The 115,343-nt window shown below is 34.4% G+C and carries 113 protein-coding genes, 3 tRNA genes, 2 pseudogenes and 1 riboswitch (1 of these 119 running past the window's edge); of the genes and pseudogenes, 80 read left to right on the top strand and 38 right to left on the bottom strand.

Translation table 11 applies throughout. From position 1 onward, the window contains the following. Positions 1-815, top strand: the 3' portion of a protein-coding gene (locus ACGH80_RS02965; protein ID WP_411630503.1) for a hypothetical protein. It extends 112 nt beyond the left edge of the window; 815 of the gene's 927 nt are visible here — the last part of the coding sequence; its start codon lies off the left edge, out of view; it ends in the stop codon at positions 813-815. 249 nt (positions 816-1,064) lie between these two features. On the opposite strand, the gene ACGH80_RS02960 is transcribed toward ACGH80_RS02965, so the two are convergent. Continuing rightward, the gene (locus ACGH80_RS02960; protein ID WP_174798547.1) at positions 1,065-1,646 is read right to left on the bottom strand and encodes an IMPACT family protein; all 582 of its coding nucleotides are present in this window, start codon (positions 1,644-1,646) and stop codon (positions 1,065-1,067) included. Positions 1,647-1,705: 59 nt separating this feature from the next. Here ACGH80_RS02960 and nfi point away from each other — a divergent pair, with 59 nt between their 5' ends. Both nfi and ACGH80_RS02950 read left to right on the top strand, forming a co-directional pair. After that, positions 1,706-2,371 carry a deoxyribonuclease V gene (gene nfi / locus ACGH80_RS02955; RefSeq protein WP_411630521.1) on the top strand — a complete coding sequence of 222 codons (666 nt, stop codon included), beginning with the start codon at positions 1,706-1,708 and terminating at the stop codon, positions 2,369-2,371. Beyond that, positions 2,361-3,107, top strand: a complete 747-nt coding sequence (locus ACGH80_RS02950; RefSeq protein WP_411630502.1) for a tRNA1(Val) (adenine(37)-N6)-methyltransferase — start codon at positions 2,361-2,363, stop codon at positions 3,105-3,107. Before nfi ends, ACGH80_RS02950 begins: the two co-directional genes overlap by 11 nt. Positions 3,108-3,118: 11 nt before the next feature. Here ACGH80_RS02950 and ACGH80_RS02945 read toward each other — a convergent pair whose 3' ends face one another. From ACGH80_RS02945 to apt, 3 genes are all read right to left on the bottom strand, one after another. Continuing rightward, complete coding sequence (locus tag ACGH80_RS02945; protein WP_411630501.1) at positions 3,119-4,528, bottom strand: basic amino acid/polyamine antiporter; 1,410 nt, start codon at positions 4,526-4,528, stop codon at positions 3,119-3,121. A 51-nt stretch (positions 4,529-4,579) separates the two neighbouring features. Beyond that, complete coding sequence (gene ddaH / locus ACGH80_RS02940; RefSeq protein WP_174798543.1) at positions 4,580-5,350, bottom strand: dimethylargininase; 771 nt, start codon at positions 5,348-5,350, stop codon at positions 4,580-4,582. A gap of 272 nt (positions 5,351-5,622) precedes the next feature. Then, positions 5,623-6,174, bottom strand: coding sequence for an adenine phosphoribosyltransferase (gene apt, locus ACGH80_RS02935; protein ID WP_065609011.1), 552 nt, complete (start codon positions 6,172-6,174; stop codon positions 5,623-5,625). A gap of 215 nt (positions 6,175-6,389) precedes the next feature. On the opposite strand from apt, the gene ACGH80_RS02930 reads away from it, so the two are divergent. The 3 genes from ACGH80_RS02930 to ACGH80_RS02920 are packed head-to-tail and all read left to right on the top strand — an operon-like array spanning position 6,390 to position 9,877. Then, a complete protein-coding gene (locus ACGH80_RS02930) occupies positions 6,390-7,742 on the top strand; it encodes a vWA domain-containing protein (protein ID WP_174798542.1) in 1,353 nt (450 codons plus the stop codon). A gap of 3 nt (positions 7,743-7,745) precedes the next feature. Continuing rightward, on the top strand, positions 7,746-9,191 hold the full coding sequence (locus ACGH80_RS02925; RefSeq protein ID WP_174798541.1) for a sensor histidine kinase: 1,446 nt from the start codon (positions 7,746-7,748) through the stop codon (positions 9,189-9,191). A gap of 2 nt (positions 9,192-9,193) precedes the next feature. Continuing rightward, complete coding sequence (locus ACGH80_RS02920) at positions 9,194-9,877, top strand: response regulator transcription factor (RefSeq protein WP_034914577.1); 684 nt, start codon at positions 9,194-9,196, stop codon at positions 9,875-9,877. 63 nt (positions 9,878-9,940) lie between these two features. Here the strand turns inward: ACGH80_RS02920 and ACGH80_RS02915 are convergent, their stop codons facing one another. From ACGH80_RS02915 to lolB, 3 genes are all read right to left on the bottom strand, one after another. Then, positions 9,941-11,002: a bifunctional transcriptional activator/DNA repair enzyme AdaA gene (locus ACGH80_RS02915; protein WP_411630500.1), complete on the bottom strand. Its 1,062-nt coding sequence runs from the start codon at positions 11,000-11,002 to the stop codon at positions 9,941-9,943. A gap of 246 nt (positions 11,003-11,248) precedes the next feature. Then, positions 11,249-12,091 carry a 4-(cytidine 5'-diphospho)-2-C-methyl-D-erythritol kinase gene (gene ispE / locus ACGH80_RS02910; RefSeq protein ID WP_411630499.1) on the bottom strand — a complete coding sequence of 281 codons (843 nt, stop codon included), beginning with the start codon at positions 12,089-12,091 and terminating at the stop codon, positions 11,249-11,251. Positions 12,092-12,102: 11 nt separating this feature from the next. Beyond that, positions 12,103-12,723 carry a lipoprotein insertase outer membrane protein LolB gene (gene lolB / locus ACGH80_RS02905; RefSeq protein ID WP_091120768.1) on the bottom strand — a complete coding sequence of 207 codons (621 nt, stop codon included), beginning with the start codon at positions 12,721-12,723 and terminating at the stop codon, positions 12,103-12,105. 166 nt (positions 12,724-12,889) lie between these two features. Between lolB and hemA the strand changes: the two genes are divergently transcribed. The 16 genes and pseudogenes from hemA (at position 12,890) to pmrB (ending at position 24,297) form a co-directional block, all read left to right on the top strand. Continuing rightward, positions 12,890-14,161 (top strand): glutamyl-tRNA reductase, encoded by a 1,272-nt coding sequence (gene hemA / locus ACGH80_RS02900; RefSeq protein ID WP_065559989.1) that lies wholly within the window; start codon positions 12,890-12,892, stop codon positions 14,159-14,161. A gap of 36 nt (positions 14,162-14,197) precedes the next feature. Beyond that, positions 14,198-14,455 carry a DUF1289 domain-containing protein gene (locus ACGH80_RS02895; RefSeq protein ID WP_065625977.1) on the top strand — a complete coding sequence of 86 codons (258 nt, stop codon included), beginning with the start codon at positions 14,198-14,200 and terminating at the stop codon, positions 14,453-14,455. A gap of 118 nt (positions 14,456-14,573) precedes the next feature. Beyond that, positions 14,574-14,858: a zinc ribbon domain-containing protein gene (locus ACGH80_RS02890; protein ID WP_411630498.1), complete on the top strand. Its 285-nt coding sequence runs from the start codon at positions 14,574-14,576 to the stop codon at positions 14,856-14,858. A 63-nt stretch (positions 14,859-14,921) separates the two neighbouring features. Beyond that, positions 14,922-15,008 (top strand) — tRNA-Leu (locus ACGH80_RS02885). Positions 15,009-15,484: 476 nt separating this feature from the next. Next, a complete protein-coding gene (locus ACGH80_RS02880; protein ID WP_174798537.1) occupies positions 15,485-16,429 on the top strand; it encodes a WYL domain-containing protein in 945 nt (314 codons plus the stop codon). Between the two features lie 60 nt (positions 16,430-16,489). Then, positions 16,490-17,560 (top strand): hypothetical protein, encoded by a 1,071-nt coding sequence (locus tag ACGH80_RS02875; RefSeq protein ID WP_034914564.1) that lies wholly within the window; start codon positions 16,490-16,492, stop codon positions 17,558-17,560. A 62-nt stretch (positions 17,561-17,622) separates the two neighbouring features. Beyond that, positions 17,623-19,194 (top strand): cobalamin adenosyltransferase, encoded by a 1,572-nt coding sequence (locus ACGH80_RS02870; RefSeq protein ID WP_174798536.1) that lies wholly within the window; start codon positions 17,623-17,625, stop codon positions 19,192-19,194. Further along, complete coding sequence (locus ACGH80_RS02865) at positions 19,191-19,457, top strand: YkgJ family cysteine cluster protein (RefSeq protein WP_174798535.1); 267 nt, start codon at positions 19,191-19,193, stop codon at positions 19,455-19,457. Before ACGH80_RS02870 ends, ACGH80_RS02865 begins: the two co-directional genes overlap by 4 nt. 113 nt (positions 19,458-19,570) lie before the next feature. Next, entirely contained in the window at positions 19,571-20,368 is a 798-nt protein-coding gene (locus tag ACGH80_RS02860) for a DUF3944 domain-containing protein (RefSeq protein WP_174798534.1), read from the top strand. Positions 20,369-20,438: 70 nt separating this feature from the next. Continuing rightward, positions 20,439-20,648 (top strand): hypothetical protein, encoded by a 210-nt coding sequence (locus ACGH80_RS02855; RefSeq protein WP_034914571.1) that lies wholly within the window; start codon positions 20,439-20,441, stop codon positions 20,646-20,648. 331 nt (positions 20,649-20,979) lie between these two features. Beyond that, positions 20,980-21,402: pseudogene (locus ACGH80_RS02850) on the top strand (IS481 family transposase); the annotation flags it as partial. A gap of 122 nt (positions 21,403-21,524) precedes the next feature. After that, positions 21,525-21,680 carry an integrase core domain-containing protein gene (locus tag ACGH80_RS02845; protein ID WP_411630497.1) on the top strand — a complete coding sequence of 52 codons (156 nt, stop codon included), beginning with the start codon at positions 21,525-21,527 and terminating at the stop codon, positions 21,678-21,680. 260 nt (positions 21,681-21,940) lie between these two features. Further along, positions 21,941-22,237, top strand: coding sequence for a phosphatase PAP2 family protein (locus ACGH80_RS02840; protein WP_174798533.1), 297 nt, complete (start codon positions 21,941-21,943; stop codon positions 22,235-22,237). Continuing rightward, on the top strand, positions 22,165-22,401 hold the full coding sequence (locus ACGH80_RS02835; protein WP_363319033.1) for a phosphatase PAP2 family protein: 237 nt from the start codon (positions 22,165-22,167) through the stop codon (positions 22,399-22,401). Before ACGH80_RS02840 ends, ACGH80_RS02835 begins: the two co-directional genes overlap by 73 nt. Positions 22,402-22,497: 96 nt before the next feature. Then, positions 22,498-23,160: a two-component system response regulator PmrA gene (gene pmrA, locus ACGH80_RS02830; protein ID WP_174798531.1), complete on the top strand. Its 663-nt coding sequence runs from the start codon at positions 22,498-22,500 to the stop codon at positions 23,158-23,160. Positions 23,161-23,193: 33 nt separating this feature from the next. Next, entirely contained in the window at positions 23,194-24,297 is a 1,104-nt protein-coding gene (pmrB, locus tag ACGH80_RS02825) for a two-component system sensor histidine kinase PmrB (protein WP_174798530.1), read from the top strand. Here pmrB and ACGH80_RS02820 read toward each other — a convergent pair. After that, positions 24,266-24,886 (bottom strand): YrbL family protein, encoded by a 621-nt coding sequence (locus ACGH80_RS02820; protein ID WP_085165835.1) that lies wholly within the window; start codon positions 24,884-24,886, stop codon positions 24,266-24,268. The genes pmrB and ACGH80_RS02820 overlap by 32 nt on opposite strands. A gap of 274 nt (positions 24,887-25,160) precedes the next feature. Between ACGH80_RS02820 and rplM the strand changes: the two genes are divergently transcribed. Together rplM and rpsI are read left to right on the top strand one after the other, a co-directional pair. After that, positions 25,161-25,589, top strand: a complete 429-nt coding sequence (rplM, locus tag ACGH80_RS02815; RefSeq protein ID WP_034901369.1) for a 50S ribosomal protein L13 — start codon at positions 25,161-25,163, stop codon at positions 25,587-25,589. 11 nt (positions 25,590-25,600) lie between these two features. Next, positions 25,601-25,993, top strand: coding sequence for a 30S ribosomal protein S9 (gene rpsI / locus ACGH80_RS02810; RefSeq protein WP_174798529.1), 393 nt, complete (start codon positions 25,601-25,603; stop codon positions 25,991-25,993). 848 nt (positions 25,994-26,841) lie between these two features. Here the strand turns inward: rpsI and ACGH80_RS02805 are convergent. After that, entirely contained in the window at positions 26,842-26,976 is a 135-nt protein-coding gene (locus ACGH80_RS02805) for a hypothetical protein (RefSeq protein ID WP_255456969.1), read from the bottom strand. Positions 26,977-27,525: 549 nt separating this feature from the next. Here ACGH80_RS02805 and ltrA point away from each other — a divergent pair. The 6 genes from ltrA (at position 27,526) to glnE (ending at position 36,168) form a co-directional block, all read left to right on the top strand. After that, positions 27,526-29,256 carry a group II intron reverse transcriptase/maturase gene (ltrA, locus tag ACGH80_RS02800; RefSeq protein WP_411578501.1) on the top strand — a complete coding sequence of 577 codons (1,731 nt, stop codon included), beginning with the start codon at positions 27,526-27,528 and terminating at the stop codon, positions 29,254-29,256. A gap of 437 nt (positions 29,257-29,693) precedes the next feature. After that, positions 29,694-30,326: a glutathione S-transferase N-terminal domain-containing protein gene (locus ACGH80_RS02795; RefSeq protein WP_065589152.1), complete on the top strand. Its 633-nt coding sequence runs from the start codon at positions 29,694-29,696 to the stop codon at positions 30,324-30,326. 49 nt (positions 30,327-30,375) lie between these two features. Further along, on the top strand, positions 30,376-30,783 hold the full coding sequence (locus ACGH80_RS02790; RefSeq protein ID WP_174798527.1) for a ClpXP protease specificity-enhancing factor: 408 nt from the start codon (positions 30,376-30,378) through the stop codon (positions 30,781-30,783). Positions 30,784-30,876: 93 nt separating this feature from the next. Further along, the gene (locus ACGH80_RS02785) at positions 30,877-31,824 is read left to right on the top strand and encodes an inorganic triphosphatase (protein ID WP_174798526.1); all 948 of its coding nucleotides are present in this window, start codon (positions 30,877-30,879) and stop codon (positions 31,822-31,824) included. A 16-nt stretch (positions 31,825-31,840) separates the two neighbouring features. After that, the gene (locus tag ACGH80_RS02780) at positions 31,841-32,884 is read left to right on the top strand and encodes a hypothetical protein (RefSeq protein WP_174798525.1); all 1,044 of its coding nucleotides are present in this window, start codon (positions 31,841-31,843) and stop codon (positions 32,882-32,884) included. 440 nt (positions 32,885-33,324) lie between these two features. Further along, positions 33,325-36,168, top strand: a complete 2,844-nt coding sequence (glnE, locus tag ACGH80_RS02775; RefSeq protein ID WP_411630496.1) for a bifunctional [glutamate--ammonia ligase]-adenylyl-L-tyrosine phosphorylase/[glutamate--ammonia-ligase] adenylyltransferase — start codon at positions 33,325-33,327, stop codon at positions 36,166-36,168. Between the two features lie 127 nt (positions 36,169-36,295). On the opposite strand, the gene ttcA is transcribed toward glnE, so the two are convergent. Together ttcA and yeiP are read right to left on the bottom strand one after the other, a co-directional pair. Further along, positions 36,296-37,192, bottom strand: coding sequence for a tRNA 2-thiocytidine(32) synthetase TtcA (ttcA, locus tag ACGH80_RS02770; protein WP_174798495.1), 897 nt, complete (start codon positions 37,190-37,192; stop codon positions 36,296-36,298). Positions 37,193-37,206: 14 nt separating this feature from the next. Beyond that, positions 37,207-37,779: an elongation factor P-like protein YeiP gene (gene yeiP / locus ACGH80_RS02765; protein WP_065574609.1), complete on the bottom strand. Its 573-nt coding sequence runs from the start codon at positions 37,777-37,779 to the stop codon at positions 37,207-37,209. A 116-nt stretch (positions 37,780-37,895) separates the two neighbouring features. On the opposite strand from yeiP, the gene ACGH80_RS02760 reads away from it, so the two are divergent. Beyond that, a complete protein-coding gene (locus tag ACGH80_RS02760; protein ID WP_174798494.1) occupies positions 37,896-38,162 on the top strand; it encodes a YkgJ family cysteine cluster protein in 267 nt (88 codons plus the stop codon). Positions 38,163-38,365: 203 nt separating this feature from the next. Then, a complete protein-coding gene (locus tag ACGH80_RS02755; RefSeq protein ID WP_174798493.1) occupies positions 38,366-39,808 on the top strand; it encodes an amino acid permease in 1,443 nt (480 codons plus the stop codon). Positions 39,809-39,925: 117 nt separating this feature from the next. On the opposite strand, the gene infA is transcribed toward ACGH80_RS02755, so the two are convergent. The 6 genes and pseudogenes from infA to bamD all read right to left on the bottom strand — a co-directional run. Next, positions 39,926-40,144: a translation initiation factor IF-1 gene (gene infA / locus ACGH80_RS02750; RefSeq protein ID WP_025315083.1), complete on the bottom strand. Its 219-nt coding sequence runs from the start codon at positions 40,142-40,144 to the stop codon at positions 39,926-39,928. 224 nt (positions 40,145-40,368) lie between these two features. Beyond that, positions 40,369-41,022: a nicotinate-nucleotide adenylyltransferase gene (gene nadD / locus ACGH80_RS02745; protein WP_174798492.1), complete on the bottom strand. Its 654-nt coding sequence runs from the start codon at positions 41,020-41,022 to the stop codon at positions 40,369-40,371. Next, the gene (holA, locus tag ACGH80_RS02740; protein ID WP_174798491.1) at positions 41,016-42,020 is read right to left on the bottom strand and encodes a DNA polymerase III subunit delta; all 1,005 of its coding nucleotides are present in this window, start codon (positions 42,018-42,020) and stop codon (positions 41,016-41,018) included. The genes nadD and holA overlap by 7 nt, the downstream gene beginning before the upstream one ends. A gap of 7 nt (positions 42,021-42,027) precedes the next feature. Then, positions 42,028-42,519, bottom strand: a complete 492-nt coding sequence (gene lptE / locus ACGH80_RS02735) for an LPS assembly lipoprotein LptE (RefSeq protein ID WP_174798490.1) — start codon at positions 42,517-42,519, stop codon at positions 42,028-42,030. Between the two features lie 35 nt (positions 42,520-42,554). Further along, a complete protein-coding gene (gene leuS, locus ACGH80_RS02730; RefSeq protein ID WP_411630495.1) occupies positions 42,555-45,137 on the bottom strand; it encodes a leucine--tRNA ligase in 2,583 nt (860 codons plus the stop codon). A gap of 339 nt (positions 45,138-45,476) precedes the next feature. Beyond that, positions 45,477-46,199 (bottom strand): annotated as a pseudogene (bamD, locus tag ACGH80_RS02725) (outer membrane protein assembly factor BamD); the annotation flags it as partial. A gap of 92 nt (positions 46,200-46,291) precedes the next feature. Here bamD and rluD point away from each other — a divergent pair. Continuing rightward, positions 46,292-47,266, top strand: coding sequence for a 23S rRNA pseudouridine(1911/1915/1917) synthase RluD (rluD, locus tag ACGH80_RS02720; protein WP_174798488.1), 975 nt, complete (start codon positions 46,292-46,294; stop codon positions 47,264-47,266). Positions 47,267-47,271: 5 nt separating this feature from the next. Beyond that, the gene (gene pgeF, locus ACGH80_RS02715; RefSeq protein WP_411630494.1) at positions 47,272-48,042 is read left to right on the top strand and encodes a peptidoglycan editing factor PgeF; all 771 of its coding nucleotides are present in this window, start codon (positions 47,272-47,274) and stop codon (positions 48,040-48,042) included. Positions 48,043-48,185: 143 nt separating this feature from the next. Here the strand turns inward: pgeF and ACGH80_RS02710 are convergent, their stop codons facing one another. From ACGH80_RS02710 to queD, 3 genes are all read right to left on the bottom strand, one after another. Further along, the gene (locus ACGH80_RS02710; protein ID WP_411630493.1) at positions 48,186-49,253 is read right to left on the bottom strand and encodes a DUF1176 domain-containing protein; all 1,068 of its coding nucleotides are present in this window, start codon (positions 49,251-49,253) and stop codon (positions 48,186-48,188) included. A gap of 108 nt (positions 49,254-49,361) precedes the next feature. Beyond that, positions 49,362-49,976 carry a 7-carboxy-7-deazaguanine synthase QueE gene (locus ACGH80_RS02705; RefSeq protein ID WP_411578504.1) on the bottom strand — a complete coding sequence of 205 codons (615 nt, stop codon included), beginning with the start codon at positions 49,974-49,976 and terminating at the stop codon, positions 49,362-49,364. 2 nt (positions 49,977-49,978) lie between these two features. Continuing rightward, positions 49,979-50,401, bottom strand: coding sequence for a 6-carboxytetrahydropterin synthase QueD (queD, locus tag ACGH80_RS02700; protein WP_065611257.1), 423 nt, complete (start codon positions 50,399-50,401; stop codon positions 49,979-49,981). A gap of 3 nt (positions 50,402-50,404) precedes the next feature. Beyond that, positions 50,405-50,450, bottom strand: a riboswitch (PreQ1 riboswitch). A 285-nt stretch (positions 50,451-50,735) separates the two neighbouring features. Here queD and clpB point away from each other — a divergent pair. The 4 genes from clpB to hisM all read left to right on the top strand — a co-directional run bounded on the left by clpB (position 50,736) and on the right by hisM (position 55,960). Beyond that, positions 50,736-53,306: an ATP-dependent chaperone ClpB gene (clpB, locus tag ACGH80_RS02695; protein WP_411630492.1), complete on the top strand. Its 2,571-nt coding sequence runs from the start codon at positions 50,736-50,738 to the stop codon at positions 53,304-53,306. A 452-nt stretch (positions 53,307-53,758) separates the two neighbouring features. Beyond that, positions 53,759-54,547 carry a lysine/arginine/ornithine ABC transporter substrate-binding protein gene (locus tag ACGH80_RS02690; protein WP_085165485.1) on the top strand — a complete coding sequence of 263 codons (789 nt, stop codon included), beginning with the start codon at positions 53,759-53,761 and terminating at the stop codon, positions 54,545-54,547. A 3-nt stretch (positions 54,548-54,550) separates the two neighbouring features. Next, positions 54,551-55,234 (top strand): ABC transporter permease, encoded by a 684-nt coding sequence (locus tag ACGH80_RS02685; RefSeq protein WP_085165482.1) that lies wholly within the window; start codon positions 54,551-54,553, stop codon positions 55,232-55,234. Positions 55,235-55,240: 6 nt separating this feature from the next. Beyond that, the gene (gene hisM / locus ACGH80_RS02680; RefSeq protein WP_085165480.1) at positions 55,241-55,960 is read left to right on the top strand and encodes a histidine ABC transporter permease HisM; all 720 of its coding nucleotides are present in this window, start codon (positions 55,241-55,243) and stop codon (positions 55,958-55,960) included. Between the two features lie 127 nt (positions 55,961-56,087). Here hisM and ACGH80_RS02675 read toward each other — a convergent pair whose 3' ends face one another. Further along, positions 56,088-56,462 carry a hypothetical protein gene (locus ACGH80_RS02675; protein ID WP_065591008.1) on the bottom strand — a complete coding sequence of 125 codons (375 nt, stop codon included), beginning with the start codon at positions 56,460-56,462 and terminating at the stop codon, positions 56,088-56,090. An 81-nt stretch (positions 56,463-56,543) separates the two neighbouring features. Continuing rightward, positions 56,544-57,170, bottom strand: coding sequence for a transcriptional repressor LexA (lexA, locus tag ACGH80_RS02670; RefSeq protein WP_065591009.1), 627 nt, complete (start codon positions 57,168-57,170; stop codon positions 56,544-56,546). 256 nt (positions 57,171-57,426) lie between these two features. Here lexA and coaE point away from each other — a divergent pair, with 256 nt between their 5' ends. The 4 genes from coaE to tsaD are packed head-to-tail and all read left to right on the top strand — an operon-like array spanning position 57,427 to position 60,045. Beyond that, on the top strand, positions 57,427-58,032 hold the full coding sequence (gene coaE / locus ACGH80_RS02665) for a dephospho-CoA kinase (RefSeq protein WP_174798483.1): 606 nt from the start codon (positions 57,427-57,429) through the stop codon (positions 58,030-58,032). Positions 58,033-58,037: 5 nt separating this feature from the next. Continuing rightward, on the top strand, positions 58,038-58,775 hold the full coding sequence (zapD, locus tag ACGH80_RS02660; RefSeq protein WP_034911364.1) for a cell division protein ZapD: 738 nt from the start codon (positions 58,038-58,040) through the stop codon (positions 58,773-58,775). 29 nt (positions 58,776-58,804) lie between these two features. Next, a complete protein-coding gene (gene yacG / locus ACGH80_RS02655; RefSeq protein WP_174798481.1) occupies positions 58,805-59,020 on the top strand; it encodes a DNA gyrase inhibitor YacG in 216 nt (71 codons plus the stop codon). Beyond that, positions 59,020-60,045, top strand: a complete 1,026-nt coding sequence (gene tsaD, locus ACGH80_RS02650; protein WP_411630491.1) for a tRNA (adenosine(37)-N6)-threonylcarbamoyltransferase complex transferase subunit TsaD — start codon at positions 59,020-59,022, stop codon at positions 60,043-60,045. The genes yacG and tsaD overlap by 1 nt, the downstream gene beginning before the upstream one ends. A gap of 103 nt (positions 60,046-60,148) precedes the next feature. On the opposite strand, the gene ACGH80_RS02645 is transcribed toward tsaD, so the two are convergent. Next, on the bottom strand, positions 60,149-60,505 hold the full coding sequence (locus tag ACGH80_RS02645) for a DUF4282 domain-containing protein (protein ID WP_194240423.1): 357 nt from the start codon (positions 60,503-60,505) through the stop codon (positions 60,149-60,151). Between the two features lie 118 nt (positions 60,506-60,623). Here ACGH80_RS02645 and ycaO point away from each other — a divergent pair, with 118 nt between their 5' ends. Then, positions 60,624-62,390 carry a 30S ribosomal protein S12 methylthiotransferase accessory factor YcaO gene (ycaO, locus tag ACGH80_RS02640; protein WP_411630490.1) on the top strand — a complete coding sequence of 589 codons (1,767 nt, stop codon included), beginning with the start codon at positions 60,624-60,626 and terminating at the stop codon, positions 62,388-62,390. Positions 62,391-62,451: 61 nt separating this feature from the next. Here ycaO and ACGH80_RS02635 read toward each other — a convergent pair whose 3' ends face one another. Next, positions 62,452-63,282, bottom strand: coding sequence for a shikimate 5-dehydrogenase (locus ACGH80_RS02635; RefSeq protein WP_411630489.1), 831 nt, complete (start codon positions 63,280-63,282; stop codon positions 62,452-62,454). 70 nt (positions 63,283-63,352) lie between these two features. Between ACGH80_RS02635 and ACGH80_RS02630 the strand changes: the two genes are divergently transcribed. From ACGH80_RS02630 to mltG, 3 genes are all read left to right on the top strand, one after another. Further along, a complete protein-coding gene (locus tag ACGH80_RS02630; protein WP_034911385.1) occupies positions 63,353-63,682 on the top strand; it encodes a nitrous oxide-stimulated promoter family protein in 330 nt (109 codons plus the stop codon). A gap of 206 nt (positions 63,683-63,888) precedes the next feature. Then, positions 63,889-64,989 (top strand): alanine racemase, encoded by a 1,101-nt coding sequence (alr, locus tag ACGH80_RS02625; protein ID WP_411630488.1) that lies wholly within the window; start codon positions 63,889-63,891, stop codon positions 64,987-64,989. Continuing rightward, positions 64,982-66,004 (top strand): endolytic transglycosylase MltG, encoded by a 1,023-nt coding sequence (mltG, locus tag ACGH80_RS02620; protein WP_085165467.1) that lies wholly within the window; start codon positions 64,982-64,984, stop codon positions 66,002-66,004. The genes alr and mltG overlap by 8 nt, the downstream gene beginning before the upstream one ends. A 73-nt stretch (positions 66,005-66,077) precedes the next feature. Here mltG and ampD read toward each other — a convergent pair whose 3' ends face one another. Further along, complete coding sequence (gene ampD, locus ACGH80_RS02615; RefSeq protein WP_411578494.1) at positions 66,078-66,956, bottom strand: 1,6-anhydro-N-acetylmuramyl-L-alanine amidase AmpD; 879 nt, start codon at positions 66,954-66,956, stop codon at positions 66,078-66,080. 200 nt (positions 66,957-67,156) lie between these two features. Here ampD and ppdD point away from each other — a divergent pair, with 200 nt between their 5' ends. The 5 genes from ppdD to ACGH80_RS02590 all read left to right on the top strand — a co-directional run bounded on the left by ppdD (position 67,157) and on the right by ACGH80_RS02590 (position 72,027). Next, positions 67,157-67,588, top strand: coding sequence for a prepilin peptidase-dependent pilin (gene ppdD, locus ACGH80_RS02610; protein ID WP_034911395.1), 432 nt, complete (start codon positions 67,157-67,159; stop codon positions 67,586-67,588). Positions 67,589-67,627: 39 nt separating this feature from the next. Continuing rightward, positions 67,628-68,737 carry an ATPase, T2SS/T4P/T4SS family gene (locus ACGH80_RS02605; RefSeq protein WP_411630487.1) on the top strand — a complete coding sequence of 370 codons (1,110 nt, stop codon included), beginning with the start codon at positions 67,628-67,630 and terminating at the stop codon, positions 68,735-68,737. Further along, positions 68,734-69,909: a protein transport protein HofC gene (gene hofC, locus ACGH80_RS02600; protein WP_411630486.1), complete on the top strand. Its 1,176-nt coding sequence runs from the start codon at positions 68,734-68,736 to the stop codon at positions 69,907-69,909. Before ACGH80_RS02605 ends, hofC begins: the two co-directional genes overlap by 4 nt. Next, entirely contained in the window at positions 69,909-70,658 is a 750-nt protein-coding gene (locus ACGH80_RS02595; RefSeq protein WP_065591021.1) for a prepilin peptidase, read from the top strand. Before hofC ends, ACGH80_RS02595 begins: the two co-directional genes overlap by 1 nt. A 211-nt stretch (positions 70,659-70,869) precedes the next feature. Beyond that, positions 70,870-72,027, top strand: a complete 1,158-nt coding sequence (locus tag ACGH80_RS02590) for a M20 aminoacylase family protein (RefSeq protein WP_296318016.1) — start codon at positions 70,870-70,872, stop codon at positions 72,025-72,027. 68 nt (positions 72,028-72,095) lie between these two features. Here ACGH80_RS02590 and ygfZ read toward each other — a convergent pair whose 3' ends face one another. Continuing rightward, a complete protein-coding gene (gene ygfZ, locus ACGH80_RS02585) occupies positions 72,096-72,971 on the bottom strand; it encodes a tRNA-modifying protein YgfZ (protein ID WP_065611291.1) in 876 nt (291 codons plus the stop codon). A gap of 284 nt (positions 72,972-73,255) precedes the next feature. Between ygfZ and ilvI the strand changes: the two genes are divergently transcribed. Both ilvI and ilvN read left to right on the top strand, forming a co-directional pair. Then, positions 73,256-74,974, top strand: coding sequence for an acetolactate synthase 3 large subunit (gene ilvI, locus ACGH80_RS02580; protein WP_085165460.1), 1,719 nt, complete (start codon positions 73,256-73,258; stop codon positions 74,972-74,974). Continuing rightward, on the top strand, positions 74,974-75,468 hold the full coding sequence (ilvN, locus tag ACGH80_RS02575; RefSeq protein ID WP_065591025.1) for an acetolactate synthase small subunit: 495 nt from the start codon (positions 74,974-74,976) through the stop codon (positions 75,466-75,468). The genes ilvI and ilvN overlap by 1 nt, the downstream gene beginning before the upstream one ends. Positions 75,469-75,698: 230 nt before the next feature. Here ilvN and ACGH80_RS02570 read toward each other — a convergent pair whose 3' ends face one another. Beyond that, a complete protein-coding gene (locus tag ACGH80_RS02570) occupies positions 75,699-76,076 on the bottom strand; it encodes a DUF5362 family protein (RefSeq protein ID WP_296301075.1) in 378 nt (125 codons plus the stop codon). A 120-nt stretch (positions 76,077-76,196) separates the two neighbouring features. Between ACGH80_RS02570 and dusA the strand changes: the two genes are divergently transcribed. The 12 genes from dusA (at position 76,197) to ACGH80_RS02510 (ending at position 89,139) form a co-directional block, all read left to right on the top strand. Then, the gene (gene dusA, locus ACGH80_RS02565; protein WP_174798576.1) at positions 76,197-77,123 is read left to right on the top strand and encodes a tRNA dihydrouridine(20/20a) synthase DusA; all 927 of its coding nucleotides are present in this window, start codon (positions 76,197-76,199) and stop codon (positions 77,121-77,123) included. A 103-nt stretch (positions 77,124-77,226) separates the two neighbouring features. Continuing rightward, positions 77,227-79,242, top strand: a complete 2,016-nt coding sequence (rep, locus tag ACGH80_RS02560) for a DNA helicase Rep (protein WP_174798470.1) — start codon at positions 77,227-77,229, stop codon at positions 79,240-79,242. A gap of 35 nt (positions 79,243-79,277) precedes the next feature. Continuing rightward, positions 79,278-80,033 carry a hypothetical protein gene (locus ACGH80_RS02555; RefSeq protein ID WP_296302413.1) on the top strand — a complete coding sequence of 252 codons (756 nt, stop codon included), beginning with the start codon at positions 79,278-79,280 and terminating at the stop codon, positions 80,031-80,033. A 112-nt stretch (positions 80,034-80,145) separates the two neighbouring features. Beyond that, positions 80,146-80,616, top strand: a complete 471-nt coding sequence (locus ACGH80_RS02550; RefSeq protein ID WP_174798468.1) for a YhcH/YjgK/YiaL family protein — start codon at positions 80,146-80,148, stop codon at positions 80,614-80,616. Between the two features lie 25 nt (positions 80,617-80,641). Beyond that, complete coding sequence (locus tag ACGH80_RS02545; protein WP_174798467.1) at positions 80,642-81,577, top strand: sugar kinase; 936 nt, start codon at positions 80,642-80,644, stop codon at positions 81,575-81,577. Between the two features lie 233 nt (positions 81,578-81,810). Then, positions 81,811-84,651 carry an excinuclease ABC subunit UvrA gene (gene uvrA / locus ACGH80_RS02540; protein WP_174798575.1) on the top strand — a complete coding sequence of 947 codons (2,841 nt, stop codon included), beginning with the start codon at positions 81,811-81,813 and terminating at the stop codon, positions 84,649-84,651. Positions 84,652-84,834: 183 nt separating this feature from the next. Beyond that, positions 84,835-85,437 carry a glycerol-3-phosphate 1-O-acyltransferase PlsY gene (gene plsY, locus ACGH80_RS02535; protein ID WP_085165445.1) on the top strand — a complete coding sequence of 201 codons (603 nt, stop codon included), beginning with the start codon at positions 84,835-84,837 and terminating at the stop codon, positions 85,435-85,437. Positions 85,438-85,648: 211 nt separating this feature from the next. Continuing rightward, positions 85,649-86,254 carry a recombination mediator RecR gene (gene recR / locus ACGH80_RS02530; protein ID WP_411630485.1) on the top strand — a complete coding sequence of 202 codons (606 nt, stop codon included), beginning with the start codon at positions 85,649-85,651 and terminating at the stop codon, positions 86,252-86,254. A gap of 66 nt (positions 86,255-86,320) precedes the next feature. After that, positions 86,321-87,139, top strand: a complete 819-nt coding sequence (locus ACGH80_RS02525) for a pyridoxal phosphatase (protein WP_034914751.1) — start codon at positions 86,321-86,323, stop codon at positions 87,137-87,139. A gap of 22 nt (positions 87,140-87,161) precedes the next feature. Beyond that, on the top strand, positions 87,162-87,869 hold the full coding sequence (truC, locus tag ACGH80_RS02520) for a tRNA pseudouridine(65) synthase TruC (protein WP_174798465.1): 708 nt from the start codon (positions 87,162-87,164) through the stop codon (positions 87,867-87,869). 146 nt (positions 87,870-88,015) lie between these two features. Then, positions 88,016-88,432 (top strand): DUF4878 domain-containing protein, encoded by a 417-nt coding sequence (locus ACGH80_RS02515; protein ID WP_085165439.1) that lies wholly within the window; start codon positions 88,016-88,018, stop codon positions 88,430-88,432. 125 nt (positions 88,433-88,557) lie between these two features. Beyond that, entirely contained in the window at positions 88,558-89,139 is a 582-nt protein-coding gene (locus tag ACGH80_RS02510) for a hypothetical protein (protein WP_411578485.1), read from the top strand. Between the two features lie 71 nt (positions 89,140-89,210). On the opposite strand, the gene ACGH80_RS02505 is transcribed toward ACGH80_RS02510, so the two are convergent. The 6 genes from ACGH80_RS02505 to ACGH80_RS02480 form a co-directional block, all read right to left on the bottom strand. Next, positions 89,211-90,275, bottom strand: coding sequence for a tyrosine-protein phosphatase (locus ACGH80_RS02505; protein WP_174798463.1), 1,065 nt, complete (start codon positions 90,273-90,275; stop codon positions 89,211-89,213). A 9-nt stretch (positions 90,276-90,284) separates the two neighbouring features. Then, on the bottom strand, positions 90,285-91,100 hold the full coding sequence (locus ACGH80_RS02500) for a PTS system mannose/fructose/sorbose family transporter subunit IID (RefSeq protein WP_174798462.1): 816 nt from the start codon (positions 91,098-91,100) through the stop codon (positions 90,285-90,287). Next, on the bottom strand, positions 91,097-91,891 hold the full coding sequence (locus ACGH80_RS02495; protein ID WP_411630484.1) for a PTS mannose/fructose/sorbose/N-acetylgalactosamine transporter subunit IIC: 795 nt from the start codon (positions 91,889-91,891) through the stop codon (positions 91,097-91,099). The genes ACGH80_RS02500 and ACGH80_RS02495 overlap by 4 nt, the downstream gene beginning before the upstream one ends. A 41-nt stretch (positions 91,892-91,932) precedes the next feature. After that, positions 91,933-92,406 (bottom strand): PTS system mannose/fructose/N-acetylgalactosamine-transporter subunit IIB, encoded by a 474-nt coding sequence (locus ACGH80_RS02490; protein ID WP_174798460.1) that lies wholly within the window; start codon positions 92,404-92,406, stop codon positions 91,933-91,935. A 10-nt stretch (positions 92,407-92,416) separates the two neighbouring features. Then, a complete protein-coding gene (locus ACGH80_RS02485) occupies positions 92,417-92,848 on the bottom strand; it encodes a PTS sugar transporter subunit IIA (RefSeq protein ID WP_411578484.1) in 432 nt (143 codons plus the stop codon). Positions 92,849-93,156: 308 nt separating this feature from the next. Beyond that, positions 93,157-93,999: a MurR/RpiR family transcriptional regulator gene (locus ACGH80_RS02480; RefSeq protein ID WP_174798458.1), complete on the bottom strand. Its 843-nt coding sequence runs from the start codon at positions 93,997-93,999 to the stop codon at positions 93,157-93,159. Positions 94,000-94,298: 299 nt separating this feature from the next. On the opposite strand from ACGH80_RS02480, the gene ACGH80_RS02475 reads away from it, so the two are divergent. The 3 genes from ACGH80_RS02475 (at position 94,299) to yegQ (ending at position 96,161) form a co-directional block, all read left to right on the top strand. Then, positions 94,299-94,372: transfer RNA gene (locus ACGH80_RS02475), tRNA-Cys, on the top strand. 79 nt (positions 94,373-94,451) lie between these two features. Beyond that, positions 94,452-94,643 (top strand): thermostable hemolysin delta-VPH, encoded by a 192-nt coding sequence (locus ACGH80_RS02470; RefSeq protein ID WP_174798388.1) that lies wholly within the window; start codon positions 94,452-94,454, stop codon positions 94,641-94,643. A 174-nt stretch (positions 94,644-94,817) separates the two neighbouring features. After that, positions 94,818-96,161 carry a tRNA 5-hydroxyuridine modification protein YegQ gene (yegQ, locus tag ACGH80_RS02465; RefSeq protein ID WP_085165792.1) on the top strand — a complete coding sequence of 448 codons (1,344 nt, stop codon included), beginning with the start codon at positions 94,818-94,820 and terminating at the stop codon, positions 96,159-96,161. A 59-nt stretch (positions 96,162-96,220) separates the two neighbouring features. Here yegQ and proA read toward each other — a convergent pair whose 3' ends face one another. The 4 genes from proA to gpt all read right to left on the bottom strand — a co-directional run bounded on the left by proA (position 96,221) and on the right by gpt (position 100,597). Then, positions 96,221-97,474: a glutamate-5-semialdehyde dehydrogenase gene (proA, locus tag ACGH80_RS02460; protein ID WP_085165793.1), complete on the bottom strand. Its 1,254-nt coding sequence runs from the start codon at positions 97,472-97,474 to the stop codon at positions 96,221-96,223. 174 nt (positions 97,475-97,648) lie between these two features. Then, on the bottom strand, positions 97,649-98,758 hold the full coding sequence (gene proB, locus ACGH80_RS02455; protein ID WP_085165794.1) for a glutamate 5-kinase: 1,110 nt from the start codon (positions 98,756-98,758) through the stop codon (positions 97,649-97,651). 22 nt (positions 98,759-98,780) lie between these two features. Beyond that, positions 98,781-100,037, bottom strand: a complete 1,257-nt coding sequence (locus ACGH80_RS02450) for an alpha/beta hydrolase (protein WP_085165795.1) — start codon at positions 100,035-100,037, stop codon at positions 98,781-98,783. Positions 100,038-100,060: 23 nt separating this feature from the next. Next, positions 100,061-100,597: a xanthine phosphoribosyltransferase gene (gene gpt / locus ACGH80_RS02445; RefSeq protein ID WP_081296839.1), complete on the bottom strand. Its 537-nt coding sequence runs from the start codon at positions 100,595-100,597 to the stop codon at positions 100,061-100,063. 146 nt (positions 100,598-100,743) lie between these two features. On the opposite strand from gpt, the gene ACGH80_RS02440 reads away from it, so the two are divergent. The 6 genes from ACGH80_RS02440 to serC all read left to right on the top strand — a co-directional run bounded on the left by ACGH80_RS02440 (position 100,744) and on the right by serC (position 108,455). Next, entirely contained in the window at positions 100,744-102,207 is a 1,464-nt protein-coding gene (locus tag ACGH80_RS02440) for an aminoacyl-histidine dipeptidase (protein ID WP_085165796.1), read from the top strand. 237 nt (positions 102,208-102,444) lie between these two features. After that, positions 102,445-103,455 carry an N-acetyl-gamma-glutamyl-phosphate reductase gene (argC, locus tag ACGH80_RS02435; protein WP_296301372.1) on the top strand — a complete coding sequence of 337 codons (1,011 nt, stop codon included), beginning with the start codon at positions 102,445-102,447 and terminating at the stop codon, positions 103,453-103,455. Positions 103,456-103,533: 78 nt separating this feature from the next. Beyond that, positions 103,534-104,313 (top strand): acetylglutamate kinase, encoded by a 780-nt coding sequence (gene argB / locus ACGH80_RS02430; RefSeq protein ID WP_411630483.1) that lies wholly within the window; start codon positions 103,534-103,536, stop codon positions 104,311-104,313. 104 nt (positions 104,314-104,417) lie between these two features. Next, complete coding sequence (locus ACGH80_RS02425; protein ID WP_034912769.1) at positions 104,418-105,662, top strand: argininosuccinate synthase; 1,245 nt, start codon at positions 104,418-104,420, stop codon at positions 105,660-105,662. Positions 105,663-105,836: 174 nt separating this feature from the next. After that, complete coding sequence (gene argH, locus ACGH80_RS02420) at positions 105,837-107,222, top strand: argininosuccinate lyase (RefSeq protein WP_411630482.1); 1,386 nt, start codon at positions 105,837-105,839, stop codon at positions 107,220-107,222. A gap of 147 nt (positions 107,223-107,369) precedes the next feature. Continuing rightward, positions 107,370-108,455 carry a 3-phosphoserine/phosphohydroxythreonine transaminase gene (gene serC / locus ACGH80_RS02415; protein ID WP_174798383.1) on the top strand — a complete coding sequence of 362 codons (1,086 nt, stop codon included), beginning with the start codon at positions 107,370-107,372 and terminating at the stop codon, positions 108,453-108,455. 74 nt (positions 108,456-108,529) lie between these two features. Here the strand turns inward: serC and ACGH80_RS02410 are convergent, their stop codons facing one another. Further along, positions 108,530-108,889, bottom strand: coding sequence for a DUF4156 domain-containing protein (locus ACGH80_RS02410; protein ID WP_174798382.1), 360 nt, complete (start codon positions 108,887-108,889; stop codon positions 108,530-108,532). Positions 108,890-109,105: 216 nt separating this feature from the next. Here ACGH80_RS02410 and ACGH80_RS02405 point away from each other — a divergent pair. The 6 genes from ACGH80_RS02405 to ACGH80_RS02380 all read left to right on the top strand — a co-directional run bounded on the left by ACGH80_RS02405 (position 109,106) and on the right by ACGH80_RS02380 (position 114,987). Then, positions 109,106-109,182, top strand: a tRNA-Ile gene (locus ACGH80_RS02405). Between the two features lie 59 nt (positions 109,183-109,241). Then, on the top strand, positions 109,242-110,138 hold the full coding sequence (locus ACGH80_RS02400; protein ID WP_174798381.1) for a ParA family protein: 897 nt from the start codon (positions 109,242-109,244) through the stop codon (positions 110,136-110,138). Positions 110,139-110,179: 41 nt separating this feature from the next. Then, positions 110,180-111,511: a replicative DNA helicase gene (locus ACGH80_RS02395; RefSeq protein ID WP_065606422.1), complete on the top strand. Its 1,332-nt coding sequence runs from the start codon at positions 110,180-110,182 to the stop codon at positions 111,509-111,511. Between the two features lie 16 nt (positions 111,512-111,527). Then, a complete protein-coding gene (locus ACGH80_RS02390; RefSeq protein ID WP_174798380.1) occupies positions 111,528-113,144 on the top strand; it encodes a ParB family protein in 1,617 nt (538 codons plus the stop codon). 23 nt (positions 113,145-113,167) lie between these two features. Then, positions 113,168-113,767 (top strand): STY4526/YPO1902 family pathogenicity island replication protein, encoded by a 600-nt coding sequence (locus tag ACGH80_RS02385; protein ID WP_255456967.1) that lies wholly within the window; start codon positions 113,168-113,170, stop codon positions 113,765-113,767. 5 nt (positions 113,768-113,772) lie between these two features. After that, entirely contained in the window at positions 113,773-114,987 is a 1,215-nt protein-coding gene (locus ACGH80_RS02380; protein WP_174798378.1) for a hypothetical protein, read from the top strand. Positions 114,988-115,343: the final 356 nt, after the last annotated feature.

Raw genomic sequence — 115,343 nt, 5'->3', positions numbered from 1 at the left:
AATTTATAAAGCCCAATCTTGAGCTGGGTGGACTCCATTTTGCTGGCCCTGCTGATATATGGCACCCAGATTATGGGTTCTTAGTTCAATCAACCGATCAGGGATCATATAACCTAAATTTTCCGACAACGGGCGCAAATGGGTTATATTTTGATTTAATCATAAGGGGAGATGCCGATGAATTAACATGGGGAACGCCAATTACGCATGATGGAATTACCGCTACAGTAACAAGAAAAACAAAATGTAATGCCCAATGCGATGTTGAATTTCGCGTTACACTAACAGGTCCAGAGGCAAGAAATCAATGGTTCAATCCTTATTCTAGTCGAATTGCTAGGCCAAGGTTACCGCTGACCTTTGAGTTAGTGGGGAGAGATAGAGAGGGGAACGAGGTAATTAAATATGGATTTGTCCTGCAAAAATGGTTCGTAGTTAGGGGGGCTGAATTATATCACTACCCTGATATGGTAACTTGGTGTAGTGGTTTGGGTTATCGTGTGCCACAGGTTAAGGATCTGACTAACGCTGTTTGTTCTGGTATTGGCTCAGGTCCGAATTGCCAAGGCTCTATCGGCGCTACACCTCCATCAAAAAATAATAATTACCTGCGTACAATAGGTGCTGGATTATTTTCGGAGTGGGGCTTTATGTATCATTACGCTGGTGCGGACTTCGTTGACCAAAACTATTGGACAAGTGACACGACTAGAATAGGGCAGTTTAGTGGTCAGTTTGATGTGGGAGCTAGTAACGGTGATATTTTTTGGTTCAAGACTTCTATTATTAATTATGGTCTTTGCACCACCCCTTAGTTTTTATGACTTAGTTATTAATCTTTATGGTGCTGATGATATTCTGATATTAATAAAGAATAATCAATAAAAGAATAAAATTCCAGTGCGAGGAGGAGAGCCAAAATAGCAAAGCCTGAGAGCTTTGCATTTTAATGACTGAAAGTCCAAAAGCACTTTTATTAAAAATTAAACTTGATACAACAAAAGATAGTCAATAAAAAAATTAATCTTTTATAAAATAAAATCAATATTCTACCTGAGTGATTCTTATAGTTCAATAATAACTCGTCCACGAGTGATGTCGCTAATATTTTTTTGTAGGAGTTGCGATTTGTCTTTTGTGATAGCGACGTTTACTTTTACACCTTCAGCATCAAACTCTTGATTTTCAACAATGGAATCAAGTTCCTTTAGACGATTTTCGATAATTGGCCATTCGTTATAATAACAGTGAAATTGTAGCGTTATGCGGGCAATGAGTTCAATTAGCTCAGCTTGTTGTAAGCAGTGGCTAGCTGAACCGCCATAGGCACGAATTAATCCTCCAGTACCTAATTTTATGCCGCCAAAGTAACGAGTTACTACTACAACCACTTGGTCACAATCTTGTCCTTCAATGGCTGAAAGAATAGGACGACCTGCTGTACTAGTGGGCTCGCCATCGTCATTAAATCGGTATTGTTGTCCAATCTTCCATGCCCAGCAGTTGTGGGTGGCGTTGAGATCGCTTATTTGATTAATAAAGTCGGTGGCTTGTTCAGCTGATGTGACTGGCGCTGCATTGACAATAAAACGACTTTTTTTGATTTCTTCTGTTAACTCGGTAGGATTTGCTAATGTATATGGCATGCTAATTCTGATAAAATCAATCTATTGGAATAATGATACTGAACAGAATAAAAATGTCTATCAATTTAGAACAATTAATGCAAACACAGCAGGCGTTAGCCAAGCAGGTTAAATGCGATGATGACTTTAATCCGTCAATAAATTACGTTGGTGGTACTGATGTCGGTTTTGAAGATAATGGCAAGATTACTCGAGCAGCAATCGTTATTTTGCGCTATCCAACTTTCGAGGTTGTTGAGTATCATATTGCTCGGGTTGATACAGGGTTTCCTTATATTCCTGGTTATTTGTCTTTTCGAGAATACCCTGCGCTACTTGCCGCTTGGCAGCAGGTAAAACAAAAGCCTGATTTATTGTTAGTTGATGGGCAAGGTATTGCACATCCTAGGCGTTTAGGTATTGCAAGCCATTTAGGTTTGTTGTTAGATATGCCAACAATTGGTGTTGCTAAAAAAAGGCTTTGCGGTCAATACGAAATATTACCTAAGCAAGTAGGTAATGTAACACCTTTACAAGACAGGCAAGAACAGATTGGTTGGGTTTTATGTAGTAAGAATAATTGCAATCCTTTATTTATTTCAACAGGTCACCGAGTAAGTCAAGGTAGTGCCTTAAAATGGGTTAATTTATGCTTGCGGGGCTATCGTTTGCCAGAACCGACTCGCTGGGCTGATGCGATAGCATCTAACAAGCCTTTGTTTAAGAAGTTTATTTATGCAGAATAATTCATTACCGTTAAAAAAAGGTGGCTTTACTTTTAAGCGTTTTTTTGTGGCGCACGATAAAAGTCCAATGAAGGTAACAACCGATAGTTGTTTATTAGGGGCTTGGGTTCCGATTGATTCGGCTCCGCAAAAGGTACTCGATATTGGCTGTGGTTGTGGTGTAATTGCGTTAATGTTAGCTCAGCGGTTAGAACATGATAACAGCCAAATTGATGCCATCGATATTGATATGCAGGCGGTAGCACAATGTCAGCAAAATAGCCAACAAGCTGGGTTTACTTTGATTAATGCGATTAATGCTGATATTAATCAATTTCAGCTAAGTTATGCGGTGGGCTATGATTTGATTGTGACTAATCCCCCTTATTTTGAATCTGCCGTTGATTGTCGCAATTCCCAAAGACAGTTGGCACGTTATACCGAATGTTTGAACTTTCAACAGCTTATTGACACAGTTAAGCGCTTACTAAAACCGAAAGGGCAATTTTGTTTAGTTTTACCTTATCATTTATCCAATCAGTTTAGGTTATTATGTGAATCTAATCAGTTATATTTATTCCAACTGATGAATGTTAGATATAGTGCAGATAAAGACTTTTCGTTATCATTATTGGCTTTTTCATTTATCCAGGCTAATAAAATTGATGAGCAGCAATTGTGTATGCGAGATGGTGATGGGCGTTATTCTCAAGACTTCAGAAAGCTATTAGCTGACTTTTATTTATTTCGAAAATAACGCCTAACTAATTAATTTGGTGTTATGTAGAAGTGTAAAATAGCGATGATAGCTAATAGGATGATTGCAATAGCGTACACTTTGTCATGCAAGTAACTAAATGCTGGCAAAGATCGTTCCTTTCTGGCATAAAGGTAAAAACAGAGTCCCATACTATAGAGTATCATCGACAGTAATAAATAAACTGTGCCACCAGCATAAATCAACCATATGCCATAAAGCGATCCTAAAGCGCCAATCATAATTAAGTAGGCTTTACCTTGTTGAACGGCTAATTTAAAAACAAAGAGAGCCGCCAGTAAATAGGGAATAAGCACCATTGAGGTTGATAATTGGATTAAGGTGTTGTAGCCAGATTGATAGTAGTGGGCAAGGATAATTAATACGGTTATTAAACATGTTGTTAACCATAATGCGTTGGATGGCGTGCCTGCTTTGTTGAGTTTTCCAAAACAACTTGGTACTGTGTGTTGTGTGCCTTGGCCAGCTAAAAATAGCATTTCGGCCGCTAGCATTAACCATGATAGTAATCCACCACTGACTGACACAATTAAACCAATATTAATTAATGTTGCTCCCCAGCTGCCTACTACATGTTCAATAACAAGTGCCATGGAAGGGTTTTTCATTTGAGCAAGTTCTAGTTGTGGCACAATACCAAGCGATAACACAGATACGCAAACAAGTAATAAGCTGGTAATAGCAAAGCCAAAAAAGGTGGCTCGGCTAATGCTGATGATGTTTTTGGCTCTAGCAGCATACACAGTTGCGCTTTCAATCCCTAAGTAGACCCAAACGGTATAGAGCATGGTGTTTTTTACTTGCTCGATAATTGAGCCTAATTGCGGTGTTCCCCAAAAATCTATCTTAAATGTCGATATTTTAAAGGCAAGGCTAACACAAACAATAAATAAACCAATAGGCACGATTTTCGCTAATGTTACTAGGCAATTTAATAAAAAAGCACGATATATTCCTTTTAATACAAAATAGTGCACTATCCATAAAAATATGATAGCTGTAATAACGGCAGGTAATGTAGTACCATGACCAAAGAAGCTCAAGCAATCGAAAGATCCTAATGCACTAAATAAAATCACTAGGTAGCTGGTGCACGACATCCATGCTGATATCCAGTAGCCCCACGCTGCATTAAAGCCGATATAATCGCCAAAACCTTCACGCACATAGCCATATAATCCATCATTGATTTTGTAAAATCGAATCGATAAATACTGAAATATCCGTGTTAGCATTAACATGCCAAATAGGGTTATTATCCATGCAATTAAAATAGCGCCAGAGCCCGAACTTTCGGCCATGTTTTGTGGTAGGCTGAAAATACCGCTGCCTACAATACTGCCAACCACTAACAGTGTGAGTGGCAGGATGCCTAGCTTTTTTCTTACCGATGTATTCATGTTGTTGTCTTATTATGTGGTTTAGTACGGTTAATATTTAATATAGATCGATTAAAATCTTAGTGACATGCAACTTACGCCACCATCAATCTTTTGATATTCCGATGTATCAACTTCAATAACTTGATAACCAAGTTTTTCTATTTTTGCTTTTGTTGTTGGATAGCCCATCGGCATTATTACGTGACCATTAACCCAAATACAGTTGGCAGCATAACTTTCTTGTTCGGGAATTTCGATAATATTAAAGCGTTGAAACTCTGGTTTAGTTATAAATTCGCCTGCTGCTAATAGGTTATTGTTTTCTAAATAAGCTAAACCTGTTTTTAGATGTAATACTTTTTCAAGCTTAACTACCGAACCAGTTAATCCGTACTTCTCTAAAATAGCTATCATTTGGTTAGCACCAGCTTGGTTGGTTCGAGCAGATAAGCCAATATAGTAGTGGTTTTCAACCATCATTATATCGCCCGCTTCAACGGTGCCTGGTGCGGTGATTCGCTCAACTTTATTGGGATAAAATCGTTCAATGGTGTTTGATATAATTTCGGTTTCTGCTCGGCGACTTTCTGCTCCAGGCCTTGTAATAATTGCACAATATGGGGTACAAAGCACAGCGTCTTCAACAAAGACTGAATCAGGAAAACGTTCGTCGGGTGGTAAAATAGTGATATCAACATCGCACTGTTGTAATGCTCGAATGTAATTATTGTGCTGATCTAAGGCTTTTTGATAATTTGGTTTGCCTAAGTTGGATGATGTTAAACCATTAATTAGTGATTTAGCTGGTGTTCTTGCAATAATATGGTTAAATTTTTTCATTCTATCTATTTCCTTTTGTTTTAAATAATTATGCTTTATTTGTGAATAATAATTCACATTTATGGCTTTATCAAGATGTAAAGTGTATTTTCATTCGTTTTTGGAGGTTTTGTTGGTTTTTTATCTTGATTTATTTAGCTGAATTTAGATAGAGTGGTGGTACATATCTATTTTTTATGCAATGAAAATGACTAACTTATTTTATTTTAGAAAGGAAAAGAGATAAAAGTATTCAAAATAAAAAAAGGCACTAATTGTGCCCTTAATAGTAATTATTCGCCGTCAAAATTAACTAAAGTAAAGCAATCAATTCCCATATCCGTTAACTTTGTTTTGCCACCTAAATCTGGTAAGTTGATTACAAATGCGGCGTTTTCGGCAATGCCACCAGCTTTACGAATTAAATTCGCTGTTGCAGCAATTGTTCCACCTGTAGCAAGTAAATCATCAATAATTAATACTCGTTCACCTGGTTTAATGGCATCAGTGTGAATTTCTAACGTATCTGTCCCGTACTCAAGCTGATATTCTTCTTTAAATACGTGGCGCGGTAACTTATTGGGTTTTCTTACTGGTACAAAACCAATATTTAATGCTAATGCAATTGGAGCTGCAAAGATAAATCCACGCGCTTCGGTGCCAACCACTTTATCTATTTTTTTATCTTTATAGTGATCGATTAATAGCTCAACCGATGTGCGAAATGCAACAGGATCTTCAAGCAGACTAGTAATATCACGAAATAAAATCCCTTTTTTAGGGTAATTTGGTATGGTGATAATACTATTTTTAATAAGTGCAAGTTTTTCTTGTAATTGAGTCATATTAAATGTTCTCTATATCATTTCTATGAGAATGGACAATTTTTTATTATATACTCTCGCCATTTGGAATGGCAATAAACAAAAGTCAATATCGGCATAAATTAAAGTTCTTAACTTGTTTTTTTACATTTTTTTACAAATAAATACAATATTCAGACAGTTTATTTTATAAAAAGCAGATAATTGAATAAACTTCATATAAAAAAGGAAATAACATGAAATTTATTAAATCACTTATTTTTATTGGAATTTCTGCCTTGAGCTTTTTGGGGAATGCTAAAACAAATAATCAAATACAGGTTCGTTCAGAATTGGCATCGCCTATTATCTTAGAAAACTCAGAAGAAAAGAATTATTTAAAAGTGTCGTTAACTGGAATTGAGTTTGACTCATCTAAGCGTGTACCGATTAATTTAGCTTTGGTCATTGATCGTTCTGGTTCTATGTCTGGTGACCGTATTGAAAAAGCAAGAGAAGCGGCTATTCTTGCGGTTAATATGCTTAATAATGAAGATATGTTATCAATTGTTGCTTATGATTCTGATGCTAAAGTTATTTTGCCATCTTCTAAAGTTACTAATAAACAAAAAATTATAAGATTGATTAATAAACACATTGTTGCTGGTGGCGGTACAGCATTATTTGCTGGTTTAAGTAAAGGTATTAATCAAGTTGAAAAGCAACTAACTAAAGATAAAGTTAATCGAATTATTTTGTTATCTGATGGACAAGCTAACATTGGACCTTCTTCGGTTGGCGAACTTTCAGAGTTAGCCATTATTGCAGCTAAAAAGAATATTGCTATTACTACGTTAGGTATTGGTAGTGATTATAATGAGCAGTTAATGTCTTCGATTGCAAGTTATAGTGATGGTAATCATGTATTTATTGATGATACAGCAAAGCTTGAAAATGTATTTGTGCGTGAATTTAAAGATGTTATGTCTGCTGTTGCGCAAGATGTAATTATTACTATTCATTTGAAAGAAGGTGTTAAGCCTGTGCGTTTACTTGGTCGTGATGGTGTGATTAAAGATAATCAAGTCACAGTTAAAATGAATCAGTTGTATTCAAATCAAGAAAAGTATCTATTATTAGAAGTTATCCCAGAAAAAGGTAAAGTAGGGCAAAATAAAACACTCGCCAAAATTGATTTGCAATATAATAATTTATTAGAAAATAAAACCGAAAATGAAACCCAAGTCGTTAAAATTGCTTATACTGATAATCAAGATGTAGTTAATAAAGCCATTGTTCATGAAGTCGTTGCCGAATCAGAAATACAAAAAGTTGCACTTGAAAATGAAAAAGCTTTAAAACTTTATAATGAAGGTAAATTAGAAGAAGCAAGACAGTTATTGCAAGAAAATAGTAAAAAGCTTAGAGATCGAGCAGAAATGTTAAGCGAACGCGAGCCAGAAGTAAGTAGTAGATTAAAAGAACAAATGGATAAAAATAATATAATGGCTGATGCAATTCTTACCGATGATGAGAACACTTATCGTAAAAAAGTGACTGAAAAACAGTATGAATCTAAGCAAAATATGAAAAGTGTGATAAAAAAATAACTTATGAAAAAATTAACAGCGATTTTGTCTTTTTTTATATTAATAGTTGCTTTTAGCTATTTAGGTTGGCGAACTATTGAGCATGAGATCTTAATGCGCCAAACTAATCAGAAGCTATTAGCACAAAGTCAAATGAAGAATATAAAATCATCAATTGAATCGCTGTTAAATCAACGAGCTGTTTATTTTAATAGTTTGGCTCAGTTTTTACATAGCGATCAAACTGATATTGATGTTTTTTTAGCATCACAAACCGATATTAAAAATATCTTTAAGATCAAACATAATAAAATTGTTTATTTTAGCAATAAAACCGATCTGCAATGGAGCAATATTGTTGAATCAATTGAATACGATAGTTCAATTTTAGTTAATCATCATTCTCAATCTGAGCAATTTCAACCTAAATTTGGTTGGTATCAATTCTATGATCATCTTATTTATTGGGTAATTGAATCAGACACGATAATTGGTTTTGAGCTTTCAACCATTAATTTTTCGTTAAATGTGATTTGTTTATTTGACGATCAAATGTTAGCTGATAATTTTGTGTTATTAGATCACGATAAACAGATTTATGTTAATGGTGAACAATTGGCCGATAGTATCACTATTACGCTAGATTATCCATTACAGAATTGGAAATTAATTTATTATTATCAATCGCCTAAATTATTAGTATTGTATTTACTTGGTGGTGGGGTTATTGGTTTATTTATCATTGCTATTAGTTTTATTGTTTTGTATTGCTATCGTGAATATACTCGAACATTACGATTAGCAAAACAACAAGTTAGCTTTGTTGGTCAGGTTTCACACGAGTTTAAAACACCTTTAACCAATATCACACTTTATGCTGAACTATTACAAGAAAAACTGATAGATGAGCCCGTGCCAATTTCAGATTATTTAGAGGTAATAACAAGTGAAAGCAAGCGATTGACAAGATTAGTACAAAATGTGCTTAATTTTAATAAGCCAGCCAAGCTGAATATTAAACCAGTCAATTTAACACACCTAGTTGAACGAGTTTATACTACTTTTAAACCTGTGTTAGCAAAGAAATCTTTGCAACTTAATTTAATTATTAATTGTGATAAAAATTGCATGATTAATACCGATGAAGATAGTGTGTTACAAATTGTTAATAATTTTTTAAGTAATGCCGAAAAATATGCTGCAAGAGGTAAAAAAGTTGATTTGTTACTCAATAAAAATGACAAACAAACAATCATTACAGTTCGAGATTATGGTATCGGCATACCGAATCATTTAATCAGGCAGATCTTTAAACCATTTTATCGTATCAATTCATCAATAACAGAAGGGGTTGCTGGTACAGGTATTGGACTTACCATTGCTAACCAATTAGCACAGCAATTGAATGGCACCATTCAGGTTGTAAATGAAAACCCTGGCGTAGCCTTTTCGTTAATTATTATGGAGTAAAAATGAAGATTTTAATTGCTGAAGATGATTTATATATCCGTAAAGGTATGACCGATCTTTTAGAACAAGAAGGCTATTCAATTATTCAAGCTCCTAATGGTAAAGTTGCTCTAGAATTATTTGAACAAAATCAACCTGATTTTATTATTTTAGATATTATGATGCCTGAACTTGATGGTTACAGCGTTTGTCGTGAAATACGTAAAATAAATGATGATGTGCCAATTTTATTTTTATCAGCAAAAGATGAAGAAATTGATCGCGTAATAGGGCTTGAACTAGGTGCTGATGATTATATGAGTAAACCATTTGGTGTACATGAGCTAAGAGCAAGAATTAAAGCTATAGCTAAACGTTATTTAAAATCACAACAATCCAATCCAAAAGTTGATGATTCTTTTGTTTTTGGTGATTTGCTGGTTTATCCAATTGAGTTATGCGCTAAACGTAGGGAACAAACTATTGAGCTTTCGTTACGAGAAATAAAGATACTGGAATGTTTTTATAAAAATAAAAATAACGTGGTTACCCGTGATATGCTGTTTGATTACGCTTGGGGCTATGATTATATGCCAAACAGCCGAACACTAGATCAACATATTTCGAAATTACGCAAACAAATCGAAATTGATCCCTTAAATCCAGTTTTGATCAAAACAGTTCATGGTGTAGGGTATAGGCATTAATCGTACTTTTGATAATAAAAAACTTTATTTTGCATTAGTCTAATTTGTGTTGAGAGAATACTTTTAGTTTTTATCTGAATATTTTTTTTCGTGTTCAATTAGCCAACGTTTTCGTTCTAATCCTCCACCATATCCCATTAATTCGCCATTTGAGCCAATGACTCGGTGGCAAGGTATGATAATTGCAATTCGATTAAATCCATTTGCGCTTGCAACTGCGCGAATAGCATGTGGATTATTGATGTTTTCTGCTTGCTTTTTATAGGTAGTTAGTTTTCCATAAGGGATTTGTTTTAAACTGTCCCAAACAGTTCGCCGAAAATCTGTTCCAGGAGTATGTAATTTAACTGCAAAATATTTTCTTATTCCTTGAAAATATTCATCAATTTCATTTTTAGTTTGAACAATATGGCTATTTTCTCCAAAAATAATTTTTGTATTAAGTTGTGTTTGTAATTGTTTAAATTCTGTTTCTAACATTCGACGATCCACGAATTCTAATAGGCAAATACCTTGATTAGTGGCGCAAATAAACATTGGTCCCAATGGTGTAGTTAGGCGATTAACCAAAATAATTTCGTTATTAGTATTTTGAGATGGGGCATTTTTCATTATTTTTTTGTAAGTGTATCCAAAACCACTTAATGACTCATATCCTGTATCATAAGCGGTATTAATGACATTTTTACCAATTTTAAGCTCTTGAAAGGCATTATTTATTCGATACATCCTTTGATAGGCTTGGAAGGTAATACCATAATTTTTTTTGAACCAGCGTCTGATCGTTTCGGGGCTCATTTGATGCTCTTTTAGTATCATATCGGATATTTTTGTTTTAGGATTTTGGGTAATTAATGCGATAGCTTTAATAACTTCTGATGGTGCTGCATTAGAATTTTCAGTTGGTTTGCAAATTTTACAAGGACGATATCCCGCATCAAGAGCTTCTTTGAAAGTGCTAAAAAATTCTACATTTTCATATTTTGGTTTCTTTGCCCGACAAGTTGCAATACAAAATACCGAAGTTGTTTTAACTCCAGCATAGAATATCCCAATATAGCCTTGGTCTTTTGCAAGTAAAGCCTGATAATATTGTTTTCTTTTGTCTAAATTGGTAATAAGCATAATTTTTAAAATCTTAATTTTAGTTAATTGATAACTGGGTTTTGTAATCTGGTTAGCATATTAAATAAACAGTAAGCATCGCAACCGAAAAATCGACAACTATTTTTATTTTACTGTTTTTATGGTTTATAAATATAATTGGTGATTACCACATTCTATCTTTGTCAAAATGTGGTTATATTTAATATATAAATATTGACGTAATAAAACCTTAACCATTTAATGATTGTTGATTAAGGTTTTTGTTTAATTTGTGAATAAAGGAGAGGTGTTTAACGATTTTGCGACAAAACTATTAACTGATAGTGCTGCATTAAGTTTGCCTTGAATGGCTAATGCTTGTTGCTTTGATTCACATTGGGTAAAAACACATGCACCAGTTCCTGTTAATCGAGTTGTACCATACTGGGAAAGGTAAGTAATTATATTATCTATTGTTGGATAACGTTTCCTAACTACTTCCTCACAATCATTTTTTAATTCGTTAAACTTCAATGAAAGTAAATCAGTAATGCTTTGAGTTGGCGTATTGCGAGTTAGCTCAGGATCATTAAATATTTCGACTGTTGATATTTCAATATTAGGGCAAGTGACTAAATACCAATATTCAGGAATATCTACAGGGTGAAATTGATCGCCAATTCCTTCGGCAAAAGCCGCATGACCATAAATAAAAATAGGGACATCGGCACCAATTTTTCGTCCTATATCCATTAATATTTCGGTTGATAAATTAAGTTGCCATAGCTGATTAAGTGCTACTAATACTGTTGCAGCATTAGATGAGGCTCCTCCTAATCCACCACCCATAGGAATTTTTTTATCAATTGTAATATCTACACCTAAATCATTACGGTTGGTATAGGATTTCAATTGTTCAGCAGCAACAACAATTAAGTTTTTATTAACGGGTACATTTGTAAAATCGGTTAACAAGTTAATTTTATTATCTTGACGAACATTAAAGATTAGGATGTCGCAATAATCAATAAATTGAAATAACGTTTGCAAATTATGATAATTGTCAGAACGGCGTCCAGTGATATAAAGGAATAAATTTAATTTAGCAGGTGATAACCACTGTTTCATACTATTATCCTTTATCGTAAAATCCAGTCACTAATTTTTAAGCGAACAACTTCGTCCTCATGCGTAAGCTCTATAGTTGCAGGTAAATCTATCTTTTTGTTTTGATAAGTATAAGTAGAGTAACTTGGAATTTTTAATGTCCATTTATTGTTATTTTGTATAAAGACAGTTGAAAGTAATCTTCCTGAACTATCTAACTTGTCAGTATTGATGTTGTCTGAAAATCCTTTTAACCAATTATGCAAAGAATTAAGTGGAATATTTACATTGGATATCTTTTTCATAAGATTTTCAACATTGGTATCTTGGTAATTTCTACCGTCTTTATCAACCAGTTGGGCATAATTAGGTTCGGCGTTTAATGTTAAAATATTGCTACCAATGGGGGAGGTTAATTTAACTTGGTAGTTATCAGTTGATTGTTGAGCTATTAAAAATCGTCCATAATTACGAGATTTATCACTTATGTAAGCTATACTACCTTTAACTTGGAATGTGTTTATTTGTTTTAGATTTTGTTGGCGGATTTGCCACTGCTGTTCAATCGAAGTGTTGTTTTGAGATTTTGTTATTTGGCAAGCGGTGATAAGTAAAGGTAATATGAAAACAAATATATATTTGATTTTAGACATAAAATAACTCTTAGTTGTTAGTGTTTGTGTCAATAAGTGCAGTATTATAACTGATAATTTACTGAATAAGAAAAAGAACCTTTACTGTTTTTTATGTATAATATGGAAGTTTAAGAACTGTTAATAAAATAATATATCTAATAACCTTCAAAAAAGAAGTGATGCAATGTCTATTACAATTTTTGGTGTTAATCATAAAACAGCGCCAGTTGCTTTAAGGGAAAGGCTTGCTTTTCCTAATGAGATTGTCGATAAAGCACTATACAGCTTATACCAACATCCTTTAGTTGATGGGTGTGTTATTTTGTCTACCTGCAATAGAACAGAAATTTATCTTAGTTATGAGCATCAAACTGACTATCTAAGATTAAAACAATCTGTAGAAAGTTGGTTAGGACAATTTCATCATCTTGATGTTGATCTATACCAAGATTCATTTTATTGGTATGACGGTCAACAAGCTGTTGAACATTTGATGTCGGTAGCAAGTGGTTTAGATTCTATGATCATTGGTGAGCCACAAATTCTAGGGCAAGTTAAGCAAGCATATAGTTTTGCTCAAGAACAAAATTGCTTATCTGTTCAATTAAAAAAACTATTTCAAAAAGTATTTCATGTGGCGAAAATTGTCCGTAGTGAAACCAATATTGGCACTAATACAGCATCTGTCGCTTATGCTGCTTGTTTAGTTGCTCGCCATCTTTTTAGTGATACCTCTAATTTAAATATTATGCTTGTTGGCGCAGGTGAAACAATAGAGCTTATTTCACGTTACTTAAAGCCGCATGGATTTAATCAAGTTATTATTGCCAATCGAACCCGTGAAAAGGCATTAAAACTTGCGGTTGATATTGATGCAGAAATCATTTCATTACCTGATATCGCTAATCGACTTAAAGATGTTGATATTGTGATCAGCTCAACAGCGAGTCCTTTACCTATTATAGGTAAAGGCATGGTTGAGCGCACTTTACGAGCTAGAAATCATCGTAAAATGCTGTTTATTGATTTAGCTGTTCCTCGCGATGTCGAGGAAGAGGTTAGTCAACTCAATAATGTGCATCTTTATACTATTGATGACTTACAAAAAACGGTTGAAAGTAATTTAGAACAAAGAGCTATTGCCGCTAAAGAAGCGCAATATCTTATTCAAGAACAAGCTGAACTTTTCATTGATTGGCTTAAGACTAGACATGCAGTTGCTTATGTTAAGCAGTATCGTAGTAATGCAGAAAGTATCAAACGTGAGTTACAAATAAAAGCCTTAAATGCCATCAGGCAGGGCGCTAACATTGACGATGTTTTTGCTGAGTTTTCACATCGCTTAACCAATAAATTAATCCACGCACCGACTCAAACATTACTTCATGCAGCTACACATGATTGTGATGACTGTTTTAAAGTATTAAGCAAAGGGTTAGGATTAAAAGAACATTAGTCAATATGTCGTTTTGCTTAGGAAACGAGGAATAAATTGGATCAGATTGAATTTTTTGATATTCCAAGTCCGTGTAAACGAGTTTGTGTAACTGATAAACAAGGCTATTGTATTGCTTGTTATCGCTCAAGAGAAGAAAGATTTAGTTGGTTAACCTTGAGTGATAGCCAAAAGCAAAAAGTTTTGCGTTTATGTAAACAACGGGCATTAAAACGCCGTTATCTATTATCAAAACAGCAACGACAACAACAAGACTTAAATCCAGTAACACCTCAATTCGATCTTAATTTCTAAATCTATTTATCTATTTTTAATATATATTGTAATCTTGTTTAACTCAGAGTAGGATTTTTATACATATAAAGATGGCAATTATTTAGTCACCTTTTTTAATATTATTGGAATTTAAAATATGAAAATGTGTATTGCATGTGGCATGCCAATGACTGCTATTGCTGATTATCCATTGCTCGATATGTCTAAAAACTATTGTAAACATTGTGCTCATAAAGATGGCACAATGAAAACATTTGATGAAAAATGGCATGAAGTTACATTACAATATGCTCAAAATCACAATGTTGATAATGCAGTAGCTAAACAAACTGCTTATATAATCCTTAAAAAATCAACTACCACCTGCTTGGAAACGCAGGTGGTAGTTGATTTTTTAGGCAACCAAAACGCTTTACGATAATACCTGTTGCAGATATTGTAAAGCTTAGTATAATGCTAACGTTTACTTATTTACACGTTTAATGCCAGTGTGGCGAAATTGGTAGACGCAGCGGATTCAAAATCCGCCGCCCTTAAAAGCGTGTCGGTTCGAGTCCGACCACTGGCACCAAGTCACAAAGAACACCAGCTTAAAGCTGGTTTTTTTATGTCTAAAGTCTTATCAAAACTGAGTTCAGCTATATTTAATAAACTAGCTAACTAATCTCTACTGAAATTACATCAAAATAAGCACAAAAAAGATAGAATTGAGTAATATTGATCGAAATAAACGATCAATGATCATTAATTGATCGAAAATTCCGATATGACAATTTTCTCTTATTCATCAATAATTAAATAAAAAAATAATTCTTTTTATTTCTTTTTCCGTAGATAGGAAAAACAATCTGATAATTTAATGCGTAATCAGAATATAACATTATTAATGTAAATGTTATCGGATTTTTATTCAGATCAAGCATAAAGTTTAATTTATAAATTCAGTTAATACTTTAAGTTAAGAAAAGCTATATTATTCTGTAAAAATTTTTGATTAAAAATAAAGCAATATTTCTAATTAGGGAAAAGGTTACAATAGGTAAATAGATGATGGGTAGGAAGAAAGATTCAAATGTTAGTGCAGGACAAAAACTGTTGAAAATGTATCACATTTTGCTATCAGATAATAAACCGCATTATCAATCAGATTTAGCTGAAATACTAAACTGTTCTGCTCAAACAGTAATACGACTAGCTGAACAGATCGAGTTATCTTTCCCTGAATGTTTCTGCTCTGGCAAGGAAAAAAATCGTCGTTGGTATAGTTTGCAGATCAATCATAAAAATACACTAGGTTTAAATTATCAGGAATTACGATATCTAAGTTTGTGCCGCGAATTGTCCAAACCCTTTATTCCACCAGAGATTGGTGAACGTATTGATCAAACATTATTGCATCTTTCTATGTTGTTATTAGAGTTAGATACAAGAGAACACTTTTCACTAAGTAAACCTATTGCCTTTTTTAGTAAAGGGAAGATTGATTATTCAGAGAAAGTTAGCATTATTGAGGACTTATTAAAGTGTATTGAAAACAAGACTTTTTGCCACATTCATTATATTGCTAGTGGTAATCAACAAGGAAAAAACCACTATTTTATTCCGCAAAAAGTAATTGCAATGAATCATGCCTTATACGTTTATGGCGTAATTTCAAATAACGTTGCGACAGAATTAAAACACAGTACTTGTTTGGCAATCCACCGAATAAAAAAATTAGATTTTATTAACCAAAAAGTTGCTATATCAGTACCAGATCACATTCAAAATAAAACTACGTTTGGTTTACCAGAACATGAACCTCGTACTTTTTCAATTCAATTTACCAAATCAGCGGCTGGTTATGTCAAAGAAAGAATTTGGTGCGATGAACAAAAAATCGAAGAAATCGAAAATGGCGAAATTATTCTTACTATCACCACATCTAGTGAACGTGAGTTAAACGCTTGGGTTAGGGGGTTTGGAGAGCAAGCAAAGATGATCACATCCTAGTTTTATTGCGATACAAACATAATATATTTTAATTAACATAAATTTAACGAGGAAATAACAATGGCATTACCTATTATTCTTGCAGGTGCAGCTGCAGTCGCTGCAGCAGTTGGTGGCAAAAAAGCATACGATGGTTATCAACTAAAATCAGAAGCTGATGAAATCTTGGAAAGAACCAAAAGCCGATATAACAAACGAAAAGATGAACTGGATGTATTAAACAAAGTTTCAGAACAGAAATTAGAGCGATTAGGTACATTAGAACTTAATATTGGTAAATCATTTGGTGAATTTAAAAAAATTTCCGACGAATTATTAAAACAATTGAAACAAAATGACAATAAAGATCTTAAGTTATCTGTTCCTAAAGTTAAGATGGATAAAATTGAAGAATATTCTTTTTCTACAGTGGGGTTTTTAGGTACGGTTGCAGCATCTGGTGCAGCGGGAGCAGCTGCAAGTTTTGCGGTATATAGCGGAGTAATGGCTTTTGCAGCTGCTTCAACAGGAACACCTATTGCCGCTTTATCTGGCGTAGCTGCATATAATGCCACTATGGCCGCTATTGGAGGTGGATCACTTGCTGCTGGAGGTTGGGGAATGGCTGGTGGAGCAATGGTTTTAGGTGCTGCAGCCATTGCGCCAATGATTGCTATTGCTGGTTTTGCGTATGCAAACCACGCTGAAAAAGCATTAGAAAATGCAAAAAAATCAAGTTCTGAAGCTGACACAGCAATAACAAAAATGGATTTAATTGATAAACATTTATCTAATACAAATAACTATGTGGATAAAATTTATACATCGTTGGAAAAAATCAATCAGACCTTTAATTATTACTTTTCTGCTTTAAAAGAGTTGCATCAAAAGATAGTGGTTCTTGGTTGGGGAGAAGATATTAGCGATAATTCGGAAAAGAGCTTAAGAGTTATTAATAACGGTTATTTATTGGCAGCTATTATGACCGATATTATTACAACCCCACTTTTTAAAATTAAAACAGTATCCGAAGATAGTATTGTTGAAGTCGAAAAAGATAGTGATGGATTCAATATTCTTAATCAAGAAGAATTAGATAATGTATTAATTAACAAAGAAAAAGAATATAAAGATTTTACTCAGGAAATGTAATGATAAAAGCCAAGAATACTTGGCTTTTGTTTTATTGATTATATTAACGAGGACTAAAAATAATGATGAAACAGGAAATGGATTGGGGCGAAGAGTTACATAATACCGTTGTCAAATCTTTGGTAACTTCATTTGGATTAGATTTTTTATTATTTAAAGATAATGTAGGTGGAGATGTTGATACTGTTCATAATGCACGACAAAACATTTACGCAACCGATAGAGAAAGAATAATAAATGAACAAAACTCAAAATATGATTCACATGAGTATCATTCTCATGCCAATTATATTGAGACAAATCGACAAGGAAAAATCGCTCATCAAGCAAATACCTTAAAAGATGCTTACACAGGGGAAATATTTGCTCAACATGATAAAAAAAATTTAGATCATGTTATTGCTGCAAATGAAATACATCACGATCAAGGTAGAATATTAGCTGAATTATCAGGAACTGACCTTGCTAATGACAGTAGCAATTTATATTTCACTAATGAAACATTAAATAAGTCTAAGAAAGCAAGTTCAATGTCTGACTTTGTAAGCAAACTTCAAAATGAACTTACTCAAACCCGTCAAGAAATAGCTATACTAAAACAGAAAAAATCGTTAACAGATCAAGAAAAAAAATCATTAGAAAAGTTAGAAAATAAAGAAAAAGCAAACTTTAATAAAATGCTTGAAATAGACAAAAAAGCACGGGCTAAATACGAGAGAACTGTCAATATAGCCTATTATACTAGCAGTAAGTTTGCTAAAGATGTCGCTTATCAATCAGCTCTTTCTGGTTTTAAAATGGGAACAAGACAGATGCTAGGGCTTATTCTTGCTGAGGCATGGTTTGAACTACGCGATCAATTTCCTTCTATTTATGCAAATAATAAATATAATTTTTCTATAAAAAATTTTTTAAATGATATTAGCGATGTATTTAATGCTATATGGGAACGAATAAAATTAAAATTTAAAGATTTTTTTAATTCTTTCAAAGATGGCGCTGCTAGTGGTGCGTTATCGAGTGTAACCACTACTGTTACCAATATATTTTTCACTACGCAAAAAATGCTTGGAAAAATGATCCGTGAAATGTGGGGGCATATTACGGCAGCTATAAAATTAATCTTTTGCAACCCTGATTCATTGCCTTTAGGTCAATTAGTCAAAGAAGTAAGTAAAATTATTAGTGCTGGAATTTCCGTTGTTTGTGGTACTGCTATTTATAGCATATGTTCACAATTATTTGCTTTTCCATTTGGCACTGAGTTATCTGCATTTTGTAGTGCACTAGCGACTGGTATTTTAACATTAGCATTTAATCACTATCTAGATAAAGGGACTCTTCCTCAAAAAATTTGGGCTTTTTTAGATAAATTTAAAGATAAATACGAAAGAACTCTCGATTTTTTTAAAGCTGTAAATACTGAGTTAGATAATTACTTAAAAGAGTTAGCAAGGCTAGAGTTCAATATGGATACACAACAATTAGCGTCGTTTACATTGCATCTTACTATGACCAATAATGAACTAGAACGCAGCTTTCTGTTAAAAGAAGAAGTAACTCGCCGAGGAATTAAATTACCATTTGAAGCTGGCAATTTAGAATCAGTGCATTCATGGGTAAAATCATTATGAGTAATTCCCCCCCGTTTCCTTGTTATCAATGTGGAGCTTGCTGTTGCAGTGTTAATCGTTCACAAGAAACGCAATTTCTTGATAGTGGTAATGGGGTATGTCGTTATTATGACCATCAAACAAAATTATGTACCATTTATGAAACAAGGCCAGATATTTGCCGTGTAGATAAACAATACCAGCTCAATTATAAAAATAAATATAGTTGGGTTGAGTTTATCGAGATAAACACTATTGCATGCAAAATTTTGAATTCAAAATAACAAATGAACCAGTAATAAAAAATTAGAACGAAAACACCTTAAATTCCTTATGAAGGAAATTCTGATTGCTATAGTGTTGTAATCATAATTAATAATTAATAAGGGGAGTATAAATGGCTATTTATAGAGATGATTCAGACCTAGTTTTTTTAAAACAATGTACTAATGAAGATTTAGAATTATTGGTTTCTATATTGACTGTTGATCCTAAGGATAATACCCTTCGGTTTACCGAAACATTAACAAGCGATGCAAGTTATAAACGACATTATCCTAACCATCAATTATATTGGAAATCTATAGCTGCAGAGCTTCAAACATTTGGTGCAAATTCAGGAATGAATTTATTAAGGCAAGGTAAAGGGGTATGCTATCGTGAAATATTAATAGATGTATGTAATCGAACTAATACAATATTAAGTGAGCCAGCACCTTTTTTTATTGAAAAAATTGAAGATGCTTTATTAAATTCACTTCTCAAGCAATCATTAGAAAATATAAGTCAAAAAGACCTTAAAAAAATAGCAGCAGAATTGGGTAATGTTAATTCTAAAGTTACACCATCCATGGTAATGATGGGGATTCAAAATTTTATGACTTCGTCTTCTTTAATTTCAAATTATTTAATATTTAGCATTTTAAACAATTTTGGTTTTAAATCAGGAAATATAATGACAGTAATGTTACCAAGACCTTATCCGAGGCGATATCAGGAATTAGTATTATCTATTTGTTTGGCAATAAACCATTTATGGCTACTATTTAATATTACAGGACCAGCTTATCGTGTAACAATTCCAGCTTGTTTATATATAGCAACCTTAAGAAAAAAATACAATGATGCAAAAATAACGAATCATATATTAAAAAATAATATAGATCTTAAAAAAATAATGGGAAAAAATCTTTAACAAAAGTTTTTTATTTTTCTAATTAAAGTTGTGCTTATCTATTTAGCTATAAAACAATAAGGAGTTATACATGTCAATTTTTAAATTAATTAGTGTGGGTTCTGGGCTTCTTTTAACAACAGCAGCAGTATATACTGCGCAAGATAAAATAGCAAAAGCGTGTGAAGAAGATGAAGATCTTAAATCAATAAAAACAGAAGGGCGAGTATTAGCTAGTTTTGTAACCTCGGTTATTGTTGGTGGAGTTGTTAATAAGCTTATTAATCGCGTTTTTAATTAGTTGTAGGAAAAGACTGGATAGGGCACCAGACCTATCCTAAATTTTGTATATTTAATAGTTAAAGGTGACAGTTAATTCTGTCACCAAATTTTATAATAAACCAACTGATCTATCTTGTGCACAAGACCGATATTTGTTATCTAGATCAATAATATCGGCTTCAGTAGCTAGCAATGTGATAGCAATGTGAGGATTTTCCGCATTGTTTACAGTAATTTGATACAGTACTGTATTGAATATACATAAAAAACTAACGCCTTATTACAGACAAGAGATATGGCGCTTATATCATAAAGAAAAAATAACGGTCACTGATTTGGCAAAACGCTTTATGGTCAGTCGGCCTACCATTTATAATGTACTAAAGAAAGCCCGATTGAAGCTTTTTGTGCCTTTAACCAGTAAGAATGAACGTTATAAAACCATTCGTTATGGAATTAAACGTCTGGTTAAAGTCGAAAAATCGATTGAAGATAAATTAAGACGGCAAGCTAAACGCTATAACAAAACCTATCCGGGAGAAATGCTACACGTTGATACCAAACGTTTACCTTTACTTAAAAATGAAACGAAACAGCAAACTAGAGAATATTTATTTGTCGGTATTGATGATTTTTCACGTGAGCTTTATGCCAGTATTTACCCTGATAAATCCCAATTTAGCTCGGCACAGTTTTTACAAAATGATATATTAGCCCAATGTTCTTATACCATTGAATGTATTTATTCCGATAATGGACGTGAATATCAAGGCACCAGCGAACACCTATTTGTTAAAACGTGTAACAACCATCGTATCCATCAAGAATTCACGAAACTAGTCTGTCCACAAACGAATGGGAAAGCTCAAAAGAGTGATACGAACTTTGAATTGCGATGTGGCATAATCAGCATATATTTAGTAATTCAAAAGATAGAAAACAAAAGCTTAAACGATTTATTAATTTTTATAATACCGTTAAACCACATAAAGCGATTTCAGGGAAAACGCCTTATGAGTTTTTAGAGGATTATTTTAACCATGAAGTGTAAAAAACTCTGCGTTTTCCTACACTTTATTTAAATGACGAATTTAAATCTAAAAGTACATCAAATTTTACATTTATCTGATTACTGAATAAGTTTATATTAAGGTTCTCTTAAGGTTTATACGTTAAATTATTAATAATTTGGGTGAATCTAGAGAGATAGCTTATGTGGCATGATTTTAATACGCAAATTTTTTTATTAATAAACGCTTCAGATCATGCATCTAAATCATTTGTCTTTTTTGCTATTTTTGTGCTAACTATTTGGTTTACCTACCTGTTATTATTATGGTAATCGGTTGGTGTATTCGGCCTATTTATAGGCAATTAATTTTAAAAATAGTATTTAGTTTAGGGTTAGCATTATTAGTTACTTTTGTTATTCGTTATTGTTTTTATTCTCCACGCCCTTTTGTGGTTGAAGTTGGTACTAATTATCTTTTTCATGACAAAACAAGTTCTTTACCGAGCCAACATGCGGTATTTGTGTGGACGATGTTTTTTGCTGTTTTTTTGATAATGCATATCGCTTTAGAACAGATCTATATTTATTGGCTTTAATTGCTGTACTTGTATGTTGGAGTCGTATATATCTAGGGATTCATTGGCCATTAGATATTATTGTCGGATTTATTTTAAGTATATTATCGGCGTATTTAATTAATAAAAATTGGATAAGTATTAACAAGTTTCTTAATAAGTATGTTCTTATTGAGCGCAATTAATAGCTTTAGATATGTAACGTGAAGTATATAATTACTGATAATTATACGATTGAGAATTCTTAGTGATTCCAACATTTATATTAAGGTAAATCATCAATGAAAATATTAATTGTTGAAGATGATAGCTTGCTACAGAAAGGTTTATACGATGGTATAACGTCAAATGGTTATGTTTGTGAAGTTGCTACAAATGGTAAACAAGCTGAAGATTATATTCAATTTGGGCAGTTTAGTTTAATTATACTCGATTTAGGATTACCTGATTGTGATGGACTTGACTTACTGATTCGCTGGCGAAAAAATCATATTTCAACGCCAGTTTTGATTTTAACTGCACGCGATACCATAGAAGATAGAGTCGATGGTTTAGATAATGGTGCCGATGATTATTTGATTAAACCTTTTGCTTTAACTGAATTATTAGCTAGAGTAAGAGCGTTAATTCGTCGAGATCAAGGTACCGCAGATAATTTTATCAGTTATGGTCCTATTAATATTGATATAAAACAACAAAAAGTGACTGTTAATAACCAAGAAGTAGTGTTAACACCAAAAGAGTTTATTGTATTATCTCGATTAATGCTAAAAGCTGGCGAAAAGGTCCACCGTGATTTATTGCAAAATGATCTTTATGATTGGCAGAGTGACCCTAGCTCAAATGTTTTGGAAGTGTATATTCACGGATTACGTAATAAATTGGGTAAAAATTTTATTCGTACAGTACGAGGTTATGGTTATCAACTTAATGATGGATGTTGATAACTCGATTAATTTAAATTAGATAATTAAATTATGATTTCAGAATCACTTAGTAATATACGCCACAGTATTCGTTGGAACCTATTTTTTACTTTGGGTTCTATCATGTTGGTTTGTCAGATTATTACTGTCCTTTGGTTATGGCATGAAAGTAAAGAACAAATAGATGTATTGGTTAATTTGACTCTAAGTCAAAATAAAATTGATGAGGTTGTTGAAGAAGAAGAATTAGAAGCGATTTTTGTTTTGTTTTGTTCAGCCTTTTCTATGATGGCAGTAACACTATTTTTAGCGTATAAAGCGATCAGGTGGATCACAAAACCGTTGGAAATTTTAGAGAAAGATCTTAATCAACGTACTGAAGAGAATCTAAAACCCATTGCGCCAATTAGCAATATGCGTGAAATTAAATCGATTACATCTGTATTGAATAATCTTTTTATTAGGCTGAGTACAACATTATCTCAAGAACGTCTTTTTACCTCCGACGTAGCGCATGAAATGAGGACACCTTTAGCAGGCATTCGTTTACATCTAGAATTGTTAGAAAATAACAATAACATTGATTGCACAGAGTTAATTGATCGTATAGATCGATTAGTCAGTACTGTAGAACAGCTATTAATGCTTGCTCGAGCTAGTCAAAAGTTTACTGTAGGACAGTATCAACATATTAATTTTTATAATGATATTATGATTCCGCTGTCTGATGAACTAACAGAATTGACTTCACAAAAACAGCAACAGCTCGAATGGTATTTGACTGATAAAGATCTTATTTTTAATGGTGATGCAACCTTAATAAGACTATTAGTACGTAATTTAGTTGAAAATAGTTATCGCTACAGTCCTGAGAACACTAAAATTGTGGTAAGCTGTTACAAAATTAAAAAAGATATCATTATTACTGTAGAAGATGAAGGTAATGGCATTGATGAGTCTAAAAGCGAAAAACTGACTCAAGCCTTTTTTCGTATGGATCGCAAGCATAATGGTATTGGGCTTGGTTTAAGTATAGTCAACCGTATTGCTAAATTACATCAAGGTCTATTTACCTTAAAAAATAGACCTAATAATGTAAAAGGTGCTATTGCACAATTGAGGATTACTGATTCACTTCGTCAACTAAACGAGTGATTAATTTGTTGTTGCTATTTTCTTTAATAATGGATGTTAAAAAACGTTGCCAAGTTCGTTCAATTTTGGCTTTAGCAAAAAAAGGAATGTAATTGGCAATAGGAATAAGAGTTGAATTACCGATATTATCGATAATAATTAAGCGACTGTTATCTGCACTTAAGTGCTGAAACAAAATATTTTTGCTTTTTATTGTCATTGTAATAATACGATCTTTTAATAGGGTTGATTTCAAATTTCTTAATGAAGTAACTAAATCATCGTAATATTGCTTAGTTAATTTTGTATCAGCGAGGTATTTTTCAAGTGGTATAGCTATTTCACCGGTATAATCTCGGATGAGTTGGAAAACATGGCCTTTGCCATAATTGGTTGAAACTGGACCGTAATATTTTGCTATTGCATCGAATGAAACATTACGTCTAATTAGATGTTTATAATAAGAAATTTCTCGATTAGTCTCATCTTCAGCACCAACATTATAATTCACTTTGATACACTTATTGGGATCATTTGGATGACGATAACATTTTCGGTGCAAACCTTTGCTAATATAATCTTCTATTGAAAGTTGAATTGTATTGTTCATTTATTTAAATATTTTGTTATTTAATGTTGATTTTAGTTTATCAGTAAGCATTCCTTCTCGCTATGATTTTTTATTTTTACTCTAGCGCTTTTATAAAATTTCTGTATAATATTGCCACCCACGTTACGACAACGTTCTTCCCAACGTTGTTTTCGGTTGTCAATATTAGTATAACCGCTCGAAGGGGTGAGTTAATTAATGGTAACAATCAAAAAGTGTAAATAAATCAAATGATTTATTAACGTGAGATTAATTAAAAATTGGATAATTACGAATGAGTACTTTTTCAGCTAAACCAGAAACAGTTAAACGCGACTGGTATGTTGTTGATGCAGCTGGTAAAACGTTAGGTCGTTTAGCTACTGAAATCGCAAGCCGTTTGCGTGGTAAACACAAAGCAGAATACACACCACATGTTGATACAGGTGATTATATTATCGTTATCAATGCAGAAAAAGTTGCTGTAACAGGCAAAAAACGCACTGATAAGATCTATTATCGTCATACTGGCTACATCGGTGGACTTAAAGAAGCGACTTTTAAAGAGATGATTGAACGTCATCCTGAACAAGTCATCGAAATTGCTGTAAAAGGCATGTTACCGAAAGGTCCTCTTGGTCGTGCAATGTACCGTAAACTAAAAGTTTATGCTGGTAGTGAGCACAATCATGCGGCACAACAACCGCAAGTACTAGATATTTAAGGGGATAAAAGATGGCTGATAATCAATATTACGGTACAGGTCGCCGCAAAAGTTCTGCTGCTCGTGTATTTATCAAACCAGGTAGTGGTAACATCGTTATTAACAAGCGCTCTTTAGAGCAATACTTTGGTCGTGATACAGCTCGTATGGTTGTTATGCAACCGTTGGAGTTAGTTGAAATGACTGATAAACTTGATCTTTATATCACTGTTAAAGGTGGTGGTATTTCAGGTCAGGCTGGTGCGATTCGTCACGGTATTACTCGTGCGTTAATGGAATATGATGAAACTTTACGTCCTGCGTTACGTCAAGCAGGTTTTGTTACTCGTGATGCACGTCAAGTTGAACGTAAAAAAGTGGGTCTACGCAAAGCTCGTCGTCGTCCTCAATTCAGCAAACGTTAGGTGCGACAAGCAGTACTAAGCGCTTGATTTTTATGAAGTTTTTCGTAAAAATCAAGTGAATGAAAGGCGAAAATGAAATACTTTTCCCTTTCATTCGTAGATAAGAGCGAAGATGAAATACTCTTTCCTTATTTACATGCTTGTAAACTCCTCGAGGGAGCCTCATACTCCCGAAGGGGAGAAAATACCGAAAGCGTTAAATAGTTAACCTTTCGACCCGTGTGCAAGAGGGGACATATTCATGTAAGCCTTTTGTAAGGATAATCCTTACCAGTCCAGAGTTGAACTATATACAACTACATGATGAGCCGAAGATATAGCTGACATCAAAACTTCGCCATGAAGAAAACTGGAGCCCTTTGAGAGTTTACACTCTCCAGTCATAGTTGAACTACATACAACTACAAGGCGAGCAATTATATACGATTGCCGACGTCTCTTATTAACTAATAATTTACTACTTAATGGGTAAAAGATTTACCGTTAAATTAGTGATTAACAAAGACTAGAATATTTCGATGAATCGACAGAAATGTAGATGAAGTTGAAAGACAAAGGTCGAATTAACTATTATTAGTAAGATATCAGGTGTAAAAACCTATTTCACTCGAGTTGTTAAACAAGCAGTGCTTAAGCTATTATTATCATTGTTGAATTAATTATAACTATAGGAAATGAGCATAATTAATAGTCAACCTGTTATATGGCTAACAGTAGTCTAGGGATAGTGCGAGACTGGCAACGGTCTGGTGCGGAGCTTCCTGACAATGTACCCCCTTGAGGAATAGCAAGGTTAATGATTATCGTGAGGTAACATTAAGTAATGGCAAGTAGTATGCCATGAGGGGCTAGACTGGGTAGAAAGATGAACGTAAAGTGAATAGATGAAAACGTCGTAATGCTGGAAAAGCCAAAACTACTGATAGGCTTTGACCAAAAGGTAATATAGTCGGATATTCTCGTCTAGCGTGGGAATACGCCATCAATAAGACTATCGGCGAACAGTCTACATCTTAACTACTCGTGTGATAATAATGGAACTTGGTAAGCCTGTACGTTTGCCGTCCACAATTCAGCAATCGTATTATATAAAGCGCAAAGATTGGGGTCGGCAGGCAAAGCGTAAGTGATGCTGTTAAGCGTGCAGGTAAGGGAGGTTAGAGAAAGCGAATGATTGGCTGTAATGGCTGATATAGGGTATGAAACATGACCTAACTCGAAAGGGTGCAGACTTCTAACTGGTCTTTCGTCGCAAGATGTTAGGCTAATCCTTTGGTGGGTAATTTCTAATGGAATTATTTTAGGCGAGGGGAGAGCTGGCGAGTGTCTAACAGTTTAAAATGAATTATTGGGAAGAATAATTCATCTGTTAAAACATCCGCCAAGCTCAAAACTCAATCATTAACCGTGTTACAGAGCGGTAGAGTTATTTGATATGCTGAATAACCGCCACATGTAACGTGGTAGTTCTTTTGGCGGTTATTCACATAGTATCAAGTAATTTCTGCTACTTCTTGTATCAAGAGGTAAGTATGAAAGAGCACACTAAGTTTAATGCAAAAATTAAACAGAGTCCAGCTCCAGCGACCTCTGACATGGCGAGGCAATGGCACAATATCGATTGGGTCAAAGCAACAAGGCATGTTAAAGGATTGCAGAGTCGGATTGCGAAAGCGACACTTGAAAATGATTGGCGCAAGGTTAAACGCTTGCAAAGATTATTGACACGCTCAACTTATGCTAAGCAATTAGCGGTAAGGCGAGTGACTGAAAATAGAGGTAAAAGGACGGCAGGTGTTGATAAGGTAACTTGGAGCACCGCTGAGGCAAAATGGAAAGCGACTGCAACGCTCACAAACAAGGGATATAAACCGCAACCATTAAGGCGGGTCTATATTCCTAAGTCTGACGGGAAGAAACGCCCTTTGGGTATTCCGACCATAAAAGACAGGGCAATGCAAGCACTCTATCTATTTGCCCTACAGCCTGTTTCGGAGACAACGGCGGATAAAGGCTCGTATGGGTTTCGCATTAACCGCTCAACGGCAGATGCGATAACCCATATACATCGAATATTCTCACACAAGGGGCGGAAAACTAACCAACCTGCGCAGTGGGTATTAGATGCAGATATCAAGGGCTGTTTTGACCACATTAGCCATGATTGGTTAATAGCGAATATTCCAATTAATAAGCGGATATTAGCGAAGTGGTTAAAATCGGGTGTCGTTGACATGGGGCAGGTGAAGATGACTGAGGCGGGCACACCGCAAGGTGGGATTATCTCGCCAACGCTAGCCAACATGGCGTTAGACGGCTTGGAGAAAGAGCTAGCTAATCACTTTGGTGAGAAAGCGAGCAGGAAAATCAGGCAACATAAAACGTACATGGTTAGGTATGCGGATGACTTTATTATTTCAGGGATTTCAAAAGAATTACTGGAAGAAAAGGTCATTCCTGTAGTGGAGGAATTTCTCAAAGAGAGAGGACTAACACTATCAGAGAAGAAAACAAAAGTAGTGCATATCAGGCAGGGTTTTGACTTTTTAGGTTGGAACGTAAGACAGTTTAACGACAAGCTTATCATCAAGCCGAGTAAAAAGAATGGGGAGGCATTCTATAGCAAGGTGAGAGATAAGATTAAAAAATTAAGCATGGTTAAACAAGAAGACTTAATAAAGGTATTAAATCCAATGATAAGGGGATGGGCTAACTATCACCGAAGTCAGGCAGCCAGTCAAGCTTATGGGCGAATGGATGCATTAATATGGCGCGCGCTTTGGAATTGGAGCAAAAGAAGACATAGTAAAAAGGGTAAACGTTGGGTTAAAGAGAAATACTTTAAAACGACGGCAACTCGGAAATGGAACTTTGGCACGATGATAAAAGACCGCCAGGGTATGGATAAATGGGTTGAATTATTGCAATGTAGCAAGACGGCAATCAAACGACATATTAAGGTAAAATCGGATTACAATCCATTTTTACCAGAATGGGAATTATACGGGGAAACATTACACCAGAAACGGATGTATGAGGAATTCTCACACAGACACAAATGGCAAATGCTGTATAAGGAACAAAAAGGTCGTTGTGGTTTATGTCAACTCCCAATCACAAAAGAGACGGGGTGGCATGACCATCATATTATCTACAAAATGCACGGAGGGGCGGATACGCTCAAAAATAGGGTGTTACTACATCCTATTTGCCACAAAAAAGTCCATGCACTGAAATTGGAGGTAGTGAAACTGGCTTACTAAAGTCAATTGAAAGGCTTGAGCTGTATGCGGAGAAATTTGCTCGTACAGTTCTTAGGGGAGGGCACAACAGTAATGTTGTGTCCTTACCCGACCGGCAGTATTACAAAAACGTTACAATTTTGTTTCAATTTTGTTTCAAAACCCAGCGAATGCTGGGTTTTTTTATGCTGATTTGGTTAATTAAAAAGCTAAACTACGTAGGTTAAATATTTTTAAGAATTAAGATTATTTAGGAAATAAATATTATTTAATATTATTAGGTTAACTAATTTAATAAATCCTATACTTAAGCACATGTTTTATGAAACTGCTTGTCAAAATTAGGGCTTGAGGAAAAGAATTAAAGAAAATTTATTTTTTTTTAACAATTTTGTTATCCAATTTGTTAGAATAGACGGCAACTAGACTTATTTTAATTTTATAAATTTGGAGTGAATATGGTTGTTGCTGTTAATAAACGTTCTGTAATGACATTATTTTGTGATACAACAGATATTTACGGGCATCAGATTCGTTTTGTTCTGGCAGAAAAAGGGGTAACTGCGGAAATAGAGTTTGTAACGGCAGATAATTTACCACAGGAATTATTGGATCTTAATCCATATAGTTCAATTCCAACTTTAATTGATCGTGACCTTACGTTATATGAACCACATATTGCGTTAGAATATTTGGATGAACGCTTTCCACATCCACCATTGATGCCTGTTTATCCTATCGTTCGCGCTAATTCACGATTAACAATGTACCGTATTAAAAAAGAGTGGTATAGTGCATACGAAACAATTATTGCTGATCCTAATAGTGATGCTGCTAAAACAGCACGAAAAAATCTTCTTGATGATCTTGTTTCGATTTCGGTTATGTTTAAAGAAAAAGATTATTTTATGAGTGATGATTTTACATTATGCGATTGTTACTTTGCGCCGTTACTTTGGCGTTTACCATTGCTTAGTATTGAATTACCAAAAGTAGCTGAAAAGAGTTATTTAGCTTATATGGCGAGAGTTTTTGAACGCCCTGCTTTTATTAATTCATTAACTGAAGCAGAAAAAAAGATAAGATCATAAACAATTAAATTTATCTTTATTTACGATAATTTTAGCCAAGGTAGCCTTGATGGAACTTGAACAAATGACGCCACGTCGCCCTTATCTATTTAGGGCTTTTTATGACTGGATTTTGGATAATGATTTAACACCTTACATTGTGGTTAATACTTCTGTATATGGAGTATTAGTGCCGCAGGAATTTATCCAAAACAATCAAATTGTACTAAATATTGCCCCACAATCAGTTGGTCAATATTTGGCTACTAATGAACAAATTGAATTTAATGCTCGCTTTTCTGGTGTGCCACAACATATTGTGGTACCAATGGCTGCGATTGAGGCAATTTATGCTCGTGAAAATGGCGTGGGTATGGGATTTGAAGATGAACCACAATATAGTATACAGAGTGTATCTTTGTCCTCACAACCTAAACAATCTAAATCAAAACCTAATCCATTTCGTGTTGTAAAATAATTTGTCATATTGTTGATTAACGGTGATTCGCTATGATGTATGAAGTAGATTTATCGTTGATTATGTTAAAAATAGCGAAAAAATAGTAGATGAATGAGTAATGAAATCGAATTAAAGTTTGAAATTAATACTAGTGATATTGCTAATTTAAGATATTTTCTAGATCAATGGGCTGATAGCGACGAAGTTGAATTTTTAACGATATCACCAGCAAAAAACAGTTCTACAAAACTCAATTTGACTAGTACCTATTATGACACAAGCGATTATTACCTACGTAATAATCAGTGTGGATTGCGAGTAAGGGAATGCGAAAGTGATCACGAAAAAGAGTTTGAAATCACCTTAAAGCGAGATAGCAAGTCTGTGTCTGGATTACATGAGCGTGCTGAATTTAATGTTGACTTACCTAATTCAGAACCCAATTTAGCTGTATTACCACATATGGCATTACCCTATAATTGCGATATTGAGCGGTTACAACGAGATTTATTACCATTGTTCAGTACTGATTTCAAAAGGCAAACTTGGTTAATTTCTTTTGCGAGTAGCGAAATTGAGGTAGCACTAGACCAAGGGGAAATTAAGTCAAACAAAAAAGTTAAAATCATTCAAGAAGTCGAATTAGAACTCAAACAAGGTAATAAACAAGACCTGTTTAATTTTGCTCTTGAATTAAGCCGTTTCCATTTGCATCTTTTTTCACAAAGTAAAGCTGCTAGGGGCTATTGTTTACTGAAAAATACATCACTTAAAACTTGTCAATTTGATTTTCAAGCCCATCAAGATCTAGCAAGCCTGTTAAGATTTTGGCAACAAAATGAAGAATATGCATTAGAAGTTAATGATTTAGAGTTATATAAACAAACACTAAACCAAATAAATTATATTCTAATAGATAAAAATCTTCCTTTTGAGCCTGAATTTACACAATGGCAAATGGCATTATTGACTATTAACTCTGTAAAAGAATTTGCTTTTAGTGAGATTAATACAAAGTTCAGGCTTATGTTGATCGCAAATATGACTATTAATCAATGAAATAAAAAGTAAAATAATGAAGCTTTCTTTTTTTAAATTACCGTTCTTGTTTTTGCTGTTTTATGGGGTGCTAGATAGCGCTTTTTTAGTTGGACGAGAACTTCTTGTTGAGAATATGGTTTTTAGCTATGCAAAGGTTAACCCATATATTTGGGACGATTCTTTTTTATCATTAATTATTCATATAGTTTTGCCTAATACTTTTAATCAGTTAGCAAATCTGGTTTTAATTTTTATTACTTCAGCCATAATCTTGCATAAGAATTCGGTCTATCGAGTCAATAAAAAGAATCTGCTTTGTGTGTTTTTAATTGTTTTTTTTATAATAATAGGTATCAATGGTTATCAGGTGATATTTGAGCGACAGGTTCTTGGATTTTTATATTATGCTATAGTGCCATATTATTTTACTTATATAGAAAGCCTCTATATAGGCATATTTAGATTAGCTTGTTATATTTGGATAATAATGGCGATTTATTTAGGGATAAAACTACTGCGAACAGCTTTCGTAACAGAGTCAGATATGATTGTATTATCCTCGGACAATAGTCAAAAAACTCATTTATCTTTATTTATTCTATTATTTAATTTCTATTATCTATCTATTGTCTTATTTTGCTTAAATTTCTTTTTTGTTCCTAAAGATCCTCTGGATTCTATAGGTCCCCTTGAATACCATATTAGAACTATTATTTTTTATTCAGTTTTTTTATTGATTGTAAATACGATTGGTTATTTTGTTTTGCGAAAACAATTTAAAACTGTTTATGATAATTTACAGGTGAAGTCATTAATTTCAAGTTCTGTCATTGCTTTTGTGTTAACATCGTTGGCAGCAATAATTGTTTTATTTTTCAATATATATTGTCTGAAATGGTTTGATGAGGTTGCAGATTCATTAACAGACAGCGAAATAATGGTTATTGTTATAACAGATATTATATTATTTCTTCTTATTTTATGTGCAATAGGTTCGGTAGTTGTTAGTAAAACAGCAAAAGCATTTTTTGGAAAAGAAGTTAATTTATCCAGTTTTGTTGAGTCAAAGTCAGAATAAAATTTGTACAAATTAGTTTATTGGTAACATTTTTACATTAATTATAATAGGCATTGTTCTATAATAGACAAGGTTGCCTTATATTAATTGCAAGAATTGTTGCCTGAAATTTTTACTTTTTTCGGTATGATATTTTTTTATCTATACAACAATATAATGACGGTTTTTATTAGGATATATGGTTATATATAGCTCCAGTAAAGGTCTTTTTACTCCAAAAAGACTTTGCACCTATGGTAATATAAAATAAAGGGTTTAAAGAAGTTGTATATTCTTTATGAATCATTCCTAAAAACAATACTCAATTAAAAATCATCTCATCATTTTCGACACTTTTTTATTTTGTATATAAAATACTATATAACTTACAAAAGTTACTTATAATATATTCTTATTTTGCTGATATTATTTTGTGAAGAAATTTCTAAGAGAGCTTGCTTATGTCAGAATTTAACCTTCCAGTTTCTTCTTTGTTTGAACAACAAAAGCAAAAAGTTGCCTCTCAACTTAAACAATGTCAATCAAACGAAATACAAGCTAATTTAGATATTTTAGTGCGAAGTAATTTTTTGGTAGATGCATTTTATCGATTTCCTAACTGGCTAACAGAAATCAGCCAAAATCCCCCACAGGCAGATGAAAGACAGTATTACCAAACTTGGTTAAATGAAAAATTAATAGCAGTTTCAGATGAAACTGAATTCATGAAGATTTTAAGGCAATTTCGTCGTTATATTTTAGTCCGGTTAGCATGGTCTCAACTAGTTCATATCAGTAATGATGAGCAGATTTTATTACAATTAAGTGAACTAGCTGAGGTGATAATTGTTACAGCTCGTAATTGGCTTTATGAGCTTAGTTGCAAAGAGTGGGGGACACCTTACAATGCTCAAGGTCAGACGCAGCCACTGCTGATTTTAGGTATGGGAAAATTAGGTGGTGGAGAACTTAATTTCTCGTCCGATATTGATTTGATTTTTACCTATCCCGAACATGGACAAACACAAGGAGGGCGGAGAGAGTTAGATAATGCTGTATTCTTTACACGTTTGGGACAACGTTTGATCAAAGCGTTAGACCAAATTACAGAAGATGGATTTGTTTATCGCGTTGATATGCGCTTGCGGCCACTTGGTGATGGTGGACCTTTGGTGCTGAGTTTTTCTGCTATGGAAGATTACTATCAAGAACAAGGGCGCGATTGGGAACGTTATGCAATGGTTAAAGCTAAAGTGCTTGGTGATCAACAATCTCCTTATGTCAGTGAGCTTTATCAAATGTTAAAACCATTTGTTTATCGTCGCTATATTGATTTTAGTGTTTTACAATCATTGCGTAATATGAAAAGCATGATTGAACGTGAAGTGCGTCGTCGTGGTTTAAAAAATAACATTAAGCTTGGTGCTGGTGGGATTCGTGAAATAGAGTTTATTGTACAAGTTTTTCAGCTTATTCGTGGTGGAAGAGTAGTGGGGTTGCAAACTCGTTCGCTATTAAATGCGCTTGATGTGATTGAACAAGAATCGCTACTTGCATCGAATGAAGTATCGTTATTACGAGAAAATTACCTATTTTTACGCCGTTGTGAAAATCTTCTACAAGCTATTGCTGACGAACAGACCCAAACCTTGCCAAATAATGCACTGGATCAAGCTCGTTTAGCGATAAGCATGGGCTTTAATCATTGGCATGATTTTGAACAAGCGTTATTAGTGCGGATGCAACATAACCGCCAAATTTTTAATGAACTTATTGGCGAAAACGAATCAGAATCTACCTCAACGACTAAGCCTTATAACGATCAATTTGACGATCTTTGGGTGCCTGATCTTCAAATAAGCGATGTTAGTGCAATATTACCTACCTATTCAGAAACAGAAGTTACGCAGATCTACCAAATGCTAGTGCAATTTCGTGATGATATAGGTAAACGTACCATTGGCGTACGGGGGCGTGAAATCCTCGATCAGTTAATGCCACGTTTGTTAGAAGCTGTCTGTAGCGAAAAGCAAGCAACAATGGTGCTATCAAGGATTTTGCCGTTACTTGTTAATATTGTTAGTCGTACCACTTATTTAGAACTGTTACTTGAATATCCAACTGCTTTGAAGCAATTGATTCGCTTATGTAGTGCTTCACCAATGATTAGCGATCAGCTGGCTCATTACCCTATATTATTAGATGAGCTTATTGATATCAATTCGCTTTATCAGACTGTTGCTCCAAATGAATATAAAAGCCAGCTTTATCAATATTTATTACGTATTGAAGTTGATGACGAAGAACAACAACTTGAAGCTTTACGTCAATTTAAACAGATGCAATTGTTGCATATAGCTGCTTGCGATGTTGAGCATGTATTAACTACCATGAAGGTCAGTGATCACCTAACTTATGTGGCTGAATCATTATTAGATTTTGTCATACAAATGGCTTGGAATCAAATGGTTACTCGCTATGGCAAGCCTGAGCATTTGGCTGATAATCATAAAGGCTTGGTGGTAATCGGCTATGGTAAATTAGGCGGTTGGGAACTGGGTTATGGTTCGGATCTCGATTTGGTTTTTTTACATGATTGTCCAGTTAATAGTATAACTAACGGCAATAAGCAGATAGATAGTCGTCAATTCTATTTGCGTTTAGTTCAGCGAATTATTCATCTATTTAATGTTCGTACTAGTTTTGGGATTTTATATGAAGTTGATGTAAGGCTTCGCCCTCAGGGTGATGCAGGATTGCTTGCTTGTAGTTTAGATTCGTTCGAAGATTACCAAATGAATGAAGCTTGGACTTGGGAGCATCAAGCATTAGTCAGAGCAAGAGCTATATATGGAGAAGGTGAATTAATAAAACGTTTTAACCAAATTCGTCATAATGTACTTTGTAAAAAGCGTGATGAAGTTGTATTAAAAAAAGAAGTGCGTGAAATGCGTGAAAAAATGAGAGTACATCTAGGTAGCACTCAAAACAATTTATTTAACTTAAAAATTGATGAAGGAGGAATAGGAGATATTGAGTTTATATCGCAATATCTTGTGCTTAATTATGCTAATAAATATCCTAAAATGACAAAGTGGAGCGATAATGTTCGGATTTTAGAACTTGCGACAAATTATCAAATAATGGATAGCCAAGAAGCAGAGCAGCTAACACAAGCCTATATCGATATGCGCAACAAAATTCATAGATTAGCATTGCTATTACAATCTAGCACGGTTAATAGTTCGCAATTTGTGCAAGAAAAACAAATAGTCAACCAATGCTGGCTAAAATGGTTAACATAATAAATTGGCTTTTTATTTTAATGTTTGGTTTAACTTTATTGTGGATTTAAAATTTCTAGGAAATGTAAAAATCAATGCCACATTAATGGCATTGATGAAAAAGTTAAAGTATATGTATATTAAGCCACTATTTTGCTTCCTTCCATAAAATCATATCTTGTTTTTCAAGTTCTGAAGCATCAAAACCGATGGTTGTTGCCATATCTTCGCGGTCAAAAGCAATATCGCCACCATTAACAGAAAGATCACCTTTTTTAATTCCTTTAAAATCAAACAAATTGGTATCACACAGATGGGATAGGGTGATGTTTTGTGTTGCTCGGAACATGGTTTCAATGCGTCCGGGGAACTTTTTATCCCATTCATTGAGCATTTCTTTAATTACTTGCCTTTGTAAGTTGGGTTGTGAGCCACAAAGATTACAAGGAATAATCGGAAATTGTTTAATTTCAGCGTATCTGGCGATATCTTTTTCTTTGCAATAAGCTAGTGGTCGGATAATGATATGTTCACCTGAATCATTCATTAGCTTTGGCGGCATTGCTTTGAGTTTGCCACCATAAAACATATTTAAAAATAGCGTTTCTAAAATATCATCTCGATGATGGCCAAGGGCAATTTTTGTTGCACCAAGTTCGGTTGCTGTGCGATATAAAATGCCACGACGTAGCCGTGAACAAAGCGAGCAAGTTGTTTTACCTTCAGGGATTTTATCCTTGACAATACCGTAGGTGTTTTCTTGCACGATTTTATATTCAATGCCTAACGAATTTAAATATTCAGGCAATACATGTTCAGGAAATCCTGGTTGTTTTTGATCTAAGTTAACTGCTATTAGATCAAAATGTACTGGTGCACTGATTTTTAAGTTGATAAGAATATCAAGCAAAGTATAACTATCTTTACCGCCTGATAAGCAAACCATAATACGATCGCCTTCTTCGATCATATTAAAGTCAGCGATTGCTTCGCCAGTTAAGCGACGCAATCGTTTATGTAGTTTATTTTGATTATATATATTCATTACGATTTTATTGGTTATTCGGCACGGCTCATGTAACGGCGTTCAGCAATATGAATTTTAACTCTTTCATGGTTATCAATATATTCTGGAACCTGAATTACAAGCCCAGTCGATAAAGTAGCTGGTTTAGTTCGCGCACTAGCTGAAGCTCCTTTAATACTTGGCGAGGTTTCAACAATATCAAGTTCAACAGTCTGTGGCAATTCCAAGGCAAGAACTTCACCATCAGCCATTAGCACTTGAATACCATTCATACCGCCTTCAGGGATAAACAATAATTCATCTTCAATTTGCTCTTTTTTGAAGATATAAGGGGTATAATCCTCATTATCCATAAATACATATTCATCACCATCAATATACGAAAAACTAACAGGTCGACGGGATAGTTCAATTGTTTCGAGGATATCATCACCTTTAAAACGTTCTTCAACTTTTCCACCATTTTTTACATCGGTAAAACGCATTTTATAAAGTGTACTGGCACCCCGTGCACTTGGACTTTGAACATCAATATCTTTAACAAGTAATAATTTACCATTATAGGTGACTGCATCACCACGTTTTATTTCATTTGCTTTAGCCATAATATTTATTCTTCACGATTAAAAAAAGTTAAAAAATTAGCTCGCTATTTTACCGCTAACTTGCTATTGTCACCATCAAAATTTATTGAATAGGCGTGTAAAATAAAGAAAACACTATGACAGATTCATTCCAATGTCGAAAAAACTGCGGTGCCTGTTGTATTGCTCCTTCAATTTCATCAGCCATCCCATGTATGCCTAAGGGTAAACCAGCTGGTATTGCTTGTCTTCATTTAGATAACAATTATCAATGTAAATTGTTCTTGCACCCATCGAGACCGAAAGTTTGTGGTCGATTAAAACCTTGTATCGAAATGTGTGGTAATAGCCGTTCGCAAGCACTGAATTATTTAACTCAATTAGAACAGCTAACTAAAGGTTAAGTATTGTATATATTTAACAAAACAGTTCGATTATTAGAATTATTTATCTCGCCATCATTTTTTTTTGATACACTTTTACCTATTTTATTTATCAGTAATGATTAATATAAATTTTTAGCTGCCTATTTGGTTGTTAAATAATGTGGAATATAAAAATTTATGCTCCATAAGATGGGCTCTCCTTAACAAAGAAGAATATTGATATGAAAAACAAATTAAAACGAGATTTAAAGGCGCGTCACTTAGCTATGATCGCCATTGGTGGTTCAATTGGCACAGGGCTATTTGTTGCCTCAGGAGCAACTGTTGCTCAGGCAGGTCCCGGTGGTGCTTTGCTTTCGTATGCCATTATAGGTGTAATGGTGTACTTTTTAATGACTAGCTTAGGGGAACTTGCTGCATATTTACCTGTTTCAGGCACCTTTGCAACTTATGGTTCACGTTATGTAGATGAAGCGTTTGGTTTTGCCATTGGTTGGAACTATTGGTATAACTGGGCAATTACAGTTGCGGTTGACCTAGTTGCCGCTCAGCTAGTTATTTCTTATTGGTTTGATGCCGGTCCTTATAGCTGGTTATGGAGTTTATTGTTTTTAAGTATCATCTTTTGTTTAAACTATATTTCAGTTAAAGGCTTTGGTGAAGCTGAATTTTGGTTTTCATTAATTAAAGTTGTCACCGTTATTGTTTTTATTATTGTTGGTTTATTAATGATTATTGGTATTTTCCATGGTGCAGAAGGTGCAGGTTGGCAAAATTGGACCATCAAAGAAGCGCCTTTTGCTGGTGGATTTTCATCAATGATTGGTGTAGCAATGGTAGTTGGATTTTCATTTCAAGGTACAGAATTAATTGGTATTGCAGCTGGTGAATCAAAAGATCCAGAAAAAAATATTCCTAAAGCTATGCGGCAAGTCTTTTGGCGAATACTGTTATTTTATATCTTTGCGATTTTAGTCATCAGTTTAATTATTCCTTATACTGATCCTAATTTACTACGTAACGATGAAACCGATATAAGTGTTAGTCCATTTACCCTAGTATTTGAACATGCAGGATTATTATCAGCTGCAGCATTAATGAATGCTGTTATACTGACTTCAGTTTTATCTGCGGGTAACTCAGGACTTTATGCTTCGACCCGTATGCTTTATGCTCTTGCTAAAGAAGGTAAAGCACCTAAAATCTTTGCAAAATTATCATCATCAGGCGTACCTCGTGCAGCGTTGTTAGCAACGACATTTGTGGCTATGCTTTGCTTCTTAACGTCGATGTATAGAGATCAGGTTGTTTATTTGTGGTTGCTCAATATGTCAGGTATGACTGGTTTTATTGCTTGGTTAGGAATTGCAATTAGTCATTATCGTTTTAGAAAGGGTTACCTTATGCAAGGTCATGATGTTAATCAATTACCATATAAATCAAGCTGCTTCCCATTTGGCCCTGTTTTTGCTTTCGTATTATGTTTAATTATAACACTTGGTCAAAATTACGAAGCCTTCCTACAAGATTCTATTGATTGGAATAGTGTAATTGCAACCTATATCGGTTTACCATTATTTTTAATGATTTACTTTGGCTATAAAATAGTTAAAAAAACAAAATGGGTTAAATACGATCAAATGAACTTTTCTAAAGATGATTAACTCACTAGTTTAGTTTAAATATCTCACTTCTCCGTCGACTTTTGTCGACGGTTTTTTTATTAAAAAAGAGAGAAATAAACAGTTATATAGCGATAAAAGTTTATTCTGATAACGATATTAGCGACTTCGGAAGATGATGCGTGCTTTAGATAGATCGTAAGGTGTCATTTCAACAGTAACTTTATCACCAGTTAAAATACGAATATAGTTCTTACGCATCTTACCAGAAATATGTGCAGTAACGACATGACCATTTTCAAGTTCCACACGAAACATCGTATTTGGAAGAGTATCAAGTATGGTTCCTTGCATTTCAATGTTATCTTCTTTTGCCATTGGGGCCTCTTAATAATAAGTACAAATTAAATATACTCAACTAACTTTCCTCGTCTAAGCACATATAGTGCAAAGGTATCGCGTTGCGCTTTTATGTCACCTATAAAGTATTTTATTCGATGACAAAGTAAAGTTAAGTATAAACACAAAAAGCTAAGTTTAAAATAAATAAACACAGCGGCGAAATAATGCCGAAAAAACTGTCAGATGTAAAGCCCTTTCTACTATTTCTTTGCAGTATAAAGGCCTTGCTGATGAATATAATGCCACACTTTGGGTGGTAACAAATTTTCACAACTGGCTTGGTTGTTAATATTTTGCCTGATCTCAGTAGCTGAAATATCTTCAAGTGGCGTATGTGCAAAAAAGATATAACCATGTGGTGAATTGTGTAGATCTTTAACGTTTGTGGTATTATGCACATCAATCCATTGTTGTAACTCAATGTTATCAGTTTTTTGGGCATAACCTGGTCTACGGCAAATTAGTAAATGGCAATAATCAAGCAGCGTTTTCCATTTACTCCAAGTCGGTAAACTCAATAATGAATCTTGTCCCATAATAAATGCCAATCCTTCACTATTCCCATTTTCTTGTCGCCAGGCTTGAAGCGTTCCGATAGTATAAGAAGGACGTGTTGAAGTTTCAGGTAAGATCTCTCTTACATTCAACGCAAATAATGGTAAACCTTCGATAGCCAATTTTAACATTGCCAAGCGTTGTTCAGTACTCGCTTCGGGTTGTGGTTTATGAGGAGGGATATGATTAGGCAATAAACCAATTTGCTTTAATCCGACTTCATTTGCTAACGAAATAGCAGGGCGAAGGTGTCCATAATGGATCGGATCAAAAGTTCCTCCTAATAATGCAGTTAACATTTATCTAATCCCATAAATTGCATCGATAAATTAAACATTGCGTCCCATATTCGTGCTTGGTTATCATGCTTTAAACTGATTTCGATCTCTGTCAATTTGGCTAATAAATTAAATAGGTCATTAATATCGCAACGGTTTAGATAACTGGTATATATCGTTCTTTTATTTTGCCAAACCTTATATTCATCGAAAACTTGTTTTAATGATTTTTGTTGCAATCCTTTTTTTAAATTGATCATCAATATCAATTCACGTTGAACAATCCGCAATAAAATTAACGGCTCAAATTCATTTATTTTTAGCTGTTGTAAAATATGAATGGCTCGTTTTGTTTTATTGGCAATCATCGCATCAGTCCAATGATATGGTGTAAATATTGCCGAATCATTTATATTATTTTCGACTTCATCATAAGAAATGCTCTGATTAGGATACAACAACTTAAGTTGTGCAATAATTTGTGTTAATGCCAGTAAATTGCCTTCATAATAATAGCAAAACAGTTCAATTGCCTTTGGTTCAATGGTCATTTGTTGTTGTTGCAAATGATTTTTGATCCATTGTGGCAACTGTAAAGTATCGGGTGTAGTGCAATTGATAACCACCAATTTATCCGATAAAGCTTTATACCAATTAGCGTTTTCTTGCGATTTCGTAATTTTGTTAAGTGTAATAACCAGCGCAATACCAGGGGTTAAAACCTCACTTAGTGTATTGAGTTTGGTAGTGATAGCTGCGTTTAATGAACCCTCACCAAAATCAAGAAAAATCAGAGTATTTGCAGAAAATAGATTCATAGCCTGACAGCTATCATAAATAGCTGTCCAATCGGTTTGATTATCAATTACAAAAGTAAGTTGCTCATCAAATCCTTTTTGTAAAAAGGATTTGCGTAACTCAGTTTGCACATAATGCTGTAAATAGGGATCACTACCTAAAATTAAATAATAGGGAGCCCCCACATTATTGTTAATTTGATCGGCACTAATTTTAATCATGTCAACGTTAATTTACTGCATGAATCGATTTTAATTTACGGATGACTTGTTTAGCCGCTTGTTTAAACATTTCGTTTTCAATTAAGTCTTGTTCAACCGTCTTAGCCAAAGCTTCAGCTGGATTATCAAAAAACGTTCTAAACACGCGTACGCTTATTGGATAAGTCTGTTGACCAGCAACAACTTGTGCTTCAACCGTTAACACTAATTGATATTCGGCAGCTTTACCATCTTGATAAATCGAGATGGTATTGCGACTTAGATTTTCACTTACCATTTTTAACAATGGTACCTGACCTGAAGCATTATTATTCGTTATTGTCACATCATTATCGTGTAATAACTCTTTAATATTGCGAGATAATCTTCCATAAGGGTCATAACTTATGTAAGACATCGTTTTAAAACTTTCTGGCACTTCTGTCTCATGTTGTAAGTGAAATCCACATCCTGTTAAGGATATTGTTAATAACATAATTAATGCTAAATATTTTTTCATATCAATAACCGCCTAAATTTAGTTATCAAACAAAATTAACCAACAACAAGATTTAATAATTTACCCGGTACATAAATCATTTTACGGATAGCAACATCACTCAAATATTTTTGGATGTTAGGCTCTTGTTTTGCTTGTGATACAACAAAATCTTGATCGGCATCGGCAGGTACAATAAATTTACCGCGGACTTTGCCATTGATTTGTACAACAATGAGTTTCTCGTCCTCCACCATTGCCGATTGATCAGCAACAGGCCAAGTTGTATTATCAATCAATTCGTTGTGACCTAAAGCTTGCCACATAACAAAACAAGCGTGAGGCATCATTGGGTAAAGTAATCGAACAATAGCATTTAAAGCTTCACTCATTAGAGCGCGATCTTGCTCTGTTTCTTGCGGTGCTTTTTGTAAGCGATTCATAAATTCCATCACAGCAGCAATAGCAGTATTAAATGTTTGGCGGCGGCCAATATCATCACTCACTTTCGCTATGGTTTTATGTAATTCACGACGTAATGATTTTTGTTCACTATCTAGAGCTGTAACGTCTAGTTTTGCTGCTACACCTTTTTGGGTATGTTCATAAACTAAACGCCATACACGTTTAATAAATCGGTTTGCACCTTCAACGCCAGATTCTTGCCATTCTAGTGTCATATCAGCAGGTGATGCAAACATCATAAACAATCGAACGGTATCAGCACCATATTTTTCAACCATTTCTTGCGGATCGATACCATTATTTTTTGATTTTGACATTTTGGTCATACCGGCATGAACTAGCTCATTGCCATGACTATCGACAGCTTTAGCAATGCGCCCCTTATCATCACGTTCAATAGTGACTTCAGTTGGCGAAACCCAAATACGTTCATTTGTTGGACTGGTATAATAAAATGCATCAGCTAATACCATACCTTGGCAAAGTAGACGTTTTGCTGGTTCATCTGACGATACTAAACCAAAATCACGCATTAATTTATGGAAAAATCTAAAATAAAGTAAATGCATAATGGCATGTTCAATACCACCAACATACTGGTCAACAGGTAACCAATAGTTTGCTGCTTTTTCGTCTAACATACCTTTGTCGTAGTTTGGACAAGTGTAACGAGCATAATACCAAGAAGATTCCATAAAGGTATCAAACGTATCGGTTTCACGTAGTGCAGGTTGACCGTTAACGGTTGTCTTAGCCCAGTTAGGATCTGCCTTAATTGGACTGGTAATACCATTCATTTCAACATTTTCAGGTAAAATAACTGGTAATTGGTCTTCTGGTGTTGGTATGGTTGTACCATCTTCCAGCGTCACCATTGGGATTGGTGCACCCCAATAACGTTGACGCGAAACACCCCAATCACGCAAACGGTAATTAACTTTACGTTTACCAATACCTAATGCAATTAACTTATCAGCAACAGCATTAAATGCTTGATCAAAATCAAGACCATCAAATTCGCCTGAATTAAATAACTTGCCATGCTCAGTATATGCTTTTTCAGAAAGATCTGGTGCGTTACCGTCTTGAGTTAAAATAACAGGATTAATTGGTAAGTTATATTTTGAAGCAAATTCATAATCACGTTCATCGTGCCCAGGCACAGCCATCACTGCACCTGTACCATATTCAATTAACACAAAATTAGCAATCCAAACAGGGACTTTTTTTCCTGTTAAAGGATGGATAGCATAAAAGCCAGTTGCAATGCCTTTCTTTTCCATGGTTGCCATATCGGCTTCGGCTGTTTTGGTATTTTTACATTCAGCAACAAATTCAGCAATTTTAGGATCGTTTTGGGCTGCTAATTGTGCAAGAGGGTGCTCTGCGGCAACAGAGACAAAACTAACGCCCATTAATGTATCAGGACGAGTTGTATAGACGCGTAACTTATCAGCATAATTTTCAACAGCAAAATCAAACTCAACACCTTCAGAACGACCAATCCAGTTACGTTGCATGGTTTTAACTTGTTCTGGCCAACTTTCAAGCGTATTCAAATCATTAAGTAGTTCTTCGGCATATTCGGTGATTTTAATAAACCATTGTGGGATTTCTTTGCGCTCAACAGGGGTACTACAACGCCAACAACAACCTTCAACCACTTGCTCATTAGCAAGTACGGTCTGATCATTAGGGCACCAGTTAACTGCCGATGTTTTTTTATAAACTAAGCCTTTTTCATATAACTTAGTAAAAAACCATTGTTCCCATTTATAATATTCAGGATGACAAGTAGTAACTTCACGATCCCAATCATAACCAAATCCTAAAAGTTGTAATTGCTTTTTCATATAAGCAATATTTTCATAGGTCCATTTTGCAGGTGCAGTATTGTTCTTAACTGCAGCACCTTCAGCAGGCAAACCAAACGCATCCCAACCGATTGGCTGTAGTACATTTTTACCATTTAAACGTTGGTAACGTGAAATGGTATCACCAATGGTGTAGTTACGGACATGACCAAGATGCAAACGCCCAGAAGGGTAAGGTAGCATCGATAAGCAGTAATATTTTTCTTTTGATGAATCTTCAGTAACGTGAAAGGTTTTATTTTCTTGCCAATGTTTTTGTACAATGGCTTCTATTTCATCTGGGCGATATTGTTCTTGCATGACGAGTTAATGTCCTATCTATTATAACTAATAAAAATATGCTGCTAATTGTATTGGTTATTGATTCGTTTTACAAACGATATATGAAGTAAGACATTGATTTCTTGTTATGATAAATTCTAAGTTATTGAGCATATTTTATTACTGATATTTAATAAATAACAAACCTTTAATAGGTTAAGGTGAAAGGGATACAACAAGTTAAATTAATTGCTATTTAAGTGTGATTAAATAGCAATTAAAGGTAGGTATCTTAATTAAAAAAGCCTAACCACCATTAAAGACGCTAGTAAAACGTGATAAGAATGATCGTTGTTCTTCTTTAGGCATGTTTTTAAGATTTGCTTGAATCAGTTGATCAAGTTTTTGGGTTTCATCAACTAAGCCTAATTCATTATAAGCATTACGCATTAAAAGCAATGCTTCTTTAGTTGAATCGGTATCTGGGAACATAATTAACATTTCAGTCACGCGATTAATCACAGCTACATAAGCACCGCGTTTTGTATAGAATTGTGCGACTTTTAACTGATAGCGAGCCAATCTATTTTTCAAAAATACAAGGCGTTTTTGCGCATCGGCTGCATATTGACTGTTTGGAAAACTAGACAGTAGATAAGAAAAGTCCTTAAATGCAGCTGAAGCATAATCGGGATCGCGATCTGAACGATCAACATTAAACCAACCTTGGATCATATTGTCGTCTTGTGCCATATTTGAAATGCCACGCATATAAATAACCCAATCAATATTTGGATGCGTTGGATTCAATTTCAAAAAACGGTCAATTGACGCAATTGCTAACGGTAAGTCAGCTGATTTATAGTAAGCGTAAATCAAATCAAGTTGAACTTGTTGAGAATAAGGACCAAAAGGATAATTTTTGTCCAAGGACTCTAATATAGTAATACTGGATTTAATATTACCATTTTCAAGCTCAGACTTCGCTTTGTTATGTAGTTCAATCTCGGGTACATTTTCAACATCGGGCTTGGAAGAAGTACAGCCAATTAGCATGCCACTTAAAGCGATAGCTAGCAAAGAGTGTAAACGCAATTTCATTCAGTTTTTGATCCAAATATAATTAAACATTAAAGGCGATGATTAGTATATAATACTCTAAAACATAACAGCTTAAAATAGATAAATTACACATGCATGAGTTAAAATTATCAACTAAAATCGAACAAAGTCAACTAGGAATGCGTTTAGATCAAGCATTATCCGAGCTTTTTCCTGATTATTCACGCTCAAGAATAAAAGATTGGATTATTAATAATAAAGTCACTGTCAACGATGTTATCGTTAATAAACCAAAAGAAAAAGTGCTCGGTGGCGAAATAATAACTATTAATGCTGAAATTGAACAAGAAACTTATCATCAACCAGAAGATATAAAGCTTGATATTGTTTACGAGGATGATGACATTTTGGTGATTAATAAACCTCGTGATTTAGTTGTGCATCCTGGCGCAGGTAATCCTGATGGTACGGTATTAAATGCCTTATTGCATTATTATCCTGAGATAGCACGCGTACCCCGCGCAGGTATTGTGCATCGTCTAGATAAAGATACAACAGGGCTAATGGTTGTAGCTAAAACTATTATGGCACAAACACATTTGGTCGAATCACTTCAACTACGCCAAATTACACGCGAATATGAAGCTGTGGTCATGGGGATTATTACTGCAGGAGGAACCGTTGATCAGCCTATCACCCGTCATCCAACCAAACGTACACATATGGCTGTATTCCCAACGGGTAAACCAGCGGTTACCCATTATAGAGTGATGGAAAAATATCGCCTACATACACGTTTGCGATTGCGCTTAGAAACAGGGCGAACTCACCAAATCCGCGTGCACATGGCACATATTGCTCACCCACTAATTGGTGACCCACTCTACGGTGGAAGACCAAGGCCGCCTAAGGGGGCTAGTGAATCTTTTATTCAAACTTTACGCGATTTTAATCGCCAAGCATTACACGCTACCATGTTGCGATTATATCATCCTATAACAGGTGAACAAATGGAATGGCATGCTCCTATTCCTGACGATATGCAAAAGTTAATACAAGCTTTACAAGAAGATACCGAACAGCATAAAGATGAACTAGATTGGTGATGAATATGATTAAATCGATTTACCCATATTGGACAGCCCCAAAAAAAATTCATGCCTTTACTTCAACACGAACTGGTGGTGTTAGTTTAGCGCCATTTGCAAGTTTAAATATGGGAAATCGAACTGGTGATAATTCAGAACATATTGCTGAAAACCGCCGAAGAATTATTCAAGCCGAACAAATACCAAGCGAACCGTATTGGTTAACACAAACTCACAGCACAACAGTGCTTGATATATCGCAATTTGCTTTACAACCTCCAACAGGTAACGTCGATTCTTATCAAACTTTTGAAGCTGATGCATCATATACCAATCTACCTAAGCAAGTTAGCGTGGTGTTAACCGCAGATTGTATGCCTGTACTTTTTTGTACAACAAAGGGCGACGAAGTTGCAGCTGCCCATGCTGGTTGGCGAGGATTATGTAATGGTATATTAGAAGGAACAATTAAAAAATTTTCAAGCTCGCCATCAAACATCATTGCTTGGATGGGACCAGCCATTAGTGTCAAAAAATTTGAGGTAGGTATTGAAGTCAAACAACAATTTGAAAAAGCCGATCCAAAAGCACAAGAAGCGTTTAAATTGATCAACCCAACTGAACAAAAATACCTAGCAGACCTATATCTAATTGCCAAACAACGTTTACAAGCAGTAGGAGTAACGCAAATTTTTGGTGGTGATTATTGTACTTATACTGAACAAGATGAATTCTTCTCTTATCGACGTGAAAATAGAACTGGTAGAATGGCATCAATGATCTGGTTTGAATAAAAGAGTTTTTTTAAGCTAAAAACCTTCAATTTTTAGCTGCTTTGTAAAATATTTATAGTATAAAGATCTGCGGTAAATGTTAATATATAAAATTATAATATTTAAACCGCCATAAGATCTGAAGGCTTTCTATTGTTCAATTGTTATTTTATTTCGCTAACAAAAGAAGGTAATTCCCAAGCCCCACCGTCAAAACCTAAGCATTCACCTGTACTTATATTAGAGGAAAGCATAAATTTATGTCCATTCCAAGTCCAGCTAGATTTTTCTAAACAATCTCCCTCACCTCTTAGCTTAGCTATACTGGATATTGTTCCATTTTTGTATGTATTGCCCTCATTATTTATAAATTTTATATTTTTATTACTTAGTTTAGCAGTGTTGGAAATTATCCAATAGGCGTTACCTGAGTTATATGCGCTAAACCAACACCTAGTTTCAAGTAAATCGTGGTTATTATCTAATTTAATTAACCGAAATCTTTTATCATATCCTTGTGTTTCATCATAATAAGGATCTTCTAAATCATAAGCATCACATTTAGCTTCATGTATATAGCGTTTTTTGAATTGAGGGAATATTTTAATTACTTCATTGGTATTAAGTTCTTGACTTTGTTCTGGAGCAATTACTTTACCTTTTTTTATAGTTGGTACAGGTATTGGTGCATAAACGTTTGATTCATTTTTATTACCATGTGCTATAACTGCGCCAGTTGTACCAACCCGTCCTTGTTTTTTGTCCATTGTTAACATGACATCATAAAATCCGCCATTGGTATAAAATGATTGACTTCTACTGTTACGGAATATAACTTTCTCATTTTTTGTAAATGCTTGAATAATTTTTGTAGCTTGGAATTGTGACAACTGATAAATATTATTCTGTATTTCTTTTAATTCGCCTAAATACTCTTGATTAATGAATGCAGCCAATGAATTATCTAATTGTTGAGTGTTTTTAATTTCAATACCTTCTTTATCTTCTTCTTTGTTATTTTTTGTTCTAACATAAATTTCAACTGGCTGATTGGCCCCCGCTTTTCGCTGGAATAAAATTGACGATTTTATCACTCCTGTATCAGATATATCACTATATTCTATAACACGACAAGTTAAAGTATTATCACAAACTATATCCCAAGCTATAACTGGAGTTGTAAACAAAGTTAGCAATAAACAATAGCAAAAACGCATGACAGTTAATTCCATATAAATAATTTATATGAGGTTATTATAGATTAAACAATTATTCAATTAAAATTAATAAAACTTCTTGATTTTATGAATATTTAATTAGTTCTCTTTAGTACTAATTTATCATTCTATATTGGCAAACTTGTGGCTTTGCACACTCAAAAGCCATTTATTATTCAGTCGATTTTGGTTGATTTTTCCTAACAACTCTATCGTTTCAAACATATTAAATGCACCATCTTTTTCACAAGGAGATAGATAATAGCGTTTGGCTTGAATATGAGTTTCGATATATTGGCAAAAAGGAATAAAATCGCAGTGATTTTCGGCTACTATGCGTACTTCATTTGCTATTGGTTGTACTATTTTTTGATAGCGTGACTGATAACAAAATTTAGGGCTTAGCGCAATATAATCAATAAGCGGATCGACTTTACCAAGACCATTGCTTTCAATGGCGATGAAATAACCAGCTTTTTTGAGTGGCAAAAGCAATTCAGGTAACGCTTTAACCATTGTCGGTTCGCCACCTGTAATAATAATATTTTTGCTTTTATATTCGCTCACTTTAGTCATTAAAGTATCTAACGTGAATCGAGTAAATTTTCGAAAATTAGTGTCACACCAGGCACAATTTAAATTGCATCCTGCAAAACGAATAAAAATAGCAGGCATGCCAGTATTATAACCTTCGCCTTGTAAGGATTCGAAGATTTCAACAATACGAAATTCAATCATCATTAACTCCGATGATATTCACAATATGAAGTTGGCGTTTCCCATAGTTTGATCATCGAAACAGGCAAATATTGCGATAAGCAATCAAAAATAAATTTGCTCATTCCTTCTGCGGTGGTTCTACATGGAAAGGCAAAAATTTTACGATCCATTTCTTGTAGTAACGACGCGATACGGCACTCATTAGGGTTATGTTGATTGTAAAGATAGGCGTGATCTAACGGATCGACAATATGTTGTTTAACTATTAGCTTTAAATCGGCATAATCCATGACCATATCTTGGCTTGAGCCGTTATCAATAAGCTCTCCGCTAATTTCAACTAATAGGCGATAAGTGTGGCCGTGCAGATTATGACACTTTTTATTGTGCCCATCTAACATGTGACAAGCATCAAATTGAAACTCTTTGGCTATTTTGAACATTTTATATTCCTAGTTTTTTTTCGTGGGATGGATTACGAACCACGGTTAGCGAACCTAACAAAATAAAGGTAACAATATAAGGGGTAAAAGTGAATTTGTCATCTTACCAGTATATCTTAAAACGAAATTTAGATGTAATTGCTTAAATTGCAAACAGCTTTATTTTTATGTCAATTAATTCTTACATACTTGATAATTTTGTTGTATAAATTTTGTAAAAAATATTTTAACTTTGCTCTTGAAATTTAGGTTGCAACACTCATTTAGATCACATGCAAATGGATTAAATGTGTTAAGCGTTTAATCCAAATTTATTGCTCAGGAGATAAACACTATGAGGTTAGATAAACTAACAAATAAGTTTCAACAAGCTTTAGCTGATGCGCAGTCAATGGCATTAGGTAAAGACAATCAATATATAGAGCCTGTGCATGTCCTATCAGCCATGCTTAATCAAGAAGGGAGTAGTGTAATGCCTTTATTGATTGCAGCAGGTGCAAATATTGTTAATTTACAACAAGAATTAGCTCAAGCTATTGACCGATTACCCCAAGTTCAAGGTGTGGGTGGAGATGTTATTCCATCGCAAGATTTTGTTCGAGTATTAAATCTTTGCGATAAATTATCCCAAAAGAACGGTGATAGCTATATCTCATCAGAACTCTTTATATTAGCCGCTTTAGAAGATAAGGGCAGTTTAGGCGATCTTCTTAAAAGATTAGGTGTTAATAAAGATAAATTTAGCCAAGCAGTTAATCAAGTAAGAGGTAGCGATAACGTGAACGATCCTAATGAAGAAGATCAACGCGGTGCACTTAAAAAATACACCATTGATTTAACTCAACGAGCAGAACAAGGTAAACTTGATCCTGTTATTGGTCGTGATGAAGAAATTCGTCGAACTATTCAGGTATTACAACGTCGTACTAAAAATAATCCAGTATTAATTGGGGAACCAGGTGTAGGAAAAACTGCTATTGTAGAAGGATTAGCACAACGCATTGTTAACCGTGAAGTCCCTGAAGGATTACGAAATAAACGCGTTTTATCATTAGACATGGGTGCATTAATTGCTGGTGCCAAATATCGAGGGGAATTTGAAGAACGCCTAAAAGCCGTGCTTAAAGACTTAGCAAAAGAAGAAGGTCGCATTATATTATTTATTGACGAAATCCATACCATGGTTGGCGCAGGAAAAAGCGATGGAGCAATGGATGCTGGTAATATGTTAAAACCCGCATTAGCTCGCGGTGAATTACACTGCGTGGGAGCAACAACGCTTGATGAATACCGTCAATATATTGAAAAAGATCCTGCGTTAGAGCGTCGTTTCCAAAAAGTCTATGTTGCCGAACCAACAGTTGAAGATACGATCGCTATTTTGCGTGGTTTAAAAGAACGTTATGAACTGCATCACCATGTGCAAATAACCGATCCTGCAATCGTAGCTGCGGCTACATTATCGCATCGTTATATTTCTGATCGCATGTTACCTGACAAAGCGATTGATTTAATTGACGAAGCCGCATCAAGTATTCGTATGCAAATGGATTCAAAACCAGAATCTTTAGATCGACTTGAAAGGCGCATAATTCAACTTAAACTTGAACAACAAGCGCTTAAAAAAGAATCTGATGATGCGAGTAAAAAGCGACTACAAATGTTAAATGATGAACTTTCTGAAAAAGAAAAGGAATATGCTTCACTTGAAGAAGAGTGGAAGTCAGAAAAGGCAGCTGTTTCGGGGACTCAAAACATCAAAGCAGAACTAGAAAAGTCACGTACTGAAATAGAGCAAGCTCGTCGAGCTGGCGACTTGAACAAAATGTCAGAATTACAATATGGCAAAATTCCAGAGCTCGAAAAGAAACTTGCTTCAGCAACACAGTTAGAAGGCAAAACCATGAAGTTATTGCGTAACAAAGTGACCGATAACGAAATTGCAGAAGTATTATCTAAAGCGACAGGTATTCCAGTTTCTAGAATGCTTGAGAGCGAAAAAGATAAACTATTGCACATGGAAGATGCTTTACATAAACGTGTAATAGGTCAAAATGAAGCAGTATTAGCGGTTGCAAATGCGATTCGACGTAGCCGAGCAGGGCTTTCAGATCCAAATAAACCGATTGGATCATTCCTATTCTTAGGACCAACTGGTGTCGGTAAAACCGAGCTTTGCAAATCATTGGCTAACTTTATGTTTGACAGCGAAGATGCTATGGTGCGTATAGATATGTCAGAGTTTATGGAAAAACACTCCGTTGCTCGCTTAATTGGTGCGCCTCCAGGTTATGTTGGATATGAAGAAGGGGGGTATTTAACCGAAGCAGTTAGACGACGACCATACTCAGTAATTTTACTTGATGAAGTCGAAAAAGCACACCCAGATGTCTTTAATATCTTACTGCAAGTATTGGATGATGGGCGCTTAACAGATGGTCAAGGTCGCACAGTTGATTTTCGTAACACTGTCATAATTATGACATCAAACTTAGGTTCTGACCTAATTCAAGGTCAAGTTGAACTAAGTTATGACGAAATGAAATCTCTAGTGATGACGGTTGTAACCAAACACTTTAGACCAGAATTTATCAATCGTATTGACGAAACAGTGGTATTCCACCCATTAGGTCAAGAAAACATTAAAGCGATTGCAAAAATTCAGTTAGCACACGTTGAAAAACGTTTAGAAGAACGTGGTTACCAATTGGATATTTCGGATGCGGCACTTGAACAGTTAGCTAAGGTTGGCTTTGACCCAATTTATGGCGCAAGACCGTTAAAACGATCGATCCAACAAGAGATCGAAAACCCATTGGCACAACAAATACTGTCAGGTAAATTAGTCCCAGGTAAAACTATTCATCTAGATTTAGTTGGCGGCAACATTGAAGCCCAACAGTAATAAAACTTCAAAAGACAAACCGACCTCTATGGTCGGTTTTTTTTATACTTGATACAATTTAGTTTACCTATAGTACTTATAGTACTTAGAATTTAATCAGACAAACATTATTTTCGCAAAATGGATGTCTGATGAATAAAATAACAACAACACAAACCTGAACCCAACAAAACTACTCATTTTATACTTTAACATTTTTATACTTTAACATATAGTTACCTGAAACTTTTTGACAAAATTTTTTTAAAACCGTTTTCAAGGTTTTGCAACCAAAGCTTAATCAAACTAGCTTTTTGTTAGTTGTTAAAAGTAACAACTTTAACTATTTTGTCTAGCGTTTTTGCCATTAAGTAATTCTAATTTTATACACCACAATAATAACTTTTTTTTATTATAAAATTACCTTAGAACACGTTATATTATTGCCTTAAATAAAAAAGGAAAGATTAAACATGAAGAATTTATTAAAAAAATTAGTTATTTTTGGTTGTTTAAGCTTGCCAATGGCAAGTTATGCTGCCTTACCTGAATCGATTAAAGTTGGTTCGGATACGTCCTATGCGCCTTTTGATTTTATTGATGCTAATGGTGAAGTTACTGGATTCAACATTGAACTCACGAAAGCATTGTGTGAAAAAATCAATATTAAATGTACTTTTCAATCGACCGACTTCGATGCTTTGATCCCGTCGTTATTATCAAGAAAGATTGATATTATCTCGTCTTCGCTAATGATGACCGAAAAACGTAAAAAACAGATTGCTTTTTCTGACGAAATCTTTATGACTTATTCACGTTTGATTGTTAAAGAGGGTACTAATTTAATGCCTAATGCTGAGTCCTTGAAAGGTAAGCGTGTTGGTGTTGAGCAAGGTACATCGCAAGAACATTTCGCCAACGAGATGTGGCGTCCGAACGGTGTAGTTATTGTGCCTTATCAAAATCAGTTACAAGTATTTTCTGATCTAGTGGCAGGTCGTTTAGATGCGGCATTGCAAGATGAAGTCACTGGCAGTTATGCCTTTTTAAAACAGCCACAAGGTAAAGGTTTTATTTTTGCTGGGGATGCTCTAACCGATGCGAACTACTTTGATGTTGGAGTAGGAATTGGTTTTCGTAAAAATGATAATGAGTTGCGCGAAGCCTTTAACCTAGCTTTAAAAGACCTCTTAGCTGATGGCACCTACCAAAAAATCAACAATAAGTATTTTGATTTTAATGTGTACGGTAATAAAAAATAAACCATGCAGGGGTATATTTCTTTAATTTGTCAAGGTGCATGGTTGACTATTATTTTAGCATTGACATCGCTACTACTGGCCATGATACTTGGTATTGTTTGTGCATTAGGTAAACTGAGTCATTCAAAAGTATGTAATGTGCTTTGTCAGGCTTATACATCGTTAATTCGAGGTGTACCCGATTTAGTGTTGATGATGCTAATCTTTTTTGGCTTGCAGTTTTTGGTTAATAATATAACTGATTATTTTAACGCTCCTTTTATTGAAGTTGATCCTTTAATCGCTGGTATTATTACGTTAGGCTTTATTTATGGGGCATATTTTACCGAAACTTTTAGAGGAGCTTATCTTGCTGTTTCTAGAAACACCTTAGCGGCAGCAACAGCGCTTGGTTTAAGTAAAGTGCAAGTATTTGGGTATGTAATGTTTCCTTTAATGATGCGCTTTGCCCTGCCAGGTATTGCTAATAATTGGTTAGTGGTGTTAAAAGCGACAGCATTAGTGTCGTTATTGGGGTTATCGGATTTAGTCAAAGCTACTAAAAATGCAGGTGAAGCTATGTACCAACCCTTATTATTTGCTTTGATTGCTGGGGCGTTTTATCTGTTTTTTACATCAATATCTAATATCATTTTATGGTGGCTTGAACGGCATTATTCTATTGGCATTACTAAAACTAAATTATAAGAACTCATGTTAGAAATTATTCAACAATATTGGCAATCACTATTATGGACCGATGGTTATAATATCACTGGTCTTGCGATGACGCTATGGATTTTTATTTTATCGGTTTTAATGGGGGGAATTTTGTCGCTAGCGTTAGCGGTAGGGCGAAACGCACAAAATAAACTGATTAAACTACCTATTTGGCTATTTACTTATATTTTTCGAGGTACGCCTTTATATGTGCAGTTATTGATTATTTACACTGGTATATATACCTTAAGTGTGGTTAAAAATAATGCTTGGTTAGGCGATTTTTTTCAAAGTGGTTTAAATTGTACGGTGTTAGCTTTTACCCTAAATACCTGTGCCTATACTACTGAAGTTTTTGCTGGAGCTATGCGGAATGTGCCAAATGGCGAAATTCAAGCTGCAACAGCACTTGGTTTTAATCGTTTTCAAATTTATCGTTATATCATTTTTCCAAGAGCATTTCGTATTGCATTGCCAACTTATAGTAACGAGGTTATTTTTATGTTGCATTCAACTGCACTGGCTTTTACTGTTACTGTGCCTGATGTGATGAAGATTGCGCGCGATATTTATGCCGAAACCTATCAACCTTTTCATGCTTTTGGTATTGCAGCAGTGATTTATCTTTGTGTGAGCTTTACATTGATTTTTAGTTTCAAAAAGTTAGAGCAACGTTATTTGGCTTTTCAGCAGGCTAATATACAAATCAGTTAATAAATTGATTTAGACTATCGGATAATTTTCTCAATTCGTTTATAAGTTTATTGATCTATCAAAATAAAAATCCGACAATTGTAATGACATTTGCCGGATTTTGGTTGTTTGTCGATTTGACAACATGTTAATTTATAGGATAAAAATCGTTTGTAGAGTCAGCATCATCATCATGGTGACTTGAACCAGGTAATGCTCTAGCTCGTTCAATAGGAACATAACTGCCGCTAGGAGTTTCTACTTGGCATTCGCCTAAAAAGATAGAATATTTTGTGTTAGCTCGCATACTTTCGCCTCTAAAATAACAGTGAGTTGCATTATATAAATCAACGCGACAAAGTAATGCAATACCTAACCAAGTAATTAATACAGCTAAAGCAACCCATTTTAGATGTTTCCAAATAAAAAGCCAAAAACCGATCCCTCTAAAACGGCAGTACCCAAAAACGAGTAATAAAACTGCAATAAACCCTAAAAATTCGTATAACCAAAATAGCCACATAGTAATCTCCCACACGTTAGTTAAGTGCTATTTTATACTAACTTTGGCTATACTTCTATATACTTGCGTCTATGAGTTTGCTTACATCCAAGATCCGTTACGAATAATACCAACCGCTAATCCTTCAATAGCAAAATTTTGCTGTTCTAAATCAACTTTGATTGGCGAAAACTCGGCATTTTCGGCAAGAAGATGTACATGCTTGCCTTTACGCGACAAGCGTTTAACTGTAACTTCATCATCAATACGAGCTACAACAACTTGTCCATTTTTAACGTCTTGGGTTTTATGTACAGCCAACAAGTCACCGTCAAATATACCAATATCTTTCATTGACATACCTTGCACTCTTAATAAAAAGTCTGCGCGAGGTTTAAATAGTGAAGGATCAACTTGGTAATGGCTTTCAATATGCTCTTGCGCTAATATTGGCGAACCAGCCGCGACTTGTCCAATAAGGGGTAAACCATCCTGTTCGTTTGGCTCAATAGGTGTTTCAAGTAAAAGGCGAATTCCGCGTGATGAGCCGGCGATCATTTCAATTGCGCCTTTTTTAGCTAAGGCTTTCAGATGTTCTTCGGCGGCGTTGGCAGATCGAAACCCCAATTTCTGGGCAATTTCAGCACGTGTAGGTGGCATACCAGTATTTTGAATGTTATCTTTTATTAAATCATAAATCTGTTGTTGGCGCTCAGTTAACGGTCTCATTACATATTCCTGTTTTTATATACAGATACATGTAATTATATACAGCTAATAATATAAAACAACTGTTTTATTTAATTTATTTTTCAATTGGTGGTAAATTTTGGGGGGATTGTTGTTATTATGCGCTAATTTTGTGAATTATTCTGGAAATGCAATAGTTAATTAACAACTGAATCTTTCTCCTTATTAGTATTATTTAATCAACTTATATATATGTTATAATAAAGCAATTTTTTGTTGGATTGGAATTTGCTTTATGCCTTATGTTGTTGCGCTCAGTGGTGGTATTGCCAGCGGTAAAAGCACTATTGCTGATTTGTTTGCCAAATTAGGCGTGCCTATTATTGATGCAGATATTATTGCAAGGCAAGTTGTGCAACCTGGTAGTTATGCTTTTAACCAAATTGTTAAGCATTTCAGCCAAGAAATTTTACTCGCTAATGGAGAACTTGATCGTAGTCAACTCCGCGAAATTATTTTTAATAATGAGCATGAACGGCTCTGGCTTAATGATTTGTTGCACCCCATCATTCAACAAGAAACTCAAACACAAATTGCTATGCAAAGTAAAATCTATCTAATTTGGGTTGTGCCGTTATTGATTGAAAACAATTTGCATACTTGGGCTGATCGTGTGCTGATAATTGATACCTCATTTTCACTACAATTGGAACGATTAGTAAAAAGGGATAATATTAGTGAATCATTAGCTAAAAAGATGATACAGTCACAAGTATCTTTAAAGAAACGTTTATCTTATGCTGATGATATTATAGTTAATGACGGTAATTTGTTGTCGCTAACAACACAAGTTAATCTACTGCATCAACAATATTTAAATAGCTTTAAAAGTAAGATTTAGAATAGATGAATAATATTATTTTTGAACATCCATTAAATGAAAAAATGCGTACTTGGCTTAGAGTTGAATTTTTATTAAATCAATTAAATGTACATTGTCATTTTAATGACAATAGTGCGTTGATTTTTTTTCATGCATTGTCTGAGTTGTTAGAGATTATTGAGCGTAATGATATTAAAGGTGATTTGGTTAAAGAGCTTGAATCGCAAAAACAAAAGTTAATTTTGTGGTTAAATGTCGAAGGCGTGGATCATGATTTACTCAATGACCTGATTCAGCAATTTGATGATTTTATCGTCCAATTTAATACAATTGGACGTTTAGGACAACCATTAAAAGATGATCGATTTATTACAGCCATTCGTCAACGTTTAATGATTCCGGGGGGATGTTGTAGTTTTGACTTGCCTTCGTTTCATTTATGGCTCAGAATTTCACAAGAAAGGCGTTATAATCAAATAAAAAATTGGTTACAACACTTATCAATACTTGATAAATCTCTAACATGTTATATGCAATTAATTCGACGGTTGGGGGAATTTAGACCGTTTGTTTATACCAATAATTTTTTTCAAGAAACAAATGGTGATGTTAATTTGATTCGTATTCGAATTTCTTTAGATAAAAATGTATATCCTCAAGTATCTGGTCATTTGTCGCGTTATAGTATTCGCTTTTTAGCACTTGAGAATTACGATAACGTCAATACTGATGAAATTGAATTTGAATTAGCCTGTTGTTGATTGAATACTGTTATTAAAAAAGAGTTGAAATGAATAAAAATACTACATTTGTTAAGTGCCCAACTTGTCAAAAAGAAGTTGAATGGAGTCAAACTAGTCTTTATCGTCCATTTTGCAGTAAGCGTTGCCAGCTTATCGATTTAGGTGATTGGGCAACTGAAGAACATCGCATTGCTGATAAAGATATGACAGAACAAGATATCTGGAGTGAACAAGACCTTGCTGATTTTATAGGTAGACATTAATGAAGATCCTTGGTATTGAAACTTCATGTGATGAAACTGGTATAGCCATTTATGATGATGTTAATGGTTTAATTGCAAATCAGCTTTATTCACAAATTAAATTACATGCTGATTATGGTGGTGTGGTGCCAGAACTGGCATCGCGCGATCATATTCGTAAAACCGTGCCATTAATTCAAGTAGCTTTAAAACAAGCTAATTTAACCGCACACGATATTGATGGGGTTGCCTATACTGCTGGTCCGGGATTGATTGGAGCGTTGATGGTAGGCGCATCGATTGGACGATCGCTTGCTTATGCTTGGAACGTACCCGCTGTTGCAGTTCATCACATGGAAGGCCATTTACTTGCGCCGATGCTTGAAGATAATCCACCTGAATTTCCCTTTGTTGCATTATTAGTTTCGGGGGGACATACACAGCTTATTAGTGTGACTGGTATTGGTAAATATGAACTTATTGGAGAGTCAATTGATGATGCTGCAGGAGAAGCTTTTGATAAAACAGCCAAATTGCTTGGTTTAGATTATCCCGGTGGCGCAAAATTATCAAAATTGGCTGAACAGAGTAGTGGAGCGCGATTCCATTTTCCTAGGCCAATGACTGATCGTCCTGGGCTTGATTTTAGTTTTTCAGGCCTTAAAACAGCCGCAGCTAATATGATTCATCAGCATAGTGATAATAATATTATTGATCCACAAACTAAAGCAGATATTGCTAGAGCATTTGAGGATGCTTTGGTTGATACATTGGTGATTAAAGTAAGACGAGCACTTGAACAAACTAGATTTAAAAATTTAGTAGTTGCTGGTGGGGTAAGTGCTAACAAAACACTGCGTACTAAATTGACTGAGTTGATGCATCAACGAAAAGGAAAAGTTTTTTATCCAAGGCTCGAATTTTGTACCGATAATGGTGCCATGATTGCTTATGCTGGTATGATTCATTTAAAAGAGAGGCAGTATTTAGATTTAGTTATTAGTGTTAAACCAAGATGGCCTCTTAGCGATCTTAATGTTGGTTAATTGATTATTTTGATTTGACAACATGTAAATTAAAATTACATGAAAAATAAAAATGCGGGAATTTGTTCCCGCATTTTTAAGCTATATAGTTAAATAAACGATATTAATTAATAGGATCTGTATCAGAACATTCTTCTTGTTTTTCTGAATTGGTCTTTTCATTAGCTAATTTTTGAATATTTTGATTAATATTAAATAGTACACAAATTAATTCAAAACCAATGCGAGTTGAAATAAAGCCCACAACTAAGGTAACAATGCCAGTGAAAAAAGCAACTAAACCCATAGTAAAGCTATAAGTAAATGCAGCAAAACTACCTAATATCATAGAAAACGCACTAATTCCAATAAGTAATAATGCGATCCAATACACGATTGTGATAAAAGAAGGTGTTAACATTTTATCAAAGAAGAATAAGTCTTTAATGGTAAAGCCTTTAAAGTCTATTTTTTTGTTCATTTTATTTCCTTTTTAGTTGGATTGATTTTATTACTTCTATTTTTTTATATTTGCGTATAAAGTGATAATTTTTGAAAAGCGCAACAATAATAACATAAAATTATTTTGAGATTAACTTATGAAAACTTATATCCCCGGTAAAGATGCTGCTCTTGAAGATTCGATCAACTATTTTCAGCAGCAATTAGCAAAATATGATTTAGAAGTAAAAGAAACTTCTTGGCTAAATCCGGTACCTAATGTGTGGTCAGTGCATATTCAAAATACTAAATGTCCACTGTGCTTTGCTAATGGTAAAGGCGCAAGCAAAAAGGCGGCATTAGCATCGGCTTTAGGAGAGTATTTTGAACGGTTATCAACCAATTACTTTTTTTCAGATTTTTACTTAGGAGAGCAAATAGCGAATGCCGATTTTGTGCATTATCCAAGTGAAAAATGGTTCACTATTCCTGAAGATAATTCCCTACCTAAAGGACTATTATCCAAAGAACTACTTAAGTTTTATGATCCTAATCAGGAATTGAGTGCAACAGATTTAATTGATTTACAATCAAGTAATGGTGATCGAGGTATCTGCGCTTTACCATTTGAACAGCAGTCTGACAAAAAAACTATTTATGTGCCAGTTAATTTAATTGCTAATTTATATGCCTCTAATGGAATGTCAGCCGGTAATACTCGTAATGAGGCTCGAGTACAAGGGTTATCTGAAATTTTTGAGCGTTATACTAAAAATAAGATTATAGCCGAAGGCATTAGTTTACCAATTATCCCAACTGAAGTGATTAACCGTTACCCCACCGTTTTAGCTGCAATTGATGCGCTTGAAAGCGAAGGCTTTCCGCTTTACTGTTTTGATGCCTCATTGGGTGGCGAGTTTCCGGTTATTTGTGTAGTGTTATTTAATCCACAAAATGGAACGTGTTACGCCTCATTTGGTGCGCATCCAAATTTTGGCGTTGCGCTTGAAAGAACAGTAACAGAATTACTACAAGGACGCAGTTTAAAAGATCTTGATGTGTTTTCACCTCCAAGTTTTGATAATGATGATATTGCCGACCTTAGCAATTTAGAAACGCATTTTATTGATTCGAGCGGTTTGATTTCATGGGATCTATTTAATGAGCAAGCAGATTACGAATTTGTCGATTGGGACTTTTCCGGTTCAACTGAGCAAGAATTTGCTAATTTGATGGATATTTTTACCCGCCATAATACTGAAGTGTTAATTATGGACTACGAACACCTTGGTGTATATGCTTGCCGAATTCTGGCCGTTGGTATGTCTGAAATTTATCCTCCTGAAGATCTTATAATTGCCAATAGCAATATGGCTATTGGATTACGAGAGCTTATTTTGTCATTACCTTACCAAAAACGTACAGCTAAACAGTACCTAGCAATTATTGAACAGTTTGATGATGAAGGGCTTGATGATTATGCTCGAATTCGCGAACTGCTAGGCATAGCAACAGGTAACGATAATGCTTGGTTAACTCTTCGCGTTGGCGAGTTAAAAGCAATGCTGGCATTGGCAGGCAAAGACTTAATACAAGCACAACAGTGGATTGATTGGACGATTGAAATGAACGAGTCTATATTCACGCCATCGCGCAATCATGCTTATCGTTGTTTACAGACATTAGTTAATTTTATTTTACAACGAGACAAAAAACAGTTTAATAACTATCAAGCCGCATTTAATAAAATGTATGGTAAAACCTGTGTTGATGATATGTGGCAATACGCTAATGGTGACAAAACATTTTTTGGTTTAGCTAATTATACGAAAATCGAGAAACAGACCAATAACAATCTAGAACAGTTTGATATGCACCAAAAATTATTAGCTGTATATAATAAATTGCATCAGACAATGTTATAAATTATTAACTTAAATTTTATTTAAATTCCACCGGTGAACACGGTGGAATGAATAACTTTATTTAACCTTGCCTTGCAAATTCTCCTGCTTGCCTTACTAACTCATCGCTCGGGGTTACACCGGTATATAACACAAACTGTTCAAGCGCTTGTAAAACAGCAACATCAGCACCTGAAATAATGATTTTATTTATCTTTTGGGCATATTTTATCATGGGAGTATCAACGGGAAGGGCAACTACATCAAACACAATATCGGCATTTTTTATCATAGTTGTGGGAAATGCAAGCGCCTCAAACTCAATAGCACCAAGCATACCAATTGGGGTAACATTGATAATCAATTTGGCTTGATGTGGCAATATTTCTTGCTCATCCTTTACCCATTTATAGCCATATCGTTTGGCTAATGCTTCGCCTTTTTGTTGGTTACGTGCGGCAATAATACCATTTTTAAATCCCGCATCATAAAAAGCTCCGATCACCGCATTAGCCATGCCTCCGCTGCCTTTTAATACAAATGGTGTTGTATTATCAATCTTATTTTCTACAATGAGTTTAGCAACGGCAATATAATCAGTGTTATAAGCTTTTAAATGATGGTTGGTGTTAACAATGGTATTTATCGATTGAATAGATTTTACCGAGTCATCTAATTCATCAATAAACTCAATGCAAGCTTCTTTATAAGGCATTGAAATGGCGCAACCTCTAATACCTAAGGCCTTAATGCCATAAATCGCATCTTTCAAATTATTGGTAGTAAAGGCTTTATATAAGTAATTAAGATGGAGTTTTTCGTACAAATAGTTATGAAAGCGAGTACCAAAATTGCTTGGTCTTGCTGAAAGGGACATGCAAACAGTTGTGTCTTTATTGATAATTCTTGCCATTACAACAAATCCTTGTGATCATATTAGATGATTTTATTTTACCACTTTCTTAATTAACGTGTATGTAATTATGGTTGCAAACAATAACGGTCCTAAAATACAGCAAGAAAAAGCAACAGTAAGAGCAATGATCTATTTATATTGCTTTAAACAACATCATAGCCAACATCATCAGTTATGTGAGGAATGCAACGACCTATTGCAATATGCTATGCAACGCTTAACAATGTGCCGTTTTGGTGAAGAAAAAACGACATGTGAACGTTGCCCTAAACATTGTTATCGTAAAGATTATAAATTAAAAATTAAACAGGTAATGCGGTTTTCTGGTCCAAGAATGTTAATTTATTATCCTACAATGGCATTAAGGCATCTTTATAAAAACTTGGTGAGTAGGTAAGTTATTACCATTATTAACGTTTACTATGACAAAACAAATATTAACTCGTCATAAAGTTAAAATTATGGTTTAGTATATTCTATTGATTAAAAATACTAATTTCCGTAATAGCCTAAAATTTCCACCGATTTGTATACTGTAAAAAATTTGTTATTATTAGAAACAGAATTTAAAATAATGGTTCGATAAGAGTCTGGATCAAAGAAATGTCTATTGCAGTTGTTGAAGTTAATCGTCAAGCAGTTATTCATAATGTTGAGTATCTCAAAAAAATGGCTCCAAATAGTCAACTAGTTGCGATTATAAAAGCCAATGCTTATTCACACGGTAGTGAGGAGATTGCTCAATTATTACATGATAAAGTGAATTATTTTGGTGTATCGCGCCTTACCGAAGCTATGCAATTGCGAAACAATGGTATTAACACACCGATTCTGGCTTTGGAAGGTTTCTTCCCGCATGATGATTTGGATTATTTTATTGATTTTAACATTCAACCAGCTATTCATAGCAAATGGCAAATTGACATATTGCAAACATCCCTCCGTAAAGATCAAATTACCACATGGTTTAAGCTTGATACAGGAATGCATCGTTTAGGTTTTTGTCCTGATGAAGCAAAAGAAGAATTTTATCGTTTGGCTAGTTGTTCAGTGGTTTGCAAACCAATTAATATTATGAGTCATTTTAGTTCGGCTGATGATCTCTCTTCAGAGAAAACGTTAAAGCAAATAGAACTATTTGATGAGTTTATTAATTCAATTGATGACAAATCACTTATTGGCAAACGCTCGATTGCTGCATCGGGCGGTATATTAGCCTGGCCAAAAGCTCAGCGAGATGTTGTGCGTCAAGGTATTGCTTTATATGGCGTTTCACCTTTTGATGAATCTATTGCTGAGCTACAACCTGCAATGACGTTTAAATCTGAATTAATTGCGGTACGAAAACACAAAAAAGGTGAATCAGTTGGTTATGGTCAAATTTGGTGTAGCCAGCAAGATACTAAACTAGGTGTGGTTGCAATGGGGTATGGTGATGGTTATCCACGAAATATTCCAGAAAATACTCCTGTTTTGATTAATGGTCGAAAAGTACCAATCGTTGGTCGAGTATCAATGGATATGATTGTAGTTGATTTAGGTATAAATTGTCTTGAAAAACCAGGTGATGAAGTCATATTTTGGGGAGCAGGACTTCCTGTTGAGGAAATCGCAAAGCATACTGGAATTAGTGCTTACGAATTAATAACGCGCTTAACTTCACGCGCAAAAATTCATTATATAGATAAATTAAATTATGATTAAAAAAATATTTTTATACACTTTACTTTCTTTTATATTAATTATTGGCGGCTCGATCAGTATTGGTTATTACTTTTTACAGCAGTTTTCTAAACAACAAATGCAAGTAACCAACGAAAACCAGATGTTTGTTTTGAAAAAAGGCACATCCATGCACCAATTGGTTGCACAAGTTAAAGAAAGTAAATTAATGCATAGTGCTTATTTATTGCCTTATTTGTGTAAATTGAATCCTTCATTGAGATCAATTAAAGCAGGAACTTATCAATTACACCCACATATGACCGTTGAAGAGTTTTTGCAATTATTAGTGTCGGGTAAAGAAAGCAATTTTTCAATTCAATTTGTGGAAGGTAAACGAGCTAAAGATTGGTTAAATATTATTCAAAGTACGCCATACATTGAACAAACATTAGTTGGAAAAACAGATGAAGAAATTGCTAAGTTATTAGGCATTGAAGGATCAATTGAAGGTTGGTTATCGCCTGATACTTACCTTTATACCGCAGACACTTTAGATATTAATATCCTAAAACGTGCGCATATGACGATGAAAAGTAATTTGCAAAAAATTTGGGATAATCGGGATAGTAATCTTCCTTATCAATCCCCTTATGAATTACTGATTATTGCATCAATTATTGAGAAGGAAACAGGTATTAGTTCAGAGCGTGCTAATGTGGCATCGGTATTTGTTAATCGTTTAAGAGCTAAAATGAAGTTACAAACAGATCCAACTATTATTTATGGTTTAGGCGATAACTATAAAGGTACTATTAGGCGCGTTGATTTGACCGATACTGAAAATCCTTATAATACTTATGTTATTGAAGGATTACCACCAACTCCAATTGCAATGCCAAGCATTGCCTCGCTCGAAGCTGCAGCACACCCAGCTAAAACCAATTATCTGTTTTTTGTGGCGAATGGAACAGGTGGACATACATTCTCAAGTACTTACAGTAACCATCAGCAAGCAGTTAATGAGTATCGTCGAATGAATAGCAGTGGGAATTAAATAAAAATTCAATAAAATCAATACTCTACCTGAGTATTTTTTCAGGTTTGTTAACTTTAATTATTACCGCATATTAATGCGGTAATTTTTCATAATTAAGTTGCGACAAATCATCAAGTTGCTTAATTAGGTAAAGTAGATGATTAACATCTTGTTCTTGCTCTTTTAGTGCTTCTTCAAAATAAGGGTGTAAGGCAAATTTGGGCAAATTTGTTTTGGCGTCAATCATTGCCTGTATACGTGGAATAAAAATCCATTGTAACCATTCGTGTGCTTGCATGGTATCGATAGCAAAAGGTTCTTGGCTTAAAAATGCATTGGGATTTGGCGGTATAGTTTGCCATAAATTGATTTTTTGTAATTCCTCTATAATTTGTTCAAGTTGATTTAGTAGATTTTGCCCTTGCGATTTTTGTGTTAATAAATTCTGATAATGTAGCCAATCAAAACAAGGGCCAGGATCTGTTTTTCGATTTGGAGCAATATCGCTATGCCCAGCAATATCTTTGATGGCATAAGTTTGTTGTAATAATAACGTAACGTTTACTAATTGCTGATATTGTTGTTCGGTAAAATTATCGCTATCACATCCTTCCATTTCGATGCCGATCGAAAAATCATTACAATTTTCTTTCCCTTCAAATGCTGATTTTCCTGCATGCCAGGCACGTTTATCAAATGGAACAAATTGAATAATTTCACCATCACGTCGAATAAACAGATGGCTTGATACTTCAAGTTGATGAATCGAAGCAAAGTACGGGTGCTGGTTGGGATCGAGCCGACCAGTAAATAATTGCTCAACATAAGGACCTCCATATTCATTGGGCGGTAAGCTTATATTATGAATAACAAGTAGTGATATCGGTTTATTAATAGGTCGTTCATTATAAAAAGGCGAAACAACTTGCTTTATACCTTGTAACCAGCCATTAACAATTTTTAGGGACATAGTGACTCCACTTATTTGATAAACCGATGTATGGATTTGTCTATTTTGCGATTTGCTTCGCAAAAATTGAACATACAACGTAATAATTAACTACATTAAGGATTTTACTTTCTAATCTTACTTATTCATTATTATTCCATTTTTTTGTTTTGCTATAAAGGCTCTTAGATTAAATCATTGACTAAAAAATAGAGGTATTTATGTCTAATCAATCGGGCTTTACGTTATTTGAACTTATGATTGCTATTATTGTTATCGCTATCTTAGCTGCTATCGGTGTTCCTGCTTATCAGGGATATGTAAAAAAAGCTGCCTTAACCGATATGTTACAAACGATGACTTCGTATAAAACAGCTGTCGAAATTTGTGCTGTAGAGCAAGGTAGCTTAACCAATTGTAGTAATGGTAATAATGGCGTACCAGCGAGTCGAACATCAAATTATGTTACCTCTATTACGGTTAATAACGGAGTTATTACCTTGGTTGGAACCAGCGCCTTAACAGGGTTAACAACTACACTAACACCAACAATCAATGCTACAAATGGCAATTTAGATTGGAGCCGAGTTTGTACTACATCGCCAAGTGATACCAGTTTAACCAGTGCTTGTGAAGATATTTTTAAATTCTAATGTTTGTATTTAATAATTGACGAATAAGGAACCACCTTTATGCAAGAAGAACAGTTAATTGAAAGTATCGATAAATTGTTACTTGAAGCATTAGATAAGCGTGCTTCGGATATTCATTTTGAGCCTTACCAACATAGCTATCGTATTCGTATGCGCATTGATGGTGTTTTGCACGATATGTTATCCCCGCCCCTTGCATTAGCGAAACAGATAACAGCAAGATTAAAAATCATGTCTCAACTAAATATAGCTGAACATCGATTACCGCAAGATGGTCAACTCATTATTGATCGTTATACCATGCGTATTTCCACTTTGCCTGTAATGAATGGCGAAAAAATTGTTTTAAGAGTAATGGATAATCATGAATCTGAATTAACCATTAATGATTTAGGGTTAACGGATGCAGATCTGTTAACATTCAAACAAATTTTAGACTACCCACAAGGATTGATTTTAGTTACAGGTCCAACAGGAAGCGGTAAAACGGTGACGTTATATAGTGGATTAAAGCGGTTAAATAAAACCGAACGTAACATCTGTAGTGTCGAAGATCCCATTGAAATTCCTCTAGAGGGTATTAATCAAACTGCGATTAATCTCAAGGCTGGCTTAACATTTGCTATTGTATTGCGTGCTTTACTACGGCAAGATCCTGATGTAATGATGATTGGCGAAATTCGCGATCATGAAACCGCCGAAATTGCAATTCAAGCTGCGCAAACAGGGCATCTAGTATTATCTACATTGCACACTAATTCAAGTGTCGAGGCAATAACACGATTAAAGCAAATGGGGATAGAAAATTATCTATTGTCATCAAGTTTAAAATTAATTATTGCTCAGCGGTTAGTTCGAAAATTGTGCTCACACTGCAAAGTTGTGGCGAGTGATTTAGTTAAGCTGGGCAATGAATACGAACCGCATTATTTAGCTTCAGGATGCCCAAATTGTATTGGCGGTTATAAAGGACGAATTGGGGTATACGAGTTTTTAGTTATCACGCCCGATATTCAACAACAAATATTAGCCAATCAAACTATTTTACCTTCAAATATGACTTCGCTAAAAATAGCAGGACAAAAATTAGTGAGGCAGGGCGTGACAACATTAGCTGAATTAAATCGAGTCTTGGGTGATACAGCGTGAAACGGCTCTATTATTGGTATGATGTTGATTTTAATCAACACAAAATTATTGCCGAATCATCACAGGCTATTAAAAGGCAGCTATTGTTGCAAGGTAAAATAGCCATTAAGATTAAAGCCGGTAAAATTATCACCCCACACAGTTTTAATCGTACAGATCTGCTGATGATTACCAAACAATTAGCTACCATGCTAAAGGCGGGATTATCTATTATTGATATATTACAATTGCTTGCTCAAGAACAAGCTAAACCGCATTGGCAATATTTGTTACTTGATATTAAACAACAAATAGCTAAAGGCGAATTTTTATCTCAAGTATTACGCCAACATTCTTCGGTATTTTCTGCCCTGTATTGCGAAATTATTGCAACAGGCGAACTGACAGGACAGCTTGATGAAAGCTTTGAGCAGTTAGCATTATTGCTTGAAAAATCAATCAAACTACAAAAAAGTATAAAAAAAGCAACGCGTTATCCGTTGTTTTTATTATTGATTGCAATGATGGCAAGTTTGGTGATGTTATTATTTGTTTTACCAAAATTTTCAGATATTTATCAAAATTTCGATGCTGAACTACCAGCTTTTACACAAGGTGTTATTGATTTTTCGAGTTATTTGCAACAAAGCTGGTTAATTTGGTGTATCGTATTTTTTATTAGTTATTTTTGTTATCAGCGCTATTTAAAAGTGCGTTATCGACGTAAAATCGAAATGATAGTAATAAAATTTCCCTTTATTGGAAAAATTATTCAAACCACTTGCTTAACTCAGATTTTCCAAACAATTGGAATCACTCAAAAAGCAGGTATACCATTATTGACTGGTTTAACTGCGGCGGCTAATACTACTAATTATTTTCTTTATCGTGATAGTATTTCGCAAATTATTGTAGGTATTGAGCAAGGGCTTTCATTTAGCCATGTATTGCATGGGCAACGATATTTTCCTAATTTATGTTCACAGTTAATTCATGTGGGAGAGGAGTCAGGCACACTAGATTTAATGCTCGATAAATTAGCAACTTATTATCAAGAACAAAATCAAACCTTAACCGATAATTTATCGCAAGCATTTGAGCCATTATTAATGCTTGTTTTGTCTTTAATTATTGGCAGTTTAATTGTGGCTATGTATTTACCGATATTCCAAATGGGCGATGTAATTCACTAATGTTAGTATTTATTATTAACTATTTAGGTCTTTGTATCGGTAGCTTTGTTTATGTTGCTTATTATCGTTATTTGCCAACACTGACATCATACCAATATTTATGTCGAATTAGTTTTCATCGATCTGCTTGCCCACATTGTCATAGTAAGCTGAAAGCTTGGCAATTGATACCGATTATTTCTTGGTTAATATTAAAACGACGTTGTTATTACTGCGATACCAATATTTCATGCCAATATCTTATTGTTGAATTATTTGTCGCTGTTTTATTTACTTTTATCTATATTGATAAAAGCATCAATTATCAAAGCGGTATTTTAATGATTCTTGGTTGTTATTTTTTACTTTTAGCTTTAATCGATTTTAAATACTATTTATTGCCAGATTTGTTTACCCAACCATTAATGTGGACAGGTGTAATGCTTGCCTATTTTGATTTGGCAAACATCGTTTTAACCGATGCTTTGCTAGGTATCTTTTGGGGATATCTATTATTAAAAATACCTGCTACTTTATTTTATTTGGTATTTAAAAAACAGGGATTAGGGGGAGGTGATATCAAATTGCTTGCCGCTCTTGGTGCTTGGTTGCCTTATACATCATTACCAATGTTATTATTTTTTGCTTCCCTATTGGGGATTATATATTCTCTTTTTTTGCGATATGTGATCAATGAACCAAAATCAAAAGTTATTCCATTTGGTCCTTTCTTATTAATTTCTGGTTATGTGATTTATTATTTCTGTTAAAAAGTTTCAGGAAAATAGGTGTTTTAATCAATTTATTGTTAATCAATAAGTGTTAAAAGTGCATAAATGTATTATTTTTTCATTAAATGCAATATATAACTAAAATTGATATCCATAGTAAAAATAGTTATTTTTATAAAAGTGAAAATCGCGTTATAGTGTTAGCTAGGTTTGTTGAACCGCAGGTTATTCACCTACTAAGGAATTACTTATGATATCTAATAGTATTAATCAATTAAAAACCGAAATGATAACATGGCGCCATCATATTCACGCCCATCCAGAAACAGCCTTTGAAGAGGTTAAAACCACGCAATTTATTATCGAAAAGTTACAATCCTTTGGTATTACCGAGTTATATACTGATTTTGCTCCAACAGGAGTTGTTGGTATTATTAAAGGTAATCGTGATGGACGATGGATTGCTCTGCGAGCTGATATAGATGCATTAGATATTATTGAAGAAAATAATATTAATTATTGCTCAACCATTTCTGGCAAAATGCATGGGTGTGGTCATGATGGGCATACTGCAATGTTACTAGGAACGGCTAAATATCTTAGTGAACACCGTGATTTTGCTGGTACTGTTGTTCTTATTTTTCAACCAGCTGAAGAAAACGAAGGCGGAGCCAGAGTAATGGTTGAAAATGGTTTATTTGAACAATTTCCGATTGAAGCAGTATATGGCATGCATAATCAACCTAATATGGAGTTAAATCACTTTTATATTAATCATGGCCCAATGATGGCATCGTATGATGTATTTGAGATCAAAATAACGGGTGTTGGTGCTCATGCCGCTGCGCCTCATCTAGGAAAAGATACAATTTTGACAGCTACGCAAATTGTAAATGGATTACAAAGTATTGTGAGCCGTAATGCTGATCCTTTAAGTTCATTGGTAGTTAGCGTAACGCAAATTCATAGTGGCGATACTTGGAATGTGTTACCACAGGAAGCGGTTATTCGCGGTACTGTTAGAACATTTAGTGCACAAGTACAAGATATGGCTGAAAATCGTATTAAACAAATAGCAACAGGTATTGCCACAACATTTGGAGCCAAGGCGGAAGTAGATTATCAACGCCGTTACCCAGCTACCATCAATTACGCTAAACAAGCTGATATTGCTATTGCAGCTGCTAAACAAGTTGTGGGACAAGATAACTTAATTATTGATCCTCTCCCTTCAATGGGTTCAGAAGATTTTGCTTTTATGCTACAAAAAATCCCTGGTGTTTATGTATGGTTGGGCGCTGGTAGAGGGGCTAATTTGCATAATCCAGCTTTTAACTTTAATGATGAAGTGTTAACAACTGGTGTAAGCTATTTTGTTGAAATAGTTAACCAAGAACTTGCTAACTAAGTTAAAACGAGATTTCAACGACAGCTGGAATAAACGTTGTGTTATCCCAGCTTATTAGTCGCAGACAATTAAAATGTCATTCGGCTATTGTCATTTCCATATACTCTAAATGGCGTATTTAAATCAATTCCATTATTAAGTACCACTTGGACGCAAACACCGTCTTTTTCGTCTAGTTTTGCCGCAGCTAACACAAGTCCCCCTTCTCGCCAACCACCGGCAAGTTTATATTCAAGTGTACTACCAATTTTAGGTAGAACATCACTCGTGCCCTTTATAACATACATACCACGAGTATTTGCTCCACGGAACTGCGCTCTAGCTACCATTTCCTGACCACAGTAACAACCTTTTTCAAAGCTGATTGCGTCATAAGATTGCAAATTACAGGCTTGTGGTAATAATATTGCCATATTGTCATTATCAATGATAGGGTAACCAGCTTGCAGATCAAGTTTTAGCCAGTCGCTACATGGATGTAAATCTTCAGAAATAGGCTCCGGCGTTACCATAATAACACGCATTTGCGGTAAAGGTAGTTTGATATAGGTGATATTATTTTCAGTAAAACAGTTTTTATCGCTTAATTTTTCTGTGATTCCAGGGGGGATCGCATCTCCAACCAAGCCGACCATATTTAGATCTTCGACTGGTTCGATAGTTACTTTAGAAAAAACAGCGTATTTTGTTAGTTCGGCAATCTGTTTTTTAACAACACTTTTACGCTCAATATAGTAAATATCATTACCTCGTTGAAATAACAATAAAGTACTCCACATTCTGCCTTTACTGTCGCAATGAGCAGCATAAAGCGTAGATTTTTCTGAAAGTCGGTTAATATCGTTAGTTATTTGACCTTGCAAGAAAGCTCGGTTATCCTCACCTGTAACTTTAACTAATTGCCAGTCAGCAAGAGAGGTTGGTTTAGAAGAAATATTGCTCATATTTGTACCTTTGGGTGAAGAAGAATCCTAGTACCGTTATGGCTAGAAATACTCATCTCCTGAGTTTATATAAAAAATAAAAAAATAACAATAAAATCAATTAGCAATATTTAAATAAAATAGATAGATTACGGATATTATTCATAATATTTTAAAAAATAATTTTATTTGTGGATAATTTTTTCAGTAAAACACTTAGTTAATTGACTTTAATTGATTTTGTTTATAAGTTGATGCAAAATAAACCACTAAATGACTAATCAGTTACATTGGAGACAACAACCATGGCAAAACTGTCAGGCGCAGAGATGGTTATTCAATCTTTGATTGACCAAGGAGTAAAACAGATATTTGGCTATCCCGGTGGTAGTGTTCTTGATATTTATGATGCCATTCACACGTTAGGTGGTATTGAACATATATTAGTTCGCCATGAACAAGCTGCGGTACATATGGCCGATGGTTATGCTAGAGCAACAGGGAATGTTGGCGTTGTTTTAGTTACATCAGGCCCTGGGGCAACAAACACTATTACTGGTATTGCAACAGCTTACATGGATTCGGTTCCACTGGTTATATTGTCTGGACAAGTTGCCAGTAACCTAATTGGTAATGATGCATTTCAAGAATGTGACATGATCGGAATTTCGCGTCCGATTGTTAAACACAGTTTTTTAGTCAAAGATAGTAAAGATATTCCAGAAACCATCAAAAAAGCATTTTATATTGCTTCGACAGGTAGGCCTGGTCCAGTCGTTATCGATCTACCAAAAGATATTGTTAATCCAGCTAACAAATATAATTATCATTATCCAAAATCAGTTTTAATGCGATCTTACAATCCAACGATTCAAGGTCATAAAAAACAGATCAAAAAAGCATTAACCACGTTGTTATCGGCTAAAAAACCGGTGTTATTTATTGGTGGTGGGGTTATTGCCGCCGATGCTAGTGGCGAAATTAAAACACTTGCAGAAAAATTAAACTTACCTGTCGCTTCAACGTTAATGGGTATTAGTGCTTTTCCGGGAACCGATAAACATTATCTTGGTATGATAGGCATGCACGGTATTTATGAAGCTAATATGGCCATGCATAATGCCGATGTAATTTTTGCAATCGGTGCACGTTTTGATGATCGAACAACCAATAATGTTGAAAAATATTGTCCAAAAGCCAAAATTATTCATGTTGATATCGATCCGACTTCTATTTCAAAAACTATATCTGCTTCAATTCCTGTAGTTGGTGATGCAAAAGTTGTTCTTGAAACGTTGCTGTCTATGTTAGATGAGTTAAATACAGAACGTGATCTTGACGCATTAATTGATTGGTGGAAACAGATAGAACACTGGCGATCACGTCACTGCTTAGCTTATAACCATGAAGGGCAAAGCATTAAACCACAAGAAGCGATACAAGTGTTATATAAATTAACCAAAGGTGATGCATTTGTGACGACCGATGTCGGTCAACATCAAATGTTTACTGCGCTTTATTACCCATTTGATAAACCTCGTCACTTTATCACATCTGGTGGGCTAGGCACGATGGGATTTGGTTTGCCAGCAGCGCTGGGAGTCAAATTGGCATATCCTAAAAAAACCGTTGTATGTGTAACAGGCGATGGTAGTATCCAAATGAATATTCAAGAATTATCAACCGCATTGCAATATGGCTTACCAGTACTGGTTTTAAATTTGAACAACCGCTTCTTAGGCATGGTTAAACAGTGGCAAGATATGATTTATTCTGGACGCCATTCAAGTTCTTATATGGAATCTCTACCTGATTTTGCTAAAATTGCAGAAGCCTATGGTCATGTTGGTATGGTAATAACAAAGCGTGAGGAACTAGAATCTAAACTGAAACAAGCACTGGCAATCAAAAACCGTTTAGTTTTTGTTGATGTTATGACTGATGCGACTGAACATGTATATCCAATGCAAGTTCGAGGTGGTGCAATGAACGAAATGTGGCTTAGTAAAACGGAGAGAACCTAATGCGTTATATATTATCAATCTTAACCGAAAACGAACCTGGCGCATTATCACGAATTATCGGCTTGTTTTCGCAACGTGGTTTTAATATCGAAACTATCACCACTGCGCAGACTGAAGATCCAACCATGCACCGCATGACAATTCAGACCTCGGGTGATGAGCATGTGATTGAACAGATCCAAAAGCAATTGCATAAACTTGTTAATGTTTACCGTGTTCATGATTTAACCGAAGGCCCGCATGTAGAGCGTGAAATCATGCTAGTAAAAGTAGAAGCAAAAGGTTCACAAGCACGTGATGAAGTTAAACGTTGTGCCGATATTTTTAGAGGATCGATCGTAGATGTTACTGCAACACATTATATTGTACAACTATCGGGTACTAGTGAAAAACTAGATTCATTTTTATCCTCAATTCGTGAAACATGCAATATTATCGAAACCGTCCGTTCAGGAATTATTGGCTTATCACGTAGTGAAAAAACAGTTAAATAGCCATATTTATAGTTAACATATTTATTAAGGCACATTGTGCGCCTTAATTTTGTTAACAATACTAAGACTGTTGATTTCTCAATCAAAAGGCATAAAGATGTTGCCATATTTTAATCTTGCCAAAAATTAACAATAGCAACTCGTTATGCCTAGAACAATGCTACTAGATACTTACTTGAAAAGGTGCCAAAATTAGAAGATCAGTAGTCTTTAGATTAAAGTAATAATTGTTAGTAATAACCATTACTGTATGTAACAAGAATAGAAATAATAATTACAATGTATAAAACAATAAATACAATCGAAGCGATAAATGTAATTAGAAAATATTTCCAATAGCCATAAATATTTTCTATAGCATCAACGATATCGTCTCCTTTTCGAAGACTTGCAGCTAAGCTAAATGCACTTCCCGATTTGAAAAGTTTGGCTCCAGCAAAAATTTGTGGGATGCCAACAATAGCAGTAATTATTCCTAGACATGTAAAAGCGCCAGCAATTATAAAAATAACACCAAAAACTTGTTGCATAGTAGCGATAAAACGCATATGTTTTATTAATAATTCAGTTATTTGAAAAGAAATTGTATTTGTTTGATTTGTATTCATTTTTATTCCTTATATTATTGCTCTATTTGAACGTGGCGAATAAAATAGCATTTTTTAAATTAATGTCGAGGTAATTTTTTGCATAATAGTTCAAGTTTAAATCGTTTTTCTATTGCCCCAATGTTAGATTGGACAGATAAACATTGCCGTTATTTTCATCGAATTTTAACAAAAAAAGCATTGCTATATACCGAAATGGTGACTACAGGCGCAATTTTATTTGGAAAAGGTGATTATTTAGCTTTCAACAATGAAGAGCATCCACTTAGCTTGCAACTAGGCGGTAGCGATCCTAACGCATTAGCACAATGTGCAAAATTAGCGCAAGAACGTGGTTATGACGAAATCAACTTAAATGTAGGATGTCCATCAGATCGCGTACAAAATGGTATGTTTGGTGCTTGTTTAATGGGAAATCCAAATTTGGTTGCCGATTGTATCGCTCAGATGCAAGATCAGGTTGATATTCCCGTCACGGTAAAAACAAGAATTGGTATTGATGATTGCGATAGCTATACTTTTTTGTGTCAATTTATTGAGAAGGTAATGCCTTACACCAAAACATTTATTGTACATGCGCGCAAAGCATGGTTATCAGGATTAAGCCCAAAGGAAAATCGTGAGGTTCCGCCACTTGACTATGAACGTGTTTATAAATTGAAACAAGATTATCCCAATTTAACTATAGCCATCAATGGTGGCATAAAAACAATTGATGAAATAAAATGCCATTTACAGCATGTTGATGGTGTAATGGTTGGGCGAGAGGCATATCAAAATCCAGTGTTACTTACTGAAATTGATACGCAAATTTTTGGCACAAATGCTCCCGTCATTGATCCTCTATCTGCTATTCAAGCACTTTACCCTTATATCGAACAACAGCTAATGCAAGGTGCGCAACTTAACCATATTATGCGGCATACTTTAGGTATATTTAATGGACGTAAAGGAGCAAGGCAATGGCGGCGCTATCTTAGCGAAAATACGCATAAAAAAGGGGCAGGGATCGAGGTTGTTGAACAGGCTTTAACATTCATCAAATAATATTTAAAAAATAGCAATTATATTTGCTCAATAATGACGCTAATTGCGCGTTGCTAGTATATCGTTATATACTAGCTCACATTTTTCCTAATGGTTTTATTCTGTGCGTTTAAATTCAAGTCAACAAAAAGCCGTTGAATATGTTTCAGGACCTTGCCTTGTTTTAGCTGGGGCAGGTTCTGGCAAAACTCGGGTTATCATTAACAAAATTTCCTATTTAATTCGTGTTAAAGAATATTTACCACGCCATATTGTTGCGGTTACCTTTACGAATAAAGCCGCACGCGAAATGAAAGAACGTATAGCCCAAGCACTTAGTAAACAAGAAGCAAGAGGGCTTAAAATATCAACATTCCATACGCTAGGATTGGATGTTATTCGCCGAGAGTATACTCATCTGGGAATTAAATCTAATTTCTCATTATTTGATGATCATGATCAAACAGCGCTACTCAAGGAACTAACTCATCAATGGTTAGAAGATGATAAGGATCTAATTAATCAATTACGCTCAACAATCTCAAATTGGAAAAATGATCTTGTTGATTCAACTATTGCGATGGCAAGAGCGCAGACGAATAAAGAGAAACTATTTGCTCACTGTTATCAATTGTATGAAAAACAATTAAAAGCTTGCAGTATATTAGATTTTGATGATCTTATATTATTGCCCACACTCTTATTAAAAACCAACGAAGAAGTTCGCGAAAAATGGCAAAACAAAGTTCGTTATTTGTTGGTTGATGAATATCAAGACACAAACACAAGTCAGTACGAATTTATCAAATTACTAGTTGGTAACCGAGCTAAATTTACTGTTGTTGGTGATGATGATCAGTCTATTTACTCTTGGCGTGGTGCACGACCACAAAATTTAGTATTACTTAAACAAGATTTTCCTAATTTAGAAGTGATCAAATTAGAACAAAATTACCGATCATCGGGTCGAATTTTAAAAGTGGCGAATATCTTAATCGAAAATAATCCACATATCTTTGAAAAAAAACTTTTCTCAGAACTGGGTTATGGTGAAACATTAAAAGTTATTTCAGCCGATAGCGAAGAGCATGAAGCCGAAAAAGTTATTAATCACCTTATTGGCCATCGTTTTGCGCATAACAGTCAATATGGTCAATACGCTATCTTATATCGTGGCAATCATCAGGCACGACTAATTGAAAAGATACTCATGCAATATCGGATACCGTATCGAATCTCTGGCGGTACATCATTTTTTGCTCGAATTGAAATTAAAGATTTAATGGCATATTTGCGATTATTAACTAATCCAGATGATGATAATGCGTTTATTCGTATTATCAACACACCAAAACGAGAAATTGGTCCAGCAACTATTCAAAAACTTGGCGAATGGGCTAATCATCGAGGTGTTAGTTTATATCAAGCAAGCCATGATATGGGGTTGACCCAATTGCTTTCAGGTAAACGTATGGAGTCATTACAAGAATTCATACAATGGTTTGATGCCCTTATTCAAAAATCTCATACTGAACCCATGGAAGCTATTTATGAACTTCTACACGGGATTCATTATGAGAGCTGGATTTATGAAACCTCATCATCCCCAACATCAGGGCAAATGCGTATGCGGAATGTAGAACAATTGGTCAGTTGGTTAAATGATATGTTGCAAGGTGATGATATTGATGAAGCAATGACACTTGAACAAGCTGTCGCGAGATTTACTTTGCGTGATATGTTAGAACGTAACGAGTCCGAAGAAGAACTCGACCAAGTACAACTTATGACACTACATGCATCTAAAGGATTAGAGTTTCCTTATGTCTACTTGATTGGCATGTCCGAAGGTTTATTACCTCATCAAACTAGCATTGATGAAGATAACATTGAAGAAGAGCGCCGTTTAGCTTATGTTGGTATTACTCGGGCGCAACGAGAACTGACTTTTTCTTTTAGCCGGCAACGTAAACAATTTGGCGAAACCCTTCAAGTTGAACCGAGTCGATTTTTATTAGAACTGCCACAAGACGACTTGGAGTGGCAAGATCAGCGTAACGAATTATCACCTGAAAAAAAAATGCAACAAGGGCAAAGTAGACTAGCCATGCTAAAAGCGCAAATTGCCAAGGCTAAGTAACCAAATTTTGACAATTATAAAATAAGGAATAACAAATGATGAAGTTAATAATAAGTGTCATATTAATTTTAACTAGTTGCTTTGCGAATGCTACAGGTTTAAATTATCACTCAGAACGCACGAGGCTCTATCAATTAACCAAAAAATTTGAAGCGCAAAAAACATTACCTAGGTTATATACAAAAGAAGGAAAAGAAATTCTTAGCCAATTTACTGATCCCAAACTTCTTGAGAATTTTTCAAAAGATAAAATAGATGAGAAATTAGATATAACCAATTATATCAACCATATAGTTGAGATTTATTTAACCTTTTCATCAAATAAATCAAACGAAATAACCAGCCAAGATCTAACGAATAACCTAAAACGATTTCAACAAGAAATTATTTTATTAAGTACTTTTAATATAAAATATTTTGCGGCAATATCTCCCCATATTAATCAGTTTTATAAAGAACTTCCCGATAATGAAAGAGGTGGAGTCATACAGTATAGTGTGAAAATGATGCAATCAGAAATGTTAAAATATTACTACGGTGGATTTAAGTGGATTGCTTTACCAGACTGTTTAACTGAACAATCTAAATTGGATATTATCACCACATTAGAACAGTCAGCTGAAAATTACGCAAAATTTATCCCAGAATCGAAAAAGACCGCAATCATTGAAAAGGCCGAACAATTAATAACTCAACAACCTATATTTAAATCACAGTTATCACATATTATCAACGTGATGAAAACAAACGAATGTGAAGAAATATGTCAAATAATCTACGAAAATAAGTGACTTATGTATATACTCTTTATCAATCTAATTAAATTTATCATAGTATAAGTTAGTTACAACTAATTTGGTTATTTGTATTAATTTTCATCAATATTTTTAAGGATAATTTGGTATGATTTTAGGTAATATTAATCATTTAGGGTTAGTTCCTTATTTACCCGAAAAAATTAAGCAATCAATTGAATATATTAAAGATAATGTCAATAATAACACGCCTGTGGGGCGTTACGATATTGATGGTGATAATATGTTTTTTATGGTGTCAGATAGTGCATCGCGATATATCCACGATGCTGATCCAGAATATCATGAAAAATATATTGACGTTCAGATTGTTTTAGTTGGGCAAGAGGGTATGGCAGTAAGTACGTTACCTCCGTATACCAAAGTGTTAGATAATAAATTAGTAGAAAATGATATTGCCTTTATCGAAACACCAAAAGAAGAGACCTTGTTGATATTACACCCAAATGATTTTATCGTGTTTTTACCTAATGAAGTGCATAAACCGCTTTGTGCAATTGATAATAATATCGAAACAGTTCGCAAAGTTGTGGTAAAAATCGCGTTAGATTATTTATAAAAAGGTTAAAGATGATAAGTATAATATGGCTACAAAAATAGCTGTTATTGGCGAATGTATGATTGAATTGTCGATGAATCAGGATTCGACTACGCGTGGTTTTGGTGGTGATACGCTTAATACATCGATTTATTTGTCTCGTTTACTAAAAGATAATGATTTTTCAATACATTATGTAACCGGGCTTGGTACCGATCCCTTCAGTCAAGAAATGTTAGATTGTTGGCAAACAGAAAACATTCAAACAGATTTAGTACAAAGAATGTCTGATAAAATGCCGGGGCTTTATTCTATTGTTACTGATGAACATGGTGAACGGTCTTTTTATTATTGGCGTAATGATGCTGCTGCTAAATTTTGGTTGAAAACAACTGAAACAGATAGAATAATTCAGCAAATTGAACATTATGATTATGTATATTTGAGCGGTATTAGTATTGCTATTTTAGATGCTGAAAGTATCCTTAAGTTATTAGATCTTTTAAAACGTGTTAAAGCTAATGGTGGTAAAGTTATTTTTGATAATAATTTTCGTCCATGTTTATGGAGTAGCCTTGATTTGGCTCGTAGTGTTTATGCTGATATTCTTAGCTTTACAGATATTGCATTTTTAACATTAGATGACGAAGATTTATTATGGGGTAAGCTACCTTATGAGCAAATTATTGAGCGTACAAAACAATTTGGTGTAACTGAAATTGTTATTAAACGTGGCAGTGATAACTGTATTATTGATTCTGCTGATGGTCGTTTTGAAGTTCCTGCTAATAAAATCACTAAAGATAAAGTGATTGATACTACGGCCGCTGGTGATTCATTTAGTGCTGGATATCTTGGGGCTCGTTTAAGTGGAAGGAACCCTTCTCAGTCAGCATTACAGGGGCATTTGGTGGCTGGCACGGTTATACAATATCGCGGCGCAATTATTCCTGTTGATGCGACTCCAAAATTGATATACTAAGTTAAATCAACAAATGACGGTCATTAATGACCGTTTTTTTCTGCTGTAGAAATAAAAATTTTAGTTTATTTTTTTTCAAAAAGTTTCAGGTAACACTGTGTTTTAGTATAAAATTAGTCAAGTAGTATATTCAGCTATATAGTTGTATATTTAATCAAATGTTACTGGTATAATATACAGTTAATTTTCTATCCATTTTGTTTAAAAACACAAAAAAGAAGAGATCTATGTCAATCAAAGATATCGATATTCGTGGTGCGAGAACGCACAATCTAAAAAACATTAATGTAACCATTCCAAGAGATAAATTAGTTGTTATTACAGGTCTTTCTGGATCAGGTAAATCTTCGTTAGCATTTGATACTTTATATGCCGAAGGGCAACGACGCTATGTTGAATCGTTGTCAGCGTATGCTCGTCAGTTTTTATCATTGATGGAAAAACCTGATGTAGATCATATTGAAGGATTATCACCTGCAATTTCGATCGAGCAAAAATCAACTTCGCATAACCCTCGTTCGACAGTAGGAACTATCACTGAAATTTATGATTACTTACGTTTGCTTTTTGCTCGAATTGGAGAACCTCGTTGTCCAAATCATCATTTACCGTTAGCTGCACAAACGATATCACAGATGGTCGATAGCATCATGGCGTTACCGACTGATAATCGTTATATGCTACTTGCCCCTGTGGTTACTGAGCGTAAAGGGGAGTTTGTTAAACTGTTCGAGCAACTTGCTGCTAGTGGTTATATTCGGGTACGAGTGGATGGTGATGTATATGATCTTTCTGATCCGCCAATTCTTGAATTGCAAAAAAAACATACCATTGAAGTTGTTGTTGATCGTTTTCGTATTCGTGACGACTTAAAACTTCGTTTAGCAGAGTCGATTGAAACGGTTCTTTCGATCACTAATGGTATTGTTAAAGTGGCCAATTTGGATGATCCACAAGCTGAAGAATATTTGTTTTCGGCTAATTTTGCTTGTCCTATTTGTGGTTACAGTATTTCTGAATTAGAACCGAGATTATTCTCGTTCAATAATCCTGCTGGTGCGTGCCCTGAGTGTGATGGTTTGGGTGTGCAACAATATTTTGATCAAAAACGTATTGTTCAGATGCCAGAAGTTTCATTAGCTGCGGGTGCGATTAAAGGTTGGGATCGTCGCAATTTTTACTATTTCCAGATGCTAAAATCATTAGCGGATCATTATAAGTTTGACATTGATAAACCGTATGAGAAATTACCTGAAAAGATAAAAAATATTTTATTAAATGGTTCAGGTAATACCGAAATTCAGTTTGTTTATTCAAACGATCGTGGTGATGTGGTTAAGCGTAAACATCCATTTGAAGGGATTATTAATAATTTAGCTCGTCGGTATAAAGAAACTGAATCACAAACTATCCGTGAAGAGCTAGCAAAATATATTAGTCATCGACCTTGTCCTTGTTGTAATGGTTCGAGGTTATGTACGGCAGCAAGAAATGTGTTTATTAATGATACAAATTTACCAACAATTAGTGATTTAAGTACGCAACAAGCCAAGGATTTTTTTGATAAATTGACATTGACAGGGCAACGAGCTCAAATTGCAGAAAAAATCTTGAAAGAGATAAACGATCGTTTACAATTTTTGATTAACGTTGGACTTAACTATTTAACGCTTTCAAGATCCGCTGAAACATTATCAGGTGGTGAAGCACAACGTATTCGATTAGCAAGCCAAATTGGTGCAGGTCTTGTTGGCGTGATGTATGTGCTAGATGAACCTTCTATTGGATTGCATCAGCGAGATAATACTCGTCTGATTGACACTTTAACGCATTTACGTGACTTAGGTAATACTGTTATAGTCGTTGAACATGATGAAGAAGCTATTATGGCTGCTGATTATGTAATTGATATTGGTCCTGGGGCAGGGGTTCATGGTGGTGAAGTTGTTGCTCAGGGAACACCCAAACAAATAATGGCATGTAAAACATCTTTAACAGGAAAATATTTATCCGGTAAAGAAAAAATTGAAATACCAACTATTCGCACCAAAGTCGATAAGAAAAAAATGTTATCTCTTATTGGTGCAACCGGCAATAATCTTAAAGATGTGACATTAAATATTCCAGTTGGCTTATTTACATGTATCACTGGTGTATCGGGTTCGGGAAAATCAACCTTAATTAATGATACCTTATATCCCCTTGCCCAAAACGAACTCAATGGTGCAGAAAAAACTGAAATAGCACCCTATAAATCAATCAAAGGACTTAACCATTTTGATAAAGTAATTGCGATTGACCAAAGCCCAATTGGACGTACGCCACGTTCTAATCCAGCAACTTATACTGGATTTTTTACTTCTATTCGTGAACTTTATGCTGGTGTACCAGAATCTCGAGCTCGAGGCTATAATCCAGGGCGCTTTAGTTTTAATGTTAAGGGTGGACGCTGTGAAGCTTGTCAAGGTGATGGTTTAATCAAAGTTGAAATGCACTTTTTGCCTGATATTTATGTTCCTTGTGATCAGTGTCATGGCGCTCGCTATAACCGTGAGACCTTAGAGATCAGATATAAAGGAAAGTCTATTAACGAAATTTTAAATATGACAGTTGAAGAAGGTCGCGAGTTTTTCGATGCCGTGCCAATGATAGCACGCAAACTGCAAACATTGATTGATGTTGGGCTTTCTTATATTACCATTGGACAGTCAGCAACAACATTATCGGGTGGTGAAGCGCAACGAGTAAAACTTGCAAAAGAATTATCTAAGCGAGATACTGGTCGTACTTTGTATATCTTAGATGAACCAACAACTGGGCTACATTTTGCTGATGTGAAACAATTATTAACGCAATTACATTCTTTGCGAGATAAAGGCAATACTATCGTTGTTATCGAGCATAATTTGGATGTAGTTAAAACAGCAGACTGGATTGTGGACTTAGGACCAGAAGGTGGTAATGGTGGCGGAGAAATTATTGCCGAAGGGACGCCAGAAGAGGTTGCGAAATCTAAACATTCCTTCACTGGTAAATATTTAAAACCGTTGTTGGAAAAACAAAAAGTAGTCTAGAATTATTATTAATATAGCATATAAAGAACGGGCGAGGAGCAACGCCCAGTCTTTTTATATACTTTAATTAATATTATAGTTAAATAAGTACTGAAAATAGACAGAAACTGGATTTGCGACGAGTTTGGTAAGATTCTTAAGTGCAATTATCAGCATGGTGTGGTTGATGAAAGGGGTTGTATTTTGACATTGCTAATTGTATTGATGATCATAGTCGCCTATATTTTGGGCTCGCTTTCTGGTGCAATGATTATTAGTCGCATCATGCATTTACCTAATCCTTCAGAACATGGATCTCACAATCCTGGAGCAACCAATATTTTACGACTCAATGGCAAATTACCAGCCATTTTTGTTTTAATCTTTGATATGTTAAAAGGTACAATTCCTGTTTATATTTCATATCGGCTTGGTATTACACCTTTCTTTTTAGGTATTATTGGTATTTTTGCTTGTTTAGGACATATTTTCCCCTGTTTTTTTCATTTTCGTGGAGGAAAAGGAGTTGCAACTGCGTTAGGTATGATGGCTCCAATTGGGTTTGATTTTACAGGTTGCTTTATTTTAACTTGGTTACTTACTTTACTAATAACAGGATATTCTTCGGTGGCTGCAGTTGTTGGTTTTCTTATGGCGCCATTTTATGTTTGGTTATTCAAACCTGAGCTTACTTTACCAGTTGCAATGCTTTCTTGTTTGATTATTGTTCGCCATAATAATAACATTATGCGCCTTTTTAAAGGTGAAGAACCAAAAAGTTATCATCGTAGCAAGAACAAAAGATAGTCTAGAAATTTATACATAATAATGTTATATATTTGAATATGTGCTTTTATAACATAGATTGTACGTTATGTAACATCCTACCTACTTATTTTCTGCAATCTTTTTGATTTTATCGTTAGTTAATTAAACAATAGAATAATTCTTGTTTGATAGATTTTTTAAAAAAGGTATTATTATCTTAAAACTCAAATATGTGGAAACCAAATAATTCATGCAAATAAGCCTATTATTAGAATCACTTATGGAAGCATTGCGTTGTTTACCTGGCGTTGGTCCAAAATCGGCGCAACGAATGGCCTTTCATTTATTACAACGAAATCGACAAGGTGGCATTAAATTAGCTCATGAGCTACATGAAGCAATGATAAATATCGGCCATTGCAAGGAATGCCGAACTTTTACCGAACAAGAAACCTGTACTATTTGTGCAAATGCTCGTCGTCAAAGTAGTGAACAGCTTTGTGTGGTTGAAACTCCAGCAGATATAGTAGCCATTGAACAAACTGGGCAGTATAGTGGTCGCTATTTTGTATTATTAGGGCATTTATCACCTTTAGATGGTATTGGGCCTAGTGATATAGGTCTTGATTTATTGAAAAAAAAACTATCTTCAGAGTCGATTAGCGAAGTTATTTTAGCCACTAATCCCACCGTCGAAGGTGATGCAACAGCTAATTATATTGCGCAAATGTGTGCAGAGTTTAATGTAACAGCAACAAGAATAGCTCATGGTGTTCCAGTTGGTGGTGAACTCGAAATGGTAGATGGTACCACCTTATCGCATTCGTTTGTTGGTCGTCAAAAAATAGAATTATAATTTTATTGAACTTTTAGTACTTAGCCAGTCTTTATAGCTAAGATCAGAAATGAAAAGAGGTATTATATGAAGTATAAAGCCGTAGCCTTTGATATGGATGGTACGTTGTTAGCCGGCAATCGTTTAATTTTACCAGAAACAATAGCGGCCATTGAAAAAATTACAGCTAAAGGTGTGAAAGTTATTTTAGTTTCAGGGCGGCATCATTCTGTAATTTATCCTTATTACTATCAGCTCAAATTATCAACCCCGGCAATTTGTTGTAATGGATCTTATATCTATGATTTTGAGAAACAAAACGCTTTTGCCGCTAAACCAATGACGAAAGATCAGGCTCGAATGCTACTAAATCTTGTCAATCAATATGGTATTCATACATTAATTTATACTGATAAAATGATGACTTATGAATTGTTAGATGATCATCTAGAAAGCTTTTTTAAGTGGGTTAAATCATTGCCTGAGTTTTTACAACCTGAAATTAAAAAAGTAGATGATTTTGAAAAAGTTATTGAGCAATCTGACGCTATTTTTAAATTTGCAACAAGTAGTCATAATATACCTGCTTTACAACAATTTTCAAATGCAGTTGATTCCTTAGGTATGTTTTCGTGTGAATGGTCTTGGTCAAATCGAGCAGATGTAGCAGTTAAAGGAAATACCAAAGGAAATGGGTTAACTCACTGGGCAGAGTACGAAAATATTGATTTAAGCGAAATAGTCGCTTTTGGTGACAGTTATAATGATATAAGTATGTTATCTATTGCTGGATTAGGGATTGCGATGGGTAATGCTGATGATGAAGTGAAAGCCAAAGCAAATTATGCCATTGGTGATAATAATGGCCCTAATATAGCTAAAGAGCTTGAAGAACTCTTTTTATAATTGATATTTTAATAAATATTCTATGTTTGAAATTCTTTATCAAGATGATGACTTAATTGCCATTAACAAACCATCTGGTTGGCTTGTGCATCGCAGTTGGTTAGATAAAACTGAAACAGTTGTTGTGATGCAAACATTGCGTGATCAAATCGGTCAACATGTCTTCCCTATACATAGGCTAGATAGACCAACCTCTGGTGTTTTGTTGTTTGCTCTTTCTAGTGATGTAGCAAGAATTATGTCAGAAGAATTTGCAAAAAAACAAATTGAAAAAACGTATCATGCGATTGTGCGCGGTTATGTTGAGGGGGAAGCGGTGATTGATTACCCTTTAGTTGAAGAATTAGATAAAATTGCAGATAAATTTACTAATAAGAATAAACCAGCACAAGATGCCGTCACATTTTACAAATCTATCAGCAAAATTGAAGTTCCGATTAAGGTTGGCAAATTTGAAACAGCAAGGTATAGTTTTGTTGAATTAAAACCACAAACCGGTCGTAAACATCAACTACGTCGCCATATGAAACATATTTTCCATCCGATATTGGGGGATAGCAAACATGGTGATTTACATCAGAATCGTGCATTTGCAACTTATTTTAATATCAAACGATTGATGTTACATGCAAGCAAACTTGAAATCAAACATCCAATCCAACATAAACCAATGATTATTGAAGCTAAGTTAGATCAAAGTTGGCAAGATATCCTTTTAAATTTTAAATAGTGTTATTATTCCATATTACTTTGCAATTATTTGATTATATAGTATTATTTTGTCGCTTTCTGTGATTCTTTTTGTGGATTCAATTTAGGAGCATAATTTTAACATATTAATATTAAACATAAATAATATTAGGAACGGAAATAAAAATGAAATTAGTAATAAAGTTTTTAAGCATTTTCTTATTAGCACTTATGGTAACAGCATGCTCGAATGATGATTCTCCTGAACAAGTAGCAGAAAAATTTATCTCAGCGATCTACAAAGGTGATTCAGATACTGTTATAAATCTCATCAATTTTCCTAAAGATGATGATAACAAAGGTATGGATATGCGAATGTTCGTTAAAAGCAAAATGCAAGAAGCACTACAGCGAGGTAAACAATTTGCTGATGAACATGGAGGACTTGATAAAGTCGAATCTGAACTCGTAAAATATACTAATGATGAAAAAAATATGGCAATAGTTAGCACTACTGTTATCTTTAAAGATGCTACTAAAAAAGAGGAAAAAAACATATCGGTGATTAAAGCTGATGGTAAATGGCTAATTAATCTTAAATAGCTATATTATTGTCAATATAGATTATGTTTTTAGAAGAATCTAAAAAGGGTAAATAGTGATTACCCTTTTTTATTAAGAAACGATTTTTGATGAGATCTTGCTATTATCTTTGTATGATGTTAATTATGATGCTAGTAAATTTTGCTCTAGCTAATGATACTGTTCATTTTTCAAATCCAACCACCGAAACACCACATTCAGTAAAAGTTGGCGATTGGATTTTTAGAAAAGGTATACAAACCGATAGTCTTATAGTCAATCAATTAGGTGGTAGTAATTTTTCACATATTGGTATGATTATATCAATCAATCCAGAAATTAGAATTATTCATGCTACGACCAACGATGATGAGTACCATCCTAACCAAGTTATTGTATCAACTTTAGCAGAGTTTATAACGCCAGAACTAGCCGAAACATATGCTATAGCAAGACCTAATTTTATATCTAATGAGCAACAACAACAAATTGTTAATGATCTTTTAACAAAGCAAGGTGAAGCTTTCATATTAGCCCCCCGTGAAGAGCCACATCTTTATTGTACAACGTTACTTTTTGATTCCATCATCAAATTTCAACCTAATTTTAATGTTAATTGGCAGTCAATTAATTTTCCATTTCTAAGTGGTGTTTATTTATTTCCAAATGCATTCGCTAATTATCCAGATATTACCTGGATCTATAAATATCCCGAAACATCAGAATAATTTGTTATTCTATTGTATGTAAAAAATGGAAGCGCAATAAATATTGCGCTTTATTATTAATAAAAGTTATATTAATCTTCTAGATAATTCTTTTGCATAGTTTTAAAATCTTGCTCTGTGAAACCTAATTCTTGCTTGATGTAATTAGCTGGAGTGCCAGCAACTTCTTTCATAGTATTGAGAATTTCAATAACAAAACTTTCACGCGTATCAATTAAACTCAATAAATAACCTAACACATCTTCATTATCCGTAATTTTTCGATATGCAGCCATTTTTATTTTGTTTCGTTCTAAACGATTTTGATGTGTTAACATGTAATCATAAATAATGTCTTCCTCTGATACTCCTAACATTACTTGTAATAATAACACACCATAACCTGTGCGGTCTTTACCTCCTCGACAATGTTGTATGTTTGGGCTATTGTTTGGTTCTAACATTATTTGAAGCATCTGTTTATAGGCATTTTTCGATTTGTCACTTAATACAAAATTACGATATTGTTCAAGAACTTGTATGCCTTTACCATTAACTAATTCCTTAGGAATATCGTGTAGTACGCTTTCAATTAGTGCACGATCTTCATCACTAGGGTCGGCAGCAAATTGAGCAGCAAGTTCAGCTGTTTGCGCTGAAGCATCTAAATTAAAAGTATTTTGTTCACCGATGAAAGTATTTGGACTAGTTTTGATTTCGTTAGCACAACGATAATCTATAATAGTCTTGATACCAAGTGATCGAATATAACTTTCAGCATTAGGTTTCAATCCATATAAGTGATTAGAACGATATAGCTTTCCCCATTTTACTCGTTTACCATTACTTCCTAAGTAACCGCCAAAGTCACGAAAGTTATTTAAGCCTGCAATAGGTAGAGTACGTTCTCCAAATAAAAATGAATCATGTTCTTGAGTTTGTAATATCAAATAAATTCGTCGCTTTGTTTGTAAAGGATCGTCAATAGTGAAATCATTTTGTATATTTTTACTTATTAATGTTTTATTAGATGTATTGATATTGGCTTCATCTGTCCAATATAAATCTACGGGCATATTGTTGCTAATTTTAAATGAGATTTTTAATTTATTTTGTTTATTACGGATAACCGATGCTGTTTCAATTTGTTTTTTCATGTTACATCCTTATTTTAAAACTCCAAATACCGACAAAATTACACCTATTACCATTACACTTAAAATTAATGTAACTGTATATTTACCTTGAAATTTTTTTACTAAAAAGAATGTGCCTAAAGCAAACATTAAGGTTAAAAAGTTAGGCATTACTTTATCAAACATTTCCTGAATTTTTACTGATTGCTCACCGACATTAATCGCCAATGGTGTAGATACTTTAACCGTTGTTGCAATTAAAGAGCCAAGAACCATAACTCCGACTACATTAGCTAAGTTACTTATTCGTTGAATAATGTTTGAATTTTTGGATTGTTCAATTAGATCAACACCTTTATTATATCCGTAATGAATAAAGAAATATTTAGTTAATATATTGACTATATTATAGATTAGGAACATTAAAATTGGTCCAATAATATTACCTTGTAGAGCAAAAGCAGCTCCAATGCTGCCACAAATTGGCATCCAAGTGAATTTTAATAGGCTATCTCCTAATCCTGCAAATGGTCCCATTAAACCAGCTTTCACAGAAACAACAGCTTCTTTTTCGTCTTCTTTCGTTTTTTCTTCCATTGCTGCGGTTACGCCTAAAATTAGTGCGTTAGCATTGATTTGACAATTAAAAAATTCTAAATGACGATTCATTGCTCGAACACGAGTTTCTTTATCAGCATCATGGTAAAGCCTATCCAATACTGGCGTCATACAATGCGCAAACCCGATCATTTGCATTTTTTCATAGTTATAAGAAAAAGACATTGTTTGTAAATTCCAAAAAATGCGATTAAGATCTTTCTTTGTTATTTTTTTTTCATTTATCATAGGTCATAATCCTCTTCAATGTTATTATTTAATGCAGATTTATCATCTTGTTTATATGCATTATTATTTTTGCTGCTCATTGATGCCATGTCATACAGTACGGCAAAAGCTAAGGCGATAAAAGTGATTGGGATAATTGGTAATTTTAGATAAGTAGTTAACATAAAACCAAGGAGGAAAAAAAACCACATTCTGCCTTTTAATAGCATCAATAATAAAATACAAATACCGACAGCAGGAATTAGTTTAGAAGCAACCCCCATACCAGTGATTATACTTTGTGGGATAGCATCTAAAATTGTTTTAATAAGATCACTACCAAAGTAAATGGCTATAAAACAAGGTACAGCACGAATCAAAAACCATACAGGAGTTGAGAAAAAATGAACTTTACTTAGTGCTTTATAATTACCATTTTCAACAGCCCGTGTTGCCCATGGATTAAGAAAACAAGCAAATGAACGCCAGATAATAAGTAATTGTTGACACAGAAGTGATACTGGTACTCCTAAAGCAATCCCTGTTGCAATTCCTCCTCCCGTAGTAATTCCAAGTGAAACACCAATAATTGCACCAGCTACAATATCTGGCGCAGAATAAGCCCCAATATTGCCAATACCCATCCACATTAACTCTAGTGTTGCACTGATTATGAGCCCTTGAACCAAGTCTCCCATGATGATACCTGCAATTGTACCAGTCAATAATGGTCGACGTAACATTTGTGGACCGACATCATCCATAGAACAAATTCCCGCCCAAAAGGCGACAAGAATAGCCTGTGTTAACATAAGTTAACCTCCAAATTAATGAACAAAAAAGTTGTTAAAGTTTAATCAAGCAATGGTTTTAGCTCGATAATTGGATCTTTTGGTACCATTTGAATTTCGACTTTCACATTTTTTTCAATAATGTGTTTAAATGCTTGTTTCTCTTCATGAGTTACTGATACCGCCCGTGATAGCTGATGTCTTCCTTCTTGCATTCGCATTCCTCCTACATTGAGTTTTTCAATTTCTAGACCACCTTCAATTAACTTATTCACATCTATACTATTTGTAAAAAGTAGCATTGTGCGTTTTTTTATAGGTGTTTTTTTGATAATGTCGATAAACTGTTGTACTCCAAAAACCAATACTTTTAATTCTGGAGGAGCAGACATGGTTAAGACTGATTGTTGAACCTTATCCATTGCAACTTTATCATTGATAATTAAGACTTGTTCAATATTATAATTTTTTACCCAAGTAGTGATCACTTGACCGTGGATAAGGCGGTCATCTATTCTTGTTAAATTTATTGGCATTGTTACCTCCTTACAGTAGAGTAGATTGCTCAGATTTGGCATTTAAAACTTGTCCAACATCAATACAACTTTGCGGAAATATTTCTTCAATCGCTGTTTTTACATTATTAAGTGTACCTTCTCGATTATTTAAAACTTCAAGTAATATTGGAATATTAAATCCACAAAAAAGTAAAATTCCTTCATGTTTAAAAAGTAATTCTCCCGCCAAATTACATGGTGTACCACCTATAATATCAACAAGGATAATTACACCGTCACCTTGGTTGAGCGCTTGATAACTTTCCTCTATTTGTTGGCGTAATTCTTCGATATTGCTATCGATTTGAACAGATATCACACGGATATTTTGTTGTTTACCTATTAGCATTTGAGCACAATCAAGTGCACCTTGTGCAAATGAGCCATGGCTAGCTAAAATAACGGGCAATTGTCTATGCATTATCAATTTCCTTTTTAATTATTTTTAATGTAACATTATTACTTTAGTTTTAAATTTATTTAGTAATAAAATTACATCTATACTTAATTTTAGTCATCAATTTTTTTTAAAATTTTTAAAAAATTGTGATTTAGATCATGTTTAATTGTAACTATTTAACAAATAAAATGTTTTGTGAAGTTTCTTTAATTTCTATAGGAGTTATTAGTTTGATAGATAAAAAGAGGAAGATCGTAGCTATTATGAAATAATTAAATACTATATCATTGTGAAGATAGCTAAAATATTATTAAATGGCTGTGAGTATATTACCGATGAGGGTACTTGCGTTCTTCTCTATTTTGAGTTTGTAATAACAAACGTTTGTCATATTTGCGTATAAATAAATTAGTCACAATCATATTGATAACTGAAATTTGCGAAATTTTAGATCGAATAGGAATTAAACGTGAAACATGTTCTGTAGATGTAGTATTCAATATAATATCAGCTAGCATAGAAACTTGGCTTTGTCCCATTTTAGTTATAGCAATTGATGGTACTTTATTTTCTTGTCCTAATTTTAATAACTCAATACATTCAGGTGTTTCTCCTGAGTGAGATATAATTATAATTAAATCATTTTTATCAAGGGTACTGACAATACTTTTTTGAATATGTGCGTCAAAATGACAATTAACATCTTTTTTTATTTTAATAAGTTGGTATTCAAGCTCTTTACCGACTAAACCACTGCTACTGCTACCAAAAATAATAATTTTATTACTAGCAATTATTAGATCTATGGCTTTATCTAGCTCTTTAGGTTTGATCATTGAATGAGTTTCATCGATAGATGATTTTTCCATTGCTTGCACCTTTCTATTTACATCTATCAAAGTATCATTAAGATTTATATCATCTTGTAAAATATCAGCACTTAGTTTTTGTGGAGAGGATGAAATCAAGTCAACTTTAAAATCACTAAAACCGTTATAACCTAATTTATTACACAAACGTAAAATAGTACTTGTACTAACATGGTTAAGTTTTGCTAAGGTCTGAATACTCATATTTTTTAGGGTTTGTGAGTGATCCATAATGTACAGAGCGACCTTTAATTCTTTGGAAGACAAGTCTTTTTTTACTTCTCTGAATTTTAAATTAATCATAATTAGGCCTATAATATGAAATATAGTTAACACAAGTATATAAAATTAGTATAAAAAATAGAAAATATTTTTATGGTACATGTTATTTATATAATTTTAATCAGTTTTGACTAATTTTAGTATTAACTTTTAAACTTATCATTATTTGGTATGTATTGGGCTACTAAAATTTTGTCAAAAAAGTCGATTATTTAAAATTTAGTTAAAAATAAAGTGACTGCTGTAATTATAATCTATTTAATCTTGACGATTAGTCAAGCCAGTGATACTATTTGCAACCTATTCAGATAGACCTCCAAGGCGCGTTGGCAGAGTGGCCATGCTGCGGATTGCAAATCCGTCTACCTCGGTTCGACTCCGGGACGCGCCTCCATTTTTTAAATTAATCAATTTTTACTTTTTTCAGTTATATTTATTTTTTAATTTTGTAAGCTAATTTATTAACATTATTTATGGGCTACTTTAATTATCATGCAAAAGCAAAGAAGTTAATCAAAAATGGTAAACTTGTTAGATATGAGTTTGTGGATAATTGGAATGGTATTAAACCTGCATTAGTTTTATATTTTAAAGAGGTTAATCCCATGCCAATTAGAGAATACCGATGGGATGAATATTTACCATTATTGAATAACAAAACCTAACTTATCATACTTAAATAAAGTGAGAAGTGTCGAGAAAAGCAATAACTGAAAGTTTTTTATAGCTTGGAATATAATAAATTTGCCAACAGATAGGCTAAAGCGTAAAATGCCCATCCTATTTTGCTTAACCTATTACTTATAAGTAATACTGACCTGAAATCAGAGGCATTTTTAATGACAAATTTATATGCAAAACCAGAATTACTTTCCCCTGCCGGTTCTTTAAAAAATATGCGTTATGCTTTCGCATATGGTGCAGATGCTGTTTATGCCGGCCAACCGCGATATAGTTTACGAGTTCGTAATAATGAATTTAATCATGAAAATCTAGCAATTGGTATTAACGAAGCACATGCTCAAGGTAAGAAGTTTTATGTAGTTGTGAATATAGCACCGCATAACTCGAAGTTAAAAACTTTTATTCGTGATTTAGAACCCATTGTAAATATGAAACCTGATGCTTTTATCATGTCAGATCCAGGTTTAATCATGTTAGTTCGCGAACATTTTCCTGATATGGAAATTCACTTATCTGTACAATCGAATGCTGTTAACTGGGCAACAGTAAAATTTTGGCATCAAATGGGATTAACTCGAGTCGTCTTATCGCGTGAATTATCACTTGATGAAATTGCTGAAATCCGTGAAAAAGTTCCTGAAATGGAGTTAGAAGTGTTTATCCATGGGGCATTGTGTATGGCATATTCTGGGCGCTGCTTGCTTTCGGGCTATATTAATAAGCGTGATTCAAATCAAGGGACATGTACTAATGCTTGCCGTTGGAAATATAAAGTTGCTGAGGGTAAAGAAGACGAAGTGGGGCAAATTGTACATAAATGTGAACCGATCTCGGTAAAACAAGTTGAACCAACATTAGGAATTGGTCAAACTACTAGTAAAGTATTTATGCTTGAAGAATCAGGTCGCCCAGGTGAATATATGCAAGCTTACGAAGATGAGCATGGTACATATATTATGAACTCAAAGGATTTAAGAGCAGTGGAACTAGTAGATGATTTAACAAAAATTGGTGTACATTCGCTCAAGATTGAAGGAAGAACTAAATCTTTTTATTATTGTGCAAGAACAGCACAAGTGTATCGCCAAGCTATTGATGCGGCGAGTGAAGGTAAACCTTTTGATCCTCGCTTGTTACAAGAGCTTAATGCACTTGCTCATCGAGGGTATACGGAAGGATTTTTACGTCGCCATAAGCATGAAGAAATGCAAAACTACGAACATAGCCATTCAGTTTCGGAAAGGCAACAATTTGTTGGTGAGTTTAGTGGTGAGCGATTAAATGGATTGGCTGAAGTTATCGTAAAAAATAAATTCTCTGTTGGGGATAGCGTTGAAATGATGACGCCGAAAGGTAATAAAACTTTCACGATTGAGCGAATGGAAAACAAAAAAGGACAACCTGTTTCTGCTGGTTTAGGTGATGGTCATATTGTTTATATTCCGATTCCTGAAGAAATCGATTTAAATTATGCATTATTAATGCGTAATTTTGATTAGTTTGGTTAAGCATAAAAACTGTTCGGGATGTCCGAACAGTTATATTAAACAGAATTTTATTATTGACGAATTAAATTGTCTCCATAACCTATCCATTTATAGGTAGTTAAAGCTTCGAGTCCCATTGGTCCGCGTGCATGTAGTTTTTGTGTACTAACTGCTACTTCTGCACCTAATCCAAATTGCCCACCATCAGTAAAACGTGTTGATGCATTGACATAAACTGCAGCTGCATCAACCTGATTTACGAACTGTTCTGCATTAAGCAAGTTACGCGTGAGAATGGATTCCGAATGCCCCGTACCATACTCGCGGATATGCTCTACAGCCAATTCAAGTGAATCAACAATGATCACGTTTAAATCTTTTGATAACCATTCTTGCCGTAATTCTTCATTTTTTACTGGTAGGATAGTTGCATTACCTGTTTTTAATATTTCATAACAGTTTTGGTCAGTATGTAATACGACGTTATTATCTGCCATGACCTGACAAAGTTTTGGTAAAAACTGCTCCGCAATATTTCGGTGGACTAGTAACGTTTCAAGCGTATTACAAGTGCTTGGACGCTGAGTTTTGGCATTGACAATAATTGGTAGAGCATTATCAACATCAGCACTTTCATCAACAAAAATGTGACAGACTCCAATACCACCTGTAATGACGGGTATTGTTGAATGTTCACGGCATAATTTATGTAAAGATGCACCACCTCGGGGGATAATCATATCGATATACTTATCGAGTTTAAGTAACTCATGAATATATTTACGATCAGGATTATTAATACATTGAACAGCTGTCTGGGGTAAACCAACTTGTTTTAACGCTTTTTGAATAACAGAAATTGTGGCCATATTAGTATTGATTGTTTCTTTACCCCCGCGAAGTATTGCGGCATTGCCTGTTTTTAAACAAAGAGCTGTAATATCAATTGTTACATTTGGTCGAGCCTCGTAAATCGCACCAATAACGCCAAGTGGTACTCTGTGACGGTGTAACTTTAAGCCGTTTTCTAAAGTAGAACCATCAATGATTTGACCAATAGGATCAGTTAATGAAATGATTTTACGGACATCATTGGCAATAGATGATAATCGTTTGGGTGTTAAGAGTAGACGATCTAAAATGGCTTCGTTTAAATTTTGTTTTTTTGCCGCTTGGATGTCCTTTTCATTTGCAATGAGTATACTTGCGCTATGCTGTTCTAATAAATCAGCAATAACCATCAACGTGTTGTTTTTCATTGCGGTAGGACATTGTGCTAGTTGATATGAAGCAAGTTTAGCAGTTTTACCCATTTGCTGTAACATTGTTATCACCACTATTTTATATTACTATTTAGTTGTTTTATATTATTTATTTCTTTCTTTTAATAATGATTGCTTATCATCATCAGTCATATAATTTAAATCTATCTACTGCTAACCAATTAGCAATTATACCTCCAATAGCTAATCCCATGATTTTCCTTCCTTGTTTATTATTTATTTTATTATCATATCATCACGATGAACAGCAACATGACCATATTCATAGCCAATAATTTGACTAATTTCTTGAGAATGATGCCCAGCAATTTGCCTTAAAGCATCACTGTTATAACGACTGACACCTCGCGCAATGCGTTTGCCAAATTTGTCGCAAATATCAATAACTTCACCGCGAGAAAAATCTTTCTCTACGCTGATAATTCCTTTAGGTAATAGCGAACTACCATTATTTAAAATCGCATTAACAGCACCATCATCTAATAACACTTTTCCTGCTTTTGGTGCACCAAACAACCAGTGTTTACGATGTTCTAATGGTGTTTTTTGTGGTGAAAAATGTGTTCCAATCGGTTTATTATTGACAATATCAATAATAACATTTGGTTTATTTCCTGCAGCGATAATAACTTCTATACCCGCACTTCCTGCTACTTCAGCTGCTTGTAATTTTGTGCTCATACCACCCGTGCCAAGCCCTGAAACACTATCACCGGCGATACTTCGCAAATTATCGTCAATATGATCAATTTCATGAATTAACTTGGCATTTTTATCAGCTCTTGGATCGGCTGTATAAAGACCTTCAATATCGGTTAATAAAATCAACTTATCTGCTTCGGCTAAAATGGCAGCTAGTGCTGATAAATTATCATTATCGCCAACTTTAATTTCTGCGGTTGCAACAGCATCATTTTCATTGATGATTGGAACGATATGATTATCTAACATTGCTTTTAAAACGTCTTGGGCATTTAAAAATCTTTCACGATCTTCAAGGTCTGCACGGGTAAGTAACATTTGACCAATATAGATCTTATAGATAGAAAATAGCTGTTCCCAAAGTTGAATAAGCTTACTTTGTCCAACAGAAGCAAGTAATTGCTTTGAAGCAACAGTATTAGGTAGGGTAGGGAAGTTAAGATATTCGCGTCCAGCTGCAATTGCACCAGATGTAACAATGATAATTTTATGTCCATCTTGATGTAGACTTGCGCATTGTCTTATTAACTCAACTATTTGTGCTCGATCAAGTTGTTTTGTTCCACCTGTTAGTACACTGGTACCTAATTTAACAACCACGGTTTGTTGTTTTTTAATAGTCATAGCATATTCTTATTTTTTCAGGTTATATAACAGACTTCATCCAATTTACTGATTGTGTTAACGCCTGATGCAAACTTTTTTGTAACTGTGTTTTAGGTACAGTTATTACTTTATTTTGTTTGATTGAATGAATTAATTTTGCTTCACAAAGATCACTTAACTTATCATCCTCAAAGATGATATTCATAACAGGTACATGACAAGCATGAGTTAAAAGTCCTTGATTTTTTAGTGAAAAATAATTTAATTCTGCTGCCAATTGTTGGTTGGATATTGAAGGCAATCCCAAACGGCTAGCTAACATATCTTTATAACTATTCGGTAGATTTTTTTGCAGATCTTTATCAACAAAGATTTGATGAATAAACGGAGTAAAGTTAAATACGCCTTTTATTTTATTTGGCATCAAATAAGCTAAACGTGTGGCAATATGTGAACCAAACCTAAATCCAGCAACAATAATCCGATGATCATCTATCCATGGAACAGAAGACAACTGCTCTAATATAGCTTGATGAATTTGGCTACTATTTTGTGATAAAGCAAAGTTACGGCTATAACCAACAGTTGGTAGATCAACAGTTAGCATGGCAAATCCATGCGGCGCTAAAAATTCACTAAAATAACGATAATAATCGATCTGCAAATTGCCTAACGCGTTACAAATCAACACAACAGGACAAGTCCCTTCGCATTTTGGTAAATGTAAAATTGTTTTGACACTACGATTATCGATTTTAAATTCCAGTTCTTTTATCAAAAATGGCGAAAATTGAAGAGCTTTTGCATAATACTGATAAGCGCATGTTTGGGCATACATTGCTAGTTGGTCATTTTTAAAATGAGGATAACTAGCAATACTTGCATATATGCTGGCTATAAGATAATAATTGTGTAAATTATTTTTATTTTCATCTATAAGATTTGCTTCATCAATTGATTCAGCTTTAGCTTGCCATACTGCTGCTTGATTTAAAAATTCATAGACCCAGTTGCCAGATTGATAACCAGCAACAGTGTCTAGCCAGGTATCATTTGTGTGGCGTCGAGTTGAAGCGGCAATTTTTGATAAAACCGCTTCAGCCTCTAATTTGGGTAATCCACGCCAATGCCACAAAATAGGATTAATAATTCGATACCATCTGGAGTCAACTTCCCCATCTAAGGCGCTAATGTTACTACCATTACTATTATCAATGCGATTGATAAGTGTTGAAGTTTCAGGATAATCAAATTGTGGTTTAAATATCTGTTCAGTTAGATTTTCGGTAGTTGCCATAACAACCTTAACTTCCTTATCAATTATTTATGATCGCTAATAGGTTTAACAAACATAACACCGGTATCCCATGGCTGTTCAATCCAAGTATCTTGTGCAATATCGACAACATAATCATCAACAAGTGGTTTACCAGCAGGTTTTGCAAAAATAGTTACGAAGTGAGCTTTAGGGTACATTTCGCGAATTGTATGAGCAGTGTTACCAGTGTCAACTAAATCATCAACAACAATAAAACCTTCACCATCGCCATTAGCTTGTTTTAATATTAGTTTTTCACGTTGATGATCATGATCATAACTTGAAATACAAACGGTATCGACATAACGAATACTTAATTCGCGCGCTAAAATTGCCGCTGGAACTAATCCACCACGACTAACGGCAATAATACCTTTCCATTGATTTGCAGGTAATAAGCGTTCAGAAAGTTGGCGCCCATAGGATTGCAACATTTCCCAAGTAACATTGAATTTTTTCTTTTCAGCAATAAGTTCTGCTTTATGTTGTTTTTTGGCTTGGATTTCTTCTTCTGTTAATAAAATTTGATCTGTTGACATTGAGTAACCTGCAATTTTAATCGATTGTATGAATAAATAAATATTAATGAACTAAAAATAGATGTAAAATTGCACCTTATTATAATGTGATTCAATAAAAAAAACCACTCATTAATTTATTACATACTTAATATTGAGGTTATATTATGCTTTCTACCTTAACGCCTAAATTTGTTTGGCAGATTTTTAATGATATCTGTAAAATTCCGCACCCATCTCACCATGAACAAATGATAACTAAATATATCGTCGATTTTGCTAAAACTCATGGTATTGATTGCAAACTTGATAAAGTAGGTAATATTTTGTTAAGTAAACCTGCTACCAAAGGTATGGAAGAGTGCCCATCAATTGCGTTACAGGCTCATATGGATATGGTACCACAAAAAAATGAAGGTACTAGTCACGACTTTTTAACTGACCCAATTCAAGCTTATGTTGATGGCGAATGGGTAAAAGCCAAAGGAACGACATTAGGTGCTGATAATGGCGTGGGGTTAGCATCTGCATTAGCTGTTTTAATTGATCCTGCTGTTGAACATGGACCAATTGAAGTATTGATAACAGTATCAGAAGAAACTGGTATGCACGGAGCCTTTGGTTTACAACCTAATTGGCTAAAAAGTCACTATCTAATTAATACTGATTCTGAAGATGAAGGCGAAATATTTACAGGTTGTGCTGGCGGCGTTGACTTTACTACAACCTTTGCTGTTACTTATGCAGTAATGCCAGAAAAGCATGATTGTTATATGAACATTTCACTTAAAGGATTAAAAGGGGGGCATTCAGGTTGTGATATTCATCTTGGTCGTGGAAATGCAATTAAATTGATGGCTCGCTTTTTAGCGCAATATGCACAAGATATCTCGTTTAGATTAGCTGATATAAAAGGTGGTTCACTACGTAATGCGATCCCAAGAGAAGCCTTTGTTGAAATTACACTAAATAAACAAGATCTGCCAAAATTAGAAGCCATTGTTAAACAGTATCAAACAATTTTACACAGTGAGTTAGGTCATGTAGAGCCTGCTATCGAAATAACGTTATCGAAAGTTGAATCAAACAAAGTAAAACGCGTATTAACTACAGAGCATCAAAATAAAATCATAAGCTGGCTAAATTCAGCGCCTAATGGTGTAGTTAGAATGAGCGATCAACTTCATGGTGTGGTTGAAACATCGCTCAATTTAGGTATTGTTAGTATTGAGGACAATCAACTGAATGTCCATTTTCTTATTCGTTCTCAAGTCGATAGTGCTAAAGATGCGGTTGTATCAACATTGACATCACTTAGCCAATTAGTGGATGCTAATTATGAAATAAGTGGCGGTTATTCAGGTTGGGAACCTAATTTAGATTCACAGCTTTTAAAGCTTGCTAAAGATAAATATCACGAAATTTTTTCTCAGAAAGCCAAAATAATGGTGATTCATGCAGGGCTTGAATGTGGTTTATTTAAACAAAGTTACCCAAATCTGGATATGATATCAATTGGACCAACGATTGTTTCGCCACATTCACCAGATGAAAAAGTTAACATTCAAAGTGTTTATCGTTATTGGGAATTATTGATAGCGATATTAAAATCAGCAACTTTATTAAAATAATCCAACACTTCACCTGCCGATCTTTATCGGCAGGCATTTCGAACAGATTACTCGTGTTTATATTTACTAAAAAACAATTTAATACAACATAATACGTTAGAATATTTGGGCGTCTGCAAAAAAATTTTGAAATTAAATTCATAAAAAGTGAATAAAAATTCATTTTGTGCTTGTAATAGCCTTATAAATAACCTACTATATGCACATTATTGCATAAAAAATAGATAAGGGTAGGGTATGTTAAAAGCAATTATTGTTGGTGCAAGTGGTTATGCAGGGGCAAAATTAGCTCATTATTTACACAAGCATCCGCATATACAACTTATTGCTTTAACTGTGTCTGAAAACAGCCAAGACGGTGGTAAGCTTATTTCTGATTATGATTTACACCCTCAATTAAAAGGTGTTGTTGACTTACCACTTATTGCCACTGCAGATTATTCTGCCTATATCAATGATCTTGATATAGTTTTTTTAGCTACTGAACATGCAGTCAGCCACAATATAGCTCCTTATTTTTTAGAACATGGTTGTACAGTTTTTGATTTGTCGGGTGCGTTTAGAGTTAACTCTGCTTCTTTTTATACCGATTATTATGGTTTTATCCATCAGCACCCAAAATGGTTAGATAAAGCAGTTTATGGCTTAGCAGAATGGAATAGTGAACAAATCAAACAGGCACAACTGATTGCTGTACCAGGATGTTATCCTACAGCATCACAATTACCATTAAAACCATTAATCGAGGAGGGGCTATTAGATAATTCACAATGGCCTGTTATTAATGCTGTGAGTGGGGTGAGTGGAGCAGGGCGAAAACCTTCGCATAATAATATATTTTGTGAAGTAAGTTTACATGCCTATGGACTTTTTACTCATCGGCACCAACCCGAAATTGCAATACATTTAGGTCAAGAAGTGATCTTTACACCTCATTTAGGCAGTTTTAAACAAGGTATCCACGCCACAATTACTTGCCGAGTAAATGAAGGTGTTACATCACAAGATATCCTCAAAGCTCTAAATAAATATTACAAAAATAAGCCTTTGATTAGAATTTATCAAAAAGATTGGCCAGCATTAAAATCTGTCATTGGTTTGCCTTATTGTGATATTGGATTTGTATTAAAAGATCGTCATTTAATATTAATTTCTGTTGAAGATAACTTATTAAAAGGCGCAGCAGCACAAGCAGTGCAGTGTATGAACATTCGATATAATTTTGATGAAACCACGTCATTATTATAAAAATGAGTGAATTATTTCAAAAGCTCTGTACAAAATTTTTAATGAATTAAAAGTAGGTTAAATTAATAGGAAACTAAAATGAAACCATTAATTATAAAACTTGGAGGCGTATTGCTCGACAATAAAGATGCCTTAAGTAAATTATTTGACGTTATTAGTGAGTACAAAAAAATTTTTCAACGATCATTAATTATTGTTCATGGTGGTGGTACGGTAGTTGATTCATTAATGGATAGGCTTTCTTTACCCGTAGTCCGTCGCAATGGATTACGGGTAACTCCTGCTGATCAAATTGATGTTATTGTTGGTAGCCTTGCTGGCAGTGCCAATACTACTTTATTGTCAGAAGCAAAAAAACAGCAAATAGCAAGTGTAGGACTCTGTTTAGCTGATGGTAATAGTGTAGAAGTTAAACAAATTTCAGAAGATTTAGGTTATGTTGGTGAAGCCAAAGCTGGCGATCCTACATTAATAAATCTACTTATTAATTCGGGGTACCTTCCCATTATTAGCTCGATTGGTATTACTCAAGCGGGACAAATGATGAATGTTAATGCCGATCACGCAGCGGTAGCACTAGCTAAGACCTTAAATGCAGATTTAATATTATTGTCTGATGTAGTTGGCGTACTTGACGAAAACAAACAACGCATTGAATCATTAACTCAATCACAAGCGGAGCAACTGATTGCTAAAGGTGTTATTACAGACGGTATGGTTGTTAAAGTGAATTCAGCTTTCGAAGCCGCCAAGGCCTTAGGACGACCAATTGATATTGCTAGTTGGAAAGAATCCCACCAACTCATCGAATTATTTAATGGGCAATCAGGTACTACAGGCACAAGAATCATTGCTTAGATATTGAGCATCTATTATATTAAGCTAGTTATCTATATCTAACAATTAATAAAAAAATGTCTTTAACTCATTTTTATCGTCAGTTAATTTAGAAAGGGTATAACATGAAAAAAAGTGGAACAAAAAAGGTTGTGTTGGCTTATTCGGGTGGCTTGGATACATCAGCAATTATTCCTTGGTTGAAAGAAAATTATGGTGGATGTGAAGTTTATGCCTTTGTTGCTAATGTAGGTCAAGATCCAAAAGAACTAAAAGATGTAGAAAAAAAGGCTAAAGCATCGGGTGCAGTTGCATGTAAAGTTGTTGATTTAAGAGAAGAATTTGTTAAAGATTACGTATATCCGGTCTTAAAAACAGGAGCCTTATACGAAGGAACTTATTATCTTGGTACCTCAATGGCTCGTCCAATTATTGCAAAGGCGCAAGTTGAATATGCGTTAGAAGTTGGGGCTGATACACTCTGTCACGGAGCGACAGGTAAAGGCAATGACCAAGTGCGTTTTGAAACAACCTATACTGCACTTGCACCACAACTTAAAGTGATTGCTCCTTGGCGTGAATGGGATCTGCGTTCACGCGAAGCATTAATTGATTATTTAAAAGTCCGTAAAATTCCAACAACTGCAACCGTTGAAAAAATTTACAGCCGTGACGAAAACGCATGGCATATCTCCACTGAAGGTGGTGTGTTAGAAAGCACATGGAACCAAGCTAATACAGATTGCTGGGCTTGGACTGTTTCGCCTGAAGATGCTCCAAACCAACCAGAATTAGTAACCATTGGTATTGAAAAAGGCGAAGTGGTTTCAGTAAATGGGAAAAAATTATCACCATATAACTGTGTTGCAACATTAAATAAAATTGGTGCAAAACATGGTGTTGGTCGAGTTGATATCATTGAAAATCGCTTAGTCGGTATCAAATCGCGTGGTTGTTATGAAACGCCTGGCGGCACAATAATGATGACAGCATTACGTGGTTTAGAACAATTAATATTAGACCGCGACAGCTTTAAATGGCGTGAACAACTAGGTATTGAAATGGCTTATGTTGTTTATGATGGGCGCTGGTTTGCACCATATCGTCGATCAATTCAAGCCGCGGCTGAAGTTTTGGCACAAGACATGACGGGTGAAGTAGTGGTTAAACTTTATAAAGGTAATGCAACTGCCGTGCAAAAGAAATCACCAAATAGCCTATATAATGAAGAATTTGCTACATTTGGTGAAGATGAAGTTTATGATCATAGCCATGCAGGAGGATTTATTCGTCTATTCTCATTATCATCGCGTATACGTGCTTTAAATGAGGAACAGCAAAAACAAACTGCCAAAAAAGCGAAAAAGTAAACGCCAATTTGCAAATATACTAGTGATAATAATAAATATATACAGGCAATGTCCTGTATATATTATTCTTGATTAAATTTAAGTTTATTATAAAAATAAATATATAAAACGAAAATTGAAATTGTACAGCTAATCATTAAGATAACATTCATTTAAGATAATATTGAGGTAATTATGGCATTATGGGGTGGGCGTTTTAGCCAAGAAGCAGATCAACGATTTAAGCATTTTAATGATTCATTACGCTTTGATTATCGTCTTGCAGAGCAAGATATCATTGGCTCAATTGCTTGGTCAAAAGCATTGGTAACGGTTAACGTTATATCTTATGATGAACAAAAAAAATTAGAAAAAGCCTTAAATGAATTGTTACTATTGGTTAAACAAGATCCTAACCAAATTTTACAAAGTGATGCCGAAGACATACACAGTTGGGTTGAACAAAAACTGATTGAAAAAATTGGCGACTTAGGTAAAAAATTACACACAGGACGAAGCCGTAATGACCAATCAACAACCGACTTAAAATTATGGTGTAAAGACCAAATTCCTCATTTAATTAATGCGATAAATCACTTACGCCAATTACTAATTACAACCGCTGAACAGCACCAAAAAGCCATTATGCCTGGTTACACCCACTTGCAACGAGCACAACCAATTACATTTGCGCATTGGTGCTTGGCTTATTTTGAAATGCTAAGTCGTGATGTCAGCCGTTTAGAAGATACATTGCAACGTTTAGATGCTAGTCCATTAGGCTCAGGTGCATTAGCCGGAACTGCCTATCCAATGGATCGTGAACAATTAGCGCATTGGTTAGGGTTTGCTCAAGCAACTAATAATAGTTTGGATTCGGTATCTGATCGTGATCACATTCTTGAACTATTAAATAATGCTTCAATAGGTATGGTACACCTATCGCGTTTTGCTGAAGATCTTATTATTTTCAATAGCGGTGAAGATAATTTTGTTGAACTATCAGATCGAGTGACTTCAGGATCTTCACTCATGCCACAAAAAAAGAATCCAGATGCATTAGAACTGATTCGTGGCAAAATAGGGCGGGTTGCGGGTGCATTAACAGGTGCCTTAATGACCTTCAAAGGTTTACCGCTTGCTTATAATAAAGATTTACAAGAAGACAAAGAGCATCTATTTGACGCACTTGATACTTGGCAAGAATGCTTAGATATGGCCACACTAGTACTAGAGGATATTAAAATTAACTATACAAATTGCCAAGAAGCTGCCAAACAAGGTTATTCTAATGCAACTGAACTGGCTGATTACTTAGTTGCCAAAGGCATACCGTTCCGTGAGGCACACCACATTGTTGGCGAAGCAGTTGTTGATGCTATTGCAAAGCAAAAAGCGCTCGAAGAACTTTCGCTTGAAGAACTACAAAAATTTAGCCCAGTTATTGATAATGATGTTTATCCAATATTATCGCTAGAATCATGTCTAGCTAAACGATGTGCCAAAGGTGGGGTTTCACCACAACAGGTAAAATCAGCGATTGAAGTTGCCAAGCAACAACTTTATAAACAGCTATATTAATCTAATAACAACTATACCTGTATTAGCTGGTATTTTTATACTGAAACACATAGTTACCTGAAACTTTTTAACAAAAAATATGATTGTATATCTGTTCATACAGTGTAAAAATAGAATTCTTTTTTGAATGGATTAAAGTGAAGCATAATGAGTAAAAGTTATAATTTTAGTGCAGGTCCAGCAAAATTGCCTGCTGAAGTATTAAAACAAGTTCAAACTGAATTATTAAATTGGCATAATACAGGCGCTTCAGTCATGGAATTAAGCCATAGAGGTAAAGATTTTGACGCTTGTGCTATTGAGGCCACCAACGACCTACGAGAAATCTTAAACATTCCAAACAATTACAAAATTCTTTATTGCCAAGGTGGTGCCAGAGCACAATTTGCTGCAGTTCCATTAAATATTTTAGGAAATAAAACCAGTGCCGACTATATTAACAGTGGTTATTGGAGCCAATGCGCAATCAAAGAAGCCAGCAAATATTGCCAAGTGAATGAACAAAATGTTGTTATCAAACAAAACGGATTAACGGCTGTTAAATCTATGTTAGAATGGCAATTAAATGACAATGCTGCCTATGTACACTATTGTCCAAACGAAACAATTGATGGCGTTCAAATCTTTGAAGAACCCAACTTTGGTGATAAAACCGTTGTAGCTGACTTATCATCGTGTATATTATCGCAACCTATTGACATAAACCGATATGGCATAATTTATGCGGGTGCTCAAAAAAATATTGGTCCATCAGGTATTACCATTATCATTGTGCGAGAAGATCTAATTGGCCATGCAAAAAAAATGTTACCATCAGTACTAGATTATAAAATCTTAATGGACAACGATTCAATGTTTAACACTCCACCTACATTTGCATGGTATTTGTCGGGGCTAGTGTTTAAATGGATAAAAAGTCTTGGTGGACTAAAAGCAATGCAGCAACGAAATCAAGCTAAAGCACAATTACTATATCAATTTATCGATCAATCTGATTTTTATCGAAATAATGTTGCAGTAGCTAATCGGTCAATTATGAATGTTACCTTCTTATCACCGAATGAAGAGTTGGATAAAAAATTTGTAAGCGAAGCAACTCAAGCCAACATTATTGGCATTAAAGGTCACCGAATTGCAGGAGGTATGCGAGCATCAATTTATAACGCTATGGATCAAGAAGGCGTCAATTATTTAATTGATTTTATGCAGCGATTTGAAAAACAAAATAGCTAAATTAACTCAAAATATTACAAGTCATTACTATCAGCAAAAAGGGAGGCAAACCTCCCTTTTTCATTTAATCAGCATTATTTACAGCTATAAACCTCACCAACCATAACCGCATCTGTTGGTGCAATATCAGAAATATATTGCATTGAAGTATCCTGTGCATTATAAATCACATTACCACCCATTGCAGCAGCTTTATTCATCAGGTCAGAAGCCGCATCACGAATAAGTTCACTATGTGTTTTAAGACCAGAAAAAAAACTACTACGACGCCCCTCTGCTTTACCTAATAACTGACAAGAAGCAGCTGGTTTAGTATCAATAAACTGAACTTGACTACCGGCAGAAGTAGTTTGATAGTTAGAACTACTACAAGCACCTAAAAGCAAAGTCGCAACCATCGCAACACCAATGAATAATAATTTTTTTATAGACATAATATTTCCTCAACCAATAAAACAACAATCAATAATAAACTAAATTATTGTAGCAGTTTAATTAAACAAAAAATATCAGTAATTAAACTTGTATAAAATCTAATAAATCACAGGACAATAAATAATCAAACCGACCTATTTTATTAATTAACTATAGCAAATTCGATTTAACTCTATTATAATCGCAACCCTACTAACTAAGTAGCACATCCAAATGGCCCCTTAGCTCAGTTGGTCAGAGCAGTCGACTCATAATCGATTGGTCACTGGTTCAAGTCCAGTAGGGGCCACCATCAATCAATATCATGATTTTAATGTTTAATAAATTTTTAATTTTTTAAGGGTTAATATCATGAAAAAAAATGCAACAGTGATCACTATAGCAGACACGAAAGGCGGTTCTACCAAATCTACCACAGCAGTTAATATTGCTGCATTTATAGCACATTCGGGGTTAAAAACACTATTACTGGATTTTGATTTAGAGCAGCCTACAGCTTGTTCATATTTTCCATTGCAAAAAGAAGCTCCGTATGGCGTTTATGAGTTTCTTATAATGCATGAAACAGATTTAGATAAACTAATATCTGAGACAACAACACAAAAATTAGATGTTATGTCATCAAACAGCGTTAGACAAGAAATCGTTTCACATTTAAACGCTTCGGCCGATGGTATTATCCGTTTAAAATCATGCTTAAAACTTCTCAAAAGTGAGTATGATGTGATAGTCATTGATACTGTAGGAACAATTGATCCTACTGTTAACATGGCAGTACTTGCTTCTGATGTGGTTTTATCTCCGCTAGATCCTTCCATGCCAGGCGTTCGAGAATATCTACGGGGTACTATTTCTAATTTGTTTAGAAGTTTGATTCCTTTCACTGACTACGGAATAGAATTACCTCCTGTTTATACGTTTTTTAATCGAGTAGAAGAAAATAATGATTGCCGTCGTATAAAAGAACTTTTTAATCAACAAATCAAATCTCTGCCACCATTACCTTTTCAAATTACTGTTTTAGATAAAGATATTAAAAAGAAAAATAGTTACAAAGTTGCAGCATCACTCGGTATTGCAGCATTTCAACATTATACCGAACCAACAAATAAAGTAGCTCATCCGTATAAAATAACAAAAGCCCAAGCCCAAAGTATCAAAGATGATATTTATTATTTGTGTCAACACCTATTACCTGGGTACAAATCACAATTTGATGCATTTATGAAAACCGAAATTGCTCATTAATCATTTTTATTTCTGTTCACAATAAATAACAAGGTGATTATATGAATAAGCAATTTTATTCTAATGATACTGAGCGATCGGTACTGGGTGCATTATTAATCGATAATAGCTGTATTGATGATACATTTGAAATAAAAGTGGATGATTTTTATATACCACAGCACAAATTGATTTTTAATGCCATAGTTTCTTTAATTCAAGAAGGTAAGCATGCGGATATTCTGACTGTATCTCAGGCTCTTTCCGAAGAACAACTAAAAAATTGCGGGGGGTTAGCATATTTAGCTGAGTTGAGTAGAGATACACCACGTGCAACAAATTTTAAACACTACGCATCAATTTTACGCAATTATACAAAAGCTCGTAGTGCAAATAATATTGCAAAAACATTGATAAAAAAGCTCACAAAAGCGTCATTTAGTAATTCAGACAGCAGTAATCAGATTATAGCACAAACGGAATCCGAACTTTTTCAGTTGGGACATGCTGTAGATAATCAAGATGAGCAACTTATACCAGCAATGTTGAATAATATTATGACATTTTTGGAAACGGAGCACTCTCCATTTATTCCAACAGGTTTTAAAAATTTGGATTCTAAAATAGGTGGGTTGGAACCCAAGGAAATTACAATTATTGCCGCAAGACCTTCAATGGGGAAAACAGCATTTCTTATTTCATTGATTTACAATCAAATAATAGCGCTTAATGATAATCCTAATTTACCTATACAACCTGTTTTTGTTTTTAGTTTAGAAATGGATGCGCAATCGTTGATGTTGCGATTATTAGCTACATTATCCCATGTACCATTTATCGATATAAAAAATAAAAATCTTGACGATAGTGATTACGGAAAAATTTCTGCAGCGATTGCAATTTTATTGAAATTAAAAAAATTTCTTATTATTGATGATAATGCGTATTTAACTCCAGCTATTTTTAGACGTAAAGTTCAGCGCTATACACGTTTATATGGCCAACCAATATTTGTTGCAGTTGATTATGTACAGTTAATGTCATCAGGTGAAAAAAACAATGAAAATCGTGCTGTTGAAGTGGGCAATATTAGTAGACAGCTAAAAATTCATTGTAAAGATTTCAATATTCCTTTAGTTCTGCTTTCACAACTAAACCGCTCAGTTGAATCTCGTTCTGATAAACATCCTCTTTTGTCTGATTTGAAAGAATCTGGCAGTTTAGAGCAAGATGCGACAACAGTAATATTACTGTATCGAGATGAAGTCTATAACGAAAACAGTGAAGCTAAAGGGACTGGTGAATTAATAGTGGCCAAAGCTCGTAATGCAGCGACTGGTAAAGTAGCAGTCAAATTTGATGGGCCATACATGCATTATCAAAATTTAGTTTAAGGAAAATATTAATATTATGGTAGAACAAAAATCATCTGTTGATGTTATGCGTGAACGTATATCTACAGGTTTCCCAGACGGTGATAGGGCAACCACTAAAATTACATTGAATGAAATGCCTATGCGGGTCAGTCTTGACGAATTAAGACCTAGTCAGGTATTACCACGATTGAAAAAAAATGAATCATATGAAGATATTAAAGAATCTATTCGAAAAAAAGGACTTGATCATGCTCCTGCCATTACAAAAATGCCAGGAGAGGAAGGGTATGTAATTTCTGATGGGGGAAATACACGATTACAAATTTTGAAAGAGTTGTATGAAGAAACTGGCGATAAACGCTTTTATACAATTAATTGTATTTTCAGGCCTTGGGGCGGAGAGCTGAAATCCATTGTTGGACATTTAACTGAAAATGGCCTTCGTAGTGATTATACATTCATAGAAAAAGCATTGGGTGTTTCAAAGAGTAAAGTTTTGTATGAAGAAGAAGTAGGTAAACCACTATCTTCACGAGAGTTGAGTGAGTGTTTAAAAAATCATGGATATCCTATTTCACATGCATTGATCAACAAGATGCTAAATACAGTTGATTATTTATATCCTTATATCCCAGAGATTCTGAAATTAGGATTGAGTCGAAATCAAATTGAAAAAATTCTAATGTTAAGAAGTATATGTTGGGATTTATATAAACGTTCAGAAAAATATGATGACGACAATGCTTTTGTTGAAGGTTTTAATTTAGTATTAAGTGAATTTGATTATGAGCCAGAATTATTTAGTTATGAACGTTTACAAGACGAGATGTTTGGTTATTTTGCGAAATTGTTGGGAATTAGCTATCAGCTTTTTGAATTTGAATTAGAGGAAAAAAACCATAAAGGGATAAAGAAAAACTTGTCACCAATTGATGTTAGCAAAAATGCTGGACAAGGTGGATTGGAAGTTGTTCCAACATTAAAAGATCAATTGCAACAGGATATTTCATCAGAAACTAATGTTAGTAGCCAACAATCAACTAAAGTTGACCCAATTTCATTAAAAAGGACAAATCCAACAATCATATCCGATGATGAACCTGAATCGGAAACTGCTTATACTGTTTTACCCTCTGGTGATATTACTGTACATGACGGAGCTGATGTTGAATTAGTAATGGAAGACATAATTAAAAGTACTGATTTAACTAAAATTAATCCACATGCTTATAGTCTCAGTGCTAATTTAAATACATACGGGAAAACGGAAAGAACACCTATCCTAGATATTTGGAAACTGCCTGAAGAAGCTACTAATTATGAATATGTTTTTCGAGATATTGCAGGGCATGTACTTGATATTTTTGATGAGCTAGGCATCAATAACCAATCTTTTGCATTTTCAATTGACGATAAAGATAAATCAAAATTACCCATTATTGCATTTAATCCCCTCTCTACAGAAGATGAAGTAGATAGCAAAAAACGCACCGCATATAAACTATTATTATCATTACTTACAAAACAGACAGAAGAACTAATTAGTATGCATTATTTAATTACTGAATTCAATGATTTTTTAGTGATTAAATTTTTACGAATTATTCGATTGTTCCGAGTTTATAACGAGTTTTTAAATCAACAACATTAAATATAGGAAATATAGGGCATATCATGGTAAGTGTCAGTAATAATATAAATTTGGCGATATTGAACATGGTTCATAATTTTATTAATGAAGGAAAGATTCACTCATTAATTGAAATGGGATTTACAATTGAACACTTAAAACAAATGAAAGAATTGAGTTATTCACAAGTTACTTATATTGCAAACTCACCTGTGCTATTGATTCAAGTTACTATAGATACAAAATTATTTGATGTTGTACTTGCAAGAGCAAAAGAATTTGAAGAAAGAAGCCATATTATTGACAAAGCACATTCACTAGGCGCATCTATAGAAATTTTAAATAAATATTTTGGGTTATCAACATCTGATATTAGTTGTTCCAGAAAACTAAAGGATTTAACTGTATCAAAGGGGCGTTTTAGGAAACCTGATGAAGCCGAAAAAATAGTTATTTGGGAACAATGGCAGCTTAAAAAAAATGAAAATCCAGATATTGTAATAAATGATGATCTAAATCGCTTGTTAGTTTATATGGATATTACTCAACATGTTTCGATGATGAGCGATGATAATACTGAGCCTTTGACATTAACATCGGTAATTAAAGAGCTAGAGCCATTAATTAATTCAAATAGTTTGTAAATATTATGGTAGATTTTGAAAATCAAATTAGCGTATTACGTAATACATTAGTTGAGCAGAAAACAAATAGCATTTCTTCTGATGAAAAGATTGCCATGTTTTTTGCAGGTCATCAATATGACTCAATGCCTCGCGCATTATTAGAAGATGATTCAATTACATCATTAGATAAATATGCTTGGCAACGGTTGTATATTGAATTACAAAAATACAGGCACAATAACTACTTTCCAACTTACGATAATTTACAAAAGCTGTGGGGGAACCTAGGCGGTACATTGTCTAGAAAAACTGTACGAGAAATACTTTCTAGATTAGTTTTATCGGGCTGGTTGTCATTTAGAATGATTAGAAGTAGTAATGGTCAAATTATGGGTAATATTTATATTCTTCATAATACAGCACTGCCTCTTGAAAAGATTATAGATGACAGTGTTATACACATTTTAACATCATTGTTAAATAAAAGTAGCATTACAAAATCATTAGCGATACTTGCATACAATCTAATCAACGAATATATCAATAAAAGCACTCAATCTGACAAAAACATTTTTTTGCACATTAACGATTCAAAAAATGAAAGCAATATAAATTACAAGTTTAATAATATTGCATCATCGTTACTCACTCACTTACAAAACTTATTAAGTTCCCAGAAGAAACTAAGTGAAAAAACGCCAAGTTCCCAAAAGGAACTAAGTGAAAAACAACTAAGTTCCAAAAGTGAACTAAGCCTAAACTCACTAAGTTCCAAAAAGAAACTACCTAAAAAATCATTATGTTATGATTCACCTAGTAGTACTACTAGTAGTAGTTTATATAGTAGTACTACTAATAGTAATGTTTTTTTAGATTTAAATGTTCCAGGTAACATTAAAGCTAATCTTGGTATTCAAGGATTGAATGATGTTATCAGTGCGATAAATAAAAATAGTTTAGACATACAAATTGCCAATAATGTATTAAAAACTATCTCGATGAAAGATATTACTAAAATTAAAAATATGACTGCTTATCTTGTAACAAATATACAAAAAGCCGCTCGGGGTGAATATAACCTCATTTCAACGCGTAATCAGGGAACCACAGCAGATGAGGATCCTAGCAAACAGGAAATTTCAAGAGTCTTACCTGTTGAGAAGAAGATGATTAGCAAAGAAGAAATAGAACAACTCTTGAATCCATTAAAAAACATGTTATGTGAGGTTAATCCTTAATGTAACGGGGGGTTACAGCTAGCTAAGTAGTCTAATTACTGTAACGGGGGGTTACAGCTAGCTGAGTAGTCCAATTACTGTAACGGGGGGTAACAGCTAGCTGAGTAGTCCAATTACTGTAACGGGGGGTTACAGCTAGCTGAGTAGTCCAATTATTGTTACGGGGGGTAACAGCTAGCTGAGTAGTCCAATTACTGTAACGGGGGGTTACAGCTAGCTGAGTAGTCTAATTACTGTTACGGGGGGCAACAGCTAGCTGAGTAGTCTAATTACTGTTACGGGGGCAACAGCTAGCTGAGTAGTCTAATTACTGTTACGGGGGGTAACAGCTAGCTGAGTAGTCCAATTACTGTAAC

Source organism: Gilliamella sp. BG1 (assembly GCF_046635625.1).
GTDB classification, from domain to species: Bacteria; Pseudomonadota; Gammaproteobacteria; order Enterobacterales; family Orbaceae; genus Gilliamella; species Gilliamella bombi.
Note: the sequence above shows the minus strand (reverse complement) of the source record. Positions and strands in the feature narration are given on the sequence as shown.

Excerpts from the sequence above, each read along its gene's own strand:
- ACGH80_RS02760 (WP_174798494.1), top strand. The coding sequence starts at position 37,896 with ATGACAGATTCATTCCAATGTCGAAAAAACTGCGGTGCCTGTTGTATT.
- lexA (WP_065591009.1), bottom strand. The coding sequence starts at position 57,170 with ATGAGACCGTTAACTGAGCGCCAACAACAGATTTATGATTTAATAAAA.
- ACGH80_RS02605 (WP_411630487.1), top strand. The coding sequence starts at position 67,628 with ATGCAAGAAGAACAGTTAATTGAAAGTATCGATAAATTGTTACTTGAA.
- ACGH80_RS02525 (WP_034914751.1), top strand. The coding sequence starts at position 86,321 with ATGAAGTATAAAGCCGTAGCCTTTGATATGGATGGTACGTTGTTAGCC.
- recR (WP_411630485.1), top strand. The coding sequence starts at position 85,649 with ATGCAAATAAGCCTATTATTAGAATCACTTATGGAAGCATTGCGTTGT.
- ACGH80_RS02710 (WP_411630493.1), bottom strand. The coding sequence starts at position 49,253 with ATGGAATTAACTGTCATGCGTTTTTGCTATTGTTTATTGCTAACTTTG.
- gpt (WP_081296839.1), bottom strand. The coding sequence starts at position 100,597 with ATGTCAACAGATCAAATTTTATTAACAGAAGAAGAAATCCAAGCCAAA.
- ACGH80_RS02385 (WP_255456967.1), top strand. The coding sequence starts at position 113,168 with ATGGTAAGTGTCAGTAATAATATAAATTTGGCGATATTGAACATGGTT.
- ispE (WP_411630499.1), bottom strand. The coding sequence starts at position 12,091 with ATGAAACAGTGGTTATCACCTGCTAAATTAAATTTATTCCTTTATATC.
- ACGH80_RS02485 (WP_411578484.1), bottom strand. The coding sequence starts at position 92,848 with ATGCATAGACAATTGCCCGTTATTTTAGCTAGCCATGGCTCATTTGCA.
- infA (WP_025315083.1), bottom strand. The coding sequence starts at position 40,144 with ATGGCAAAAGAAGATAACATTGAAATGCAAGGAACCATACTTGATACT.
- ACGH80_RS02870 (WP_174798536.1), top strand. The coding sequence starts at position 17,623 with ATGATGAAACAGGAAATGGATTGGGGCGAAGAGTTACATAATACCGTT.
- pgeF (WP_411630494.1), top strand. The coding sequence starts at position 47,272 with ATGATTAAATCGATTTACCCATATTGGACAGCCCCAAAAAAAATTCAT.
- pmrB (WP_174798530.1), top strand. The coding sequence starts at position 23,194 with ATGATTTCAGAATCACTTAGTAATATACGCCACAGTATTCGTTGGAAC.
- pmrA (WP_174798531.1), top strand. The coding sequence starts at position 22,498 with ATGAAAATATTAATTGTTGAAGATGATAGCTTGCTACAGAAAGGTTTA.
- ACGH80_RS02630 (WP_034911385.1), top strand. The coding sequence starts at position 63,353 with ATGGTTGCAAACAATAACGGTCCTAAAATACAGCAAGAAAAAGCAACA.
- ACGH80_RS02425 (WP_034912769.1), top strand. The coding sequence starts at position 104,418 with ATGAAAAAAAGTGGAACAAAAAAGGTTGTGTTGGCTTATTCGGGTGGC.
- ampD (WP_411578494.1), bottom strand. The coding sequence starts at position 66,956 with ATGTCCCTAAAAATTGTTAATGGCTGGTTACAAGGTATAAAGCAAGTT.
- ACGH80_RS02440 (WP_085165796.1), top strand. The coding sequence starts at position 100,744 with ATGCTTTCTACCTTAACGCCTAAATTTGTTTGGCAGATTTTTAATGAT.
- ACGH80_RS02390 (WP_174798380.1), top strand. The coding sequence starts at position 111,528 with ATGGTAGAACAAAAATCATCTGTTGATGTTATGCGTGAACGTATATCT.
- ilvI (WP_085165460.1), top strand. The coding sequence starts at position 73,256 with ATGGCAAAACTGTCAGGCGCAGAGATGGTTATTCAATCTTTGATTGAC.
- ACGH80_RS02855 (WP_034914571.1), top strand. The coding sequence starts at position 20,439 with ATGTCAATTTTTAAATTAATTAGTGTGGGTTCTGGGCTTCTTTTAACA.
- ACGH80_RS02450 (WP_085165795.1), bottom strand. The coding sequence starts at position 100,037 with ATGGCAACTACCGAAAATCTAACTGAACAGATATTTAAACCACAATTT.
- rluD (WP_174798488.1), top strand. The coding sequence starts at position 46,292 with ATGCATGAGTTAAAATTATCAACTAAAATCGAACAAAGTCAACTAGGA.
- ACGH80_RS02555 (WP_296302413.1), top strand. The coding sequence starts at position 79,278 with ATGATGAAGTTAATAATAAGTGTCATATTAATTTTAACTAGTTGCTTT.
- argH (WP_411630482.1), top strand. The coding sequence starts at position 105,837 with ATGGCATTATGGGGTGGGCGTTTTAGCCAAGAAGCAGATCAACGATTT.
- ACGH80_RS02550 (WP_174798468.1), top strand. The coding sequence starts at position 80,146 with ATGATTTTAGGTAATATTAATCATTTAGGGTTAGTTCCTTATTTACCC.
- ACGH80_RS02675 (WP_065591008.1), bottom strand. The coding sequence starts at position 56,462 with ATGTGGCTATTTTGGTTATACGAATTTTTAGGGTTTATTGCAGTTTTA.
- rpsI (WP_174798529.1), top strand. The coding sequence starts at position 25,601 with ATGGCTGATAATCAATATTACGGTACAGGTCGCCGCAAAAGTTCTGCT.
- ACGH80_RS02515 (WP_085165439.1), top strand. The coding sequence starts at position 88,016 with ATGAAATTAGTAATAAAGTTTTTAAGCATTTTCTTATTAGCACTTATG.
- hisM (WP_085165480.1), top strand. The coding sequence starts at position 55,241 with ATGTTAGAAATTATTCAACAATATTGGCAATCACTATTATGGACCGAT.
- queD (WP_065611257.1), bottom strand. The coding sequence starts at position 50,401 with ATGTTCAAAATAGCCAAAGAGTTTCAATTTGATGCTTGTCACATGTTA.
- proB (WP_085165794.1), bottom strand. The coding sequence starts at position 98,758 with ATGACTATTAAAAAACAACAAACCGTGGTTGTTAAATTAGGTACCAGT.
- ACGH80_RS02505 (WP_174798463.1), bottom strand. The coding sequence starts at position 90,275 with ATGAAAAAACAAATTGAAACAGCATCGGTTATCCGTAATAAACAAAAT.
- ttcA (WP_174798495.1), bottom strand. The coding sequence starts at position 37,192 with ATGAATATATATAATCAAAATAAACTACATAAACGATTGCGTCGCTTA.
- yeiP (WP_065574609.1), bottom strand. The coding sequence starts at position 37,779 with ATGGCTAAAGCAAATGAAATAAAACGTGGTGATGCAGTCACCTATAAT.
- ACGH80_RS02890 (WP_411630498.1), top strand. The coding sequence starts at position 14,574 with ATGAAAATGTGTATTGCATGTGGCATGCCAATGACTGCTATTGCTGAT.
- ACGH80_RS02920 (WP_034914577.1), top strand. The coding sequence starts at position 9,194 with ATGAAGATTTTAATTGCTGAAGATGATTTATATATCCGTAAAGGTATG.
- ACGH80_RS02590 (WP_296318016.1), top strand. The coding sequence starts at position 70,870 with ATGATATCTAATAGTATTAATCAATTAAAAACCGAAATGATAACATGG.
- yegQ (WP_085165792.1), top strand. The coding sequence starts at position 94,818 with ATGACAAATTTATATGCAAAACCAGAATTACTTTCCCCTGCCGGTTCT.
- ACGH80_RS02410 (WP_174798382.1), bottom strand. The coding sequence starts at position 108,889 with ATGTCTATAAAAAAATTATTATTCATTGGTGTTGCGATGGTTGCGACT.
- ycaO (WP_411630490.1), top strand. The coding sequence starts at position 60,624 with ATGAAAACTTATATCCCCGGTAAAGATGCTGCTCTTGAAGATTCGATC.
- ACGH80_RS02925 (WP_174798541.1), top strand. The coding sequence starts at position 7,746 with ATGAAAAAATTAACAGCGATTTTGTCTTTTTTTATATTAATAGTTGCT.
- ACGH80_RS02645 (WP_194240423.1), bottom strand. The coding sequence starts at position 60,505 with ATGAACAAAAAAATAGACTTTAAAGGCTTTACCATTAAAGACTTATTC.
- leuS (WP_411630495.1), bottom strand. The coding sequence starts at position 45,137 with ATGCAAGAACAATATCGCCCAGATGAAATAGAAGCCATTGTACAAAAA.
- yacG (WP_174798481.1), top strand. The coding sequence starts at position 58,805 with ATGAATAAAAATACTACATTTGTTAAGTGCCCAACTTGTCAAAAAGAA.
- ACGH80_RS02945 (WP_411630501.1), bottom strand. The coding sequence starts at position 4,528 with ATGAATACATCGGTAAGAAAAAAGCTAGGCATCCTGCCACTCACACTG.
- ACGH80_RS02950 (WP_411630502.1), top strand. The coding sequence starts at position 2,361 with ATGCAGAATAATTCATTACCGTTAAAAAAAGGTGGCTTTACTTTTAAG.
- ygfZ (WP_065611291.1), bottom strand. The coding sequence starts at position 72,971 with ATGAGCAATATTTCTTCTAAACCAACCTCTCTTGCTGACTGGCAATTA.
- ACGH80_RS02780 (WP_174798525.1), top strand. The coding sequence starts at position 31,841 with ATGAAGCTTTCTTTTTTTAAATTACCGTTCTTGTTTTTGCTGTTTTAT.
- ACGH80_RS02785 (WP_174798526.1), top strand. The coding sequence starts at position 30,877 with ATGAGTAATGAAATCGAATTAAAGTTTGAAATTAATACTAGTGATATT.
- ACGH80_RS02690 (WP_085165485.1), top strand. The coding sequence starts at position 53,759 with ATGAAGAATTTATTAAAAAAATTAGTTATTTTTGGTTGTTTAAGCTTG.
- lolB (WP_091120768.1), bottom strand. The coding sequence starts at position 12,723 with ATGTCTAAAATCAAATATATATTTGTTTTCATATTACCTTTACTTATC.
- ACGH80_RS02865 (WP_174798535.1), top strand. The coding sequence starts at position 19,191 with ATGAGTAATTCCCCCCCGTTTCCTTGTTATCAATGTGGAGCTTGCTGT.
- ACGH80_RS02875 (WP_034914564.1), top strand. The coding sequence starts at position 16,490 with ATGGCATTACCTATTATTCTTGCAGGTGCAGCTGCAGTCGCTGCAGCA.
- ACGH80_RS02755 (WP_174798493.1), top strand. The coding sequence starts at position 38,366 with ATGAAAAACAAATTAAAACGAGATTTAAAGGCGCGTCACTTAGCTATG.
- argC (WP_296301372.1), top strand. The coding sequence starts at position 102,445 with ATGTTAAAAGCAATTATTGTTGGTGCAAGTGGTTATGCAGGGGCAAAA.
- ACGH80_RS02805 (WP_255456969.1), bottom strand. The coding sequence starts at position 26,976 with ATGGCGTATTCCCACGCTAGACGAGAATATCCGACTATATTACCTTTT.
- ACGH80_RS02380 (WP_174798378.1), top strand. The coding sequence starts at position 113,773 with ATGGTAGATTTTGAAAATCAAATTAGCGTATTACGTAATACATTAGTT.
- ACGH80_RS02790 (WP_174798527.1), top strand. The coding sequence starts at position 30,376 with ATGGAACTTGAACAAATGACGCCACGTCGCCCTTATCTATTTAGGGCT.
- ACGH80_RS02545 (WP_174798467.1), top strand. The coding sequence starts at position 80,642 with ATGGCTACAAAAATAGCTGTTATTGGCGAATGTATGATTGAATTGTCG.
- nadD (WP_174798492.1), bottom strand. The coding sequence starts at position 41,022 with ATGTTAACTGCATTATTAGGAGGAACTTTTGATCCGATCCATTATGGA.
- ACGH80_RS02860 (WP_174798534.1), top strand. The coding sequence starts at position 19,571 with ATGGCTATTTATAGAGATGATTCAGACCTAGTTTTTTTAAAACAATGT.
- ACGH80_RS02570 (WP_296301075.1), bottom strand. The coding sequence starts at position 76,076 with ATGAATACAAATCAAACAAATACAATTTCTTTTCAAATAACTGAATTA.
- lptE (WP_174798490.1), bottom strand. The coding sequence starts at position 42,519 with ATGAAAAAATATTTAGCATTAATTATGTTATTAACAATATCCTTAACA.
- hemA (WP_065559989.1), top strand. The coding sequence starts at position 12,890 with ATGTCTATTACAATTTTTGGTGTTAATCATAAAACAGCGCCAGTTGCT.
- dusA (WP_174798576.1), top strand. The coding sequence starts at position 76,197 with ATGTTAGATTGGACAGATAAACATTGCCGTTATTTTCATCGAATTTTA.
- zapD (WP_034911364.1), top strand. The coding sequence starts at position 58,038 with ATGAATAATATTATTTTTGAACATCCATTAAATGAAAAAATGCGTACT.
- coaE (WP_174798483.1), top strand. The coding sequence starts at position 57,427 with ATGCCTTATGTTGTTGCGCTCAGTGGTGGTATTGCCAGCGGTAAAAGC.
- ACGH80_RS02510 (WP_411578485.1), top strand. The coding sequence starts at position 88,558 with ATGATGCTAGTAAATTTTGCTCTAGCTAATGATACTGTTCATTTTTCA.
- ACGH80_RS02495 (WP_411630484.1), bottom strand. The coding sequence starts at position 91,891 with ATGTTAACACAGGCTATTCTTGTCGCCTTTTGGGCGGGAATTTGTTCT.
- glnE (WP_411630496.1), top strand. The coding sequence starts at position 33,325 with ATGTCAGAATTTAACCTTCCAGTTTCTTCTTTGTTTGAACAACAAAAG.
- ACGH80_RS02930 (WP_174798542.1), top strand. The coding sequence starts at position 6,390 with ATGAAATTTATTAAATCACTTATTTTTATTGGAATTTCTGCCTTGAGC.
- ppdD (WP_034911395.1), top strand. The coding sequence starts at position 67,157 with ATGTCTAATCAATCGGGCTTTACGTTATTTGAACTTATGATTGCTATT.
- ACGH80_RS02500 (WP_174798462.1), bottom strand. The coding sequence starts at position 91,100 with ATGATAAATGAAAAAAAAATAACAAAGAAAGATCTTAATCGCATTTTT.
- ACGH80_RS02595 (WP_065591021.1), top strand. The coding sequence starts at position 69,909 with ATGTTAGTATTTATTATTAACTATTTAGGTCTTTGTATCGGTAGCTTT.
- ACGH80_RS02635 (WP_411630489.1), bottom strand. The coding sequence starts at position 63,282 with ATGGCAAGAATTATCAATAAAGACACAACTGTTTGCATGTCCCTTTCA.
- alr (WP_411630488.1), top strand. The coding sequence starts at position 63,889 with ATGTCTATTGCAGTTGTTGAAGTTAATCGTCAAGCAGTTATTCATAAT.
- ddaH (WP_174798543.1), bottom strand. The coding sequence starts at position 5,350 with ATGAAAAAATTTAACCATATTATTGCAAGAACACCAGCTAAATCACTA.
- rplM (WP_034901369.1), top strand. The coding sequence starts at position 25,161 with ATGAGTACTTTTTCAGCTAAACCAGAAACAGTTAAACGCGACTGGTAT.
- proA (WP_085165793.1), bottom strand. The coding sequence starts at position 97,474 with ATGTTACAGCAAATGGGTAAAACTGCTAAACTTGCTTCATATCAACTA.
- holA (WP_174798491.1), bottom strand. The coding sequence starts at position 42,020 with ATGATTAAAATTAGTGCCGATCAAATTAACAATAATGTGGGGGCTCCC.
- argB (WP_411630483.1), top strand. The coding sequence starts at position 103,534 with ATGAAACCATTAATTATAAAACTTGGAGGCGTATTGCTCGACAATAAA.
- clpB (WP_411630492.1), top strand. The coding sequence starts at position 50,736 with ATGAGGTTAGATAAACTAACAAATAAGTTTCAACAAGCTTTAGCTGAT.
- ltrA (WP_411578501.1), top strand. The coding sequence starts at position 27,526 with ATGAAAGAGCACACTAAGTTTAATGCAAAAATTAAACAGAGTCCAGCT.
- apt (WP_065609011.1), bottom strand. The coding sequence starts at position 6,174 with ATGACTCAATTACAAGAAAAACTTGCACTTATTAAAAATAGTATTATC.
- ACGH80_RS02395 (WP_065606422.1), top strand. The coding sequence starts at position 110,180 with ATGAATAAGCAATTTTATTCTAATGATACTGAGCGATCGGTACTGGGT.
- serC (WP_174798383.1), top strand. The coding sequence starts at position 107,370 with ATGAGTAAAAGTTATAATTTTAGTGCAGGTCCAGCAAAATTGCCTGCT.
- ACGH80_RS02960 (WP_174798547.1), bottom strand. The coding sequence starts at position 1,646 with ATGCCATATACATTAGCAAATCCTACCGAGTTAACAGAAGAAATCAAA.
- ACGH80_RS02480 (WP_174798458.1), bottom strand. The coding sequence starts at position 93,999 with ATGATTAATTTAAAATTCAGAGAAGTAAAAAAAGACTTGTCTTCCAAA.
- ACGH80_RS02915 (WP_411630500.1), bottom strand. The coding sequence starts at position 11,002 with ATGCTTATTACCAATTTAGACAAAAGAAAACAATATTATCAGGCTTTA.
- ilvN (WP_065591025.1), top strand. The coding sequence starts at position 74,974 with ATGCGTTATATATTATCAATCTTAACCGAAAACGAACCTGGCGCATTA.
- ACGH80_RS02400 (WP_174798381.1), top strand. The coding sequence starts at position 109,242 with ATGAAAAAAAATGCAACAGTGATCACTATAGCAGACACGAAAGGCGGT.
- ACGH80_RS02470 (WP_174798388.1), top strand. The coding sequence starts at position 94,452 with ATGGGCTACTTTAATTATCATGCAAAAGCAAAGAAGTTAATCAAAAAT.
- ACGH80_RS02685 (WP_085165482.1), top strand. The coding sequence starts at position 54,551 with ATGCAGGGGTATATTTCTTTAATTTGTCAAGGTGCATGGTTGACTATT.
- ACGH80_RS02845 (WP_411630497.1), top strand. The coding sequence starts at position 21,525 with ATGTGGCATAATCAGCATATATTTAGTAATTCAAAAGATAGAAAACAA.
- tsaD (WP_411630491.1), top strand. The coding sequence starts at position 59,020 with ATGAAGATCCTTGGTATTGAAACTTCATGTGATGAAACTGGTATAGCC.
- ACGH80_RS02795 (WP_065589152.1), top strand. The coding sequence starts at position 29,694 with ATGGTTGTTGCTGTTAATAAACGTTCTGTAATGACATTATTTTGTGAT.
- ACGH80_RS02705 (WP_411578504.1), bottom strand. The coding sequence starts at position 49,976 with ATGATTGAATTTCGTATTGTTGAAATCTTCGAATCCTTACAAGGCGAA.
- ACGH80_RS02820 (WP_085165835.1), bottom strand. The coding sequence starts at position 24,886 with ATGAACAATACAATTCAACTTTCAATAGAAGATTATATTAGCAAAGGT.
- mltG (WP_085165467.1), top strand. The coding sequence starts at position 64,982 with ATGATTAAAAAAATATTTTTATACACTTTACTTTCTTTTATATTAATT.
- truC (WP_174798465.1), top strand. The coding sequence starts at position 87,162 with ATGTTTGAAATTCTTTATCAAGATGATGACTTAATTGCCATTAACAAA.
- ACGH80_RS02490 (WP_174798460.1), bottom strand. The coding sequence starts at position 92,406 with ATGCCAATAAATTTAACAAGAATAGATGACCGCCTTATCCACGGTCAA.
- ACGH80_RS02880 (WP_174798537.1), top strand. The coding sequence starts at position 15,485 with ATGATGGGTAGGAAGAAAGATTCAAATGTTAGTGCAGGACAAAAACTG.